Annotated in this window: 97 protein-coding genes, 1 tRNA gene and 1 pseudogene (2 of these 99 running past the window's edge); 44 read left to right on the top strand and 55 right to left on the bottom strand. The window is 70.3% G+C overall.

The features are described from left to right. Together JIX56_RS37660 and JIX56_RS37655 are read right to left on the bottom strand one after the other, a co-directional pair. Positions 1 to 1,776 carry the 5' portion of an ABC transporter permease/substrate binding protein gene (locus JIX56_RS37660; protein ID WP_257547364.1) on the bottom strand. It extends 837 nt beyond the left edge of the window, so the window shows 1,776 of its 2,613 coding nt (coding positions 1–1,776); its start codon is at positions 1,774 to 1,776; its stop codon lies beyond the left edge, outside the window. Then, on the bottom strand, positions 1,769 to 2,869 hold the full coding sequence (locus JIX56_RS37655; protein WP_257547362.1) for a quaternary amine ABC transporter ATP-binding protein: 1,101 nt from the start codon (positions 2,867 to 2,869) through the stop codon (positions 1,769 to 1,771). Before JIX56_RS37655 ends, JIX56_RS37660 begins: the two co-directional genes overlap by 8 nt. 292 nt (positions 2,870 to 3,161) lie before the next feature. Here JIX56_RS37655 and JIX56_RS37650 point away from each other — a divergent pair, with 292 nt between their 5' ends. The 3 genes from JIX56_RS37650 to JIX56_RS37640 all read left to right on the top strand — a co-directional run bounded on the left by JIX56_RS37650 (position 3,162) and on the right by JIX56_RS37640 (position 7,170). Then, on the top strand, positions 3,162 to 4,091 hold the full coding sequence (locus JIX56_RS37650; RefSeq protein WP_257551334.1) for a 5'-3' exonuclease: 930 nt from the start codon (positions 3,162 to 3,164) through the stop codon (positions 4,089 to 4,091). Positions 4,092 to 4,265: 174 nt separating this feature from the next. Beyond that, on the top strand, positions 4,266 to 5,111 hold the full coding sequence (locus tag JIX56_RS37645) for a siderophore-interacting protein (protein ID WP_257547360.1): 846 nt from the start codon (positions 4,266 to 4,268) through the stop codon (positions 5,109 to 5,111). 424 nt (positions 5,112 to 5,535) lie between these two features. Further along, positions 5,536 to 7,170, top strand: coding sequence for a serine hydrolase (locus tag JIX56_RS37640; protein WP_257547358.1), 1,635 nt, complete (start codon positions 5,536 to 5,538; stop codon positions 7,168 to 7,170). Here the strand turns inward: JIX56_RS37640 and JIX56_RS37635 are convergent. Then, positions 7,157 to 7,972: an N-formylglutamate amidohydrolase gene (locus JIX56_RS37635; protein WP_257547356.1), complete on the bottom strand. Its 816-nt coding sequence runs from the start codon at positions 7,970 to 7,972 to the stop codon at positions 7,157 to 7,159. The two genes, JIX56_RS37640 and JIX56_RS37635, sit on opposite strands and share 14 nt — an antisense overlap. A 260-nt stretch (positions 7,973 to 8,232) precedes the next feature. Here JIX56_RS37635 and JIX56_RS37630 point away from each other — a divergent pair, with 260 nt between their 5' ends. The 3 genes from JIX56_RS37630 (at position 8,233) to JIX56_RS37620 (ending at position 12,365) form a co-directional block, all read left to right on the top strand. Then, positions 8,233 to 9,798, top strand: coding sequence for an amino acid permease (locus JIX56_RS37630; protein WP_257547354.1), 1,566 nt, complete (start codon positions 8,233 to 8,235; stop codon positions 9,796 to 9,798). Between the two features lie 569 nt (positions 9,799 to 10,367). Continuing rightward, positions 10,368 to 11,351, top strand: coding sequence for a terpene synthase family protein (locus JIX56_RS37625; RefSeq protein WP_257547352.1), 984 nt, complete (start codon positions 10,368 to 10,370; stop codon positions 11,349 to 11,351). A 72-nt stretch (positions 11,352 to 11,423) separates the two neighbouring features. Beyond that, complete coding sequence (locus tag JIX56_RS37620) at positions 11,424 to 12,365, top strand: RluA family pseudouridine synthase (RefSeq protein WP_257547351.1); 942 nt, start codon at positions 11,424 to 11,426, stop codon at positions 12,363 to 12,365. An 18-nt stretch (positions 12,366 to 12,383) separates the two neighbouring features. On the opposite strand, the gene JIX56_RS37615 is transcribed toward JIX56_RS37620, so the two are convergent. From JIX56_RS37615 to JIX56_RS37590, 6 genes are all read right to left on the bottom strand, one after another. Further along, positions 12,384 to 13,862: a cytochrome P450 gene (locus JIX56_RS37615; protein WP_257547349.1), complete on the bottom strand. Its 1,479-nt coding sequence runs from the start codon at positions 13,860 to 13,862 to the stop codon at positions 12,384 to 12,386. Between the two features lie 132 nt (positions 13,863 to 13,994). Continuing rightward, on the bottom strand, positions 13,995 to 14,618 hold the full coding sequence (locus JIX56_RS37610) for a GTP-binding protein (protein ID WP_257547347.1): 624 nt from the start codon (positions 14,616 to 14,618) through the stop codon (positions 13,995 to 13,997). After that, positions 14,599 to 15,012 (bottom strand): DUF742 domain-containing protein, encoded by a 414-nt coding sequence (locus JIX56_RS37605; RefSeq protein ID WP_257547345.1) that lies wholly within the window; start codon positions 15,010 to 15,012, stop codon positions 14,599 to 14,601. Before JIX56_RS37605 ends, JIX56_RS37610 begins: the two co-directional genes overlap by 20 nt. Then, positions 15,009 to 15,416 (bottom strand): roadblock/LC7 domain-containing protein, encoded by a 408-nt coding sequence (locus tag JIX56_RS37600; protein WP_257547343.1) that lies wholly within the window; start codon positions 15,414 to 15,416, stop codon positions 15,009 to 15,011. Before JIX56_RS37600 ends, JIX56_RS37605 begins: the two co-directional genes overlap by 4 nt. Then, positions 15,413 to 17,062, bottom strand: coding sequence for a sensor histidine kinase (locus tag JIX56_RS37595; protein WP_257547341.1), 1,650 nt, complete (start codon positions 17,060 to 17,062; stop codon positions 15,413 to 15,415). Before JIX56_RS37595 ends, JIX56_RS37600 begins: the two co-directional genes overlap by 4 nt. Positions 17,063 to 17,417: 355 nt before the next feature. After that, positions 17,418 to 18,053: a TetR/AcrR family transcriptional regulator gene (locus JIX56_RS37590; RefSeq protein WP_257547339.1), complete on the bottom strand. Its 636-nt coding sequence runs from the start codon at positions 18,051 to 18,053 to the stop codon at positions 17,418 to 17,420. Positions 18,054 to 18,245: 192 nt separating this feature from the next. Between JIX56_RS37590 and JIX56_RS37585 the strand changes: the two genes are divergently transcribed. The 4 genes from JIX56_RS37585 (at position 18,246) to atzF (ending at position 25,232) form a co-directional block, all read left to right on the top strand. After that, complete coding sequence (locus tag JIX56_RS37585) at positions 18,246 to 19,070, top strand: urea amidolyase associated protein UAAP1 (protein WP_257547337.1); 825 nt, start codon at positions 18,246 to 18,248, stop codon at positions 19,068 to 19,070. Positions 19,071 to 19,102: 32 nt separating this feature from the next. After that, the gene (locus JIX56_RS37580) at positions 19,103 to 19,720 is read left to right on the top strand and encodes an urea amidolyase associated protein UAAP2 (protein WP_257551333.1); all 618 of its coding nucleotides are present in this window, start codon (positions 19,103 to 19,105) and stop codon (positions 19,718 to 19,720) included. Further along, positions 19,717 to 23,247 carry a 5-oxoprolinase/urea amidolyase family protein gene (locus JIX56_RS37575; protein WP_257547335.1) on the top strand — a complete coding sequence of 1,177 codons (3,531 nt, stop codon included), beginning with the start codon at positions 19,717 to 19,719 and terminating at the stop codon, positions 23,245 to 23,247. The genes JIX56_RS37580 and JIX56_RS37575 overlap by 4 nt, the downstream gene beginning before the upstream one ends. 326 nt (positions 23,248 to 23,573) lie before the next feature. Further along, positions 23,574 to 25,232, top strand: a complete 1,659-nt coding sequence (atzF, locus tag JIX56_RS37570; RefSeq protein WP_257547333.1) for an allophanate hydrolase — start codon at positions 23,574 to 23,576, stop codon at positions 25,230 to 25,232. A 33-nt stretch (positions 25,233 to 25,265) separates the two neighbouring features. Here atzF and JIX56_RS37565 read toward each other — a convergent pair whose 3' ends face one another. The 11 genes from JIX56_RS37565 to JIX56_RS37515 form a co-directional block, all read right to left on the bottom strand. Beyond that, on the bottom strand, positions 25,266 to 28,115 hold the full coding sequence (locus JIX56_RS37565; protein ID WP_257547331.1) for a DEAD/DEAH box helicase: 2,850 nt from the start codon (positions 28,113 to 28,115) through the stop codon (positions 25,266 to 25,268). A 191-nt stretch (positions 28,116 to 28,306) separates the two neighbouring features. Continuing rightward, positions 28,307 to 29,275 carry a twin-arginine translocase subunit TatC gene (gene tatC, locus JIX56_RS37560; RefSeq protein WP_257547329.1) on the bottom strand — a complete coding sequence of 323 codons (969 nt, stop codon included), beginning with the start codon at positions 29,273 to 29,275 and terminating at the stop codon, positions 28,307 to 28,309. A gap of 50 nt (positions 29,276 to 29,325) precedes the next feature. Next, complete coding sequence (tatA, locus tag JIX56_RS37555; RefSeq protein ID WP_257547327.1) at positions 29,326 to 29,613, bottom strand: Sec-independent protein translocase subunit TatA; 288 nt, start codon at positions 29,611 to 29,613, stop codon at positions 29,326 to 29,328. 258 nt (positions 29,614 to 29,871) lie between these two features. Then, positions 29,872 to 30,066, bottom strand: a complete 195-nt coding sequence (locus tag JIX56_RS37550) for a hypothetical protein (protein ID WP_257547326.1) — start codon at positions 30,064 to 30,066, stop codon at positions 29,872 to 29,874. A gap of 10 nt (positions 30,067 to 30,076) precedes the next feature. After that, a complete protein-coding gene (locus tag JIX56_RS37545) occupies positions 30,077 to 30,337 on the bottom strand; it encodes a hypothetical protein (protein WP_257551332.1) in 261 nt (86 codons plus the stop codon). Between the two features lie 106 nt (positions 30,338 to 30,443). Further along, positions 30,444 to 31,442: a helix-turn-helix transcriptional regulator gene (locus JIX56_RS37540; RefSeq protein WP_257547325.1), complete on the bottom strand. Its 999-nt coding sequence runs from the start codon at positions 31,440 to 31,442 to the stop codon at positions 30,444 to 30,446. 15 nt (positions 31,443 to 31,457) lie between these two features. After that, positions 31,458 to 32,435, bottom strand: a complete 978-nt coding sequence (locus JIX56_RS37535; RefSeq protein WP_257547324.1) for a helix-turn-helix transcriptional regulator — start codon at positions 32,433 to 32,435, stop codon at positions 31,458 to 31,460. 246 nt (positions 32,436 to 32,681) lie between these two features. Next, positions 32,682 to 33,053: an FKBP-type peptidyl-prolyl cis-trans isomerase gene (locus tag JIX56_RS37530; RefSeq protein ID WP_257547322.1), complete on the bottom strand. Its 372-nt coding sequence runs from the start codon at positions 33,051 to 33,053 to the stop codon at positions 32,682 to 32,684. 62 nt (positions 33,054 to 33,115) lie between these two features. Further along, positions 33,116 to 34,060 (bottom strand): FKBP-type peptidyl-prolyl cis-trans isomerase, encoded by a 945-nt coding sequence (locus tag JIX56_RS37525; RefSeq protein ID WP_257547321.1) that lies wholly within the window; start codon positions 34,058 to 34,060, stop codon positions 33,116 to 33,118. Between the two features lie 108 nt (positions 34,061 to 34,168). After that, entirely contained in the window at positions 34,169 to 35,530 is a 1,362-nt protein-coding gene (gene pafA, locus JIX56_RS37520; RefSeq protein ID WP_033531667.1) for a Pup--protein ligase, read from the bottom strand. Positions 35,531 to 35,539: 9 nt separating this feature from the next. Then, entirely contained in the window at positions 35,540 to 36,799 is a 1,260-nt protein-coding gene (locus JIX56_RS37515) for an MFS transporter (RefSeq protein WP_257547320.1), read from the bottom strand. Between the two features lie 108 nt (positions 36,800 to 36,907). Between JIX56_RS37515 and JIX56_RS37510 the strand changes: the two genes are divergently transcribed. Then, a complete protein-coding gene (locus JIX56_RS37510; protein WP_257547319.1) occupies positions 36,908 to 37,936 on the top strand; it encodes a LacI family DNA-binding transcriptional regulator in 1,029 nt (342 codons plus the stop codon). Positions 37,937 to 38,180: 244 nt separating this feature from the next. On the opposite strand, the gene prcA is transcribed toward JIX56_RS37510, so the two are convergent. The 6 genes from prcA to arc form a co-directional block, all read right to left on the bottom strand. Further along, entirely contained in the window at positions 38,181 to 38,918 is a 738-nt protein-coding gene (gene prcA / locus JIX56_RS37505) for a proteasome subunit alpha (RefSeq protein WP_257547318.1), read from the bottom strand. Positions 38,919 to 38,985: 67 nt separating this feature from the next. Continuing rightward, the gene (prcB, locus tag JIX56_RS37500; protein ID WP_257547317.1) at positions 38,986 to 39,831 is read right to left on the bottom strand and encodes a proteasome subunit beta; all 846 of its coding nucleotides are present in this window, start codon (positions 39,829 to 39,831) and stop codon (positions 38,986 to 38,988) included. Then, positions 39,783 to 40,127 (bottom strand): endonuclease VII domain-containing protein, encoded by a 345-nt coding sequence (locus JIX56_RS37495; protein WP_306819903.1) that lies wholly within the window; start codon positions 40,125 to 40,127, stop codon positions 39,783 to 39,785. Before JIX56_RS37495 ends, prcB begins: the two co-directional genes overlap by 49 nt. A gap of 72 nt (positions 40,128 to 40,199) precedes the next feature. Further along, on the bottom strand, positions 40,200 to 40,415 hold the full coding sequence (locus tag JIX56_RS37490; protein WP_123544333.1) for a ubiquitin-like protein Pup: 216 nt from the start codon (positions 40,413 to 40,415) through the stop codon (positions 40,200 to 40,202). 181 nt (positions 40,416 to 40,596) lie between these two features. Then, positions 40,597 to 42,108: a depupylase/deamidase Dop gene (dop, locus tag JIX56_RS37485; protein ID WP_443031935.1), complete on the bottom strand. Its 1,512-nt coding sequence runs from the start codon at positions 42,106 to 42,108 to the stop codon at positions 40,597 to 40,599. 233 nt (positions 42,109 to 42,341) lie between these two features. Continuing rightward, positions 42,342 to 44,108 carry a proteasome ATPase gene (gene arc, locus JIX56_RS37480; protein ID WP_257547315.1) on the bottom strand — a complete coding sequence of 589 codons (1,767 nt, stop codon included), beginning with the start codon at positions 44,106 to 44,108 and terminating at the stop codon, positions 42,342 to 42,344. Positions 44,109 to 44,353: 245 nt separating this feature from the next. Between arc and JIX56_RS37475 the strand changes: the two genes are divergently transcribed. Further along, on the top strand, positions 44,354 to 44,659 hold the full coding sequence (locus JIX56_RS37475) for a ferredoxin (protein WP_257547313.1): 306 nt from the start codon (positions 44,354 to 44,356) through the stop codon (positions 44,657 to 44,659). Between the two features lie 90 nt (positions 44,660 to 44,749). Here the strand turns inward: JIX56_RS37475 and JIX56_RS37470 are convergent, their stop codons facing one another. From JIX56_RS37470 to JIX56_RS37460, 3 genes are all read right to left on the bottom strand, one after another. Next, positions 44,750 to 45,325, bottom strand: a complete 576-nt coding sequence (locus JIX56_RS37470; protein ID WP_257547311.1) for a hypothetical protein — start codon at positions 45,323 to 45,325, stop codon at positions 44,750 to 44,752. 250 nt (positions 45,326 to 45,575) lie between these two features. Then, complete coding sequence (locus tag JIX56_RS37465; RefSeq protein ID WP_257547309.1) at positions 45,576 to 46,478, bottom strand: tRNA (adenine-N1)-methyltransferase; 903 nt, start codon at positions 46,476 to 46,478, stop codon at positions 45,576 to 45,578. Between the two features lie 113 nt (positions 46,479 to 46,591). After that, on the bottom strand, positions 46,592 to 48,421 hold the full coding sequence (locus JIX56_RS37460; RefSeq protein ID WP_257547307.1) for a site-2 protease family protein: 1,830 nt from the start codon (positions 48,419 to 48,421) through the stop codon (positions 46,592 to 46,594). Between the two features lie 218 nt (positions 48,422 to 48,639). On the opposite strand from JIX56_RS37460, the gene JIX56_RS37455 reads away from it, so the two are divergent. Further along, the gene (locus JIX56_RS37455) at positions 48,640 to 49,563 is read left to right on the top strand and encodes a RecB family exonuclease (protein ID WP_257547305.1); all 924 of its coding nucleotides are present in this window, start codon (positions 48,640 to 48,642) and stop codon (positions 49,561 to 49,563) included. Positions 49,564 to 49,578: 15 nt separating this feature from the next. After that, complete coding sequence (locus tag JIX56_RS37450; protein ID WP_257547304.1) at positions 49,579 to 50,250, top strand: response regulator; 672 nt, start codon at positions 49,579 to 49,581, stop codon at positions 50,248 to 50,250. Between the two features lie 114 nt (positions 50,251 to 50,364). Here JIX56_RS37450 and JIX56_RS37445 read toward each other — a convergent pair whose 3' ends face one another. The 4 genes from JIX56_RS37445 to metH all read right to left on the bottom strand — a co-directional run bounded on the left by JIX56_RS37445 (position 50,365) and on the right by metH (position 58,517). After that, the gene (locus JIX56_RS37445) at positions 50,365 to 51,948 is read right to left on the bottom strand and encodes an ABC transporter substrate-binding protein (protein ID WP_257547302.1); all 1,584 of its coding nucleotides are present in this window, start codon (positions 51,946 to 51,948) and stop codon (positions 50,365 to 50,367) included. Positions 51,949 to 52,042: 94 nt separating this feature from the next. Continuing rightward, the gene (locus tag JIX56_RS37440; RefSeq protein ID WP_257547300.1) at positions 52,043 to 53,647 is read right to left on the bottom strand and encodes an ABC transporter substrate-binding protein; all 1,605 of its coding nucleotides are present in this window, start codon (positions 53,645 to 53,647) and stop codon (positions 52,043 to 52,045) included. Positions 53,648 to 54,053: 406 nt separating this feature from the next. Continuing rightward, entirely contained in the window at positions 54,054 to 54,758 is a 705-nt protein-coding gene (locus tag JIX56_RS37435; protein WP_257547298.1) for an HAD family hydrolase, read from the bottom strand. A 231-nt stretch (positions 54,759 to 54,989) separates the two neighbouring features. Further along, complete coding sequence (gene metH, locus JIX56_RS37430) at positions 54,990 to 58,517, bottom strand: methionine synthase (protein WP_257547296.1); 3,528 nt, start codon at positions 58,515 to 58,517, stop codon at positions 54,990 to 54,992. A 429-nt stretch (positions 58,518 to 58,946) separates the two neighbouring features. Here metH and JIX56_RS37425 point away from each other — a divergent pair, with 429 nt between their 5' ends. The 7 genes and pseudogenes from JIX56_RS37425 to JIX56_RS37395 all read left to right on the top strand — a co-directional run bounded on the left by JIX56_RS37425 (position 58,947) and on the right by JIX56_RS37395 (position 66,905). Beyond that, a complete protein-coding gene (locus tag JIX56_RS37425; RefSeq protein ID WP_257547294.1) occupies positions 58,947 to 59,711 on the top strand; it encodes an IclR family transcriptional regulator in 765 nt (254 codons plus the stop codon). Between the two features lie 345 nt (positions 59,712 to 60,056). After that, positions 60,057 to 60,857: an MIP/aquaporin family protein gene (locus tag JIX56_RS37420; protein WP_257547292.1), complete on the top strand. Its 801-nt coding sequence runs from the start codon at positions 60,057 to 60,059 to the stop codon at positions 60,855 to 60,857. 86 nt (positions 60,858 to 60,943) lie between these two features. Next, on the top strand, positions 60,944 to 62,482 hold the full coding sequence (gene glpK / locus JIX56_RS37415) for a glycerol kinase GlpK (RefSeq protein WP_257547290.1): 1,539 nt from the start codon (positions 60,944 to 60,946) through the stop codon (positions 62,480 to 62,482). A 64-nt stretch (positions 62,483 to 62,546) separates the two neighbouring features. Continuing rightward, complete coding sequence (locus tag JIX56_RS37410) at positions 62,547 to 64,163, top strand: glycerol-3-phosphate dehydrogenase/oxidase (protein WP_257547288.1); 1,617 nt, start codon at positions 62,547 to 62,549, stop codon at positions 64,161 to 64,163. 700 nt (positions 64,164 to 64,863) lie between these two features. Continuing rightward, positions 64,864 to 65,001: pseudogene (locus tag JIX56_RS37405) on the top strand (amidohydrolase); the annotation flags it as partial. Positions 65,002 to 65,058: 57 nt separating this feature from the next. Continuing rightward, complete coding sequence (locus tag JIX56_RS37400; protein ID WP_257547286.1) at positions 65,059 to 65,730, top strand: FadR/GntR family transcriptional regulator; 672 nt, start codon at positions 65,059 to 65,061, stop codon at positions 65,728 to 65,730. A gap of 158 nt (positions 65,731 to 65,888) precedes the next feature. Further along, positions 65,889 to 66,905: a PAC2 family protein gene (locus tag JIX56_RS37395; RefSeq protein ID WP_257547284.1), complete on the top strand. Its 1,017-nt coding sequence runs from the start codon at positions 65,889 to 65,891 to the stop codon at positions 66,903 to 66,905. A gap of 130 nt (positions 66,906 to 67,035) precedes the next feature. Here the strand turns inward: JIX56_RS37395 and JIX56_RS37390 are convergent, their stop codons facing one another. From JIX56_RS37390 to JIX56_RS37370, 5 genes are all read right to left on the bottom strand, one after another. Next, positions 67,036 to 68,019 (bottom strand): superoxide dismutase, encoded by a 984-nt coding sequence (locus JIX56_RS37390; protein ID WP_257547282.1) that lies wholly within the window; start codon positions 68,017 to 68,019, stop codon positions 67,036 to 67,038. A 347-nt stretch (positions 68,020 to 68,366) separates the two neighbouring features. Then, on the bottom strand, positions 68,367 to 69,596 hold the full coding sequence (gene mshC, locus JIX56_RS37385; RefSeq protein WP_257547280.1) for a cysteine--1-D-myo-inosityl 2-amino-2-deoxy-alpha-D-glucopyranoside ligase: 1,230 nt from the start codon (positions 69,594 to 69,596) through the stop codon (positions 68,367 to 68,369). Positions 69,597 to 69,830: 234 nt separating this feature from the next. Beyond that, complete coding sequence (locus JIX56_RS37380) at positions 69,831 to 70,694, bottom strand: SCO1664 family protein (protein ID WP_257547278.1); 864 nt, start codon at positions 70,692 to 70,694, stop codon at positions 69,831 to 69,833. Further along, entirely contained in the window at positions 70,658 to 71,248 is a 591-nt protein-coding gene (locus JIX56_RS37375) for a DUF3090 domain-containing protein (RefSeq protein WP_257547277.1), read from the bottom strand. The genes JIX56_RS37380 and JIX56_RS37375 overlap by 37 nt, the downstream gene beginning before the upstream one ends. A gap of 95 nt (positions 71,249 to 71,343) precedes the next feature. Then, positions 71,344 to 72,030 carry a histidine phosphatase family protein gene (locus JIX56_RS37370; protein WP_257547275.1) on the bottom strand — a complete coding sequence of 229 codons (687 nt, stop codon included), beginning with the start codon at positions 72,028 to 72,030 and terminating at the stop codon, positions 71,344 to 71,346. Between the two features lie 175 nt (positions 72,031 to 72,205). Between JIX56_RS37370 and corA the strand changes: the two genes are divergently transcribed. Further along, positions 72,206 to 73,198: a magnesium/cobalt transporter CorA gene (corA, locus tag JIX56_RS37365; protein WP_257547273.1), complete on the top strand. Its 993-nt coding sequence runs from the start codon at positions 72,206 to 72,208 to the stop codon at positions 73,196 to 73,198. A gap of 88 nt (positions 73,199 to 73,286) precedes the next feature. On the opposite strand, the gene JIX56_RS37360 is transcribed toward corA, so the two are convergent. Both JIX56_RS37360 and JIX56_RS37355 read right to left on the bottom strand, forming a co-directional pair. Beyond that, positions 73,287 to 74,075: a ferritin-like domain-containing protein gene (locus JIX56_RS37360; RefSeq protein WP_257547271.1), complete on the bottom strand. Its 789-nt coding sequence runs from the start codon at positions 74,073 to 74,075 to the stop codon at positions 73,287 to 73,289. 223 nt (positions 74,076 to 74,298) lie between these two features. Further along, positions 74,299 to 75,354, bottom strand: coding sequence for an LLM class F420-dependent oxidoreductase (locus JIX56_RS37355; RefSeq protein ID WP_257547269.1), 1,056 nt, complete (start codon positions 75,352 to 75,354; stop codon positions 74,299 to 74,301). Between the two features lie 302 nt (positions 75,355 to 75,656). Here JIX56_RS37355 and JIX56_RS37350 point away from each other — a divergent pair, with 302 nt between their 5' ends. Both JIX56_RS37350 and JIX56_RS37345 read left to right on the top strand, forming a co-directional pair. Next, positions 75,657 to 76,640, top strand: coding sequence for an aldo/keto reductase (locus JIX56_RS37350; protein ID WP_257547268.1), 984 nt, complete (start codon positions 75,657 to 75,659; stop codon positions 76,638 to 76,640). Next, positions 76,637 to 79,030: a helix-hairpin-helix domain-containing protein gene (locus tag JIX56_RS37345; protein WP_257547266.1), complete on the top strand. Its 2,394-nt coding sequence runs from the start codon at positions 76,637 to 76,639 to the stop codon at positions 79,028 to 79,030. Before JIX56_RS37350 ends, JIX56_RS37345 begins: the two co-directional genes overlap by 4 nt. A 332-nt stretch (positions 79,031 to 79,362) precedes the next feature. Here the strand turns inward: JIX56_RS37345 and JIX56_RS37340 are convergent, their stop codons facing one another. After that, entirely contained in the window at positions 79,363 to 80,052 is a 690-nt protein-coding gene (locus JIX56_RS37340) for a hypothetical protein (RefSeq protein WP_257547264.1), read from the bottom strand. 48 nt (positions 80,053 to 80,100) lie between these two features. Here JIX56_RS37340 and JIX56_RS37335 point away from each other — a divergent pair, with 48 nt between their 5' ends. Further along, a complete protein-coding gene (locus JIX56_RS37335; protein ID WP_005485166.1) occupies positions 80,101 to 80,289 on the top strand; it encodes a DUF5703 family protein in 189 nt (62 codons plus the stop codon). A 69-nt stretch (positions 80,290 to 80,358) separates the two neighbouring features. Here the strand turns inward: JIX56_RS37335 and JIX56_RS47745 are convergent, their stop codons facing one another. From JIX56_RS47745 to JIX56_RS37310, 3 genes are all read right to left on the bottom strand, one after another. Then, positions 80,359 to 81,315 (bottom strand): chaplin, encoded by a 957-nt coding sequence (locus JIX56_RS47745; RefSeq protein WP_306819902.1) that lies wholly within the window; start codon positions 81,313 to 81,315, stop codon positions 80,359 to 80,361. A gap of 132 nt (positions 81,316 to 81,447) precedes the next feature. Then, a complete protein-coding gene (gene chpH, locus JIX56_RS37315) occupies positions 81,448 to 81,681 on the bottom strand; it encodes a chaplin ChpH (RefSeq protein ID WP_257547262.1) in 234 nt (77 codons plus the stop codon). A 170-nt stretch (positions 81,682 to 81,851) separates the two neighbouring features. After that, the gene (locus JIX56_RS37310) at positions 81,852 to 83,177 is read right to left on the bottom strand and encodes a M20/M25/M40 family metallo-hydrolase (RefSeq protein ID WP_257547260.1); all 1,326 of its coding nucleotides are present in this window, start codon (positions 83,175 to 83,177) and stop codon (positions 81,852 to 81,854) included. A 198-nt stretch (positions 83,178 to 83,375) separates the two neighbouring features. Here JIX56_RS37310 and JIX56_RS37305 point away from each other — a divergent pair. The 4 genes from JIX56_RS37305 to JIX56_RS37290 all read left to right on the top strand — a co-directional run bounded on the left by JIX56_RS37305 (position 83,376) and on the right by JIX56_RS37290 (position 89,571). After that, a tRNA-Leu gene (locus tag JIX56_RS37305) sits at positions 83,376 to 83,460 on the top strand. Between the two features lie 281 nt (positions 83,461 to 83,741). Further along, complete coding sequence (locus JIX56_RS37300) at positions 83,742 to 87,608, top strand: Pls/PosA family non-ribosomal peptide synthetase (protein WP_257547258.1); 3,867 nt, start codon at positions 83,742 to 83,744, stop codon at positions 87,606 to 87,608. 68 nt (positions 87,609 to 87,676) lie between these two features. Beyond that, complete coding sequence (locus JIX56_RS37295) at positions 87,677 to 89,068, top strand: M1 family metallopeptidase (protein ID WP_257547256.1); 1,392 nt, start codon at positions 87,677 to 87,679, stop codon at positions 89,066 to 89,068. A gap of 68 nt (positions 89,069 to 89,136) precedes the next feature. Further along, a complete protein-coding gene (locus tag JIX56_RS37290; protein ID WP_257547254.1) occupies positions 89,137 to 89,571 on the top strand; it encodes a YchJ family protein in 435 nt (144 codons plus the stop codon). A gap of 1 nt (position 89,572) precedes the next feature. Here the strand turns inward: JIX56_RS37290 and JIX56_RS37285 are convergent, their stop codons facing one another. Further along, positions 89,573 to 90,298: a FadR/GntR family transcriptional regulator gene (locus JIX56_RS37285; protein ID WP_257547252.1), complete on the bottom strand. Its 726-nt coding sequence runs from the start codon at positions 90,296 to 90,298 to the stop codon at positions 89,573 to 89,575. Positions 90,299 to 90,441: 143 nt separating this feature from the next. Between JIX56_RS37285 and JIX56_RS37280 the strand changes: the two genes are divergently transcribed. Further along, positions 90,442 to 90,963 carry a gluconokinase gene (locus JIX56_RS37280; RefSeq protein WP_257547250.1) on the top strand — a complete coding sequence of 174 codons (522 nt, stop codon included), beginning with the start codon at positions 90,442 to 90,444 and terminating at the stop codon, positions 90,961 to 90,963. A 137-nt stretch (positions 90,964 to 91,100) separates the two neighbouring features. Next, positions 91,101 to 92,498: a GntP family permease gene (locus JIX56_RS37275; RefSeq protein WP_257547248.1), complete on the top strand. Its 1,398-nt coding sequence runs from the start codon at positions 91,101 to 91,103 to the stop codon at positions 92,496 to 92,498. Positions 92,499 to 92,609: 111 nt separating this feature from the next. On the opposite strand, the gene JIX56_RS37270 is transcribed toward JIX56_RS37275, so the two are convergent. The 3 genes from JIX56_RS37270 to JIX56_RS37260 form a co-directional block, all read right to left on the bottom strand. Continuing rightward, on the bottom strand, positions 92,610 to 93,233 hold the full coding sequence (locus JIX56_RS37270; protein WP_257547246.1) for a cytochrome b/b6 domain-containing protein: 624 nt from the start codon (positions 93,231 to 93,233) through the stop codon (positions 92,610 to 92,612). Further along, on the bottom strand, positions 93,217 to 94,008 hold the full coding sequence (locus JIX56_RS37265) for a molybdopterin-dependent oxidoreductase (RefSeq protein ID WP_257547244.1): 792 nt from the start codon (positions 94,006 to 94,008) through the stop codon (positions 93,217 to 93,219). The genes JIX56_RS37270 and JIX56_RS37265 overlap by 17 nt, the downstream gene beginning before the upstream one ends. Before the next feature lie 156 nt (positions 94,009 to 94,164). Beyond that, positions 94,165 to 95,820: an FAD-binding dehydrogenase gene (locus JIX56_RS37260; protein ID WP_257547242.1), complete on the bottom strand. Its 1,656-nt coding sequence runs from the start codon at positions 95,818 to 95,820 to the stop codon at positions 94,165 to 94,167. A 305-nt stretch (positions 95,821 to 96,125) separates the two neighbouring features. On the opposite strand from JIX56_RS37260, the gene JIX56_RS37255 reads away from it, so the two are divergent. The 8 genes from JIX56_RS37255 (at position 96,126) to JIX56_RS37220 (ending at position 102,377) form a co-directional block, all read left to right on the top strand. Then, positions 96,126 to 97,022, top strand: coding sequence for a DMT family transporter (locus JIX56_RS37255; protein WP_257547240.1), 897 nt, complete (start codon positions 96,126 to 96,128; stop codon positions 97,020 to 97,022). A gap of 142 nt (positions 97,023 to 97,164) precedes the next feature. Further along, the gene (locus JIX56_RS37250) at positions 97,165 to 97,683 is read left to right on the top strand and encodes an NUDIX hydrolase (RefSeq protein WP_257547238.1); all 519 of its coding nucleotides are present in this window, start codon (positions 97,165 to 97,167) and stop codon (positions 97,681 to 97,683) included. A 46-nt stretch (positions 97,684 to 97,729) separates the two neighbouring features. Then, positions 97,730 to 98,122, top strand: coding sequence for a YidH family protein (locus tag JIX56_RS37245; RefSeq protein WP_257547236.1), 393 nt, complete (start codon positions 97,730 to 97,732; stop codon positions 98,120 to 98,122). 5 nt (positions 98,123 to 98,127) lie between these two features. Beyond that, positions 98,128 to 98,499, top strand: a complete 372-nt coding sequence (locus JIX56_RS37240; RefSeq protein WP_257547234.1) for a DUF202 domain-containing protein — start codon at positions 98,128 to 98,130, stop codon at positions 98,497 to 98,499. A gap of 128 nt (positions 98,500 to 98,627) precedes the next feature. Next, on the top strand, positions 98,628 to 98,924 hold the full coding sequence (locus JIX56_RS37235) for a hypothetical protein (protein ID WP_257547232.1): 297 nt from the start codon (positions 98,628 to 98,630) through the stop codon (positions 98,922 to 98,924). 137 nt (positions 98,925 to 99,061) lie between these two features. After that, on the top strand, positions 99,062 to 99,973 hold the full coding sequence (locus JIX56_RS37230; protein ID WP_257547230.1) for an MBL fold metallo-hydrolase: 912 nt from the start codon (positions 99,062 to 99,064) through the stop codon (positions 99,971 to 99,973). Between the two features lie 148 nt (positions 99,974 to 100,121). Then, a complete protein-coding gene (locus tag JIX56_RS37225) occupies positions 100,122 to 101,156 on the top strand; it encodes a phosphotransferase family protein (RefSeq protein ID WP_257551328.1) in 1,035 nt (344 codons plus the stop codon). A gap of 6 nt (positions 101,157 to 101,162) precedes the next feature. After that, on the top strand, positions 101,163 to 102,377 hold the full coding sequence (locus JIX56_RS37220; protein ID WP_257547228.1) for an acyl-CoA dehydrogenase family protein: 1,215 nt from the start codon (positions 101,163 to 101,165) through the stop codon (positions 102,375 to 102,377). Positions 102,378 to 102,606: 229 nt separating this feature from the next. On the opposite strand, the gene JIX56_RS37215 is transcribed toward JIX56_RS37220, so the two are convergent. Next, complete coding sequence (locus JIX56_RS37215) at positions 102,607 to 103,200, bottom strand: TetR/AcrR family transcriptional regulator (RefSeq protein WP_257547227.1); 594 nt, start codon at positions 103,198 to 103,200, stop codon at positions 102,607 to 102,609. Positions 103,201 to 103,341: 141 nt separating this feature from the next. After that, a complete protein-coding gene (locus tag JIX56_RS37210; RefSeq protein ID WP_443031934.1) occupies positions 103,342 to 104,103 on the bottom strand; it encodes an SDR family oxidoreductase in 762 nt (253 codons plus the stop codon). Between the two features lie 214 nt (positions 104,104 to 104,317). On the opposite strand from JIX56_RS37210, the gene JIX56_RS37205 reads away from it, so the two are divergent. Both JIX56_RS37205 and JIX56_RS37200 read left to right on the top strand, forming a co-directional pair. After that, positions 104,318 to 105,571 carry an exo-beta-N-acetylmuramidase NamZ family protein gene (locus tag JIX56_RS37205; RefSeq protein WP_257547226.1) on the top strand — a complete coding sequence of 418 codons (1,254 nt, stop codon included), beginning with the start codon at positions 104,318 to 104,320 and terminating at the stop codon, positions 105,569 to 105,571. Positions 105,572 to 105,665: 94 nt separating this feature from the next. After that, on the top strand, positions 105,666 to 106,985 hold the full coding sequence (locus tag JIX56_RS37200) for a serine-threonine protein kinase (RefSeq protein ID WP_257547225.1): 1,320 nt from the start codon (positions 105,666 to 105,668) through the stop codon (positions 106,983 to 106,985). A 34-nt stretch (positions 106,986 to 107,019) separates the two neighbouring features. On the opposite strand, the gene JIX56_RS37195 is transcribed toward JIX56_RS37200, so the two are convergent. Then, positions 107,020 to 109,833 carry a penicillin acylase family protein gene (locus JIX56_RS37195; protein ID WP_257547223.1) on the bottom strand — a complete coding sequence of 938 codons (2,814 nt, stop codon included), beginning with the start codon at positions 109,831 to 109,833 and terminating at the stop codon, positions 107,020 to 107,022. A gap of 376 nt (positions 109,834 to 110,209) precedes the next feature. On the opposite strand from JIX56_RS37195, the gene JIX56_RS37190 reads away from it, so the two are divergent. Beyond that, positions 110,210 to 110,812 carry a hypothetical protein gene (locus tag JIX56_RS37190; protein ID WP_257547222.1) on the top strand — a complete coding sequence of 201 codons (603 nt, stop codon included), beginning with the start codon at positions 110,210 to 110,212 and terminating at the stop codon, positions 110,810 to 110,812. Positions 110,813 to 111,212: 400 nt separating this feature from the next. Continuing rightward, the gene (locus JIX56_RS37185; RefSeq protein WP_257547221.1) at positions 111,213 to 112,289 is read left to right on the top strand and encodes an RNA ligase (ATP); all 1,077 of its coding nucleotides are present in this window, start codon (positions 111,213 to 111,215) and stop codon (positions 112,287 to 112,289) included. Between the two features lie 112 nt (positions 112,290 to 112,401). Here the strand turns inward: JIX56_RS37185 and soxR are convergent, their stop codons facing one another. Then, positions 112,402 to 112,881 carry a redox-sensitive transcriptional activator SoxR gene (soxR, locus tag JIX56_RS37180; RefSeq protein WP_257547220.1) on the bottom strand — a complete coding sequence of 160 codons (480 nt, stop codon included), beginning with the start codon at positions 112,879 to 112,881 and terminating at the stop codon, positions 112,402 to 112,404. A gap of 141 nt (positions 112,882 to 113,022) precedes the next feature. Between soxR and JIX56_RS37175 the strand changes: the two genes are divergently transcribed. Further along, a complete protein-coding gene (locus tag JIX56_RS37175) occupies positions 113,023 to 113,484 on the top strand; it encodes a MaoC family dehydratase (RefSeq protein ID WP_257547219.1) in 462 nt (153 codons plus the stop codon). An 81-nt stretch (positions 113,485 to 113,565) separates the two neighbouring features. On the opposite strand, the gene JIX56_RS37170 is transcribed toward JIX56_RS37175, so the two are convergent. From JIX56_RS37170 to JIX56_RS37160, 3 genes are all read right to left on the bottom strand, one after another. Then, positions 113,566 to 114,270 (bottom strand): polysaccharide deacetylase family protein, encoded by a 705-nt coding sequence (locus JIX56_RS37170; protein ID WP_257547217.1) that lies wholly within the window; start codon positions 114,268 to 114,270, stop codon positions 113,566 to 113,568. After that, entirely contained in the window at positions 114,267 to 114,977 is a 711-nt protein-coding gene (locus tag JIX56_RS37165; protein ID WP_257547215.1) for a glycoside hydrolase family 11 protein, read from the bottom strand. Before JIX56_RS37165 ends, JIX56_RS37170 begins: the two co-directional genes overlap by 4 nt. Positions 114,978 to 115,246: 269 nt before the next feature. Then, positions 115,247 to 115,343, bottom strand: the 3' end of a protein-coding gene (locus tag JIX56_RS37160) for a TetR/AcrR family transcriptional regulator (protein ID WP_257547213.1). Its footprint extends 530 nt past the window's final position; the window shows 97 of its 627 coding nt (coding positions 531–627); the start codon falls outside the window, past its right edge; it ends in the stop codon at positions 115,247 to 115,249.

Raw genomic sequence — 115,343 nt, 5'->3', positions numbered from 1 at the left:
GTCGACGAGGCCCGGGTTCTTCTTCAGCCAGGCCTTGACGCCCTCTTCCTGGTGCCCCTTGCCGGCGTCCTGGATGGCGCCTTCGAGGGAGGTGAGCTGCGTGTCGGTGAGCTTGAAGTCCTTGAGCCACTGGGCGACCTGGGGCTCCTTCTCGGCGAAGCCCTTCCGCCCGATCGTGTGAATCCCGTCGCCCGCGCCGAAGGCGCCCTCGGGGTCCTTCAGCTTGGTCAGCTCGTACTTGTCGTACGCCCAGTGCGGCGACCAGAGCGTGACCGCTATCGGCTCCTTCTTCTGGTACGCACGGTCCAACTGGGCCAGCATCGCCGAGGTGTTGGACTTGACCAGCTGGTACTCGCCCTTGAGGCCATAGGCGTGTCGGACCTTGTCCTCGTAGAGCTTGGTCTCGCCCGCGCCCGGCTCGATGCCGTAGATCTTCCCCTTGAACAGATCGCCCTTGCCCTTGAGGTCGTCGAGCGAGTCCACGCCCTTGACGTAGGACGGGACGGCGATCTCCAGCGAGGTCTTGTCGTACCAGCTGCCGTAGTCCTCCAGCCGGTCCTTGTACTTCGCCCAGTACGAGGCGTGCGTGGCCGGGAGCCAGGAGTTGGTCTGGATGTCGACGCTGCCCTGCGCCTGACCGTTGTAGAGGGCGCCGACCTCCAGCGACTTCACCTCGGGGGTGAAGCCGCGCTGGTGGAGGATCTCCTTCCAGAGGTACGTGGAGGCCACGCCCTCGGGCCAGTCGATGTAGCCCATGCTGACCGGGCGGCCCTGGCCGACGTTCGCGCCGACCTCGGTGCCGTCGTCCGTCCTGCCGAAGACGTTCAGGCCGCCGGCGACCAGTGCGAGGACGAGCACACCGACCATCGCGACCGGCGTGGCCGGCTTCCAGCGGAGGAACCTCAGGCCGCCGAGTGCCGTGTTCGCCTTGGCGAGGGCGCGGCGGCCGAGCGGGGACACGCGCTGGTTGAGGGCGCTGGTCATACGGTCGAGGTAGATCGCGAGGATGACCACCGCGACACCGCCCTCGAAGCCGAGGCCGACGTCGACGGAGCTGATGCCGTCGTACACGGTGGAGCCGAGGCCGCCACCGCCGACCATGCCCGCGATGACGACCATCGAGAGGGCCAGCATGATCACCTGGTTGACGCCCGCCATGATCGTGGGCAGCGCCAGCGGCAGCTGCACCCGCCACAGCGTGCGGCGCGGGTGGGTGCCGAACGCCTCGGCGGCCTCGACCAGTTCGGCGTCGACCTGCCGGATGCCGAGCTCGGTGAGGCGTACGGCGGGCGGCATCGCGAAGACGATGGTGGCGACCATGCCGGGCACCGGGCCTACGCCGAAGAAGAAGATGCCCGGGATCAGATAGACCATCGCCGGCATGGTCTGCATGAGGTCGAGCACCGGCCGCACCGCTCCGCTGACCGCGCGACTGCGGGCCGCCCAGATGCCGATCGGCACCGCGAAGGCGAAGATGATCACGCAGGAGACGAGCACCAGCGAGAGCGAGTTCATCGCCGGTTCCCACTGCTCGATCGAGTCGATCAGCGCCAGGCCGGCGAAGGCCAGGACACCGGGCAGCAGGCCGCGCAGCCAGAAGGCGAGCAGGGCGAGGATGCCGGCGAGGAGCAGCGGGTCGGGCGCGGTGAGCACCGCGTTCGCCCCGTCGTACAGGGACTCGACGACGATCTTGATGAGGTCGAAGAGCCAGCCGAGGTTGTCGCGCAGCCAGTCGACGCCGTGGGAGACCCAGTCGCCGATGTGGATCCTAGGCACTGGCCTTCACCGCCCGTACGGCCTTGTCGCGCGGGGCGTCGCACGGCGTGGGCTCGACCTGCTGGTCGCCGAGGAAGCCGATCAGGCGGTGGCGCGGTACGACGCCGACGAGGGCGCCCTGCTTGTCGAGCACCGCGACCGGATGGGACAGGCGGGCGCTGATCGCGCAGAGTTCCGTGAACGGCGTGCCCGGCGTCGCGGTCTCACAGCCGCAGTCCGCCTCGTCGCCGCGTACGGCCGTGTCCATGACGGCACCGGCGGTGAGCACCCGGGAGCGGTCGACGTCCTGGGTGAAGGAGGCCACGTAGTCGTCGGCGGGGCGGATCAGGATGTCCTCGGCGGTGCCGGTCTGGACGATGCGGCCGTCGCGCATGACGGCGATGCGGTCGCCCAGGCGCATGGCCTCGTTGAGGTCGTGCGTGATGAAGACGATGGTCTTCTTCAGGGTCTGCTGCAGCTCCAGCAGCTGGTCCTGCATGTCACGGCGGATCAGCGGGTCGAGCGCGCTGAACGACTCGTCCATCAGCAGCAGATCGGCGTCGGTGGCGAGGGCGCGGGCCAGGCCCACACGCTGCTGCATACCGCCGGACAGTTCGTCGGGCCAGGACGTCTCCCAGCCGGCCAGACCGCACAGGCCCAGCGCCTCGGTGGCACGCCTCACGCGTTCGGCACGCGGCACGCCCTGGACCTCCAGGCCGTACGCGGCGTTCTCCAGGACGCTGCGGTGCGGGAACAGCGCGAAGTGCTGGAAGACCATGCTGATGCTCCCGGCACGGACCGCGCGCAGCTCGCGGTCGCTCAGCGCGGTCAGGTCCCGGCCGTCGAAGCGGACGTGCCCGGCGGTGGGCTCCAGGAGCCCGTTGAGCATGCGCAGCAGCGTGGACTTGCCGGACCCGGACAGGCCCATGACGACGAAGATCTGGCCCGGCTCCACCGTGAAGGAGGCGTCGATCACGGCGGCGGTGGTGCCCTCGGCGCGCAGTTCCTCGCGGTCGGCGCCGGCCCGGAGCCGGTCCACCGCGTCGTCGGGTCGTCTGCCGAAGACCTTGTACAGGCCTTCGGCTTCGAGTCTGGATGACTCCCTGGCTGACACATGCACCTCTTGGATAGCGACAGGAACGGCCCGCCTCCCCCGCCCGCAGGCCGGCCGTGGAGCGCGGCGGGATCGGCCCGCCCGGTCGGTGGTCTCAGCACACGACCGGCGCTGCTCCGGGGCCGCGCCTGCCCTGCCCCCACCACGGCAAACGCGACAGTGGCCCGCTTCACAGTGCATTCACCGCAGGCCAGAGGTATTCACGGAACACGGGACGGGGTCTTCACGGAACGCGTGCACGCATGCCACGCGCGGTTGGGTCGGGAGCCGCGTGTCGGTGCCGTGCGGCATGATGCGGGGCGTGACCCGACGCCTGATGCTCCTCGACACCGCCTCCCTGTACTTCCGCGCCTACTTCGGGGTACCGGACTCCGTGAAGGCCCCGGACGGCACCCCGGTGAACGCCGTGCGCGGGCTGCTCGAATTCATCGACCGCCTGGTCCGGGACCACCGGCCGACGGACCTGGTGGCATGCATGGACGCGGACTGGCGCCCGCAGTGGCGGGTCGACCTGATCCCCTCCTACAAGGCGCACCGCGTCGCCGAGGAGCACGAGGTCGGCCCGGACGAGGAGGAGGTGCCGGACACGCTGTCGCCGCAGGTGCCGGTCATCGAGGAGGTGCTGGACGCGCTCGGCATCGCGCGCGTGGGCGTCGCCGGGTACGAGGCGGACGATGTGATCGGCACCTTCACGGCCCGAGCGAAGGACCCGGTCGACATCGTCACCGGCGACCGCGACCTGTACCAGCTGGTCGACGACGGGCGCGGCGTGCGTGTGCTGTACCCGCTGAAGGGCGTGGGCTCGCTGCAGCTGACCGACGAGGCATGGCTGCGCGAGAAGTATGGCGTGGACGGCCGCGGGTACGCGGATCTGGCCCTGCTGCGCGGCGACCCGAGCGACGGTCTGCCGGGTGTGCCCGGCATCGGCGAGAAGACGGCCGCGAAACTCCTCGACCAGTTCGGCGACCTGGCCGGGATCATGGCCGCGGTCGACGACCCGGCGGCCAAGCTGACGCCGTCACAGCGCAAGAGACTCGACGAGGCGCGACCTTATGTCGCGGTCGCACCCACGGTCGTCCAGGTGGCGGCCGACGTACCGTTGCCGGAGGTCGACACGGCGCTGCCGCGCGCGCCGCGAGATCCGGCGGCGCTGGAGGAGCTCGCGGCGCGCTGGGGCCTCGGGGGATCGCTGCAGCGGTTGCTCACGACGCTGCAGGCGTGAGGTGGACGCCCCCCCGGGCGGGGCGCACGCCGGAGGGTGGGGAGACACTTCGGTGGTGAGGGCTTTGAGGCGCGATTCACACCATGAAGTCCGCGTACACCTCTCAAGCATGAGGTGTACAACAGGGGGAGATGCTAACTTAGGTAAGCCTTAGTAGGTACTTGGGAGGCCGTCATGGCAGAGCGTCCGGTACGCAGGACCCCGAAGCCCCACTCCGGGCGAGTCGTCCGCACAGAGCGGCTCACCCCGCACATGCAGCGCGTCGTGCTGGGGGGCGACGGCCTCGCGGAGTTCTCCCCGCGCGGCAGCACCGACCATTATGTGAAGCTCCTGTTCGGCCCCGAGGGCATGACGTATCCGGAGCCCTTCGACCTGGAGCGGATCCGTGCGGAGTTCCCCCGGGACCAGTGGCCGGTGACCCGGACGTACACCGTGCGGGCCTGGGATCCCGGACTGCGCGAGCTGACCATCGACTTCGTGCTCCACGGCGACGAGGGTCTCGCCGGTCCCTGGGCGACCCGCGTCCAGCCGGGCGAGCTGGTCCGTTTCCTGGGCCCGGGCGGTGCCTACGCGCCCAACCCGGAGGCCGACTGGCATCTGCTCGTCGGCGACGAGAGCGCCCTGCCCGCGATCGGCGCCTCCCTGGAGGCCCTTCCCGACGGCGCCCGGGTCCACGCGCTCGTCGAGGTCGCCGGTCCCGAGGAGGAGCAGAAGATCAACTCCGATGTGGACGTCGTCTGGCTGCACCGCGGCGACCGTCCCATCGGCGCCGCCCTCGTCGAGGCCGTACGCGCGCTGGAGTTCCCCGAGGGCCGGCTGCACGCCTTCGTCCACGGCGAGGCGGGCTTCGTGAAGGAGCTGCGCCGACTGCTGCGCGTCGAACTCTCCGTCCCGCGCGAGGACTTGTCCGTCTCCGGCTACTGGCGCCTCGGCCACGACGAGGACGGCTGGCAGGCCGCGAAGAAGGAGTGGAACGCGCGCGTCGAGGCGGAACAGGATGGCGTGTCCGCGACGGCGTGACGTCGGACGACCGGGGTGATCGGGGCGATCGGGGAAGCGCCGCCTCGCACGACTGCGGCGGCTGACCCTCACAGCTTTGCGCGGCTGTGGCGGCTGAACCACACAGCCTTGCGCGGCCGTGGCGGCTGCCCCACGCAGCCTCGGCGGCCGGGCGGCGATCCGACCGCCGAGGCATCGGACGACTCCGACATCCGAGCCTGAGGCCTCGGGCGACCCCCACCTCCCACCCCGTGACCTCGGACGACTCCCACCTCCCACCCCGTGACCTCCGGAGACTCCCACCTCCCACTCGCGTGACCTCCGGAGACTCCCACCTCCCACCCGCGTGACCTCGGACGACTCCCACCTCCCACCCGCGTGCCCCCCGGCGGCCGGGCCCCGTCCTCCACAGGACAAAGCCCGGCTCACCCGTTTGAATGAACACATGGGTGTTCGGCACGCGAGGACACACCACCGAAGCAGGACCCGGGGCGCGACGGCCCTCGCCTCGCTCCTCGTCCTCGGCTGTGTCCCGTACGGCATCGGCACCGTCTCGGCGGCTCCCCCGCCGCAGCCGCCGCCCCAGCTGACCCAGGAGGACGTCGACCGGGCGGTCGACGCCCTGGACGGCATCGTCGAGCGCGGCATGGACCGGACCGGGGTGCCGGGCGTCGCGGTGGCCGTCGTGTACCAGGACCGGGTCGTCCACCTGGACGGCTACGGCAAGCGGCATGTCGGCCAGGACGCCGAGGTCGGCCCCGACACGGTGTTCCAGCTGGCCTCCCTGTCGAAGCCACTGGCCTCGACCGTCGTCGCCGGGGCCGTCGGCGACAAGACCGTCGACTGGGACGACCCGGTGTCCGAGCACCTCCCGTCCTTCGCCCTGAAGGACCCCTGGGTGACCGACCACGTCACCATCGCGGACCTCTTCTCCCACCGCAGCGGCCTCCCCGACCACGCCGGGGATCTCCTGGAGGACCTCGGCTACGACCGCGACTACGTCCTCGAACACCTCCGCCTGGAGCCCCTGACGCCGTTCCGCGCGAGCTACGCCTACACCAACTTCGGCGTCACGGCGGCGGGCGAGGCCGTCGCCGACGCCGCCGGGACGAGCTGGGAGAAGCTCGCCGAGGACACGCTCTACAAGCCGGCCGGCATGGACGCCACCAGCTCCCGCTTCAACGACTACGAGGCCGCGACCGACAAGGCCTTCGCGCACGTCCGCGACGGCGACACCGGCGACGATGACACCGGCACCGGCACCGGCACCGGCACCTGGGAGGCGAGGCACGTCCGGGACGCCGACGCCCAGTCCCCGGCCGGCGGTGCGAGCTCCACGGTCCGCGACCTCTCCCTCTGGCTGCGGCTCCAGCTCGCGAACGGCGAGCTGGACGGCGACCGTGTCATCGCCGCCGACCCCCTCGAACGCACCCACGTCCCCGAGATCGTCTCCCAGCCGCCGCCCGCCCCGGCGGGCCGCGCCGGCTTCTACGGCCTCGGCTGGAACGTCTCCTACGACGACCTGGGCCGCCTCCGCCTCAGCCACTCCGGGGCCTTCGCCCTCGGCGCCAACACCAACGTCATGATGCTGCCCGGCGAACAGCTCGGCATCGCCGTCCTCACCAACGGCGAACCCGTCGGCCTCGCCGACGCCGTCTCCCTGGACTTCCTCGACACGGCCCAGCACGGCAAGCCGACCGAGGACTGGCTGGACCTGGCCGGCCGGCTCTATGAGCAGGAGGCCCAGAAGTCCCGCTCCCCCACCGACTACGGCAAGCCCCCGGAGGACGCCTCCGACGCCCGCGCCGACGCCACCTACACGGGCACCTACACCAACGCGTACTACGGCCCCCTCACCGTCACGAAAACCGGCGGCGACCTGACCATGCGCCTCGGCCCCAAACCCATGACCTTCCGCCTGACCCACTACGCCGGCGACACGTACTTCTTCGAAACGGTGGGCGAGAACGCGAGCGGCCCCTCCGGCGTCACCTTCAAGGGCGACGCGAACGGCAAGGCCACCGAGGTGACGATCGAGGCGTTCGACGAGACCGGGTTGGGGACGTTCAGGCGCTCGTGAGTACGTCCACCAACCGGGCCAGCGCGTCCGCGAGTCGGCCCAGCCCCGGCCCCGCAGCCCCGCCCGGCTCCGCCATGTAGACATCCCGGCGGATCTCGATCATCAGGGCGGTCACCCGGCGGTCGTGCCCGTAGTACGTCAGCGGGACGTACGCGCCCCCGAACGGGCTGTTGACGCCGGTGCCGCCGAAACCGGCGAACGCGTCCTCGGCGGCGCCCAGCAGGCCGGGCGGGGTGTGGAAGGCGTCGCTGCCCAGGCAGACGGGCGGGCGAGGGCCGTCGCCGTGGAGCTCGTAGGGCAGGGGCCCGGTCGGGTAGGAGTGGACGTCGATGACCACGGCCCGGCCGACGGCATCGAGGCGATCCGTCACGGCGTCGGTCATGGCGTCGGCGTACGGGTGGAAGTAACCGTCGATGAGCGGCTGTCCGCCGAGTGGCAGGCCGTCCGGGCCGGCCGCGCGGAGCACCTCCCCGTGCGTGGTCCTCGTATAGACGGCACCCATCCCCACGGCCAGCATCTCCTCCCGCTCGTCCGGGAACCGCTCCGGATCGATCACGAGACGGGACAGCTGGTTGACGAACCGCCAGGGGCGCACGGCCGACCGGTCGGCGGCCTGCTCGGCGATCCGGTCCGTGTGCCCGTCGGTGATGTGGTCCAACTCCCGTTCCAGCGCGGCGTCGTCGAGGACGATCCCGTCCCGTACGGCCGCCGGGATCACCCGTGAGCTGTGCGGCACGTGCAGGAGCACGGGGGACTCCGGCGCGCCCGGAAGGAACCGGTAGGAGGGCGACGCGTCGTTCATCCGGGGATCCTCGCTGTGGGGGTCTGCGGTGTGGGGCGTGCCGCTCGACGACACCTCCTCGCTCCCCTCCCTTGCCCCCAACTGCCCACCCTGAAAAAGTCGTGAGGATTTGGGCCCGCCCCGGACACGGTCGCGTGACACACGCGACACAGGACTCCCCTAATTTCTGTCGCCACTCCCCAATTTCTGTCGCCCGACAGGAATTCGCGCCGCTCTCGCGCGAAAGCTCGCGCCGCTTGTTGCGAAAGCAGGTTGCCGCCATGACGAGCACCGCCCCCGATGTCCGACCGGAACCACCCCACTCCCCCGACGACCGTTCCCTGACCGAGTTCGGCTACCGCCAGGAGCTGCACCGCAGCCTGAACAGATACGCCTCGTTCGCCGCCGGTTTCTCCTTCATCTCGGTCCTCACGACCGTCTTCCAGTTCTTCGCCTTCGGGTACGCGTTCGGCGGCCCGGTCTTCTTCTGGACCTGGCCGGCGGTGCTGATCGGCCAGCTGCTGGTGGCCGCGTGCTTCGCGGAGCTGGCGGCGCGCTATCCGATATCGGGCGCGATCTACCAGTGGTCCTCGCGGCTGTCCACCCAGACGTTCGGCTGGTTCGCCGGCTGGATCATGGTGATCGGACAGATCGTGGTGGTCGCGGCGGCCGCGCTCGCGCTGCAGATGGTGATGCCCGCGATCTGGTCGGGCTTCCAGCTCGTCGGCGGCGACCCGACACCCACCTCGGCCACGGGTGCGGCGAACGCGGCCGTCCTGGGCGTGATCCTGCTGGTCCTCACCACGGTCGTGAACCTCCTCGACAACCGGGTGCTGTCCGTGGTCAACCGGGTCGGCGTCACCGCCGAGATCATCGGCGCGATCCTGATCGTCGTCCTGCTCCTCACCCACTCCGAGCGTTCCCCCGGCATCACCTTCCACACCGCCGAGGGCAGCACCGACCTCCTCGGCGCCCTCCTCGTGGGCTCGTTCATGGCGGCGTACGTGATGATCGGCTTCGACAGCGCGGGCGAGATGAGCGAGGAGACCCACCACCCCCGCCGCACCGCGCCCCGTACGATCCTCACGGCACTCGGCGCGGCCGGTCTGCTCGGCGGCCTCCTCGTCCTCGCCGGCCTGCTCGCCGCGCCCAGCCTCACCGACGGCAGGCTGGGTGTGGAGGGCCTGAGCTACGTCCTGACCAGCAGCCTCGGCGACGGACTGGGCCGCTTCCTGCTCGCGGACGTGGTGGTGGCGATCACCGTGGCCACGCTCGCGATCCAGACGTCGGCCTGCCGCATGCTCTTCTCGATGGCCCGCGACGGCCAGCTCCCCTTCGCCGGGCGGCTCGCCAAGGTCAACGCGCGCACCGGCATGCCCACCGCCCCCGCCGTGGTCGTCGGCCTCCTCGCCGCCGCCCTCCTGCTCCTCAACTTCGCCTCACCCGAGGCGTTCCTGGCCATCGGCACCACCTGCATCGTGATGCTCTACCTCGCCTACGCGATGGTCACCGGCCCGCTCCTCGTACGGCGCCTGAAGGGCACTTTCGCCTCGGACGGCACCGACGAGACCGGCAAGCCCCTCTTCTCCCTCGGCCGCTGGGGCGTCCCCGTCAACGCCCTCGCCCTCCTCTACGGCCTGTTCATGACCGTCAACCTGGCCTGGCCGCGTGCGGCGGTTTATGACCCGGCGGGTGGACATTGGTACTTCCAGTGGTTCACCGTGCTGTTCTTGCTGGTCACGGTAGTGCTCGGAGTTCTGTACCGGCTGATGCGCTCGCGACGCGTGCGCTCTGCCGCGGAACCTGCTCGGGCTCTCGCGGATCCGGCCCAATTGCCGCCACAATAAGCCTTGTTGTCCCAGATCGGACAGCGCACGGACGGCACACTGGACGGCGTGTGAAGCCGCGCATCCGGCGAGTGCAGGGCCGCTGCATGCGCCGGGGTAGCTCCATGCGCCGGGGCCGGGCGCCCTTTCCAAGCGCCGAATACCATTGCATGGTCCAAAGCAAGGGTCTTTCAGGGTGAATTGACGGCATGAAAGGGTGTCGTGCCCGGGCCCGTGGAGGTGGTGTCCGGATGCACACACCGTCGGCCGGGCCATCCAGTGGATCACCCAGAACACGGGACCGGGTGCCGCCCGAGGCACTCTTCGCGCTGCTGCGCGACGGCGCCTTCCACAAGCTCCAGTTTGCCTCGAACAGTTGACTAAAGCCGCAGGCGCACCGGAATGTGTGGTCGACGGTGCCACCCCGGCGCACCGGTCGCCGAGGCCCCGCTCGACCGGTTCAGCCGGCGAGCCCCCTTCATGCACGAGTCAGCCACGCCGCGGTCGCAGCGTACGGAACAGCGCGTAGTCCATGGACTGAGAGTTACCGCTCATGCCAGCTCTTGAATACCCGACAGGAGATCAGCACGATGAGCACACCCTCGCTCCGAGCGCTTTACACATGGCAGGGGAACCCGAGCGTTGACCTGCTGAATCGCGACGGCGACGTGTGGACGTACAACATGGGGCTCCTGCCCCTCGCGGCCGACCCGGACGAGTGGGAGGCCATCGGACTCGCCGATATCACTGCGTGGTGCTATCCCTTCGCGGAAGAGGATGAGCTGTTCCTGGCATACCACTTGTACGCGTGGATGTTCGCCCTCGACCTGCTGTTTGTACGGACGTTCAAAGCTGAGCGCGACCTCACAGGGGCGCGGGCCATGGTCGACCGGCTCTCTGCGTTCATGCCGCTCGACGGCACCTCCCGCGCGATACCGGACCACCCCATTGAGAGGTCCCTCGCTGACATATGGCTACGGATGACGCCAACCCGGTCGGCGGCTTGGAAACGCAACATGCTGAACGCCGTGATGGAATATGCCGACGGGCAGTGCTGGGAGCTGGAATGCATGTGCACTGGGCGAATCCCTGATCCTGCCGAGTACCTTGTCCGCCGCCGCGGCTCCTTCGGCGGCCACGTCGGGATCTGCCTTGCCGAGCACGTAGCAGCCGCGGAAGTGCCGGCGCGCGTGCGCCAGTCCCGTCCGTTCCGTGCGCTGATGGACGCCTGGACAGACCTTCAAACTCTGTACAACGACGTCCGCTCCTACCGCCGAGAGGTCGAGAAGGAGGACGAGACGTGTAACTTCGTCCTCGTATTCGCGAGGTTCTTGGACATCTCCGTCGACGAGGCCGCGGCCTTGGTCACCCGACTGCGTGCGGCCAGGCAGTCGGAATACGAGTATCTCGAGAGCACTCGACTCCCGGCACTCTGCGAACAGCTGCAGCTGAACGGCAACGATCGTGAGCAACTGTCGGCCGTCCTCGAAGCGATGCGTTACCACCTCGCCGCCGTGGACGTGTGGACGACGATTGCCCCGCGGTATCAGGCACCTGCCCCAGGAGATGCGTAGACATCATCTCGTCCAACAAGATCCAGGGCGTGATCGGCATCCTGTCGGTACCGCCACGTACGCTTGATCGTGATGAGACGCCGTACTCCACCCCCGCCCTCTCCCCTGCCGCAGCGCGACGGGGTGGATCCGGTGCGGGTGCGGTTGCCGACCGGGGACACGTGGGCGACCGTGCGGGATTATCTCGTAGCGCGGCTCCCGGCCAGGGCCGGGTTGATCGACAACATGCTCGACGAGGGACACATCGTGGACGCCACCGGGCGCCCGGTGCCGTGGGACATGGCGTACGTGCCGGGGATGTTCGTGTGGTTCCACCGGGACCTGCCGGACGAGGAGCGCGTACCGTTCACGGTCGACGTCGCGTATCGGGACGAACACGTGGTGGTGGCCGACAAGCCGCACTTCCTGGCCACGACCCCGCGCGGCAGCCATGTCGCCGAGACGGCCCTGGCGCGGCTGCGTCGACAGCTGGGAATCCCGACACTGAGCGCGGCTCACCGCCTGGACCGGCTGACGGCCGGCCTGGTGCTGTTCACCGTGAGGCCGAAGGAGCGCGGCGCGTACCAGACGCTGTTCCGCGACAGGCGGGTGGCGAAGGAGTACGAGGCGGTGGCCCCGTACGATCCCGCACTGGTCCTGCCCCGTACCGTGCGCAGCCGGATCGTCAAGGAGCGCGGGGTGCCGGCGGCCTACGAGGTCGAGGGCGAGCCCAACGCCGAGAGCCGGGTCGAGTTGCTCGAGCACCGAAACGGGCGGGCCCGGTACCGGTTGACACCGAGTACCGGGCAGACACACCAACTGCGGGTGCACATGAGCGCGTTGGGGGTGCCGATCCTCGGCGACCCCCTCTATCCGGTGGTGACCGGCCCCGTGGCGGCCGGTGACTTCCGGCGCCCGCTCCAACTGCTCGCGCGGGTCCTGGAGTTCACCGATCCGGTCACGGGGCGCGAGCACCGGTTCGTCAGCCCGCGGGTGCTGCGGGCCTGGCCCTCGTACGAGGAGTGGGCAGGGTAGCCCCAGTGCCCGGTCGGCTCAGTTGCCGCGCCACCAGCGCAGGAGACGCCGGAACACGCCCGGCCGTCCGGCCGGTTCGGGCGCCGACGCCGGTGTGGGCTCGTCGGCCGGGACCGCGGGTTCCGGAGCCGTGGGCTGGGGCTGCTCCCTGCCGACCTGCCAGTTGTTCGCGCGCTGCGACGGCACCGGCTTGACGGTGGGCCGCTCCATGATCTCCTGCGGTGACTTCGGCTCGAACTTCACCGGCAGTTCCACCAGGTGCCGGGTGGAGACGGACGACCGCCAGCGCAGCTCGTGCTCCGCACAGGCCAGTTGGATGTCCGGAACGCGGGCCAGCAGTGCGTCGACGCCGACGTCGGCGATGGCGCGGCCGATGTCCTGGCCCGGGCACTCATGAGGGCCGCCGCTGAAGGCGAGGTGCGAGCGGTTGCCCTGCATGTTCGCCTTGAGGTCGGGGCGGACGCGCGGATCGACGTTGCCCGGTGCCATGCCGAGGAGGAGTCCGTCGCCCTTGCGGATGCGCTGGCCACCCAGCTCCGTCTCCTGTTTGGCGAAGTAGGCGAAGACGGTGCTGAACGGCGGCTCGTCCCACAGGGACTGCTCGACCGCCTCGGGCACGGTCATCTGGCCGCCGTTCAGCTGGGCCCGGAAGCCCGGTTCGGTGAGCACCATGCGCAGCACGTTGGCGAGGAGGTTGGCCGTGGCCTCGTAGGAGGCGAGGAGCACCACGCGCAGGTGTTCCCTGAGCTCCTCGTCGGTGAGCCCGGCCGGGTGCGTGACGAGGTGGCTGGTGAAGTCCTCCTGAGGCTGGGCCCGGCGACGGACGGCGAGCCGGCTGAGGACTTCCATGAGGTAGGCGTGGCTGGCGAGCGCGGTCTCGCTACCCTTGAGACAGTCGCGGGCGGCCTGCACCAGCCGGTCGCCGTACTCCTCGGGCATGCCGAGGATCTCGCACATGACCGCCATCGGCAGATGCTCGGCGAACTGGCCGACCAGGTCGGCCCTGCCGTCCTCGCAGAACTGGTTGACGAGGTGCTGGGTCGCACGGTTGATGTGGCGGCGGATGCCCCGGTGGTCAATGGTCGACATGGCGCCGGTGACCGCACCGCGCAGCCGCAGATGCTCATCGCCTTCGGCGTGCGCGCAGATGGGCTGCCAGGCGAAGTGCGGCATCAGCGGGTGGTCGGGCTTGACCGTGCCATCCAGCATGGGAGTCCACGACCGGCTGTCCTTGCAGTACTGCGAGGGAGTGCTCACCATGTGCAGGTTCTCGGCGTGGCCGAGCACCACCCAGATCGGCACGTCCTCGTGGAGCAGCGCGGGGGCCACCGGCCCGTGCTCCGCGCGCAGTTTCTCGTACACGGCTCCCAGGTCCTCCGCCTCGGGGCCGTACAGGCGGCGCAGCCCGCCGGGACCCATGCCATGGGCGGGGCAACCGGGGGGCGGCCCGGGCGTGGGGTCGGCCGTGCCGGTCAGGGAGTGGGATTCAGGCGTCACGGTGATCGCTCCGAACTGAGGTGGATCCGGTGTCTGGGGAGTTGCTGGGGAGGCCGGGAGAGGGACACCGTGCGGGACGACACGGCTCCCGGCCTGAGGATGTTCACGGGACTCGTACAGGGCTCACAGGGTTCACGCGGACGCCGATCCCGACATGGTCAGGGAGTGCAGGAAGCGCATGAGGGTCATCAGGACATCCCGGCTGGAGGCCCGGCGCCGCGCGTCGCAGCGGAGGATCGGGAGCTCCTCGGGCAGGTCGAGTGCCTGACGCAGTTCCTCGATCGCGTAGCGAGGAGCGTCCGGGAAGTCGTTGATCGCGACGACGAACGGCACACCCCGCTCCTCCAGGCGGCCCATGACGTCGAAGCTGACCTCCAGCCTGCGGGTGTCGACCAGGACGACCGCGCCGAGGGCGCCTTCGAACAGGCCGTTCCACAGGAACCAGAAGCGCTCCTGTCCGGGGGTGCCGAACAGATAGAGCACCAGCTCGTCCGTGATGCTGATGCGGCCGAAGTCCATGGCCACGGTGGTGGCCGTCTTGGTCTTGGAGCCGAAGTTGTCGTCGACTCCGATGCCGGCCTGCGTCATGGTCTCCTCGGTCGTCAGCGGCCTGATCTCGCTGACGGACCCCACCATGGTCGTCTTGCCGACCCCGAAACCGCCCACGATCACGATCTTCGCCGCGGCCTGCGCAGTGTGCGGCAGGTGGTCCTCGGTCCGTGGACCCGTGATGGTGTCAGAGCTTTTGAAGTCCATGCATCACCGCTTCGAGGAGGGAACGGTCTGCCCGCGCCTGCCGGACGACCGGTGCGCGTGCCTGTACCAGTTCGGCCGTCAGCAGCTCGGTGAGCAGGACGGTCACCACGCTGATCGGCAGGTTGAGATAGGCCGAGATCTCGGCCACGGACAGGGGTGCCTGACAGATCCGGAGCAGCGCCGACTGCTCCGGCGCGGCGGACGGCGGCGCGTCGGCACACGCCACGATTAACGTGACGAGGTCGATCGGGGCTCGCTCGCCGTCCTCGCCGGTGAGGATGTAGAGCCGCTCCGGGGGGCGCTCCCCCGTTCCGCTCGTGGGGGCGTCCAGGGGCGGCGGCGGTGCGGGCGGCTCGTGTTTGGGCTGGCGCCGCTGGCGCCGCGGAGGCGTCATACGGTCTGCCCGTTCCGCCGCGGCGGACTGGTGAGGTGGGAGCCGATCCGGTCGACGAGATCGCGCATGCGGTTGCTCATCAGCCCGGGCTCGGCGATCTCGTTGGCGAGCACCGCGAGATAGGCGTTGGAGCCGGCGGCCATCAGATAGAAGTAGCCGCCGTTGATCTGGATGATGACCATCCGCATGTGGCCGTCGCTCTGCGGGATCTCACTGGCCACGGCGCCGGCCAGGCTCTGCAGTCCCGCGCAGGCCGCGGCGACCCGGTCGGCGGCATCGGCGTCACCGCCGTAGCGGGCGATCCGCAGACCGTCGGCGGAGAGCACCACGATCTGCTGGATGCCGGGTACGCCGTCGGCCAGATCCTTCAGCAGCCAGTCGAAATTGGCTCGTTGCTGGATCACTTGAGGTCCCCCTCGTCGTCGGTGTCCGTGCGGGCCGACTCGTTGTTCGTGGTGAGAGCGGTGATGCCGGTGGACTCGTCCGGGTCGTCCGGGTTCTGGGTGAGTGCGGCCGGGTCCGGGTCGCCCTTCAGTCCGGCCATGAACGCCTCGACCCACATGCCGGGCGGCGGCAGCTCCTTCTCCGGCTCGGGCTCGGGCTGCCACACGGGTGAGGCGGCGATCGCGGCCTCGGCGGCGGCCTCCGCCGCGGCGGCCTCGGCGTAGCGCTGGCTGAGCGGGATCGTCATCCGGCTGCGACGCTGCGGCAGGCCGTTGGCCGTCCACTCGGTGACGACGGGAACGTCGTCCTCCAGGTCCCGTCCCATCTCCTCCGCGGAGCTCGGGATCCGCGGTCCTGTGGTCGGGCGGCGACGCTTGGCCTTGCGGTTGGGGCCTTCGACACCGCCGGTGTCCATGGTCGGTACGGCGGCGGCGCCGATGCCGTGGGCGAGGCCGGGGGCGGGCTCGTCGGTGAGCATGTCGCGGGGGACGACGACGACGGCGCGGACGCCTCCGTAGGCGGACGGCCGCAGGGAGATCTGCATGTTGTACATCGTCGACAGCCGGCCCACGACGGCGAGGCCGAGGCGCGGACTGCCGCTCATGTCCTGGATGTCCAGACCCTGCTGGGCCTTGGCCAGCATGTCCTCGATCTTGGCGCGGTTCTCCTCGCCGAGGCTGATGCCACCGTCCTCGATCTCGATGGCGATGCCGGTCTGCACCTCCACGGCGGTGACGTGCACCTTGGTGTGGGGCGGCGAGTAGCGGGTGGCGTTGTCCAGGAGTTCGGCGCAGGCGTGGATGACCGGTTCGACGGAGACGCCGTTGACGTTGACCTTGGCGATCGAGTCGAGCTCGATGCGGCGGTACTCCAGGATGCGGGACATGGCGCCGCGCAGCACGCTGTACAGGGGGACGGGCCGGGGCCAGACACGGCCGGGGCGGCTGCCGCCGAGGACGGCGATGGAGTCGGCCAGGCGGCCGATCAGCGCAGTGCCGTGGTCGATGCGCAGGAGGTCGTCGAAGACCTCGGGGTTGCGCCCGTGGTCCTCCTCCATCTCCCGGAGTTCCTTGTTCTGCTGGTGGACGATCGCCTGGACGCGACGGGCGATGTTGACGAAGGACCGCTGCGAGGAGTCGCGCAGCGCTTCCTCGCGGTCGACGATGGTGAGCACCGTCTGCAGCAAGTCTCGCTGGGACTCGGGCAGTTCGCGCCACTCCGCGTCACCGTCGACGACGTGACGAATCACCTCTGGGGGGGATTCTCCACCGCGCAGCCGGTACAGCGCGGCGGGCAGGATCTCCTTGCCCAGCCGGGTGAATTCCTGGTCGTGGGCGGCGATCCGCTGTTCGAGGAAGGCGGTCTGCCGCTCCTGTTCGCCACGTAGTCCGCGGACCGTACGACGGCCGCCGCGCACCGCGACGACGGCGACCACGATCAGCAGGAGCGTCGCGACGGCTCCGCACAAGCCGACGGCGAGCCGGGCCGGCCCCGTCACCAGGGAGACGGTGATCCCGGTCGCCGCGGCCATCAGTATCGCCGGTAGCGGCAGCACGCGCGCGTAGGGAAGTTCACGGCCACCGGGAGGCTTTTGAACACTCACCATGTATGCCCTCTAAAGACAGTTCGGCTGAAGGTCGGGGGACTTGCGGGGAGATGCTGTGGGTTGTTGGGGTTCATCACCGATTCAAACTGGATCTTCGGTATTTTCTGGAACAAGCGCACGAATACACCTCAACTCGGTGCGCTGCGGGCGAGCTTAGTCCGACCGGATCATCGCTGCGTCATATTCAGCAACCGTCTGAAATCACTCTCAGGACAGGAGTACGCTCTGGTGATTTACACGCTGGGAGGTCATTCGCACACAATGCGTGACGATGCACGGGTGTACGAAAAGAACCTCTTGCCGGGGTGAACCGGCGCCGGAGGCGGGGCGCCGAAGGACGCCGGGGGCGTTTTCCTCAGACGCCGGCGATGCGCAGCGCGGCGTCCGCCGTCGCCTCGGCGAAGGCGGACACGGAGCGGTCGGGGTCGGAGCGATGGACGAGGATGACGCCCTCGATCAGCCCGAAGACCAGGTCGGTACGCAGATCCAGCTCACTCTTGGCGAGTGCCCCGCCCGCAGCCGTCGACGCGATCAACTGCCGGTAGGCGTCCTTGAGTTCGGCCCGTACGGCGTGGAAGCCGGCGAAGCGTTCGGCGCGGACCTCCGGGAGGAGGTAGAGGCCGCCGAGGTTGTGCGGGCCGCCGCACAGGAGGGCGACGTCGGCGCGGCACAACTCCCACAGTCGTCGCTCGGCAGGGACGGCGTCCCGGGCGAGGAGTTCCCGGGCGCAGGTGAGCGACGGTGTGACCGTGGACTCCAGGAGCTCGGCGAGCAGCTCCTCCTTGCCGGAGACGTGGTGGTACATGGAGGCCTGCCGCAGGCCGGCGCGCTCGGCGACGGCCCGGGTGGTGGTGGCCGCGTAGCCCCGTGTCGTGAACAACTCCGCGGCGGCGGCCAACAGTTCGTCGCGGGGTGACAGGCCGCTCTCCGGCCGCCGCTCGGCCCGGGGCCTGCCGACGCGCCGCCCACCCGTGCCCTCCACGCTGCCCATGCGTTCGATCCTCGCACACGGCGCCCGCGAGCCCGTGTGACCGATCGCGCGGTTCACCGGAGCCCTGACGAGGCACGACCATTCGTGAGAGCTCGGTAACCGCCGCGCAACGCACGGGACATGGCGGCGACCCGCCCCCGACCTAATTTCTGTCGGACGACAGAAATACGCACCGCACTCGGAGGTCCGACGATGGCGACATCGACGACGTACGGAGCACGTGATCACGCCCGCGCTCAGGAGGGCGTCCGGACCGAGGCGATGCCCGTGGTCCCGGCGAGCAGCTGGCCGACACCACCCCGCGAGGCGGATCGGCTGGTGTGGGCGGAGACCGTGGCGGGCGGGAACTACACCCACCGGGTGCTGGCCCGGGGCACGGAGTTCCGGCTGACCGACCTGCGCGGCGACGCGTGCGCGCATCTGCTGCTGCACCACGCCGACCGCCCCTGGGAGCGGCTGAACGTCGCGGACACGGTCAAGGTCCAGTGGAACGCCTACCTCGGCGAGGGCGTGCTGCTCCTGTCCGACCAGGGCCGCGTCCTCGCCTCGGTCGTCGCGGACACCTCCGGCCGGCACGACGCGCTGTGCGGCACCTCCACGCTCGTCCGCAACACCGAGCGGTACGGGGACGGCACCCCGCAGTCGCCCTCCCCCGCCGGCCGTGAGCTGTTCAAGCTGGCCGCCGCCAAGAACGGCCTCGAACCCCGGGACCTGCCGCCCTCGCTGTCCTTCTTCCAGGGGGTGCGGGTACGCGAGGACGGCACCCTCGACTTCACCGGCTCCGCCGGCCCCGGCGCCCGTGTGACCCTGCGCGCCGAGCAGGACGTGACCGTCCTGATCGCCAACGTGCCGCACCCGGCCGACCCGCGCCCCGAGTACGTCAGCACCCCGCTGGAGGTGCTCGCCTGGCGCGCCGAGCCGACCCGACCGGGTGACCCGCTGTGGGACGCCACCCCCGAGGGCCGCCGCGCCTTCCTGAACACCGCCGAGTTCCTCGCCGCGAGGGGGATCGCATGAAGACCGGGAATCGTACGGAGACCGGGGACCGCATGAAGACCGTCGTTCCGGCCCGGGCGGCCTGGTCGTCCGTGCTCCGCACCGGCGAGACCCTCACCCTCACCGATCTGCACGGCAACCAGGCCGTCGACTTCCTCGTCTACGACGCCCACGACACATCCGTCCGCTACAGCGCGCCCGACACGATCCACGCCCAGGGCGGCATCTTCCTCACCACCGGCAGCGTGCTGATGTCCAACGAGCACACCCCGCTGATGACCGTGGTCGCCGACGACGTGGGCCGGCACGACACGGTCGGCGGCGCCTGCTCCAAGGAGTCGAACACGCTGCGGTACGGGCACCACACCTGGTCGCAGCACGCCTGCGTGGACAACTTCCTCGCGGAGGGCGCCAAGCACGGCCTCGGCAAACGCGACCTCGTGTCGAACATCAACTGGTACATGAACGTGCCGGTCGAGAAGGACGGCACCCTCGGCATCGTCGACGGCATCTCCGCCCCCGGCCTCGCCCTGACCCTGCGCGCCGAGTGCGATGTGCTCGTGCTGGTCTCCAACTGCCCCCAGATCAACAACCCCTGCAACGGCTTCGACCCGACGGCCGTGGAGATGACCGTCGACGCGCCCGCCGACAGCCGAGGAGACCGGGAATGACCTTCGACACGCTGCTGGTGGCGAACCGGGGCGAGATCGCCGTCCGGATCATCCGCACCGCCCGCGCACTGGGCCTGCGTACGGTCGCCGTGTACTCCGACGCCGACCGCGCCGCCGCCCATGTCCGGCTCGCCGACGAGGCGGTGCGGCTCGGCCCGGCACCCGCGAAGGAGTCGTACCTCGACACGGACCTGGTCCTGAAGGCCGCCAAGGACACGGGCGCGGGCGCCATCCACCCCGGCTACGGCTTCCTCTCCGAGGACGCGGCCTTCGCCCGCCGCTGCGCGGACGCGGACATCGTGTTCGTCGGCCCGACCCCCGACCAGTTGGAGCTGTTCGGCGCCAAGCACACCGCACGCGCGGCCGCCGAGGCCGCGGGCGTTCCGCTCCTTCCCGGCACCGACCTGCTGCCTTCCCTCGCCGAAGCCCTCGACCAGGCCTCGGCCATCGGCTATCCGGTGATGCTCAAGGCCACCGGCGGTGGCGGTGGTATCGGTATGTCGGCATGTCGTTCCGCCGATGAACTGACCGAGGCCTGGGACCGGGTGCGGCGCATCGCCGCCGCCTCCTTCTCCGCGGCCTCGTCAGGTGTCTATCTCGAACGCCTCGTCGAGCGGGCCCGCCATGTCGAGGTGCAGGTCTTCGGCGACGGCGACGGCCTCGTCGTCACCTTCGGCGACCGCGACTGCACCCTCCAGCGCCGCAACCAGAAGGTCGTCGAGGAGGCCCCGGCCCCCGGCCTCCCCGACCACGTCCGCGCGCGACTGACCGCCTCTGCCCGCGACCTGTGCGCGAGCGTCGAGTACCGCTCCGCCGGCACCGTCGAGTTCGTCTACGACGCCGCGCGCGAGGAGGCGTACTTCCTGGAGGTCAACACCCGCCTCCAGGTGGAGCATCCGGTCACCGAGGAGATCTACGGCGTCGACCTCGTCGCCTGGATGCTGCGCCTGGCGCGCGGCGACTCCGCCGTCGTACAGGCCCCGGCCCAACCCCTCGGGCACGCCGTCGAGGCCCGCGTCTACGCCGAGGACCCCTCGCGTGCACACCGGCCGAGCGCGGGCCTGTTGACCCGGGTCGAGTTCCCCCAGGACGTCCGCGTGGACGGCTGGGTGGAGACGGGCACCGAGGTCACCACGGCGTACGACCCGCTGCTCGCCAAGGTCGTCGCCCACGGCTCCGACCGCGCCCACGCCCTGCGCCGGCTCGACGAGGCGCTGGCCCGGACCCGCGTCGACGGCATCGAGACCAACCTGGGCCAGCTCCGGGCGGCCCTCGACGACCGGGACTTCCGGCAGGCCACCCACACCACGGCCACCCTCGCGTCCGTGACCGACCCGACCCCCCGGATCGAGGTCGTCTCGGGCGGCACCCTCACCACCGTCCAGGACTGGCCCGGCCGTACCGGCTACTGGCAGGTCGGCGTCCCGCCCTGCGGCCCCATGGACGACCTCTCCTTCCGCCTCGGCAACCGGGCGCTCGGCAACCCCGAGGGCGCCCCCGGCCTCGAATGCACCCTCCAGGGGCCGTCCCTCCGCTTCACCCACGCCACCACGGTCTGTGTGACGGGCGCCCCCGCCCCGGTGACCGTGGACGGCTCACCGGTCGCGCGGTGGGAGCCGGTGACGGTGCCCGCCGGAGCGGTACTGGCCGTCGGGGCGCCCACGGACCACGGGCTCCGCACGTACGTCCTCTTCGCGGGCGGCGGCCTGGACGTCCCCCCGTTCCTGGGCAGCGCGGCCACCTTCACCCTGGGCCGCTTCGGCGGCCACGGCGGACGGGCGCTGCGCACGGGCGACGTCCTGCACGGCGGCACAGTCACGGAAGGCCGCCCCGTCCCGCCCGAAGCACGACCTCCCTTCACCTCCTCCTGGCAGGTGGCCGCCCTCGAAGGCCCGCACGCGGCACCGGAGTTCTTCACCGAGGAGGACATCCACGAGTTCTACGCGGCCGACTGGAAGGTCCACTTCAACTCGGCCCGCACCGGTGTACGGCTGGTCGGGCCGAAGCCCCGCTGGGCCCGCACCGACGGCGGCGAGGCGGGCCTGCACCCCTCCAACATCCACGACACCCCGTACTCGGTCGGCGCCGTCGACTACACCGGCGACATGCCGGTCCTCCTCGGCCCCGACGGCCCCTCCCTCGGCGGCTTCGTCTGCCCGGCCACGGTCGTCTCCACCGAGCGCTGGAAGCTCGGCCAGCTGCGCCCGGGAGACACGGTCCGCTTCCTCCCGGTGGCGGACGACACCTCGCCCCGCCCCGCGATCGTCGACGGCGGCGTCCTGGCCCGCGACGGCGATGTGACCTACCGCCGCAGCGGCGACGACAACCTCCTGATCGAGTTCGGCCCCATGCAGCTCGATCTGGCGCTGCGCATGCGGGTGCACGCCCTGATGGAAGCGGTCGCGGAGGCCGCCCTCGACGGCGTCACCGACCTCACCCCCGGCATCCGCTCCCTCCAGATCCAGACGGACCCGACGCTGCTCCCGCAACCCGAACTCCTCGCTGCGGTAAGGGAGATCGTCGCGACCATCCCCCCGGCGGACGAACTGGTCGTCCCCTCCCGCACCATCCACCTCCCGCTCTCCTGGGACGACCCCGCGACCCGCGAGGCCATCGCCCGCTACATGGCGGGCGTCCGCGACGACGCGCCCTGGTGCCCCTGGAACATCGAGTTCATCCGCCGCGTCAACGGCCTGGACTCGCCGGCCGACGTCTACGACACGGTCTTCGCCGCGGAGTACCTGGTCCTGGGCCTCGGCGACGTCTACCTGGGCGCCCCGGTCGCGACCCCGCTGGACCCCCGCCACCGCCTGGTCACGACGAAGTACAACCCGGCCCGCACCTGGACCGCCGAGAACTCGGTCGGCATCGGCGGCGCGTACCTCTGCGTCTACGGCATGGAGGGCCCCGGCGGCTACCAGTTCGTCGGCCGCACCACCCAGGTCTGGTCCCCCTGGCAACAACGCGGCGCCTTCGAGTCCGGCTCCCCCTGGCTCCTCCGCTTCTTCGACCGCGTCAAGTGGTACCCGGTCGACGCCGACGAACTCCTGTCCCTCCGGTCGGACATCATCTCGGGCCGGTTCGTGCCGCGCGTGGAGCAGGGCACCTTCTCCCTCGCCGAGTACCAGACGTTCCTGACCGAACACGCCGACTCCATAGCCGAGTTCAGGTCCGGGCAACAGACCGCCTTCGCGGCGGAGAGGGCGGCCTGGGAGGCCGCCGGCGAGTTCACGAGAGCGGAGACGACGACCGCCGCGCCGGGTCCCCCGGCGGAGATTCACGTCCCCGAGGGCGGCCACCTGATCGAAGCCGAGTTCGCCGCCTCGGTCTGGCAACTGCACATACAACCGGGAGACCGGGTGACCACCGACCAGCCCTTGCTGACCCTGGAGGCGATGAAGATGGAGTCCCGCGTCCACGCGCCGATGGACGGCACGGTCGAACAGATCCTGACCAGGCCGGGCGCTCAGGTGGAAGCGGGCACAGCGCTCGTCATTCTGACGCCGACAGCCACCGGGGAGGAGTGACACCCTCGCCGGATGGTCGGCGACCGCCCACTCCACCAGGCACCTCACAACCGGGCCGGTGGTGTACAGCCGGCCGCCCCGCCAGGCACCCACAACCCGGCCGGTGGTGCGCAGGCTGCTGCCCCACCTCACCCCAGCGGTGGTGTACGGCCAGCCGCCCTACCAGGTACCTCACACCCCAGCCGTGGTGCACCGCCGGCCGCCCCGCCGGGTGCCTTACAGCCCCGCTGGTGGTGTGTGGGCAGTCGTTCCGCAGGGCGGAACGGGTGGGCACACACCACCCACCGGCCCGCAGCCGACGGAACCACCCCAGCCCAGGAGCACAGATGTCGCAGTCCCGCACCCTCACCAGAGTCCGCATGGCCTACGCCCGCATCGACGCCGTGGACCGCCCCGAGATCTGGATCGACCTACGCCCCCAGCCCGAGGTGGAGGCCGAAGCCCGAGCCCTCGACGCCCGCCTGGCCGCAGGTGACCGCCTCCCCTTGGCCGGCCGCCTCTTCGCCGTCAAGGGCAACATCGACGTCCACGGCCTCCCCACCACCGCAGGCTGCCCGGCCTACGCCTACACCCCCGACGCCGACGCCCCGGTCGTCGCCCGCCTCCGCGAGGCCGGCGCCCTCGTTCTCGGCACCACCAACCTGGACCAGTTCGCCACAGGCCTGGTCGGCACCCGCTCCCCCCACGGCGCCGTCCGGGGCGCCCACGACCCGTCCAGGATCAGCGGCGGCTCCAGCTCCGGCTCGGCCGTAGCGGTGGCGCTGGGCATCGTCGACTTCGCCCTCGGCACCGACACGGCCGGCTCCGGCAGGGTCCCCGCCGCCTTCAACGGCATCGTCGGCCTGAAGCCCACCCGAGGCCTGGTCCCCACCACCGGCGTGGTCCCGGCCTGCGCCTCGATCGACTGTGTGACGGTGTTCGCCCGCACCCTCCCGGAGGCCGAACAGGCCCTCGCCCACATGACCTCTCCACCCGGCCGTCCCCTCCCACCGCTCCCCCAGCGCACCCCGGGCCCGTGGCGCATCGCGGTCCCCCCGCGCGAGCAGCTGGGCGAGCTGGACAAGGGCTGGACGGAGGCATACGAGGCGACCGTGGCCCGTATGACCGCCGCGGGCGCGGACGTACGCGCACTGGACCTCACCCCCTTCACCGAGGCCGCGGCGATGCTCTACCAGGGCGCGTTCGTAGCCGAGCGCTACACCGCAGTGGGAAGCTTTATCGACAAAGCAATTGCGGACGGCGTCGACTCCCTCGACCCCACCGTCGCCGGCATCATCACCCGCGCCCGCGACATCCCGGCCCACCAGCTCTTCGCCGACCAGGACCGCCTGACGGCCCTGCGCGCCCGCGCACTCGCCGAACTGGCCGACGTGGACGCCCTGTTGCTGCCGACCGCACCGGGCCACCCCACGCTGGCCGAGGTCGCCGCCGACCCGCTGGGCGCGAACGCCCGCCTGGGCCGTTTCACCAACTCCACGAACCTCTTCGACCTGGCGGCGGTCGCCGTCCCTTCAGGCGAGGTGAACGGCCTCCCCTTCGGCGTCATGCTGATCGGCCCGGCCTTCACGGACGATCGACTGGCCCGCATCGCCACGCTCCTCCAGCCGGAAGCCCGTCTGGCGGTCGTCGGCGCCCACCTCTCGGGCCAGCCCCTGAACCCCCAACTCCTGTCCCTGGGCGCCCAGCTGGAGCAAACCACCACCACGGCCCCCGTCTACCGCCTCCACGCCCTCCGCACGACCCCACCCAAGCCGGGCCTGGTCCACGTAGGAGAAGGCGGCGCCCCGATCGAGACAGAGATCTGGCGCCTCCCCGCGGAGGGCCTGGGCCGCCTCCTCACCACCCTCCCCCGCCCCATGACCCTGGGCACCATCGAACTCTCCGACGGCACCCAGGCCCCGGGTTTCCTCTGCGAGCCGACAGCCCTGCAGGACGCCCCGGACATCACCGCCCACGGCAGCTGGAGACACTATCTGACCAGCTGATCCCCACCCCTACACACACCGGGCGGCAGACACTCACCCCACCGAGGAGTAAGCCACAACCCCCCTCAACAGCCCATCAACAGCCTTACGCGCACTCTTCCCCACGGTCGACCCGGAGGGCGCCGCCGCCGAGATCTGCCCCAGCACGTCAATCACCTGCTTGCACCACCGCACAAAGTCCCCGGCCGGCATCTCCACCTCCCGCAGCACCTCGTCCAGCCCCTTCCCCGAGGCCCACATATACGCGGCCCAGGCGAACCCAAGGTCCGGCTCCCGCTGCCCAACCCCTTCGCTCTGCGTGATCCGGAACTCCTCCTCCAGCGCATCCAGCCGCCCCCAGATCCGCACCATCTCCCCCAGCGCGGCCTTGGCGTTCCCGGACGGCAGCTTCGGCGCCATCGCGTCATCGCTGACGCGCGCCTCGTAGACCAGCGCCGAAACACACGCGGCCAGCTCCGCAGGCCCGAGCCCCTCCCACACGCCCGCCCGCAGACACTCACTCGCCAGCAGATCCAGCTCGCCGTACAGCCGCGCCAGCCGCTTCCCGTGCTCGGTGACGTCGTCGCCCCGCAGGTAGTCCAGCTCGGTCAGCAGGGCGACGATGCGGTCGAAGGTCCGCGCGATCGTGTTCGTCCGCCCCTCGATACGCCGCTCCAACTGCGCGGTGTCCCGCTTGAGACGGTAGTACCGCTCGGCCCAACGCGCGTGATCCTCACGGTCGGTGCACCCATGGCACGGATGCGCCCGCAACTCGGCACGCAGCCGGGCGATCTCGCGGTCGTCCGCGGCCGCGGCCCGCCGCTTGCGGTGCCGGTCGGGCACGAGATGCCCGGCCTTGGTGCGGAGCGCGGACGCCAGATCCCGCCGCGACTGCGGCGAACGCGGATTGAAGGACTTCGGAATCCGCATCCGCTCCAGCGCTTCGACAGGCACCGGGAAGTCCATCGACGCCAGCCGCTTGACCTGCCGCTCGGCGGTCAGCACCAGCGGCCGCGGCCCGTCGTGCTGCTCGAACCCGCGGTGGCCGTTGGACCGCCCGGCGGGCAGCCCGGGGTCCAACACCAGCGCCAGCCCCGCGTACTTGCCCGTGGGGACATGGATGACATCGCCCGGCTTCAGCTTCTCCAGGGCGACGGCCGCCTCGGCCCGCCGCTGGGCCGCGCCCTGCTTCGCCAGCTCGGTCTCGCGGTCCTTCAGCTCCCGCCTGAGGCGCGCGTACTCCTCGAAGTCCCCGAGGTGGCAGGTCATGGACTCCTGGTAGCCCTCCAGACCCTCCTCGTTGCGCTGCACCTGCCGGGAGATCCCGACGACCGACTTGTCGGCCTGGAACTGCGCGAAGGACGTCTCCAGCAGCTCGCGCGAGCGGTGCCTGCCGAACTGCTCGACCAGGTTGACCGCCATGTTGTACGACGGCTTGAAGCTGGAGCGCAGCGGATACGTACGGGTGCCCGCGAGCCCGGCCAGGTGGTCGGGGTTCAGGCCGCGCTGCCAGAGCACGACCGCGTGGCCCTCGACGTCGATGCCGCGCCGCCCGGCACGGCCGGTCAGCTGCGTGTACTCACCCGGTGTGATGTCGGCGTGCTGCTCGCCGTTCCACTTGACGAGCTTCTCCAACACGACCGAGCGGGCGGGCATGTTGATGCCGAGGGCGAGGGTCTCGGTGGCGAACACGGCCTTGACCAGGCCGCGTACGAAGAGTTCCTCGACGACTTCCTTGAAGGTCGGCAGCATGCCCGCGTGGTGGGCCGCGATACCGCGCTCCAGGCCTTCCAGCCACTCGTAGTAGCCGAGGACATGGAGGTCCTCGTGCGGGATCGACGCCGTGCGCTCCTCGACCAGGGCGCGCACTCTGAGCCGGGCGTCGTCGTCGTTCAGCCGGAGCCCCGCGTACAGGCACTGCTGGACGGCGGCCTCGCAGGCGGCGCGGCTGAAGATGAAGGTGATGGCGGGCAGCAGGCCTTCGGAGTCGAGCCGTTCGATGACTTCGGGGCGGCTCGGGATCCAGATCCTCGAGCGCTGTCTGCGCTCGCGCTCACGGTCGGCCTCGCGCATGGCCCGGCCACGTCTGCGGTCCTGGAACGAGGGGCGGCTGGCCTCCATGCGCGCCATGCGCGTGAGGTCGGGGTTGACGGCCTTCTTGCTGCCCTCGCCCTCCTCGAAGAGGTCGTACATCCGCCGTCCGGCGAGCACATGCTGGAACAGCGGCACGGGCCGGTGCTCCGAGACGATCACCTGGGTGTCGCCGCGCACGGTGTCCAGCCAGTCGCCGAACTCCTCCGCGTTCGACACGGTGGCCGACAGCGAGACGAGGGTGACCGACTCGGGGAGGTGGATGATCACCTCTTCCCAGACGGCGCCGCGGAAGCGGTCGGAGAGGTAGTGCACCTCGTCCATGACCACGTGGCCGAGGCCCAGGAGCGTCTGGGAGCCCGCGTACAGCATGTTCCGCAGCACCTCGGTGGTCATCACGACCACGGGGGCGTCGGAGTTGACGCTGTTGTCGCCGGTGAGCAGGCCGACCTTGTCGGCGCCGTAGCGGCGGCACAGGTCGGCGTACTTCTGGTTGGACAGCGCCTTGATGGGTGTCGTGTAGAAGCACTTCTTGCCCTGTTGGAGGGCGAGGTGGACGGCGAACTCGCCGACGATCGTCTTGCCCGAGCCGGTGGGGGCGGCCACCAGGACGCCCTTGCCCGCCTCCAGCGCCTGGCAGGCCTCGATCTGGAAGGGGTCGAGACCGAAGTCGTACATCTCGCGGAAGGAGGCGAGTGCGGTGGCCTGCTCGGCAGCGCGCTTGCGGGCTGCCGCGTACCGCTCGGCCGGTGAGAGGTCCTCTGTCATCGTGCTTTCGAGACTACCGGCCCCCACTGACAACAGGACGATCATTATCCGGATCGGTGCCTGGGCGGCACAGGATCACCGCAGTTCAGGGCCTCGGGCCTGGATACGGTCGTGGTCCGGCGCCCACGGCGGCGCACGAGGCACGGGGCGTGATGTCGCGCCAGGACGCGCGAACGGCCGGGTGCGCCGTGTGGGCGCCCCGGCCGTGTGGCGGCCTGCGAGGTGTCTTCCTCGGGTCAGGTGACGTCGTCGTAGCCGTTGACCCGGTCGCGTTCGATCTCCGGCGCCGGCGACGGCGCGGGCAGTGCCCGGCTCGCCGAGACGGCCTCGACCTCCTCGACCTCGTCGGGGGTGAGGTCCAGCTCGGACGCCTCGTCGTCGCTCGGCTTCATGGCCTCGACGCGGGCCCGGCGCCTGTCGTTGATCAGCGCGACGGCACACGCGCAGAAGTACAGGACCCAGATCGGGCCCGCCAGCGCCATCATGGAGATGGGGTCGGTACTGGGGGTGGCGATCGCCGCGAACAGCGTGATGCCCAGGATCATCGCCCGCCACCAGCCGGCCATCTTCTTGCCGGAGAGGACGCCTCCGAAGTTCAGCATCACGAGCAACAGGGGCAGCTCGAAGGAGAGGCCGAAGACGACGATCATCCGCATGATCAGGTTCAGCAGATCATCGAGGGGAAGCTGGTTGTCGCTTCCGATGATCGAGAACTGCAGCATGACCGACGCCATCTTGGGCAACGACCAGTAGGCGAAGTACGAGCCCATGAGGAACAGAGGGAAGCCCGCCGCCACGAAGCCGAGGCTGTACTTCTTCTCGTTCCGGTGCAGACCGGGCGCGACGAACGCCCAGAGCTGGTACAGCCAGACCGGGGCGGCGAGCACCACGCCCGATGACAGCGCAACCGTGAGGGCCAGTGTGAACGGGCTCAGCAGGCCGTTCTGCACGATGCGCGCGCAACTGGTCTGACTACTGTCCTTCGCCAGTTCGGCGAAGCTGTATTGGCATCCCACCGCTTCGAGAATGGGATCCGTGAAGAACTGGATGATGTCCTTGTAGAACATGATCGCGATGACCGTCGTGACGACGATCGCCAGCAGGCTCTTGACAAGGCGGTTTCGCAGCTCGCGCAGGTGCTCCGCGAGGGGCATCCGCCCCTCCGGATCCTTGTCCTTCTCCGTTTTGCGGGCAGACTTGAGCAACCCACGTCCTCATCTCGTGCGGCAGGCCGGAAGTCTTGTCCGGCCTTGCGTCAGCGCTTGGTCGTGTCCGTCGGCTCGGCGACCGGGCGGGAGCTGGTCACATCGCCGGGAGCGGCCTGGATGGTGCGCTGCGCCGCGGCCTCGCTGTTCTGGTGCGGAGGCGCGGCCGCCGCGGTGGTGTCGTCCTGACCGTCGGACTTCATGGCCTTGGCCTCGCTCTTGAGGATGCGGGCGGACTTGCCCAGCGAGCGCGCCATGTCCGGAAGCTTCTTCGCACCGAACAGCAGGATGATGACGACGAGGATCAGAATGATCTCGGTGGGGCCGAGGTTACCCATAGCTGTCTTCCTTCTTCACCGAGGCGGCGGGTGGGGGCCGTCCGACCGGTCGGACAAGTGTCCGAACGATCGTGTTGGCAGCGATCGTAACGCTCAGGGGTGAATGTCAGGCAATCCCTGTGCGTACTCCCGATTCGCGACCCGGGCCTCGTTCTCCGCGCCGCGACAGGCAGCGTACCTGCCGAAGGTGAGAAGGTGACAGGGCGAAGTGGCGCAAAACGCACCCGGCTGCCAACTCACAGGGGCCTCGGTCGCAACTCACAGAGTGTCCACAGAGCGGGCCGCGCTCGCCGTCGCCCGCTCCAGGTCCTCCGCCGCCCGGTTGATCCGCCGCGCCGACTCCGTGACCTGCGCGCCCAGCCGCTGAGCCTCCAGAAAGACCCGCACGGCGAGCACGCCGAGCACGACGAGCCCCATGAAACCCATGGCTACCGCGAACATCGCCCAGAACATGGCGCCGACCCTAGCCCGCCGAATGCAGCCGCAGGGTCCGCACCCCGCCCCCGGTCAGCAGCTCGATGATCCGTTCGCCGGCCGGCTTGCGGACGGCGATGCCGCACTCGGGGCAGGTGAAGGAGTAGAAGGTGGTCTTGCTGGTGGCGCCGATGGCCAGGCGCAGCGCGCTCGCGCCCAGCTCGACGTTGGCCCGGCAGTCGGGGCAGCCGGCTCTGAACACCACGTCGACGGCCCTCTTCATGCCCGCGAAGGCGACCGCCACGGTCATCTCCTGGATCTCCTGCACACCGGACTTCACGCCGGCCTTCACACCCGACACAACCGACCCGCCGCTCACAGCCCTCGCATCTCCCTTTTCCGGTCGTACGCCGTCGTCACGGTCTCGTCGTCACGGTCTCGTCGTAGGCCGCCAGTGCCTCGCGGGCCGCCCGGCGGGCGCTGTCGGCGAGGTCCTGCGGGGAGACGATCCGTCCGTCGCGCCCGAGCCGCAGCGCCAGGCGCCGCAGCGAGGCGGGCTCGGGGGTGCGCAGACTGATGCGCAGCCCGCCGTCCGGCAGCTCCTCGGCGCTGTCGTGCGGGTAGTACTCGGCGACCCAGCGCCCGCCGGGGCCGACCTCGACGACGACCTCGGGGTCCTCGGCGGCGGGCTGCACCAGCGCCTCCGACAGGTCCCGCAGCTCGATCTCGGGCGGCGCGGACGGCTCGTCGAGGATCTTGATCTCGGCGACCCGGTCCAGCCGGAAGGTACGGCGGGCCTCGGAGCGGCGGCACCAGGCCTCGACATAGGTGTGGCCGACGCTGACCAGACGGATCGGGTCGATCTCGCGTTCGGTGACCTCGTCGCGGGCGGGCGAGTAGTAGCGGATCCACAGCCGCCGCCGCTCCGAGATGGCCCGGTCGACGTCGGCGAAGACCCCGCCCTCGGCCTCGAAGGTGACCGACAGGCGGGAGCTGGCGCCCGCCGCCTCCCCGGCCGCGGTCTCGACCTTGGCGGTGGCCCGCAGCAGGGCCTGCCGGTCGCTCTCCCGCAGCCCGGGCAGCGTGGCGACCGCGCGGGCGGCCACCAGCAGGGCGGTGGCCTCGTCGGCGGCCAGCCGCAGCGGCTCTGCGGCCTCCGCGCCGAGGGCGGCCGGGTTGTGCCACCAGATGCGCTCACCGTCGGTGTCGATGTCGAGCAGATCACCGCCGCGGAAGCTGGTCCCGCACATGGGCAGCACATCGAGGTCCGAGACCAGTTCGTCCTCGGTGATCCCGAAGGCGCGGGCGACGTCCTCGATCCGGGCGCCGGGCCGCTCCCGCAGATACGTCACCAGGGAGAGCATCCGCCGGGTCTGGTCGATGGCGTTCCCCGGCCGCGCCGGTTTTCCCACCACGTTCTTACGTCCCCCTCAACCCTTGGCCACGGCACGCAGCCGGTCCACCACGTCGGCCCGCAGCTCGGCGGGCTCCAGGACCACCACGTCGGGCCCGAACTCGACCAGCCAGGCGTCCAGACCGTGCCCGTACGGAATCTCCAACTCGTCCCAGCCGTCGCCGAGTTCCCGTGCGGCGGAGGCCTTCGCGCGCAGCGGGTAGCCGGCGCCCGTACGCAGCCGGATCAGCGCGGAGCGGTCGGCGGTCTCCCCCGCCCAGCTCGCGACCGTCTCCCGGACGGTGACGACGTCCGGCACCTCGACGGTGAAGGCGCCGCCCCGGCTGCGGACCTTGCCGGTGATCCGCGAGAGCCGGAAGACGCGCTCGGCGCCCCGGTCGCGGTCCCAGCCGGCGAGGTACCAGTGGCCGCGCCAGCACTCCAGCGCCCACGGCTCCACATGCCGGGGCTCGGGGCGGGCGGCGGTGGCCTTGCGATACTCGAACACGACCGGGCGGCGGTCGCGGCAGGCCAGCATCAGCGGCTCGAAGGCGGCCTCGTGCACCGGGATACGCGGCTCCAGGGCCCCATGGGGCTCGTACGGGTCGACGTCCTCGGGCAGCCCGGCCGCGCGCAGCTTCTGCAGGGCGCCGCTCGCGGCACCGGCGAGGCGGGCCTGCTGCCAGACCTTCGCGGCGAGTCCGAGGGCTGCGGCCTCCTCGGCGTCGAGGGTGATGGGCGGGAGGCTGTTGCTGTCGCGGCGGGCCAGATAGCCGACCTCGCCGTCGAGGTTCTCCACCGTCTCGATGACCAGGCCGAGTTCGCGCAGATCGTCCTTGTCGCGCTCGAACATGCGGTTGAAGGAGTCGTCGGAGCCGGCCGCACCGTTTTCCGGCCTGACGGCCTCGACGTACGCCTCGATGGAATCCCGCAGCTCGCGCTTGCTGAGCGGCCGGCGCGTCCCCAGCAGACACAGCGCCAGGTTCATCAGCCGCTCGGCCTTGGCAATGGCCATCGACGCCCTTCCTATGGGTGCTTCTGCGGCACGACCGTACCGCTACGAAGCGTCGCGGCAAAAGCCGAGGGCCCATGCCCGGACAGGCATGGACCCCAGGTGATCGAGTCCGGTCGGATCCCAGACCCACATGGACCGACGATCAAGCGGATCGGTCGACCGGACAACCATCCGGTACGACGACCAGACAGTCGACCGGTACGACGATCAGACCCCACTCCGGTCGATCAGACCTTGACCAGTCGATCAGACCTTGACCAGGTCGCAGACGAAGATCAGCGTCTCGCCGGGGCCGATACGGCCGCCGGCACCGCGGTCGCCGTACGCGAGGTGCGCCGGGATGATCAGCTGACGACGGCCGCCGACCTTCATGCCCTGCACGCCCTGGTCCCAGCCGGCGATGACCTGGCCGACGCCGAGCCGGAACTCCAGCGGCGTGCCGCGGTTCCAGGACGCGTCGAACTCCTCACCGGTGGAGAAGGCCACGCCCACGTAGTGCACCAGGACGGTGTCGCCCGCCTTGGCCTCCGCGCCGTCGCCCACCCAGATGTCCTTGATCTCAAGGTCCTTCGGGGGCTCGCCACCGGGGAAGTCGATCTCGGGCTTTTCGATACTCACTGCACTGGCTCCTATGTCGTACGAACGTCATGCGCGATGACTGATGGGCAACCTGCCCAGTCTTACACCACGGCCAGAATGTCGACAGCGAAGACCAACGTGGAGTTCTTCGGGATGCCCTGCTGCTCCTTGTCGCCGAAGGCCTGGTCGGGCGGCACGACGAGAAGCACCCGGCTACCGGCCTTCTTCCCCACCAGACCGTCCTTCAGGCCCTTCAGCGTCAGCTGGTCCAGCGGGAACGTCACCGTCTTACCCGTGTCGTACGTACTGTCGAACTTCTTGCCGCCCTCCCAGAGCAGGGCGACATAGTTCACGACCACACTGTCCGTGTCCTTCACGACGGCGCCGTCGCTCTCCAGGACGTAGTTCGAGACGAGCTTCGTCGGTGGGTCACTGTCCTTCGGCATCGTCACCGTGGGCGCCTTGCCGTCGGCGTTCGTGCCGACCTTCGGCAGGTCGATGTTGTCCTGCGCGACCTCCGTACCCTTCGCCGAGGCGGGGATCGACGTGCCCTTCACGATGTCCACGACGAAGACCAGCGTGGCGTTCGCCTTGATGTCGCCCTGGCCCTGCGCCCCGTACCCCAGCTCCGGGGGGATCACCAGCTCCACCCGGCTGCCGATCTTCTGGCCCTCCAGGCCCTGCTCCCAGCCCTGGATGACACCACCCGCCCCCAGAGTGACCGGGAACGTCTGCTTCTTGTCGAAGCTGTTGTCGAAGGGCTCCGACTCGTCGTACTCCTGGCCGAGGTAGTTCACCTCGGCGACGTCACCCTTCTTCAGCTTCGCGCCGTCGCCCTCGCTGATGACCTCGGCCTTCAACTCTTTCGGCGGGTCACCCTCCCCCTTCGCGAGGGTCGGCTTCTTCCCGAACTCGGCGCCCTCGGTGATCGCGGGCACTCCGTTCTTCGTGGAGGTGGAGTCGGAGCCCTTGTCGTCGTCGCTGCCGCAGGCCGCTGCGGAGAGCAGCAGCAGCGGCACGACGAGAAGGCCGGCAATTCGGCGCACGTGTTCCTCAGATCTCAGACGGCACTCTGGTCGCCCGCCACTCTAGGGCGTGCGACGGGCCCCGTACGAGAACGTACGGGGCCCACGGCCGGTTTCCTCAACCGGAGGTCACATTCCCGCGATCAGCTTCTCCACCCGGTCGTCGACGGAACGGAACGGGTCCTTGCACAACACGGTGCGTTGCGCCTGGTCGTTGAGCTTGAGATGCACCCAGTCGACCGTGAAATCACGACGCTGTTCCTGGGCGCGCCGGATGAAGTCCCCGCGCAGCCGGGCCCGAGTGGTCTGGGGCGGAACCGACTTGCCCTCGAAGATCTTCAAGTCATTGCAGATACGGGCGGCTTGCCCTTTCCTCTCCAGGAGGTAGTACAGACCACGACGGCGGTGGATGTCGTGATACGCGAGGTCTATCTGCGCGACCCGCGGATGCGACATGGTCATGTTGTGCTTGGCGCGGTACCGCTCGATGAGCTTGTACTTCATCACCCAGTCGATTTCGGTGCCGATCCGGTCGAGGTCCTCGGCCTCGATCGCGTCCAGCGTGCGGCCCCACAGCTCCAGGACCTGCTCGACGGTGCCCGTACGGATGCCGCGGCGCTCGACGAAGTCCACGGCCTTCTCGTAGTACTCGCGCTGCACCTCCAGCGCGGAGGCCTCACGGCCGCTGGCCAGCCGCACCTTGCGGCGGCCGGTGATGTCATGGCTGACCTCGCGGATCGCCCGGATCGGGTTCTCCAGGGTGAGGTCGCGCATGACCGTGCCCGCCTCGATCATGCGCAGCACCAGGTCGGTGGCACCGACCTTGAGCAGCATGGTCGTCTCGGACATGTTCGAGTCGCCCACGATGACGTGGAGACGGCGGTACCGCTCGGCGTCCGCGTGCGGCTCGTCGCGGGTGTTGATGATCGGCCGGGAGCGGGTGGTCGCCGAGCTGACGCCCTCCCAGATGTGCTCCGCGCGCTGGCTCACGCAGTACACCGCACCACGCGGGGTCTGCAGCACCTTGCCCGCGCCGCACAGCAGCTGCCGGGTGACGAGGAACGGAATCAGGATGTCCGCGAGCCGGGAGAACTCCCCGTGCCGGGCCACCAGATAGTTCTCATGGCAACCGTATGAGTTGCCCGCCGAGTCCGTGTTGTTCTTGAAGAGGTAGACGTCGCCCGCGATTCCCTCCTCGTGCAGGCGGCGTTCGGCGTCGACCAGCAGTCCTTCGAGAATGCGCTCGCCGGCCTTGTCGTGAGTGACCAGTTCGGTCACGTTGTCACATTCGGGTGTCGCGTATTCCGGATGTGAGCCCACGTCGAGATAGAGGCGGGCCCCGTTCCGCAGAAACACATTGCTGCTGCGGCCCCATGACACGACACGGCGGAAGAGGTACCGAGCCACCTCGTCAGGAGACAGACGGCGCTGTCCCCTGAACGTGCACGTGACGCCGTACTCGTTCTCCAGCCCGAAAATGCGGCGGTCCATGACTGAACATTACGCCCGATCCACCGAGCTGAAACGGGGTTCGACAGCACGGTTTGGATCATTTTCCGATGAGACCGCAACCACCGCACCCTCGGAAGGAACAGCGAGAACCCGCCCGGTGGCCAGCAGAACCAGCAACGACACGGCCCCCGCGGCCCCCGGAACGACGAAGCCCCACAGCGTTCCACCCCACTCCACGACAGGACCCGCGACACCCGTTCCGACCGACGCGCCCACCGTGAACGTCGTCACGATCCACGAGAACGCCTCGGTCACCGTGCCACGCGGCGCATGCCTGTCGACCAGCACGAACGCACATGCGAGAGCGGGCGCCAGGAACACACCGGCGAGCGCCGTGAGCGCCGTCATCGCCACCGGACCCGGCATCAGCGTCAACGGCACGTAACACACCGCCAGCAACGCCACCAGCACCTGAAGCCGCCGCTCCGGCGCACCACCCCACCGCCGCGCCCCGTACGCCGTCCCACCGACCAGCGCCCCGAAACCGACACCCGCCATCAGCCATCCGTACACGGCGTCCCCACCGTGCCCGTCCGCGTACGACACGGAGGCCACCGTGATCGAGCCCAGCGCGATCCCGACGAACAGGAACGCGCCCAGCAGCGCCAGGAGCCCGGGCGAGCGCAACGCGCCGAGCCAGTGCGCCTCGCGCGGCGCGGAGCGCCAGGCGCGCGAGGGCGGCGACACCACCACCCAGAGCGCGCCGAGCACCCCGATGACGTTCAGCACGATCAGCGCCGCCTGCGCCGACCACAGCGACACACACAGCGTCACCAGCAGCGGCCCGACCGTGAACATGACCTCCTGCGCCACCGCGTCCATCGCGTACGCCGTGTGCACCTGCTCCTCCTTGCGGAGGACGTTCGACCACAGCGCCCGCAGACCGCCCTCCAGCGGCGGCGTGAAGAACCCGGCGACCACCATCGAGACATACGCCACCGGCAGCGGATCGAGGCCCACGAACGCGAACGCGGTCATCCCGAGAGCCGAGACGAGCGCCGCCGGCAACTGCACCCGCGGCTGCCCGTACAGATCCACCAGCCGCCCCAGCAGCGGCTGCCCCACCGCGTTCGCGACCCCGTACACGGCGGCCAGCGCCCCCGCGAGGCTGTACGTGCCGCCCTCCGCACGCACGAAGAGCACGACGGCGATCGCGGCAGTGGCGTTCGGCAGCCGGCCCACCAGCGTTCCGGCGAGCAGGCGCGCGGCGTACCGCGCCCTGAGGATCTCGAGATATCCGGCGGCCATGTCCTGCCTCTCGATGGGCTCTCGACGAGCGAAGTGTTACGTATAACGTGCCCCGTCATACGTACCATGTGCCCTGTCCGCGAGTCCAGACGAAAGAGCAGGCCGACGGTGGCACCAGGTAGGACGCGACCCACGAGCCGCGACGTCGCCCGGGCCGCCGGGGTCTCCCAGGCCGCGGTCTCCCTGGTCCTCGGCGACAAATGGCGCGGCCGCGTCTCGGAGACCACGGCCGAACGCGTACGGGAAGCCGCACGAGAACTCGGCTACCGACCCAATCTCGCCGCCCGCAACCTCCGCCTCGGCCGCACCCGGACCGTCCTGCTCGTGGTCCCTGCCCTCACGACCGAGTTCTTCGCGGGCGTGTACACGGGCGCGGCCCGCGTCGCCGCCGAGCACGGTTTCGGCGTGGTCCTCTATCCCTCCCCGGAGGGCATCGGCCCCGCCCGCGACCCCTTCGCCTCCGCCCAGGCCGCCCTGGACGGCGTGATCGCCTCGTCGATGGCCGCGGACGCGCTCACCGCGATCCGGGGCGACCAGCTACCGCTGGTGATGCTGGACAGCGACCCGGACGGCAGCCTGGGGGCCGCCACCGTCAACCTCGACATCCAGGACGGGGTACGCCAGGTCGCCGACCATCTGCTCGGACTGGGACACCGCCACTTTCTGCATCTGGCCGCGGACGTGCCCTCCTGGACCTTCGACGTGCGCGCGCGGGAGCTGGCCGCGCGGGTGGGTTCGATGCCGGGCACATCCCTGCGGACAGCCGCCGCGCCCATCTCCATCGACGGGGCGCTGGCCGCGGCGGAGGCAGCGCTGACCGAAGCCGGCGCCCGGCCGACCGCGCTGGTCTGCGACGACGACAAACTGGCGGCCGGGGCGTACAAGGCCCTACGGCGGCTGGGGCTGCGCGTGCCGGAGGACGTCTCGGTGACCGGGCTGGACGATCTCGCGCTGGCCACGGCACTCGATCCCGAGCTGACGACCGTGCGGCTGGACGCGGAGCTGTTCGGGGAACGGGGCATGGAGGCCCTGCTGGCGGTTCTGGAGGGACGTACGCCGGCGGAGGGGGACATTCCCGTGGAGCTGGTGGTTCGGGGGTCTACGGCATCGCCAGGGGCTCCGCCGGGGCACCGTTGAGCGCCACCGGGGATGGCCGGTCGTGTGTCTGCGGGTCGTCGCCGGCCGGTCGCGCGGTTCCCCGCGCCCCTTGGGGGTGGCTGAGGCCGTCGTGAGTCCGCGCGTGGTCCGTGGTTGATCGCGCGGTTCCCCGCGCCTCTTCAGGGCGCGTTGTTGTCGAGCCCCTCCACCGATGCCGTTCTATGCCGCGCGCCCCGGCCTCAGTCGGCCGGGGCGCACTACGGGCTGGGGGCGAGGCGGGGGTCTACTCCTCCTCGGCGCTTTCGGCTTCCGTGCTGGCGCCGTCCGTCTCCAGGAGACGGGCGAGCTGGCGGCCGACGATGCGCTTGAACTTGCGCTGCTGCGGGCGGGTGCGATCGAGGACGGCGACCTCCAGGCGCTCGGCGGGAATCTCCCGCTGAGTGCCGTTGGTGTCGCGGGACAGGGCCTGAACGGCGAGCTTCAGGGCATCTGCCAGGGACATCCCGTCCTGGTGACGCTGGTCCAGGTAGCTGCTGATCTGCTCGGCGTTGCCACCGACCGCGACCGAGCCGTGCTCGTCGACGATCGAACCGTCATGCGGCAGCCGATAGATCTGATCGCCCTCGGGAGCCTCCCCCACCTCGGCCACGACCAGCTCCACCTCGTACGGCTTCTCGGCCGACGAGGAGAAGATCGTGCCCAGGGTCTGGGCGTAGACATTGGCGAGACCGCGGGCGGTCACATCGTCACGGTCGTAGGTGTAACCGCGGAGATCGGCGTACCGCACACCGCCGATCCGCAGGTTCTCGTACTCGTTGTACTTGCCGGCGGCCGCGAAGCCGATCCGGTCGTAGATCTCGCTGAACTTGTGCAGCGCACGGGACGGGTTCTCGCCGACGAACACGATGCCGTCGGCATACTGCAGCACGACCAGGCTGCGGCCACGGGCGATGCCCTTGCGGGCGTACTCCGCCCGGTCGGCCATGGCCTGCTGGGGTGAGACATAGAACGGCGTCGACACCGGCTATCCGTCCCTTTCTGTCGAAGTCACTGGATCACCTTGATAAGAGGGCCGTCGACCGGACCGGCTAGAGCAGCGCGGCGCGCGGGCCGTCGGGCTGCTCCAGGCGCCGCTCCAGGATCGAGCGGGCGATCTCGGAGGACTCCTCGTCGGTGAGCCGACGGAAGCCGTCCTCGGTGATCACGGTGACGATGGGGTAGATCCGGCGGGCGACATCGGGACCACCGGTCGCCGAGTCGTCGTCTGCCGCGTCGTAGAGGGCCTGGATCACCAGGGTCGTGGCGTCGTCCTCGGAGAGGTCGGCACGGAAGAGCTTCTTCATGGCGCCGCGCGCGAAGATCGAGCCGGAGCCGGTGGCAGCGAAGCCGCTCTCCTCGGAACGGCCGCCCGTCACGTCGTAGGAGAAGATGCGGCCCTTCCCACGGTCGACGTCGAACCCGGCGAAGAGCGGGACCACGGCCAGACCCTGCATGGCCATGCCCAGGTTGGAACGGATCATGGTCGACAGACGGTTGGCCTTGCCCTCCAGGGAGAGCTGGGCGCCTTCCACCTTCTCGAAGTGCTCCAGCTCCAACTGGAACAGCTTCACCATCTCCACGGCCAGACCGGCCGTGCCGGCGATACCCACCGCGGAGTACTCGTCCGCCGGGAACACCTTCTCGATGTCCCGCTGCGCGATCATGTTCCCCATCGTGGCCCGGCGGTCACCGGCGAGCACCACACCACCGGGAAACGTGGCAGCGACAATGGTCGTGCCGTGCGGGGCCTCGATCACGCCCTGGGTCGGCGGCAGCTGCCGCTTGCCGGGGAGCAGCTCCGGCTGGTGCTCCGACAGAAAGTCCATGAAGGACGACGACCCAGGCGTCAGGAAGGCAGCTGGTAGACGCCCGGTGCTACGAGTGTTGGCTTCCACGCGTTTCCTTCCAGGTAGTCGGCAGCTCGGTTCATCGCATCGGGGTCGTCCCTCAACAGACCGAGGCCAGAATTGCAGTTGAAGCACAGTACGCCTCGGACCCTACCCGTCTTAAGGCAGTGATCCACATGCGTCACAGGAGCGGATAGGCATATACGACAGACCCCGCCCTGGGAGGCGATCAGTTCGTCTCGTTCACCTTCGGTGAGGCCGTACTCGCGCCACAGGCGCTTGCTGTTGCAAGCCGTCAAGGTTTGACCGCTTGCGGGCGAACGCTGCGCGCGGTTTGCACTCACCGCACCGCACGCAGCGTTTCACGCCGCCTCCGTTTGACGACCCGAGAACCCTCGCACCCTTCGATTCGAAGGCTACTCGCCGCCCTTCTGAACGAATGACCGAACGAAATCCTCGGCGTTCTCTTCGAGCACATCATCGATTTCGTCGAGAACCGAGTCCACGTCGTCGCTCAGCTTCTCCTGCCGCTCCTTGAGGTCCTCCGAAGCCTGCGCCTCGGGTGCCTCCTCGACCTCTTCGGTGGAACGCGTGGCCTTCTGCTGGCCGCCGCCGGTGTCCTTGGTCGCCATAACCCTCACCCCGCTCAGTTCGCCCGACATGGTCGGCATTGCTGCCGATCGGTCATGATCAGACCCTACAAGCCGGGTCTGACATTGGCCCCGTTGTTTCCACAACGTCCGGGGACCACCTCGATGATTCCCGGACGCCGCTGTTTCCACCCTGCCCAGCTGATCGGGGGCGAACCCCGGTTCAGTTGCCGGACAGGACCCTGACCAGGTCTTCTGCCGTGCGGCAGCGGTCCAGGAGCTCCTTGACGTGATTTCGCGTTCCGCGAAGCGGTTCGAGGGTTGGGACGCGCTGCAGCGAATCCCGGCCCGGGAGATCGAAGATCACCGAGTCCCAGGAGGCGGCCGCGACGTCGTCGGCGTACTGCTCCAGGCAGCGGCCGCGGAAGTACGCCCGGGTGTCCTCCGGTGGCTTCGTACGGGCCCTGTCGACGTCCGTCTCGGTCAGGAGCCGCTTCATCTTGCCGCGGGTCGCGAGGCGGTTGTAGAGGCCCTTCTCGGCGCGTACGTCGGCGTACTGGAGGTCGACGAGGTGGAGCCGGGCTGCGTCCCAGTCGAGGTCGTCGCGGCGGCGGTAGCCCTCCATGAGTTCCCGCTTGGCGACCCAGTCGAGTTCCCCGGAAAGGCTCATCGGGTCGTGCTCGAGCCGGTTGAGCGTGTCCTCCCACCTGCTCAGGACATCCTTGGTCTGGTCGTCGGCATCCGCCCCGAACCGCTCCTCCACGTACTTGCGCGACAGCTCGTAGTACTCCATCTGGAGTTGTACGGCGGTCAGCGTGCGGCCGCTGCGGAGGGTGACGAGGCGTTGCAGGGACGGGTCGTGCGAGACCTGGTGGAGGGTGCGGACCGGTTGGTCGACCGCGAGGTCCACCGCGATGAAGCCGTCCTCGATCATGGACAGGACCAGGGCGGTCGTGCCCAGCTTCAGGTAGGTGGAGATCTCCGAGAGGTTGGCGTCGCCGATGATCACGTGGAGGCGGCGGTATTTCTCCGCGTCCGCGTGCGGTTCGTCCCGTGTGTTGATGATGGGGCGCTTCAGCGTCGTCTCCAGGCCGACCTCGACCTCGAAGTAGTCGGCGCGCTGGCTGAGCTGGAAGCCGTGTTCGTGGCCGTCCTGGCCGATGCCGACGCGGCCGGCGCCGGCGAAGACCTGGCGGGAGACGAAGAACGGCGTGAGGTGGCGCACGATGTCCGAGAAGGGGGTCTCCCGCTTCATCAGGTAGTTCTCGTGCGTGCCGTAGGAGGCGCCCTTGTTGTCGGTGTTGTTCTTGTAGAGGTGGATCGGCTGGGCGCCGGGGAGCTGGGCGGCGCGTTCGGCGGCTTCGGCCATGATGCGTTCGCCGGCCTTGTCCCAGAGGACGGCGTCCATGGGGTTGGTGACCTCGGGGGCGCTGTATTCGGGGTGTGCGTGGTCGACGTAGAGCCGCGCGCCGTTGGTGAGGATGACATTGGCGAGGCCGATGTCCTCGTCGGTGAGCTGGCTGGAGTCGGCGGCCTCGCGGGCGAGGTCGAAGCCTCGCGCGTCGCGCAGCGGGTTCTCCTCCTCGAAGTCCCAGCGGGCCCGGCGGGCCCGGTGCATCGCCGCGGCGTAGGCGTTGACGATCTGGGACGAGGTGAGCATGGCATTGGCATTGGGGTGGCCGGGGACGGAGATCCCGTACTCCGTCTCGATGCCCATTACTCGCCGTACGGTCATGCGGCCCTCCTTGCCCGGCGGCGTCCTCGGTCGGGGACGCTGCTCAAGTACCGCTGGCGCTCCGGTGCGTGTGCGGTGCCCGTCCCCGCACTGCGCGACTCGGCGGTACGAAAGAGCCTAGAACGGCTCTGCGCTGGTGGGGAGATCATTTGCGTCATTGCCTTGCTCCGGCTTTACCTGGAAAACAGTCGGCTGCGGGTACCCACTGAGGGCACCCGCAGCCGCCCTGTCTTTTACAGGTACTGTCCGGTGTTCGCCACCGTGTCGATGGAGCGTCCGGTGTCGGCACCCTGCTTTCCGGTGATCAGCGTACGGATGTAGACGATCCGTTCGCCCTTCTTTCCGGAGATTCGGGCCCAGTCGTCCGGGTTGGTGGTGTTGGGCAGGTCCTCGTTCTCCTTGAACTCGTCCACGCAGGCCTGGAGGAGGTGGGAGACGCGGAGGCCCTTCTGGTTCTTGTCGAGGAAGTCCTTGATCGCCATTTTCTTGGCGCGGCCGACGATGTTCTCGATCATGGCGCCGGAGTTGAAGTCCTTGAAGTAGAGGACTTCCTTGTCTCCGTTGGCGTAGGTGACTTCCAGGAAGCGGTTCTCCTCGGATTCGGCGTACATGTGTTCCACTGCCGTCTGGATCATGCTCTGGACGGTGGTGGCCCTGGACCCGCCGTGTTCGCCGAGGTCGTCCGCGTGCAGCGGGAGGCGCTCGGTGAGGTACTTCTGGAAGATGTCCTTGGCCGCTTCGGCGTCCGGACGCTCGATCTTGATCTTCACGTCGAGGCGGCCGGGGCGCAGGATCGCGGGGTCGATCATGTCCTCGCGGTTGGAGGCGCCGATGACCACGACGTTCTGCAGGCCTTCCACGCCGTCGATCTCGGCGAGCAGCTGCGGGACGATGGTGTTCTCCACGTCCGAGCTGACGCCGGAGCCGCGGGTGCGGAAGAGGGATTCCATCTCGTCGAAGAAGACGATGACGGGGGTGCCCTCGCTGGCCTTCTCCCTGGCGCGCTGGAAGACGAGCCGGATCTGCCGCTCGGTCTCACCGACGTACTTGTTGAGGAGCTCGGGGCCCTTGATGTTGAGGAAGAAGCTCTTGCCTGTGGCCTGGCCGGTCACTTCGGCGACCTTTTTGGCGAGTGAGTTCGCGACGGCCTTGGCGATGAGCGTCTTGCCACATCCGGGGGGTCCGTAGAGGAGGACGCCCTTGGGCGGGCGCAGTTCGTGCTCCTTGAACAGGTCCGGGTAGAGGTAGGGGAGCTCGACCGCGTCGCGGATCATCTCGATCTGGTTGCCGAGGCCACCGATCTGCTCGTAGCCGATGTCCGGGACCTCTTCGAGGACGAGTTCCTCGACCTCGCTCTTGGGCACGACCTCGTAGACGTAGCCGGAGCGGGGTTCGAGCAGGAGGGCGTCGCCGGCGCGGATGGTGACGTCCAGCAGCGGCTCGGCGAGCCGTACCACCCGTTCCTCGTCGGTGTGCCCGAGCACCAGGGCGCGCTCGCCGTCCTCGAGGATCTCCTTGAGGGTGACGATGTCCCCGACGCGCTCGTACTCCATGGCCTCGACCACGTTGAGCGCTTCGTTGAGCATCACTTCCTGGCCGCGCCGGAGCTCTTCCAGGTCGACGCTCGGGCTGACGTTCACCCGGAGCTTTCGGCCTCCGGTGAAGATGTCGGCCGTGCCGTCCTCGTTCGCCGTGAGGAAGACACCGAAGCCGGCCGGCGGCTGTGCGAGCCGGTCGACTTCTTCCTTGAGGGCCACGATCTGGTCGCGGGCCTCACGGAGCGTGTTGGCGAGCCGCTCGTTCTGTGCGGACACGCCGGCCAGATTGGTCTGCAACTCGACGATCCGCTCTTCGAGAATCCTCGTGTGTCGCGGAGAGTCGGCGAGCTTGCGTCGCAGGACGGCGATCTCCTGCTCAAGGTAGGCAATCTGCCCGGCCGGGTCGTCGGACCCTCGTCCCGGGCGGATGCCGCGGTTCATGTCGTCGTCGTGGGCTGCCACGGTCCTCACCTCCTCCAAGGGGAGCTGGACGCTTCCAGACCCTACCTGGGTGGGTGTCGATTGAAACCCCTAGATCACAAAGACGGTCGGGGTGTGTCCGATCTTCACCCTTGCGCTCTCCCTCACGCCAGGGGAATACCCACTGAACATGATTGGGAAGCCGCCCCAGGTAGGGTCGAAGTGTTCAACACCCGTCAGAGCCTGCATCGTTCCCGACCGGCTCGACGAATGAAACGGCAGGAGAGATGACCGTGCAGCAGGAGGCCGGAGCCGAGGGTGAGGCGCTCGAGGTCTGGATCGACCAGGACCTGTGCACGGGCGACGGCATCTGTGCCCAGTACGCGCCCGAGGTGTTCGAGCTGGACATCGACGGACTGGCCTATGTGAAGAGTCCGGGCGAGGAGTTGTTGCAGGCCCCGGGGGCCACAACGCCCGTTCCGCTGCCGCTTCTCACGGATGTGGTGGACTCCGCGAAGGAATGCCCGGGTGAGTGCATTCACGTACGTCGGGTTTCGGACAGGGTCGAGGTCTTCGGCCCTGACGCGGAGTGATCCGGCGGACACTCCGCGTCGTTCCGTGTCTGTTTTCTCACACCGGGTTTGCCGGGTGATCATTTCCCGTTCGTCTTCCGGCGGGCGGTGTCAGACGCTTTGTGCTCCGGCGGGCGTCGAGCGCGTGAACGCCCCGTTCTTCCATTGCCACTTGACGGGGTCCGTCACGTCCGGGCAGCAGTTGGGTACGTCGGCCGACGAGTAGCCGTGCAGGGTCGCGGTGACGACGGCGTCACGGACGGCGAAGTCCGTGACGGTCTTGCGGTCCTTGGGGTTCACGAGGGTGGCGACCACGCGGGGGTCCGCCGCGTCCGTGGAGCGGGTGAGGACGTACACGCCGTCGGGTGGGGTGCCCATGCTGGCGTCGCAGTGCACGACGGCCACGGTCTCCGGACGGCCGTCTCCGTCGAGGTCCCCGGAGCGCTTCTGCTTCACGACGATCCCGACGGGTCCGCAGTCGAGCGGGAGGTCCACTTCGGTGGGGTCGGGGGCCGTCACGACGGCCGGGGCAGGCTGGGCCTTCGGGCCGGGCTGGGCCGCTCTGGCCGCGTCGGGTTGGAGGGCGGACGACAGGGCCATGACTCCGGCGAGGGCGGTGGCCGTGGCGAGCCAGTGGATGGGGCGGGCGTGCGCGTGTGCCAGTTCCGGGACGGCGGATTGCTGCACTAGGAGCGTCTCCTGAGGGTGCTGTGCCGGTTGGGATGACCCGCATGGTGCCATACGTCACAGGGGGCGTGGAACGGCGGGGTACGTGGTTCGCGCAGCTTTCTGGTGGCGCGTCAACGGGAATGCGCCGTGGCCGAGTTCCCGGGCGCTGCTGGGAACTCGGCCACGTCAATGGCGCGTTGTACGCGGCGGGCTGCCGCCTACGGTGGCGGGTGGGCGGCGCGGGGCCGCTCACCGGGTGGGTCGGGGCTCAGCGGCCGTTGCCGCCGTCGGCGTTGGGGCCGGCGTAGTCCTCGCCGTACGCGCCCTTGGCGGGGCGGCGGCGGCGCATGGGCGGCTCGACGCCGTCGGCGAGGCGGCGGGCGGTGAGCAGGAAGCCGGTGTGGCCGATCATCCGGTGGTCGGGGCGGACGGCCAGGCCCTCGATGTGCCAGTTGCGGATCATCGACTCCCAGGCGCTCGGCTCGTTGAAGCAGCCGATCTCGCGGAGGGACTCGACGGTCCGGGCGAGCTGGGTGGTGGTCGCCACGTAGCAGCAGACGATGCCGCCGGGGACGAGGGCCTTGGAGACGGCCTCCAGGCACTCCCAGGGGGCGAGCATGTCGAGGATGACGCGGTCGACGTCGGTGTCCGAAAGGTTGTCCTGGAGGTCGCCGACGGTGAGCTGCCAGGCGGGGTGGGGCCCGCCGAAGTAGCGCTCCACGTTCGCTTGCGCGATCTCGGCGAAGTCCGCGCGGCGCTCGTAGCTGTGCAGCATGCCCTGGTCGCCGATGGCGCGCAGCAGGAAGCTGCTGAGCGAGCCGGAGCCGACGCCGGCCTCGACGACGCGGGCGCCGGGGAAGATGTCGGCGAAGGCCAGGATCTGCCCCGCGTCCTTGGGGTAGACCACGGCGGCGCCGCGGGGCATGGACAGGACGTAGTCGGGGAGCAGGGGGCGCAGTGCCAGATAGGCGACGTTCCCCGTGGTGCGGACAACGCTGCCCTCGGGTGCGCCGATCAGCTCGTCGTGCGGGAAGGAACCCTTGTGGGTGTGGAAGTTCTTCCCCGCTTCGAGCGTGAACGTGTAGTGGCGGCCCTTGGGGTCGGTCAGCTGTACCTGGTCCCCGACCTTGAAGGGCCCGCGTCGGCGGGCGGCACCGGTCGGTTCGGACATGTGACCAGCCTACCGGTCCCCGGGAAGGGCGCCGACCACTGCCGGTGAGTGCGGAGGGTGCGGGTGGTTCGTGGCTGGTCGCGCGGTTCCCCGCGCCCCTTTCGGGGCGCGTTTCAGCTGGGCCGTGCCATCGCCTTCACGAAGGCGCGCTCCACGTCGGCCGCCGAGAGGACGCCGTAGATCTCGCCCGATTCCTCCACCACCAGGTACTCGGTGGCGGGGGCGGCGCGGAGGGCCTCCAGGAGGGCTTCGCCCGCCAGTTCCGCGGAGACTCGCATGCCGTCGGTGAGGTCCTGGGCGAGGCCGCTGACGGCGACCCAGGGGCGGCGGTGTTCGGGGACGCCGACGATGGCGGCCTCGCGGACGAGGGAGAGGGGTTCGCCGTCGGGGTCGACGACGACGAGGGCGCGGGCGCCGGCTTCGTTGGCGCGGCGCAGGGCCTCGGAGAGGGGGGTGTCGGTCTCGACGGGGACGGCGCGGCGGGTGAGGGCGCGGGCCTGGAGTTCGGGGAGGTGTTCGCGCAGGCGGGCCATGCGGAGGCTGTTGCCGGCGCCGGTCCAGATGATCGCGGCGAGGATCGCGGCCAGCAGGGCGTCCAGGACGGTGTCCATGCCGACGCTGTCCTCGGCAGCGGAGCCGAGCAGTCCTGACTGGGTGAGCAGCGGGAGTCCGATGAGGACGGAGACGGCGAGGGCGCGGCCGACCCAGGCGGCGGCGATGGTGCCGGTCATCGGTTTGCCGGTGAGCTTCCAGACGACGGCGCGGAGCATGCGGCCGCCGTCGAGGGGGAGGCCGGGCAGCAGGTTGAACGCGGCGACGATCAGGTTGGAGATCATCAGGCCGGCGAGCAGTACGCCGGGGACGGTGCCCGGCTCGACGGCGAGCAGGGCGACGTAGAAGACGCCCGCGAGGACCAGGGAGAGCAGAGGGCCGACGAAGGCCAGGACGAACTCGCGGCCGGGGGTCTCGGACTCCTTCTCGATCTCCGAGACGCCGCCGAAGAACTGGAGCTGGATGCGGCGCACCGGCAGTTTGAAGCGCAGGGCGGCGATGGTGTGCGCGAGTTCGTGGACGAGCACGGAGGCGTAGAAGGCGACCGCGAAGAAGAGGGAGACCAGGTAGCGGGCGGCGCCGAGTTCGGGCAGGACGCGGTCGAGTTGGCCGCCGAAGACCCAGGTGATCAGTGCGGCGACGAGGAACCAGCTGGGCGCGACGTACACGGGTACGCCGAAGGGGCGGCCCATGAGGATGCCGCCGCCGGGATCCTTCGGGCGCTCGGGGGGCTTGGGGGTGGCGTCCGAGTGGACGTGGGGGCGTGGGGAGGTGGCCGTGCGCTCCGATTCGTCCGCCGGCGCCTTGTTCAGGTCGGCCGATGTCGCCGATGTCGCCGGGGTCGCTGGGGTCGCTGGGGTTGTCGAGGGCTTGTTCACCGGGTCCGACGGCGGTTCGCTCACCGCGTCTGTCGACGGTTGGTCCGCGGAGTCCGTCGGCGGTTGGTCCGCGGGGCCCGAGGACGGCTCGTGCACGGGGGTTCCCGAGGGCTTCGCGGCCTCGGAGTCGCCGGGGGACTTGGCAGCGGCGGATTCCTCGGCGGAGCCGTGCTGCTCGGCGACTCCCTGTCCTTCGGCGGCGCCCGGCGTCTCGGCGGCGCTCTGTCCCTCGGCGGCACCCTGCCTCTCTGCGGCGCCATGCCCCTCCGAGTCGCCGGAGCGCTTGGTTGCGGTCGGCGCTTCGGAGTCACGGGGCTCTTCCGGAGCGTCAGCCGCTCGGGGGGCCTCGGGGGCCGGCACGGAGGCGCTGTCGGACTCGCCGGCGTGGCGGCGGGACCCGGCCGGGGTGGGGGCGCCACTCTCCGGCGGTGTCCCGTTCGCGTCGCGGTGCGCGCGCTCGGGCGCCTCGTCGCTGCCGGACCGCGGCTGCCCGCTCCCGCCGCTCGTCTCCACGATGTCCCCTCGTTCGAAGCGTCTTCCGCGCCCGGTCACCGGGCGGAAGGGTCTGCGGTCGATGCTATGTCGTCGCCGGGGCACGTTCCGCCCCGGCACCCCCTCTGTTTTCCCCCGCGTCGCATGCGGCACACGAGTGTTGACGTGTGCCGTGTCACCGGGCGGTGGTACGGGCCCGTGGCTGTCACTGTCAGTGGTGGGTCGTATGGTCTGTGGTCATGGAAACCAGCACCGACGGCACCGGTACCGTCCCCGTGGGCGGCGAGGATGATCGTCCTGCCGTGCGGGCCGCCGCGCCGCCTGCCTCGCTGTCGCCCTCGCGTGCCAGTGACTTCATGCAGTGTCCGCTGCTGTATCGGTTCCGGGTGATCGACCGGCTGCCGGAGAAGCCGAGCGAGGCGGCGACGCGCGGGACGCTGGTGCACGCGGTGCTGGAGAGACTCTTCGACGCCCCGGCGGCCGAGCGGACGGCGCCGCGGGCGAGGTCGTTGGTGCCCGGGCAGTGGGACCGGCTGCGGGAGAGCCGGCCGGAGGTCGTGGAGCTGTTCGCGGACGACCCGGAGGGTGAGCGGCTGGCGCGCTGGCTGGCCGAGGCCGAGCGGCTGGTGGAGCGCTGGTTCACGCTGGAGGACCCGACGCGTCTGGAGCCCGCCGAGCGGGAGTTGTTCGTGGAGGCGGAGCTGGACTCGGGGCTCAGGCTGCGCGGGATCATCGACCGGGTGGACGTGGCGCCCACGGGTGAGGTGCGGATCGTCGACTACAAGACGGGCAAGGCGCCGAGACCCGAGTACGCCGAGGGCGCGCTGTTCCAGATGAAGTTCTACGCCCTGGTGGTGTGGCGGCTGAAGCAGGTGGTGCCGCGCCGGCTCCAGCTCGTCTATCTCGGCAGCGGTGATGTGCTGACGTACGACCCGGTGGTGGCGGATCTGGAGCGGGTGGAGCGGAAGCTGCTCGCGCTGTGGGAGGCGATCCGGCTGGCCACGGAGAGCGGTGACTGGCGGCCGCGGCCGACGAAGCTGTGCGGCTGGTGCGACCACCAGTCGGTGTGTCCGGAGTTCGGCGGTACTCCCCCGCCCTACCCCCTCCAGGTGAGGTCACCCGAGGCCGCCGACGAGGGGCAGGGCAGAATGGGCCCGGACTAGCCGAAGGAGACTTTCGTGGCCATCCGCGTCCTACTGGTCGACGACCAGCCGCTGCTGCGTACCGGGTTCCGGATGATTCTGGAGGCGGAGCAGGACCTCGCGGTCGTCGGGGAGGCCGGGGACGGCCTTCAGGCGCTCGACCAGGTGCGGGCGTTGCAGCCCGATGTGGTTCTGATGGACATCCGTATGCCCCGGATGGACGGGGTGGAGGCGACCCGGCAGATCACCGGGCCCGGGCGGGACGGTCCGGCGAAGGTGCTGGTGCTGACCACGTTCGATCTGGACGAGTACGTGGTGGAGGCGCTGCGGGCGGGTGCCAGCGGGTTCCTGCTGAAGGACGCGCCGGCCAATGAGCTGGTGCAGGCGATCCGGGTGGTGGCGGGCGGGGAGGCGATGCTCGCGCCGAGCATCACGCGGCGGCTCCTCGACAAGTACGCGGAGCATCTGCCGTCGGGCGACGAGCCGGTGCCGGACACGCTGCACACGCTGACCGACCGTGAGGTCGAGGTGCTGAAGCTGGTGGCCCGGGGTCTGTCGAACGCGGAGATCGCCGCCGATCTGTTCGTCAGCGAGACCACCGTCAAGACGCATGTGGGGCATGTGCTGACCAAACTGGGGCTGCGCGACCGGGTGCAGGCGGCGGTGTACGCGTACGAGAGCGGGTTGGTGCGCCCCGGCGCGCAGTAGGCGAGCCGGCGGCCGCGCCACAACAGCCGCCGCTACAACGCGCCGAGGGCGCCCCCTTCCGGTGAAGGGGGCGCCCTCCGTCTGCGGGGCTGTCGGCGTCGGCGGGTGTTCGCGTCAGCCCTTGCTGATCTCCCAGAAGCGGAAGACGGTCGACGCGTCGAGGCAGTACTCCAGGCCGTAGACGTTGTCGCGGACCACGGCGTACTGCTTGGCCTGCCAGATGGGGATGAGGGGGACGTCGGTGGCGACGATGTTCTGCAGTTCGGCGTACTCCTTCTCCGTGGAGGAGCGCTCGCTCTGGGCGGCGGTCTTCGTGAGGAGTTCACCGGTGATGGTGTCGTTGGTGTAGTTGTTGCCCAGCACGTTGTCCTTGCCGAAGAAGGGGCTGGTGAAGTTGTCGGGGTCCGGGTAGTCCGGGATCCAGCCCTTCACGTAGACGCCGTACTTGCCGGCGGCGATGTCCTTCTCGTACTGGTCGAAGGCGACGGACTTCACCTTCGCGTCGAACAGCCCGCTGTCGTTGAGCTGCTTGGCGATGGCCTCCAACTCCTGGTCGGTGGAGGGGCCGTAGCGCGTCGGCGTGGACCAGAGGGTCAGTTCGACCTTGCCGGTGATGTTGTCGGCGCGCAGCGCGGCCTCGGCCTTGTCATGGGAGGGGCGGGCGCCGTAGGTGTCGAAGAAGGCCGTGTTGTGGCCGGTGATGCCGGCCGGGATGATCGAGTACAGCGGTGTGGCGGTGCCCTGGTAGACCTCGTTGACGAGGGCGTCGCGGTCGAGGAGATGGGCGATGGCCTGGCGGACGCCGAGCTTGCCGGTGACCGGGTCGTCCATGTTGAAGACGAGGTGCTGGACCTCGGCGCCGGTGCCGTCGACGATGTCGATGCCGTCGGCGGTGGAGGTGTCGGTCTCGATGTCGGAGATGTCGCCCGCGCTGAGGCCGCGGTAGGTGATGTCGAGGTCGCCCTCCAGCAGGGCCTTCTTCAGGGCTTTCTGGTCGCCGTGGAAGAACTTGAGGGTGACGCCCTCGTTCTCGACGTCGGCGGTGCCCGTGTAGTTCTCGTTGACGGAGAAGACGGCCTCGTCCTCGCCGAAGGACTCCAGCTTGTAGGGGCCGGAGCCGACCGCCTCGCCGTCCTTGCGGAGGCCGTCGGCGTCGTAGGAACTCTCGTCGACGATCGAGCCGGCGCCGGAGGCTATCTTGCTGGGGAAGGTGGCGTCGGCGTACTTGAGGACGAAGCGGACGGTCTTGTCGTCCGGCGTCTCGACCTTGTCGAGCATCGGGAACATGATCGCGGGGCCGGCGTCGTCGTTGATCTTCAGCATGCGGTCGAAGGAGAACTTGACGTCCTTCGCGGTGAGCGCCTCACCGTTGCTGAACTTCAGGCCGTCCTTGAGGGTGCACTCGTAGACCGTGGTGCCGCTGTCGGCGAAGGAGCACTCCTCGGCGAGGTCCGGTTCGGGCTCGGTGGCGCCGTTGGGGAAGCTCAGCAGGGACTGGAAGACGTTGTTGAAGAGAAGCCAGGACCCGGGGTCGTAGCCGGAGGCGGGGTCGGTGGCCAGGACGTCTTCGGACATCCCCATCACCACGTTGGAGCCGGAGTCCCCGGATCCCCCCGATTCGGAGCCGCAACCGGTCAGCAGGCCGGCGGCAAGCCCTGTCGCGATGGTCAGGACGGGCCACTGGGTGCGCATGTTCACGTATGAGTGCCTTGTGTCGTCGGGTGCATTGCGGGCACGCTCCGGAGGTCCCCCGAGGCCACTCGGCCTCGCCCGGAGCGGGGATGAGGTGGGGTCAGTCGGCTCGGCCGCGGCCGAGCTCCCAGAGCTGGAGCGTCGAGGCGGCGTTGAGGGCGTACTCGGCGCCGGTGATGTCGTCGCGGGCGGCGACGAACTGCTTGCCCTGCCACAGCGGCAGGATCGGCACGTCGTCGGCGACGATGTCCTGGATGCCGGTGAGGCTCTCCGAGGCGCTGAGACGGTCGGCCTCGCGGCGGGACTCCGGAAGCAGCTTGCTCCGGATCTCGCTGTTCGCGTACGGCGAGCCGAGGAAGTTGTCCTTGTCGAGGAAGGGCGCGAGGTAGTTGTCGGCGTCGGGGAAGTCCGGGAACCAGCCCATGCCGTAGACCGCGTACTCGCCTTCCTGCTCGGCGGGGCGGAACGTCGACCAGGGTGCGCCCTTGATGGTCACGTCGAACAGGCCGCTGTCGTCGAGTTGCTTCTTCAGCAGCTCGAACTCCTTCTTCGTGGCCGTGCCGTAGTGGTCGGTCGTGTAATGGAGGGTCAGCTTCACCGGGGTGGTGACGCCGGCCTTCTCCAGGGTCGACCTGGCCTCGGTGACGTCCGGGTCGCCGTACTTGTTGAAGAACGAGTTGGAGTGGCCGGTGATGCCGGCCGGGACCAGTGAGAAGAGGGGTTCGGCCTGGGAGCCGTACACCTGGGAGACGAGTTCGCCGCGGTCGACGACCTCGGCCATGGCCCGGCGGACGGCCGTGCTCTTCACCGGGGAGGCCTCGGTGTTGAAGGCGAGGTAGCGGATCTCCAGGCCGGCGGACTCGATCACGTCGATGTCGCTGTCGTCGGCCTCGGAGAGCTTGGTGATCTGCTCCGGCGTCATCGTGCGGGTCATCAGGTCGATGTCGCCGTCCTGGAGCGCGGTGCCCATGGCGTCGGCGCTCGCGAAGGAGCGCAGCTCGACCTTGTCGTTCTTCGGGTCCAACTGCCCCTTGTAGTGGGGGTTCTTGGTGAAGACGGCCTTGACCAGCTCGTCGTTCTCGACCTCGGCGTCCAGGGTGTAGGGGCCGGAGCCGTCGACCTCGAAGCCGTCGCGCAGTGTGCCCTTGTCGTAGTCGGCCGGGTTGACGATGCCGGCGACCGGGGTGGACAGCTTGTACGGGAGGGTCGCGTCGGGGGTGTTGAGGTGGAAGATCACCTCGTTGTCGCCCTTGGTCTCGACGAGGTCGATGGTGGACAGCAGGGCAAAGACACCGCTGTCGGCCTTGAGGGAGCGGGCGCGGTCGATGGAGAACTTCACGTCCGCGGCGGTGATCGGGTCGCCGTCGGCGAACTTCAGGCCGTCGCGCAGCGTGCAGGCGTAGCGCTCGTTGCCGCTGTCGGTGAAGGCGCAGCTGGAGGCGGCCTCGGGTTCCGGCTCGCCGTCGCCGCGGGGCTGGACCAGCAGGGTCTGGACGGTCTGGCGGAGGATGTTCCAGGTGCCGACGTCGTAGGCGTAGGCCGGGTCGATCGGGGCCGGGGCCTCCTTCGAGGCGGTGAACCGGTCGGTGGTGCCGACGACGATCGCGTCACCGCTGCCGCCCGCGCTGTCGGTGGCACCGCAGGCGGCGAGTACCGGGGTGAGCAGACCGATCACGGCCGGCAGCACCAAGGTCTTGCGGTTCATGCTCGAGTTTCTCCAGAGCTGTGGTCCGAGACGGGTGCTGGCGGGGTGGTGCGAGCGCGTCACGGGCTGTACGGCGATGTTGTCGCGTCGAGATTAGCCCGCACCGCCAGAGGGGCTCGTACACACCGGAGTTGAGTTCCCCTCACGCTGCGGAACCGGGCGCGGACGCAAACGGTGTAGTACGCACGGAATGTTTGGGTGCACCCTTCGCCAATGGGGACACAAAGGCGCGTCGGGCACCCCTGAATGCGGGGATCGAACGGGGCTGGAGACCACCCCGGGCCCCTTTTCGAGTGTCAAACGTCACAGCCCGAAAGGGGTTCCCGGGCGCGGGAATTCCCTCATTGCGATCCGGCTGAATTTCCCGGACCGCACCCTGTGGGTGATCTTGGAATTCCTTGCGCTTTCAATTGATCGTGGTCGCCATCAAGCCGCGCAGAAATGGCAGGTCGACCTCTTCCAGCGAGGTCACGACGGTGCGCCGGGCGGCGGGGGCGATGGGGGCCACGGACGGGACGGCGACCACGTGGCAGCCGGCGGCCTCGGCGGCGGCCACGCCGGTCGCGGTGTCCTCGATGACCGCGCACCTGGCCGGATCCGCGCCGAGACCGGAGGCCGCCAGGAGGTAGGGGTCGGGGAACGGCTTGGTCCGCTCCACCTCGTCGCCCGCGATGGTCAGCGCGAAGTGCTGGGGGCCGAGGGAGGTCAGGACGCGGTCGATGATGCGCCGGTGCGAGGCGGAGACCAGGGCCGTGGGGACACCGTGGGCGGCGAGCTCGGCGAGGAGTCTGGAGGCGCCGGGCATCAACGGCAGGGCGTGGCCGATGCGGGCCTCGAAGCCGTCGTTGAGCAGCACGGACAGTTCGGCGAGGGTGATGTCGGCGCCGGTGGCCTCGATCAGGAAGCCCGCGCTGCGGCTCATCGGGCCGCCGACCACGACATGGCGCCAGGTGTCGTCGAGGGTGTGCCCGAGGCCCGCGAAGACCTCGACCTCCACGTCCCACCAGAAGCCCTCGGTGTCCACCAGAGTGCCGTCCATGTCGAGGAGCACGGCCTGCAGGGCGGAGCCTTCGGCCGTACGGGTTCCTAGCGCGGGGATCGTCGTGGTCATCCGGCGCACCTCCTTGTGGGACGAGCAGGCCGGTTCCCTGATGGGGAACCGGCCTGCGGTGGACCGACCAGTGTACGACGCCGCGCGAGGAAGCGCCTTTCGCCGGAGTGGTGCCGCGCCCCGTGAGGGGCGCGGGGCTGCGCTCGATATGCGGCTCCGCCGCGTGGGCGCGCCCAGCCGCCCACGTACCCGCAGACGGACACGGCCCTCCCAGCGAGCGCCGCCGTGGAGCTACCTCGCGTTGAAGTACTTCGCCTCGGGGTGGTGGATCACGATGGCGTCCGTGGACTGCTCGGGGTGGAGCTGGAATTCCTCGGAGAGCTGGACGCCGATCCGCTCGGGCTCCAGCAGTTCCGCGATCTTGGCGCGGTCCTCCAGGTTGGGGCAGGCGCCGTAGCCGAGGGAGAAGCGGGCGCCCCGGTACTTCAGGTCGAACATCTCCTCGATCGCGGCCGGGTCCTCTCCGGCGAAGCCCAGCTCGGAACGGACGCGGGCGTGCCAGTACTCGGCGAGCGCCTCGGCCAGCTGCACGGACAGGCCGTGGAGTTCGAGGTAGTCGCGGTAGGAGTTGGACTCGAAGAGCTTGGCGGTCTCCTCGCCGATGCGGGAGCCGACGGTGACAACCTGGAGGCCGACGACGTCGGTCTCACCGGACTCCTCCGGGCGGAAGAAGTCGGCCAGGCACAGGCGGCGGCCGCGGCGCTGGCGCGGGAAGGAGAACCGGGTCCGCTCGTTGCCGTCGTCGTCCAGGATGATCAGGTCGTCGTCCTTGGAGACACACGGGAAGTAGCCGTAGACGACGGCCGCTTCGAGCAGGTTCTCGGTCTGCAGCTTGTCCAGCAGCCCGCGCAGCCGGGGCCGGCCCTCGGTCTCCACGAGCTCCTCGTACGTCGGCCCGTCGCCGGTGCGGGCCTGCTTGAGCCCCCACTGGCCCTTGAAGAGGGCGCCCTCGTCCAGCCAGGTCGCGTACTCCTTGAGCTGGATGCCCTTGATGACGCGCGTGCCCCGGAACGGGGGCGTGGGGACGGGGTTGTCGGTGGCCACGTCGGAGCGGACGTGGCCCTCCTCCGGGCGCTCCTCGACCTCGGTGGTCGCGGCCGTCGCCCGTACCCGGCGCTGCTTCAGCTCGGGCAGCTTCGCGCCGGGCACGCCGCGCTTGACGCCGATGAGGGCGTCCATGAGGCGCAGGCCCTCGAAGGCGTCGCGGGCGTAGCGGACCTCGCCCTCGTAGATCTCGTGCAGGTCCTGCTCGACGTAGGCCCTGGTGAGGGCGGCGCCGCCGAGGATGACGGGGTAGTCGGCGGCCAGTTTGCGCTGGTTGAGCTCCTCCAGGTTCTCCTTCATGATCACCGTGGACTTGACCAGCAGGCCCGACATGCCGATGACGTCGGCGCGGTGCTCCTCGGCGGCCTCCAGGATCGCGGAGACGGGCTGCTTGATGCCGAGGTTGACCACGGTGTAGCCGTTGTTGGACAGGATGATGTCCACGAGGTTCTTGCCGATGTCGTGCACGTCGCCACGGACGGTGGCCAGCACGATGGTGCCCTTGCCCTCGTCGTCGGTCTTCTCCATGTGCGGTTCCAGATAGGCCACCGCGGTCTTCATGACCTCGGCGGACTGGAGCACGAACGGCAACTGCATCTGGCCGGAGCCGAACAGCTCGCCGACGACCTTCATGCCGTCCAGGAGCGTCTCGTTGACGATGTCGAGGGCGGGGCGGTCCTCGAGGGCGGCGTCCAGGTCGGCTTCGAGGCCGTTCTTCTCGCCGTCGATGATGCGGCGCTTGAGGCGCTCCTCCAGCGGGAGGGCGGCCAGTTCCTCGGCCCGACCGGCCTTCAGTGACTTGGTGGTGGCGCCCTCGAACAGCTCCATGAGCTTCTGGAGCGGGTCGTAGCCCTCGGCGCGGCGGTCGTGGATGAGGTCGAGGGCGGTCTGGACCTCCTCCTCGCTGAAGCGGGCGATCGGCAGGATCTTCGACGCGTGCACGATCGCCGAGTCCAGGCCCGCCTTCACGCACTCGTCCAGGAAGACGGAGTTGAGGAGGATGCGGGCGGCCGGGTTGAGGCCGAAGGAGATGTTCGACAGACCCAGGGTGGTCTGGACGTCCGGGTGACGGCGCTTCAGCTCACGGATCGCCTCGATCGTGGCGATGCCGTCCTTGCGGGACTCCTCCTGACCGGTACAGATGGTGAAGGTCAGCGTGTCGATGAGGATGTCCGACTCGTGGATGCCCCAGTTGCCGGTCAGGTCGTCGATGAGCCGTTCGGCGATCTCGACCTTCTTCTCAGGGGTGCGGGCCTGGCCCTCCTCGTCGATGGTCAGCGCGATCAGCGCGGCGCCGTGCTCCTGCGCCAGCCTGGTGACCTTGGCGAAGCGGGACTCGGGGCCGTCGCCGTCCTCGTAGTTGACGGAGTTGATGACCGCGCGGCCGCCGAGCTTCTCCAACCCGGCCTGGATGACGGGCACTTCGGTGGAGTCGAGGACGATCGGGAGCGTGGAGGCGGTGGCGAAGCGGCCCGCGAGTTCGGCCATGTCGGCGACGCCGTCGCGGCCCACGTAGTCGACACAGAGGTCGAGCATGTGGGCGCCCTCGCGGATCTGGTCGCGGGCCATCTCCACACAGTCGTCCCAGCGGCCCTCCAGCATGGCATCGCGGAACTTCTTCGAGCCGTTGGCGTTCGTCCGCTCGCCGATGGCCATGTACGAGGTGTCCTGGCGGAACGGGACCGTCTGGTAGAGGGAGGCGGCGCCGGGCTCCGGGCGCGGGTCGCGCTCGGTCGGGGTGAGGTCCCGGACGCGCTCGACGACCTGACGCAGATGCTCGGGGGTGGTGCCGCAGCAGCCGCCGATGAGGGAGAGGCCGTACTCGCGGACGAAGTTCTCCTGGGCGTCGGCGAGTTCCGGCGCGGTGAGCGGGTAGTGGGCGCCGTCCTTGGTGAGGACCGGCAGGCCCGCGTTGGGCATGCAGGACAGCTGGACGCGGGAGTGCCGGGCCAGATAGCGCAGGTGCTCGCTCATCTCGGCGGGGCCGGTCGCGCAGTTCAGGCCGATCATGTCGATGCCGAGGGGCTCCAGCGCGGTCAGCGCGGCGCCGATCTCGGAGCCGAGCAGCATGGTGCCGGTCGTCTCCACGGTCACCGACACGATGAGCGGGACGTCGTATCCGGCCGTCCGCATGGCCCGGCGGGCGGCGAGGACGGAGGCCTTGGTCTGCAGCAGGTCCTGGGTGGTCTCCACCAGCAGCGCGTCGGCGCCGCCCGCGAGGAGGCCCTCGGCGTTCTGCTGGTACGCGTCACGGATGGCGGTGAACGTGGTGTGGCCGAGGGTGGGGAGTTTGGTGCCGGGGCCGATCGAGCCGAGCACCCAGCGCCGGCGTCCGTCGCGGGCGGCGTACTCGTCGGCCGTCTCGCGGGCGATGCGGGCGCCGGCCTCGGACAGCTCGGCGGTGCGCTCGGGGATGTCGTACTCGCCGAGGGCGGTGAGGTTCGCACCGAAGGTGTTGGTCTCGACGCAGTCGACACCCGCGTCGAAATACGCGGAGTGCACCGAGCGGACGATGTCCGGGCGGGTCACGTTCAGGACCTCGTTGCAGCCCTCCAGCTGCAGGAAGTCCTCCAGAGTCGGGTCCTGGGCCTGAAGCATCGTGCCCATCGCGCCGTCGGCCACCACCACCCGGGTGGTGAGGGCCTCGCGCAGTGCGTCGGCTCGGGCCCGGCCTGCGGCGGCGGACGTAGGGGACGGGTTCGGCAACGAGGCCATGGAGCTGCTCCCTGGAGTGCGACGGCTGTCGGCTTTGCGGCTTCTCGTGGAAGACGCACCCGGCAAGGGTAGCCCGGAGCGCCGCTGATGGTCAGGGGCGTCCACGGGACGGACGGACGTGGCGTGCGCGGCAAGGTGCGGTTTACTCCGACGACGGATCAACGACGGAACAGCGGACCCGCACGGTATGTACACCCCACGATGTACGCCCCACGATCACACGATCGCCCGATGGAGTCCTGATGGAGTCCTGATGGACACGGGGCGGGCACCGGACAGGCACGAGAAGTTCACCGCGCGGTGATTGTGGCCCAAAAGCTGTTGACGGCCATTGGCGAGAGGTCGGCAACGACCGGTAGTGTTCGACATTGCCGAACGTTGGTAGCTCATCGGCGTACGGCGGTCGAAGGGGACGGAGGCAGGACGGCGATGGCACGGAACATCCAGTCGCTCGAACGGGCGGCCGCGATGCTGCGGCTCCTCGCGGGCGGCGAGCGACGGCTCGGCCTGTCCGACATCGCCTCGTCGCTGGGCCTCGCCAAGGGCACGGCCCACGGCATACTGCGCACGCTCCAGCAGGAGGGCTTCGTCGAGCAGGACGACGCATCCGGGCGCTACCAGCTGGGGGCCGAGCTGCTGCGGCTCGGGACCACGTATCTCGATGTCCACGAACTGCGGGCCCGCGCCCTGGTGTGGACGGACGACCTGGCCCGCTCCAGCGGCGAGAGCGTCCATCTGGGGGTGCTGCACCAGCAGGGCGTGCTGATCGTGCACCACGTGTTCCGGCCCGACGACAGCCGGCAGGTCCTGGAGATCGGGGCCATGCAGCCTCTGCACTCCACGGCCCTGGGCAAGGTCCTCGCGGCATACGACCCCGTGGCGCACAGCGAGGTCCTGGAGGGCGAGCGCAAGGCGTTCACCGACCGGACCGTCTGCACGCCGGACGAGTTCGAAGGCGTCCTGGACATCACCCGCGCGCGCGGGTACGCGGCCGACGTCGAGGAGACCTGGGAGGGCGTCGCGTCCATCGCCGCCCCCATCCACGACCGGCGGCGCATGCCCGTCGGCGCGGTCGGCATCACCGGCGCCGTGGAGCGCCTGTGCCGCGAGGGCGAGCTGCGCCCCGAGCTGATCGCGGCCGTACGGGACTGCGCCCGCGCGGTGTCCCGGGACCTGGGCGCCGGGCGGTTCTGACCGCCGTACGAGCTGGACGTACGAGCCAGACGTACGAGAGGTACGAGTCAGAGGTACGACCTCGACGATCGACCCGAGAGGGCCGGGACACCACGGTGTCCCGGCCCTCTCCGCATCTCATGCCCACAGGGGCACACATGCCGCACCCGCCCCGGGATCAATAACCAACAACAACCAACAACGGTGGTGTTTTCAACAACCGGGCCCTTGACGACCCACTGACCCCCCGGTGAGACTCCCGTCCATCGGTCGGCATTGTCGAACACCTACCGGCAATACGCGCTAGAGTGTGACAACGCCAAGGGCCGAACTCTTTCCCCTGGACGAAGGACAAAGGAGTCGCGGGTGTCCAGCTCCGACATCTTCATCGGCGAGACCATCGGTACCGCCATACTCATCCTGCTGGGCGGTGGCGTGTGCGCCGCCGTCACGCTGAAGGCCTCCAAGGCCCGTAACGCCGGTTGGCTCGCCATCACCTTCGGGTGGGGTTTCGCCGTTCTGACGGCCGTCTACACCTCCGCGCCGCTCTCCGGCGCCCACCTGAACCCGGCCGTGACCCTCGCGCTCGCGCTGAAGGACAACGGCATCGAGTGGAGCCAGGTCCCCACCTACTGGGCCGGCCAGGTGCTCGGCGCGATGATCGGTGCCGCTCTGGTCTGGGTCGCCTACTACGGCCAGTTCCACGCCCACCTCACCGACCGGGAGATCGTCGGCGGTCCGGGCGCGGAGACCACCAAGGCCAAGGCCGTCGAGGCCCGCGAGGCCGGCGCCGGCCCCGTGCTCGGTATCTTCTCCACCGGCCCCGAGATCCGGAACGTGGCGCAGAACATCGCCACGGAGGTCATCGGCACCGTGGTCCTGGTCCTGGCGATCCTCACCCAGGGCCTGAACGGCGAGGGCAAGGGTCTCGGCACTCTCGGCGCCCTGATCACCGCGCTCGTCGTGGTCTCCATCGGTCTGTCCCTCGGCGGCCCGACCGGTTACGCGATCAACCCGGCCCGTGACCTCGGTCCGCGTATCGTCCACGCCCTTCTGCCCCTGCCCAACAAGGGCGGCTCCGACTGGGGCTATGCCTGGATCCCGGTGGTGGGTCCCCTGATCGGCGCCGCCATCGCTGCAGGTATCTACAACGTCGCATTTGCTTAAGAGCACACCCGAGCCGCAGTTCCACGAAACGCTCAGCACGCGCCGTACGTACAGCCCTTTGACCAGTGAACTTTCAGGAGCACACCGTGACCGACGCCCACACCGCCGGCCCATTCATCGCCGCCATCGACCAGGGCACCACCTCCAGCCGCTGCATCGTCTTCGACCGCGACGGGCGCATCGTCTCCGTCGACCAGAAGGAGCACGAGCAGATCTTCCCGAAGCCGGGCTGGGTCGAGCACAACGCCACCGAGATCTGGACGAACGTCGAGGAGGTCGTCGCCGGGGCCATCGAGAAGGCCGGCATCACGCGCGACGACATCAAGGCCATCGGCATCACCAACCAGCGCGAGACCACGCTGCTCTGGGACAAGAACACCGGTGAGCCCGTCCACAACGCCATCGTCTGGCAGGACACCCGCACCGACGCGCTCTGCAAGGAGCTCGGCCGCAACGTCGGCCAGGACCGCTTCCGCCGCGAGACCGGCCTGCCGCTGGCCTCGTACTTCGCCGGTCCGAAGGCCCGCTGGCTGCTGGACAACGTCGAGGGCCTGCGCGAGCGCGCCGAGGCCGGCGACATCCTCTTCGGCACCATGGACAGCTGGGTCATCTGGAACCTGACCGGTGGTGTCAACGGCGGCCACCACGTCACCGACGTCACCAACGCCTCCCGCACCCTCCTGATGAACCTGCACACCCTGGAGTGGGACGAGAAGATCGCCGAGTCCATCGGCGTCCCGCTGTCGATGCTCCCGGAGATCCGCTCCTCCGCCGAGGTCTACGGCGAGATCACCGGCGGCAAGCTCGGTGACCTGCTCGGCGGCATCCCGGTCGCGTCCGCGCTCGGCGACCAGCAGGCGGCCCTGTTCGGCCAGACCTGTTTCGCCGAGGGCGAGGCCAAGTCCACGTACGGCACCGGCACGTTCATGCTGATGAACACCGGCGAGAAGATCATCAACTCCTACAGCGGCCTGCTGACCACGGTCGGCTACCGGATCGGCGACCAGAAGCCGGTCTACGCGCTGGAGGGCTCGATCGCCGTCACCGGTTCGCTGGTGCAGTGGATGCGCGACCAGATGGGTCTCATCTCCACCGCCGCCGAGATCGAGACGCTCGCGCTCTCGGTCGAGGACAACGGCGGCGCGTACTTCGTGCCCGCCTTCTCCGGTCTGTTCGCCCCGTACTGGCGCTCCGACGCCCGCGGTGTGATCGCCGGTCTCACCCGCTACGTCACCAAGGCGCACCTCGCGCGCGCCGTCCTGGAGGCCACCGCCTGGCAGACCCGTGAGATCACGGACGCCATGACCAAGGACTCGGGCGTCGAGCTCGCGGCTCTCAAGGTCGACGGCGGCATGACCTCCAACAACCTGCTGATGCAGACGCTCTCGGACTTCCTGGACGCCCCCGTGGTGCGCCCGATGGTCGCCGAGACGACCTGCCTCGGTGCCGCCTACGCCGCCGGTCTCGCCGTCGGCTTCTGGACCAACACCGACGACCTGCGCGCCAACTGGCGGCGGGCCGCCGAGTGGACCCCCCGCATGGACGCGGACGCCCGCGACCGTGAGTACAAGAGCTGGCTCAAGGCCGTCGAGCGGACCATGGGCTGGCTCGAAGACGAGCACTGACGAGAGCTGAGAAAAGTTCGGACGCCCGCTCCGAACCGGCTCTGATGAGGAGTAAGAACCCGACATGACCAGTCAGTCCACCCTGCTGACCCTGCCTGCCCTGGGGACGCGCCCGGCGTCCGGCTCGAACCCGAGCCGTGCCGAGACCCGGGAGCAGCTCTCCAAGGCGTCGTACGACCTTCTCGTGATCGGCGGCGGCATCCTGGGCATCTCCACCGCCTGGCACGCCGCGCAGTCCGGGCTCAGGGTGGCGCTGGTCGACGCCGGTGACTTCGCCGGCGCCACCTCCTCCGCCTCCTCCAAGCTGCTCCACGGCGGTCTGCGCTACCTGCAGACCGGCGCGGTGAAGCTGGTGGCGGAGAACCACTTCGAGCGCCGTGCGGTCTCCCGCCAGGTGGCCCCCCACCTGGCGAACCCGCTCACGTTCTACCTCCCCGTGTACAAGGGCGGGCCGCACGGCGCGGCGAAGCTCGGGGCGGGCGTCTTCGCCTACTCCGCGCTCTCGGCTTTCGGTGACGGCGTCGGCCACCTGCTCTCCCCCGCCAAGGCGGCGCAGGACGTGCCCGAGCTGCGCACCGACAACCTCAAGGCCGTGGCCGTCTACGGCGACGACCAGATGAACGACTCCCGGATGGCGCTGATGACGGTCCGCGCGGCCGTCGAGTCCGGTGCCGTCGTCCTCAACCACGCCGAGGTCACCGGGCTGCGCTTCACCAAGGGCCGGGTCACCGGTGCCGAGCTGCGCGACCGGCTCTCCGGCGACGAGTTCGGCGTCAGCGCCCGGCTGGTGCTCAACGCGACCGGCCCGTGGGTCGACCACCTGCGCAGGATGGAGAACCCGAACGCGGCCCCCTCCATCCGGCTGTCCAAGGGCGCGCACCTGGTGCTGAAGCGGACGTCTCCGTGGAAGGCCGCGCTCGCCACCCCGATCGACAAGTACCGCATCACCTTCGCCCTTCCCTGGGAGGACATGCTGCTCCTCGGCACGACCGACGAGATGTATGAGGGTGACCCGGCGGACGTCGCGGTCAACGACAAGGACATAGCCCAGATCCTGGACGAGGCCGCGTTCTCGATCCGGGACCAGCAGCTCGACCGTGACCTGATCACCTACGCCTTCGCCGGTCTGCGGGTGCTGCCGGGCGGCCCCGGCGACACCGCCAAGGCCAAGCGCGAGACGGTCGTCACCGAGGGCCGGAGCGGCATGCTGTCCGTCGCGGGCGGCAAGTGGACGACCTTCCGGCACATCGGCCGCACGATCATGAAGAAGCTTCAGACGCTGCCGGGGCAGCCGCTGGGTGAGGACTTCGAGCCGGTCTCCACGCTGCCGAAGAGGCTGCCGCTGCCGGGTGTCGCCAACCCTCGTGCGGTCGCCCACCGGCTCCTCGTCGACCGTCCGGCTCCCGGTCCCCGCATGGGTGCCGACACCGCGCGGCACCTGGCCACGCACTACGGTTCGCTGGCCTTCGACATCGCCCGCCTCGCCAACGAGAACCCCGAGCTGGGCGAGCGCGTGCACCCCGACGCCCCCGAGATCTGGGCGCAGGTCGTCTACGCCCGCGACACCGAGTGGGCCGAGACGGCCGACGACGTGCTGCGCCGCCGGACGACACTGACGATACGAGGGCTCGCGACGGACGACATCCGTGCGAAGACCCAGGACCTGCTCGACAAGAAGTAACCGGGTCTCGGTGCCGGCCCCTCCCCCTGACCGGAACCGGCACCGCACAGCAGGGGCGGCTCCGCACCGAATTCGGTGGTGGAGCCGCCCCTTCTGCATACCCGAGGGCAGCAGGACGGCGTCGATCCCGCCGCACCGCCTCGTCGTCTCCCGTAGGAAGACGGACAGTTCGGGGCCGGGCAGCCGGGCGCCGAGCGGGACGTGGTCGACGGTGCGGACGAGGTGGTCGCCCCCTCGGATCTCGTCGAGCCGCGCCTTGACCATGAAGGCGACGGAAGGTCCCGTCATCCGGAGGTTGATCTCGGTGGGTGCCGGGCGGCCGTCGGAGCCGGTCACGAAGTCGACGTCGAACCATCCCCGGTACCCGCTCGCGGCGATCCGCTCCCCCACGGCCCTGCCGAAGCGCGCCACGGTCTCGCTGAGCGGTTCCGGCACGACACCGGGGCCGACGGTGGCGCCCTGGTAGACGGTGCCCTCGACGTCCATGACGGCGACACCCACCTCGTGCACCCGTCCTGCCGCGTCCACCAGTCCGTCGAAGGTCAGGTCTCCGGGCTCGGTCTCCCCGGAGACGAACTCCTCCAGGAGCAGGGGCCCGTGAGGCAACGAGGTGGGCGCACCGCACCATCGGGGCACCGTATGGACATGATCCTTCTGCGGGGCCGCGCTGACGACGTCACCCTCCAGGAGCTGGTGCACGTGGTCCACCGTCGCCTACGCGGCCCACTCGGCGGACGTACGTGACACGGTCGGCGAGGGGAGGGTGCTGATGCGCGATCGCGTCCTCACTACGCTCGACGAGGCCGCGGCCTCGGCCGACCTGGAGGCTTTGGCCTGATGGAGCCGCCATAATGGCCAGAGACATCGGATGTCTGAACGACAGGGAGGGCCCCGCATGGCAGTCACCGACGAGGCGATCGAGAAGATCAAGGACATGATCGTCTCGGGCGCGCTGCGCCCCGGCGACCGGCTCCCCAAAGAGAGTGAGCTGGCCGCCGATCTCGGGCTGTCCCGCAACTCCCTGCGCGAGGCGGTACGCGCCCTGTCGCTGATCCGCATCCTGGACGTGCGGCAGGGCGACGGCACCTATGTCACCAGCCTGGACCCCCAACTCCTCCTTGAGGCGATGAGTTTCGTCGTCGACTTCCACCGCGACGACACGGTCCTGGAGTTCCTGGCCGTACGCCGCATACTCGAACCGGCGGCGACGGCGATGGCCGCCCTGCGCATCAGCGAGCAGCAACTGGACGCGCTGGGCGCACAGTTGGACAAGCTGGGCACCGAGCCGTCGGTGGAGGAGCTGGTCGCCTGCGACCTGGAGTTCCACAAGGGCATCGTGCAGAGCTCCGGAAACTCCGTGCTCTGCTCGCTTCTTGACGGTCTGTCGGGCCCGACCACCCGGGCCCGTATCTGGCGCGGCCTGACCCAGGAGGACGCCGTCAGCCGCACCCTGCACGAACACCGCGCCATCCTCGCCGCCCTGCGCGACCGCGACGCGGACGCCGCGCGCTCGTGGGCCACGGTGCACATCGCGAGCGTGGAGCAGTGGCTGCGGTCGACGTTGTGAGAAGTTGATCACTTGCGGCCTCGGGCGCCCACGAGTGTTTCGTCCGTGCGATCGGGGCATTGATCCGTTCACTCCCCCGTGCGAGGGGGCTGCGGAGGCCCCCTCGGCACGCCGTAAGGTTGGGGCGTACGCGAGGGCACATCGGAAGGAGGCGCTGGGTGATCGAGCTGGAGGGGGTTCCCGAGCTGATCGACCCAGTGATGGTGGCCGCGTTCGAAGGCTGGAACGACGCCGGCGACGCCGCCTCCACCGCGGTCGCGCACCTGGACAAGGAATGGAAGGGCGAGGTGTTCGCGGCGCTGGACGCCGAGGACTACTACGACTTCCAGGTGAACCGTCCCACGGTGTGGCTGGACGGCGGCGTACGGAAGATCACCTGGCCGACGACAAGGTTGTCGGTGGTCAGGGTCGGCGGCGACAAGCCCCGTGATCTCGTACTCGTCCGAGGCATCGAACCGTCGATGCGCTGGCGCTCGTTCTGCAACGAGCTGCTGGGCTTCGCCCACGAGCTGGGTGTGGAGCTGGTGGTCATCATGGGCGCGCTGCTCGGTGACACCCCGCACACGCGTCCGGTGCCGGTCAGCGGTGTCACGTCCGACCCGGACCTGGCGCAGCGGATGGATCTGGAGGAGACCAAGTACGAGGGCCCCACGGGCATCGTCGGCATCCTCCAGGAGGCGTGCACACACGCGGGCGTCCCGGCGGTCTCGCTCTGGGCCGCGGTGCCGCACTACGTGTCGCAGCCGCCGAACCCGAAGGCGACCCTGGCCCTCCTGAACCGGCTGGAGGACCTGATCGACGTGCGCATCCCGCTGGGCGAGCTGCCCGAGGACGCGCGCGCCTGGCAGGTGGGCGTGGACCAGCTGGCCGCGGAGGACAGCGAGGTCGCCGAGTACGTCCAGACGCTGGAGGAGGCGCGGGACACCGCGGAGCTGCCCGAGGCGTCGGGTGAGGCGATCGCTCGTGAGTTCGAGCGGTATCTCAGGCGGCGCGACGGTGGGCCTGGCTCCGCCGGTTCAGCCGGGGGGCATGCCACGGCTGACGGGGGTGACACGGGGACCGGTGCGTGGAATCCGAAGGACAACCCCAGCGGGCGGTCCCGGCCGCCCAAGCCGCCGCGGCCCGAGGCTGAGGCTGAGGCTGAGGCTGAGGACGAGGATTCGTCGGACGACTGAGACCGGCGGTTGCGCGCGAGACGCTGCGCGGACACCGCGGACACATCGTGGCTGGTCGCGCCCACGCGGCGGAGCCGCACATCGACACAGCCCCGCGCCCCTGAATGGAGCGCGGGGACGGCACAGGCGTCTACCCGAACACTGAGCGTTTCACCGACACGACCGCGTACGGCGTGTCCGGGGTCGGGGTCGTCGTGAAGCGGGCGTTGGGCAGGTAGAGGCGGTTCTTGTGGGCCGCGACCGTCGTCGGGACGTCGAAGTCGGCGTCCGTGAGGCGGCCCTCGAAGATGCCGCTGCGGCCGTCGTCGGCGAGCTGGAACACGTCGATCGCGTTCTGGCGGTTCTGGACGACGTAGAGGCGCCGGCCGAGGAGCAGCAGGCCGTCGCCGTTGGTGAGGGGCGCCGCGTCGCCGAGGTCGACGAGCTTGGTGAATCCGGTCCTTACGTCGACCCGGTGGAGGCCGCCGGCACCGGACTGGACGACCAGGAGGGCCTTGCCGTCGGGGGTGCTGGTGATGCCGTTGCCGTTGACGACCTCGCCGGGGGTCTGGATCCAGTCGCCGCGCAGATTGACCGTGACGATCTCGTCCGGGCCCGGCAGCCGGCCGTCGTGGCCGAGCGGCAGGGCGTACAGGGCGGGCTGGAACGAGTCGGTGAACCAGGCGGCGCGCGGGGTGAGGAAGACGTCGTTGGCGAAGGTCGGCGCCTTCATGGTGAGCGTGTACGACGCGAGGATCTCGCCGGTGCGCACGTCCACCACGCGGGCACCCTGACCGCGTCCGGCGACGAACAGCCGCCCCCGGTCGTCGAGTTTGAGCCCGACGGAGGGCGTGCCGGGGCCCGCGGAGATGATGCCGCCCTTTCCTGTGCGCAGGTCGGCACGGTAGATCGAGCCGTCGCCGAGGGAGCCCAGGTAGGCGTACGGGCCGCCGATGGTGATGCCCTCGGGGCGGAAACCGTTGGGCAGCGGGATGACGTCGGGCCAGGTGTCCCCGGTCGCCGAGGCGGTCGCGGCCGAGGACCCGACGAGCAGCGCGCCCGCGGTGGCGGCCGAGGTCGTGAGCAGTCTTCGCCGACTGATGTGACGAACGGGGGATGATTGCGGGGGTGCCACTGTTCGTCCCTTCCACGAAGGGACCGGCAGCTGGCCGGTCCGGCTTTCAACTGACGTCTGTCACCTCATCACATGCCGCCCGGCCCCGCAGCCCTCGACAAGCGACCGACAGCGCCTTGACAGCCCCGGAACACCTTCCGGCCGGATACAGCCGGCCGATGACCCCGGGCCGAGGAAACGCCAAGTCGCGGTCACAAGGCGAAGGGGCGCTTTCTCCGGCCGGAGAAAGCGCCCCTCTGCAGTCTTGCCGTCTGACACGTGTGACGCCGGCGACGCCTGTGCAGAGTCGTTACTTCAGTTGGCTAGTTCAGTTGGTTACTTCAGTTGGTTCCGTTACTTCAGTTGATTCACAGGGCCACGCCGAGCAGGGCGTCCACGGAACGCGTGACGACGCCGGGTGCGCCCTCGTCCGTACCGCCCTGCTCCTGCTGGAGCACGGCCCAGCGGTCGACCGCGGCGAGCGCGGTCGGCGCGTCCAGGTCGTTCGTGAGAGCCTCGCGGATCTCCTCGACGAGCGCCTCGGCGGACGGTCCGTCGGGCCGGGAGACGGCGGCGCGCCACCGGTCGAGCCGTGCGACGGCGTCCTCCAGCACCTGGTCGGTCCACTCCCAGTCCGCCCGGTAGTGGTGCGCGAGGAGCGCGAGACGTATCGCGGCCGGGTCGACCCCGTCGCGGCGCAGCTTGGAGACGAAGACCAGGTTGCCCTTGGACTTCGACATCTTCTCGCCGTGCAGCGCCACCATGCCGGCGTGGACGTACGCCTTGGCCATGGGGAACTCGCCGGTCAGCGCCTGCGCGTGCGAGGCGCCCATCTCGTGGTGCGGGAAGGCGAGGTCGGAGCCGCCGCCCTGCACGTCGAAGCCCATGCCCAGGTGGTCGAGGGCGATGGCGACGCACTCGATGTGCCACCCGGGCCGGCCGCGCCCGAGGGAGCCGCCGTCCCAGCTGGGCTCGCCCTCCCGGGCGGCCATCCAGAGCATCGGGTCGAGCGGGTTCTTCTTCCCCGCCCGGTCCGGGTCCCCGCCGCGTTCGGCGGACAGCACTCGCATCGCGGCGGCGTCGAGACGTGACACCTTGCCGAAGTCGGGGTCGGACTCGACGGAGAAGTAGATGTCCCCTTCGAGCTCGTACGCGGCACCGGAGTCCCTGAGCCGCTCGACGAGCGGGACGATCCCGGGGATGGCCTCGACCGCGCCGATGTAATGGCGCGGCGGCAGCATCCGCAGGGCGGTCATGTCCTCACGGAAGAGGGCGGTCTCCTTCTCGGCGAGGGCCACCCAGTCGATGCCGTCGCGCTGCGCTCGCTCCAGCAGTGGGTCGTCGACGTCCGTCACGTTCTGGACGTAGTGAACCTGCCGCTTGGTGTCGAGCCACACGCGCTGTACGAGGTCGAACGCGTTGTAGGTCGCCGCGTGACCGATGTGGGTCGCGTCGTACGGGGTGATACCGCAGACGTAGATACGGGCGACGGGACCGGGGTCGAGTGTGACGAGCCCATCGGTCGCGGTGTCGTGGATCCGAAGGTCGCGGCCCTTGCCAGGCAGGGCGGGGACCTCAGAAGCGGGCCAGGCATGCATGTCATGAGCCTAACCCGATCGCCACGGCGCTAAGCCGGGCGCCTGTCCACACGGGGGTACGTCCTGTTTTGCGGCGCGCAGTTCCCCGCGCCCTGACGGGGCGCGCCCCCAGCCGTCCTGGCCGCCCCGACTGCGGGCAATCGTGCCGCTGGGGCGGCACGGGTGGGCGCAGCGGCGCCTCGTCACCGCCGAGCAGCGGAACCCGCCCCCGGTCGGCCCCGGCAAGGGGTGCCCTCAGACCGGCGGCCACGGGATCGCCGGCCAGTCGCCGCTCGGCTCCGGGTGCCGGCCGGTCTTCAGCAGCTCGGCAACCCGCTCTCTCGTGGCGTCCAGCTCGGCCGAAGTGATCAAGGCCGACAGCTTCGCCGCCAGCGCCCCGCCCTCACCGAGCGCATCCCTGAGCCGTCCCAGCACCTCGACGGCCTCATCCGTGAGCGGCTCCCCGGCCCACCCCCACAACAACGTCCGCAGCTTGTTCTCGACGTTGAAGGTCACCCCGTGGTCGATGCCGTACAACCGCCCCTCGGCGGCCGGCAGCAGATGCCCGCCCTTGCGGTCGGCGTTGTTGACGACCGCGTCGAGCACGGCGAGCCGCCGCAGCCGCTGATCGTCGGCGTGGACGAGGAGCGCGGTCTTCCCGTCCCCGACCTCCGCGAACCCGACCGCCTTCCAGCCCTCCCCGGCCTCCTCGCCGTCCACGAGGGCCAGCAGCTCGGACCCGGGCACGCCCTCGATCCACAGCTGGCACATGCCCTCCCCGTACGGCCCGTCCCGCAGCACGGTGGGCGGCACGAGCCCCCACCCGGTCGCCTCGGACACCTCGTACGTGGCGACCTCCCGTTGTGCGAGCGTCCCGTCGGGGAAGTCCCACAGGGGCCGCTCCCCGGCGACGGGCTTGTAGACGCAGGCGGCCTCCCGTCCCTCGTACGAGACCGTGCAGTACAGCACCGCGTTGGACGCCTCCCGCACCCGCCCGCGCACGGTCAGCTCACCCTCGGCCAGCAGTTCGGCCAACGGCTCGATCGACGGCTGGGCGGGCGACGACGACTCGGCGGAGGAGGTCACGCCCCGCGCCGGTATCCGTTCTGGCGCGGGCATACATGTCCCTCCGGATCGAGCGGCAGGCTGCACAGCGGGCACGGCGGCCGCCCCGCGTTGACGACGTCGAGGGCGCGCTTGGCGAAGGCCCGGGCCTGCGCGCCGGTGAGGCGGACGCGGAGCATCGGCGGGCCGTTCTCCTCGTCCTGGAGCATCCGCTCCTCCGCCTCGGCCAGGTCCTCCTCGGTGTCGGCGTCCAGCTCGACCAGGGCCTGGGCCTCGACGATCATGCGCTCTTCGTCACCGTCCCAGGCCAGCGCCATGGTGCCGACCCGGAACTCCTCCTCGACGGGGGTTTCGAGCGGCGCCGTGTCCGACACCTCGGTGGGCGCGACGGCCGGCACCGCGGCGCTGCCGCCACTGCGCCGCACGACCTCGTCGAGCAGCTCGTCCATGCGCTCGGCGAGCGCGGCGACCTGGGTCTTCTCCAGGGCCACGCTGGTGACACGCTGCCCTGAGGAGGCCTGCAGGAAGAAGGTCCGGCGCCCGGGCAGCCCGACCGTACCGGCCACGAAGCGGTCCGGGGGGTCGTAGAGGAACACCTGACGGGACACGTCCTGTCTCCATTGGAATCGACGTCGGGGCCGGCCGCGTCGGCTGCTGACTGTTCAGTGCCGCCGCGACCGCTTCACCCTACTGCGGTTGACGATCACGGTGCCCCCGCACCACCCCCGATGGTCGCGTCACCGCTCGGGGGCTCCTCGCGCGGCGCCAGGGACGAGAAATCCCCGGTGTCGCCCAGGCGAACGAGAAACGGCCTGAGTCGTGTGTAACGGATCGCGGTGATGGAACACGGTTCGACAGAGATCCGCTGGAAGAGGTCCAGATGAAGTCCGAGTGCGTCCGCGACGAGCGACTTGATGACGTCGCCGTGCGAGCACATCAGATACACGGCGTCGGCCCCGTGCTCGCGCTCCACGCGCGCGTTCCACTCCCGTACCGCCTCGGCGGCCCGGTGCTGCATGGCCCGCATCGACTCCCCGCCGGGGAACTCGACCGCCGTCGGATATGTCTGTACGACCTCCATCAGCGGTTCGTCCTTCAGCTCGGCGAGCTTGCGGCCGGACCAGTCGCCGTAGTGGCACTCGCCGATGCGTTCGTCGGTGTGCGGACTGAGTTCGGGCCGGGTGTCCAGGAGCGGGCGAATCGTTTCCTGGCAGCGCTGGAGCGGGCTGGTCACGACCTCGGCGATCGGCAGACCGGCGAGGCGGCCGGGCAGCGCCGCGGCCTGCGCGGCGCCCCGCTCGTCGAGTGCGACGCCGGGCGTCCACCCGGCGAGCACTCCATCGGTGTTGGCGGTGGAACGTCCGTGCCGGACAAGGATCAACGTGGGCATGCGGCCCAGCGTAGGCGCTCCGCCGGAGGCACAGTGATGAACCTGCGGGCCGGTGGGGGCCGGTCGCGCCCACGCGGCCAAGCCGCATATCGGCAGAGCCCCGCGCCCCTTTGGGGCGCGGTACCGCGCCGGGCGGCGGAAGGACGCTCCCGGAGACCGGAGAAAGGAACCTCCCTTGATCGTCGACTGTGCCGTCTACCACGACGGCCACCGCACCGAGGGCCCCGACGACCTCTCGGACGCCCTGGCCGCCGCCCGTGCCTCGGGCGGCTTCGTGTGGATCGGCCTGCATGAGCCGACGGAGAAGGAGTTCGCCCTGGTCACCCAGGAGTTCGCGCTGCATCCGCTGGCCGTCGAGGACGCCCTGAAGGCCCATCAGCGGCCCAAGCTGGAGGTGTACGACGACTCGCTGTTCATGGTCACCAAGCCGGTCGTGTACGAGCCGGCCGGCGACACGGTGACCACGGGCGAGGTGATGGTCTTCCTCGGCCACGCCTTCGTCGTGACCGTCCGCCACGGCGAGGGCTCACCCCTGAGCGTCGTACGCCGCCGTCTGGAGCGGGAGCCCGAACTGCTCGGCAAGGGGCCCACGTCCGTGTTGTACGCGATCGCCGACGCCGCCGTCGACCACTACCTGGACGTGGCGACCGAGCTCCAGACCGACCTGGAGGAGCTGGAGGCGGAGGTCTTCTCCCCCGACGTCGGCGGCTCACGGAACACGGCGTCCCGGATCTACACCTTCAAGCGCCAGGTCCTGGAGTTCCGCCGGGCCACCGGCCCCCTCACCGCTCCGCTCGTCCGGCTCTCGGGCGCGGGCGACACCGCCGCGGTGCCCTTCGTGGACGAGAAGGCCCAGCCCTTCTTCCGTGACGTCAACGACCACCTCACCCGCGTCAACGAGTCCGTCGAGGGCCTGGACCGGCTGGTCTCCGACATTCTCTCCGCGCACCTGGCCCAGATGAGCGTCCGCCAGAACGACGACATGCGGAAGATCTCCGCCTGGGCCGCCATGGCCGCGATCCCCACCATGGCCGCAGGCGTCTACGGCATGAACTTCGAGCACATGCCCGAACTCCGCTGGGTGTGGTCGTACCCGGCGCTGATGGCGCTGATGGCCGTGACGGAGATCCTGGTGTACCGGCTCTTCAAGCGCCGGGGCTGGCTGTAGCCCTCTTCCGTACCGCCTCATGTGATGCCGCACGCGCGCGTGGACGCGTACGGGTTCTCCGCGCGCGCGTGCGGATGCGTCAGGTGCCTCAGGCGACCTCGGGGGCCGCCGTCGCCGGTCCGCCCAGTGCGTCGCGGCGTTCCGGCATCTCCAGCGTGACCATGCGGCGCCAGCCGAGGGCACGCTCGTAGACGTACATGGCGCGGATGCCCGCGGCGAGGACGGCCGCCTTGGCCTTCGGCCAGCCCAGGATGCGCCCCATGTGGTCCATCACGGCGAGGCTGACGTCCCGGTAGATGCCGATCTCCGCGAGGGCGCACTCCCGCAGTGTCCGCTGGATGAGGCGGCCGTGTCCGGCGGCCGCATAGCGCAGCAGTTCCTCGTGGGTGTAGGCGAGGTGGTTGTCCTCGTCGTCGGAGATCATCCGGACGGCCTTGCCGATCTCGGGATGGTTCGCGAAGTGCTTGCGGAGCATCACCATCTGGTCGGCGGCACGCTGTTCGGTGACCCGGCTGTGGGACAGGTAGACGATGATGTCCCGCACCGTGAGGGGCTGGTCGGCCTTCAGCTTCTCGTGCGCGAGGCCGATGCCGTGGCGCTCCAGGAGCAGGGTGTAGTCGGTCTCGGGCGGAACCTCCACGGGCTGGAGTCCGCGCTTCTTCATGAGGGCGTTGAAGATCCGCCCGTGCTTGTCCTCGTCGGCGCCATGGCGGGTGATCTTGGGTGCGAGTGCGCGCTCGCTCCGCGGGACGAGCGCGGCGATGCGCGCGTTCTCCCAGCCGCCTTGCGTCTCCCCGCTGGCGGCGATGGAGCAGAACAGTCGGAACGACTCGTCGCTGTCGACGATTTCCTGGAACAGACTCTTGGCCGAAAGCATCTGAGGCACCTCTCTGCAGGGTTCCCGCAGAAAACGAGTCAAATGGGGTACCAGGAGCCAGGCAACAGCTGTGTCGGACAAATCCGCCGAACGAAGGACACCGGAGTGGCGAAGTCGCGTAACCGAGCGGGCCCCTGCCGCGTTGTCCCCGGTGACGGCCGTGGCGGGGAAGACCCCCGAGCCCCCACCACGGCCGTAGTACTTGTCCGTTCCGCCGTTCGGGTTACGCGAGCCCGGCGTGCTCCATGGCCTCCGAGCCGGCCCGGAGCGAGGCGATCCGCTCGTCCAGGGTGAAGCCCGCCGGGGCGAGGGTGAGAGTGGTGACCCCGGCCTCGGCGTAGGCCTTCATCCGGTCGGCGATGCGCTCCACGGAACCGAGCAGCGTCGTCTGGTCGATCAGCTCGTGCGGGATGGCGGCCGCGGCACCGGCCTTGTCACCGGCCAGGTACTTGTCCTGGATCTCGGCGGCCTCCTTCTCGTACCCCATGCGCCGGGCGAGCTGGTTGTAGAAGTTCTGCTTGCGGCTGCCCATGCCGCCCACGTACAGCGCGGTGTACGGACGGAAGGTGTCGGCGAGCGTCGCCACGTCCTTGTCGCCGCCGACGGCGATGGGCAGCGTCGGGCAGACGTCGAACCCGTCGAGGGTCTTGCCCGCCTTCTCCCGGCCCGCCCGCAGGTACGTGACGGCCGTGTCCTCCAGGTGCGCGGCCGACGGGAAGATCAGCAGCGCGCCGTCGGCGATCTCGCCGGTCTGCTCCAGGTTCTTCGGGCCGATCGCGGCGATGTACAGCGGGATGTGCTCGCGGGTCGGGTGCACGGTCAGCTTCAGCGGCTTGCCGGGGCCGCCGGGGAGCGGCAGCGTCCAGTGCTCGCCGTCGTGCGACAGACGCTCGCGGGTCATCGCCTTGCGGACGATCTCCACGTACTCGCGGGTGCGGGCCAGCGGCTTGTCGAACTTGACCCCGTACCAGCCCTCGGAGACCTGCGGCCCGGAGACACCGAGACCCAGCCGGAAGCGGCCGCCGGAGAGCGAGTCCAGCGTCGCGGCGGTCATCGCGGTCATCGCGGGCTGGCGGGCCGGAATCTGGAAGATGGCCGAGCCCACGTCGATACGGTCGGTCTTGGCTGCGACCCAGCTGAGCACCGTCGCCGCGTCCGAGCCGTAGGCCTCGGCGGCCCAGCACACGGCGTATCCCAGCCGGTCGGCCTCCTGGGCGACGGCCAGATTGTCCGCGTCCATTCCGGCGCCCCAGTAGCCGAGGTTGATCCCGAGCTTCATATAGACCAGCCTTCCCCTTACCGATCAGTAACGTCCTTGTCGCGCAGACCCTACCCCTACGCTCCGCTGGGGGAGGTGGGGAGCTCGGGAGGCTGAGGTTGTTGGACGGGTGCGGCTGAGTAGGGGCTGGTCGCGCAGTTCCCCGCGCCCCTGAAAGACTCCGGGCTCGCCCCATGCTTTTAAGGGGCGCGGGGAACTGCGCGATCAACCCCCACTCAGCCGCGGACAACGAACGCGCCCCGGGGAAATCGGTTGTCCACAGGGCCCCACGTGGCGAACTCCGGCCAGTAATGTCGGCGTCCATGGAGCAGAGGCATCTCGGCCGTACCGGCCTGCGTGTGTCCCGGATCGGGCTCGGCACCCTGACGTGGGGGCGCGACACGGACGAGCATGACGCCGCGGACATGTTGAAGGTGTTCTGGGAGGCGGGCGGCACCCTCGTCGACACGGCGGACGTGTACGGGGACGGCGAGGCCGAATACCTGCTCGGACAGCTGATGGACGGGCTCGTGCCCCGCCGCGATCTGATCATCTCCACGAAGGCCGGCAGCGTCCCGGACCCGGACCGCCGTTTCGACGGCTCCCGGGGCCATCTGCTCACCGCCCTGGACGCCTCCCTCGCCCGCCTCGGCACGGACTACGTCGACCTCTGGCACATCCACGCCTTCGACCCCGAGACCCCGCTGGACGAAACGCTCCAGGCCCTCGACCTGGCCGTGAGCAGCGGCCGGGCCCGTTACGCCGGGGTGTCCAACTTCTGCGGCTGGCAGCTCGCGAAGGCGGCCACCTGGCAGCTCGCGGCCCCCGGAATACGCACCCGCCTGGCCAGTACGCAGATGGAGTACTCCCTGTTGCAACGTGGCGTCGAGCGCGAGGTGCTGCCCGCCGCACTGGACCTGGGCGTCGGTCTGCTCCCGTCCTCGCCGCTGGGCCGCGGGGTGCTGACCGCCAAGTACCGCCACATCACACCCCCGGACTCGCGGGGCGGCTCGGAGCACATGGCCCCGTTCGTCGCGCCGTACCTCGACGAGACGGCGACCGGCATCGTGGACGCCGTGCAGACCGCGGCGGACGGCCTCGCCGTGACCCCGCTCCAGGTGGCCCTCGCCTGGGTGCGCGACCGGCCCGGCGTGGCGGCGCCCATCATCGGGGCGCGCAACGCGCTGCAGCTCACGGGGGCATTGTCAGTGGAGACCCTTAGTCTTCCTGACGAGATCTGCCGGGCCCTCGACGACGTGTCGGCGCCCGTGCACCGCTATCCCGATCACGACTGGAGCACGCTGTGAGCACGGAGCCCGCGACCACGGGGACGGACGAGCCGGGGGGACGGGGCGACGGGGCCCCCACCGACGGGACTCCCGCGGCCGAGGGCACACCCGACGACCGGGAGGCCGCTTCCACGACGGCGTCCGAGGACGCGGAGGAGAGCGCCGAGGAGAGCGCCGTCGACACGGCTGGAAGCGAGTCCGCCGCGGGGAACGAGGACGGCGAGGACGAGCCGGGAGACACGTCCGATCGCGCCGGTGGCGAACGCGAGGCGAGCGGAGACAACCCGGCGGCGGACGGTGACTCGACGGCAGGCAACAGCGACTCGACAGCGGACGGCGACTCGACGGCGAGCACTGACACCGGCGGCGCCGAAGTCGCGGCCGATGTGTCCGAGGCGCAGGCCGAGTTGGCGGCTCAGCGGTTGGAGCGGGAGCGGATCGAGCGGCGCAAGGCGGAGAAGGGGGCGCCGATCGCGAGCGGGACCAAGCTCAGCGGGACGGCCGCCGATCTGCTGGCCGCCGTGCGGGCCGTGGAGGGCGGACAGAAGCCCCCGGCGGCCGTTTTCAGCGAGGCGGAGCCCGCGCCGCGCCGACCCGCGCCGGAGCCGGTGCGGCGACCGCAGCCCGTGGCGCCCGGAGCAGGTGCGGTGGCTCCCTCGGGCGAGACCGTCGAGGCGGTGCGCGCGATGCTGACCGAGGGCGGCGCTCCGGAGGCGCTGGTGGCGCAGGTCGCCGAGGCGCTCGGCGAGGGTGCGGGCACTCGACTGCGCGAGGATCCCTGGCAGTTGCTGCGGGTTCCCGGGGTGTGGCCGGAGCAGGCCGACGGGTTCGCGCGGGCGCTGCTCGGTGCGGAGTGCGGCCCGGACGACGAGCGGCGGGGCCGGGCCGTCACGGTGTGGCTGCTGGAGCAGGCGGCCGTCGCCGGGCACACCGCGCTGGAGGCCCCGGCGCTGGCCGCCGCACTCGCCCAGCGGTCCGTGCCCGACCCCGACGAGGCCGTCCAGAGCACGGTCGCCGAGGGCGAAGCCCTGGTCTTCCAGGACGCGCTCGACAACGCCCCGCCCGCCGCCGCGGCCACCAGCACGGACACCGAGGCGGGTGAGGCGGAGGAGGAGCGTCCGGTACGCGTCCTCATCGGCCTGGAGCGTTACGCCCTCGCCGAGGAGAGCCTCGCCGACGGACTCGCCCGCGTCGTGAACTCCCTGCCCAAGGAGGACCCGACGGACTGGTCCTCGGCGGCCGCATCGGCACCGCGCTCCGCAGCGGAGCTGATCCGCACCGTCGCCGGGCACGGGCTCGTGCTGCACACCGGCGGCGAGGCGGCCCTCGCCGAACCGGCGGCGCTGGTCGCTGCCGCGCGGGCGCTCGGCTTGCGGGCGTACGCGGCGGCGCACAGCGCGGACGGGAGGCGACGGTTCGCGTCCCAGCTGGGCACCGCCGAGGAAGGCGACGCCGCCGTGACGACCCTCGCCGGGCTGCTGTCCGGCGCCGAGGGGCCCGGCCGGGATGCGGACGGTGCGCTCGACCTCGACCTCCTCGTGGTCCTGGACGCGCCCCAGTTGGACGTCGAGACCGCCGCCCTGGTCGCCGAGTCGCTGCCCGACGGAGCCCGGTTGGTGCTCAGCGGCGATCCGGGGGTGCTGTGGTCCGCCGGGCCGGGGCGGGTCTTCGCGGATCTGCTCGCCGCCCGCGCCTGCCCCCAGGTCGCCTCGCGCACGCCCGACCCGGGGCCCATCGGCGAACTGGTCTCCGGGATCGGGATCGGTGAGCTCAACCAGATCGACGCGCCCGGCAAGGAGGTCGTGATCGTGCCGGTGCGGGACGCCGGTGAGGCGGTGCACCGCACCGCGCAGCTGGTCGTGGACTCGGTGCCGAGGGCGTTCGGGATCCCCGCCGAGCAGGTGCAGGTGATCACCCCCGGGCATGGTGGCGCGGCCGGGACGCGCGCGCTCAACACGGCGCTCAAGGAGCGACTGAACCCCGGGCCGGGCCGCTTCGGCGGGTTCGACCCCGGCGACCGCGTGGCCTACTCCCCCGCGCCGGGCCGTACGACTCCCGGGCGTGTGGTGAAGGCCGATGCCGAGGGCTTGCACCTGGAGTGTGCGGGCGCGGCCGTGGTCGTACCGAAGGAGCGGGTCGAGCAGACCGTGCGGCACGGGTGGGCCCTGACCGCGCACCAGGCCGTGGGACACCGGTGGCCGGCCGCGGTCGTGGTGCTGCCGGGCGACGCGGCACAGGCGCTGACCCGGCCCTGGGTCTACACGGCCTTCGGTCGTGCCGAGCGGCACCTGTCCGTCGTCCATGGCGTGGAGCAGGCCTTGCCCCGCGCGGTCGCCGAGGTCCCCGCCAAGCCCCGCACGACACGTCTGCCGGCGCTTCTGAGGGCGCAGATGCCGTCAGCCGATTGACAGTGCCGCCGAGGCGGGGGCTGGGCGGGGGCGGGTTTCGCTCACCGGCCACCGGCGCTCACCGGCCACCGGCGCTCACCGGCCACCGGCGCTCGCCGGGTGCCGCTGCGCCCACCCGTGCCGCCCCAGCGGCACGACTGCCCGCAGCTGAGTACGGCGGGCGGACGCGGCTGGGGCACCTGGGCCACGCCCGCGGATCGGCCCGCAGGGCCGTCTCAGGGGCGCGGGGGAACCGCGCGAGCAACCAAGAAGCACCTGCGGCCGCCGAACCACCTGCTGCCGCCGAACAGCAGACGCCCCCGAGCTATGAGGCGCCCGGCCCAAGCCCCGCGCTAGCGGTCCGCGTCCAGCGGTTCCAAGTCCTCGTCCTCATCGAGTTCCGGTTCGAGCGGGAGCTCGTCGTCGAGGTCGTCGTCCTCCACGTCGTCGTCGAAGACCGCGCTGACGTCGAAACGGCAGACGACCCGCTGCGGATCGACCTGCTCGAAGGGCGCCTCCAGCCACTCGCCGGGCTCGGCGGTGTCGTCCGCGGCCGTGACCCAGAGCGTGGAGTCGCCCTCTTCGAGACCGAACTCCTTGTGCCGGGAGGCGATCTCGTCCGGCTCGAACTCCCCGAACAGTAGACCCAGCGCCCCATGCACCGTCTCGGCCGCCCCGCCGGAGGCGGCCGGCTCCTCCGCGGACTCCACCCGCTGGGCCTGCGCCAGCAGCCGCTGTGGCTCGGCCACCGTGTAGTCCCGGCGGATCAGCACACTGAGCGCGCTGGGTTCCTCGGGGCCCGTGTACGGCGGCATGTCCTCGGTGCCGGGGATCTCGAAGGGAGTGACCTCGTCGTAACGGTCGTATAGCAGTTCGTCGTACTCCTCGGCGGCAGCGGCCAGCTCGTTGAACGCCTCGTAGACAGCCGGGTCGTCCTCACCCGACCGGCGTTCGACCGCGGCCAGGTGGCGGTCGAGCGCGGTCTTGACCGCCTCGGCGGCGGCGCGTACCTCGGCAGCGGTGGGCTGCGCAGCATCAGACATAGTGCAGACGCTATCCGTACCGGGCCCCAGCCCGCACAATAGATACCGATGCCGGAATACGAATTTGTCGACGTGTACGTACCGCGCGGGGTCTCTCGCAAGGACGCCACACGCCTGCTGACGGACCATGCCGAGTACGGACACTGGGAGTTGGACCGACTGAGCCTGCTGCGTGATGGCAGCCGCAGGGTGCGGTTGCGCCGACGGATCATCCGCCAGGTGCGAGCCACGTGGTGAGTGGGCAGATCGAAACGGAGCGGGCCCCGCTGGTGCGGGGCCCGCTCCGTTTGTGTGCGCCGGGCCCGGTTACAGAGCGGCGGCCCGTGCCTTGCGGTAGATCAGGGCGCCCCCGAGGAGCGTCCCCGCGCCCACCGACAGTGCCAGGCCGAGGGGCACCTCGGCACCGGTCTGGGCGAGCTGCGCGACACCGTCGGGCTGGGTGACGGTCTGCGTACCCGGGGTGTTGGTGTCACCACCGGGGACCTCACCGCCGGGGTTGCCCGGCTGCCCGGGCCCACCCGGCTGTCCCGGCTTCCCGGGCTGCTGCGGGGACGCCTCCTCGGAGTCGCCCGGCGGGTTCTGGTGGCCGCCACCCGGGTTCTCGTGCGCCCCTCCGCCGCCCGAGTTCCCGCAGTCGTTGCCCGTGACCCCGTTGCCGATCCCGACCACACTGATGGTGTTGCCGCACACGTTGACCGGCACATCGACCGGAGCCTGCACGTGGTTGCCGGACGCCACACCCGGCGAGTTGCTCGCGTGACCGTCGGCGTGGGAGCCGCCGTACGACGAACCGGAACCACCACCGTGGTGGCCGCCGCCTCCGCCGTTGGAGCAGTCGTTGCCCATGGCCGTGTTGCCGACGCCGATCACGTTGACGCTGTTGCCGCACGCGTTGACCGGCACGTTCACCGGAGCCTGCACGGTGTTCCCGGAAGCCACGCCCGGTGAATCGCCGGTGTGACCGTGGGCCTGGGAGCCGCCGTGCGACGAACCGGAACCGCCGCCGTGCTTGCCGCCCCCACCGCCGTTGGAACACTTGTTGCCCGCCGCCGGGTTGAGCAGCCCGACCACGTTGACCGTGTTGCCGCAGACGTTGACCTCGGCCTCCACCGGCGCCTGCACGGTGTTGCCGGACAGTACGCCGGGCGAGTTGGTGGCGGATCCCTGCGCGCCGGAGTCGGCGTGCGCGTAACCGCCCGCTGCGGCGAGAACGCCGGAAGCGGCCGCCACCGTCATGAGGCCTTTGCGGGTGACCTGTCGCATTACTGAATTACCTGCCTTAGCCCTATGTTCTGATCTTCTGCACCTTGTCGGGAGACCGAGCGGCCCCGGAGTGCATGGCGCGCGCTCCGGGACCGACGGTTATTTCAGACCCTCACCGGGTGAGGCACAACGTCACTTGTTGATGCAGGTGTTGCCGAAGGCAGGGTTCAGCAGCCCGATCACCGAGATCGTGTTGCCGCACACGTTCACGGGGACATGAACCGGCACCTGGACGACGTTGCCGGACACGACACCCGGGGAGTGGACGGCGGCACCCTGGGCGCCGGCGTCGGCGACGGCCAGACCCGCACCAGCGAGAACCAGGCCACCGGTGGCAGCCGCAGCGGCGACGACCTTCTTGATCATTATTCCTCCTTGTTGGCAAAGCGACCCCAAGTAGCGAGTCGCATCACCTGTAACGAGGAGGGAGTAATCGAGCTACGAGCTTATGGTCCGATTCACCCGGGACGGTCGATCTTCGTACGCGCTGCCGAATAGTGGAGTCTCGTTTCAGCACACATTTCCGGACGCAACGTTCAGGACGCGTCGATGAAACGGTCGAGCACGCGCACACCGAACTTCAGACCCTCCACCGGCACCCTTTCGTCGACGCCGTGGAACATGCCCGCGAAGTCCAGCTCCGGCGGCAGCTTGAGCGGCGCGAAGCCGAAGCCGCGGATACCGAGGTCGTCGAAGGACTTGGCGTCCGTACCGCCGGAGAGCATGTACGGGACCGCCTTCGCGGCCGGGTCCTCGGCGAGCAGCGCGGACTGCATGGCGTCGACGATCGCCCCGTCGAAGGAGGTCTCCAGCGCCTTGTCGGAGTGCACGTCCTCGCGCCGCACGTTCGGGCCGAGGATCGTGTCGAGGTCGGCGAGGAACTCCTCCTCGAACCCGGGCAGGAACCGCCCGTCGACATGCGCGGTGGCCTCGCCCGGGATGACGTTGACCTTGTAGCCGGCGCCGAGCTGCGTGGGGTTGGCGGTGTTCCGCAGGGTCGCGCCGATGAGCTTGGCGATGCCGCCGAGCCTGGCGAGGGTGCCCTCCATGTCCTCCGGGTCGAGCTCGGTGCCGAGCGCGTCGCCGAGCTCGTCGAGGAAGGCCCGGGTGGTCTTGGTGACCCGCACCGGGAACTGGTGGCGGCCGAGGCGCGCGACGGCCTCCGACAGCTCGGTGATGGCGTTGTCCCGGTGGATCATCGACCCGTGCCCGGCCGTGCCTGCCACGGTGAGCTTCATCCAGTGCATGCCCTTCTCGGCCGTCTGGATCAGATAGAGCCGCCGCTGCTCGCTCACGGTGAACGAGAAGCCGCCGACCTCGCTGATCGCCTCGGTGACGCCCTCGAAGAGATCCGCGTGGTTCTTGACGAGGTGCTTCGCGCCGTACGTGCCGCCGGCCTCCTCGTCCGCGAGGAAGGCCAGCACGATGTCGCGCGGGGGCTTGCGGCCGCTGCGCAGCCGGTCGCGTACGACCGCCAGCGTCATCGCGTCCATGTCCTTCATGTCGACCGCGCCCCGGCCCCACACACAGCCGTCCGCGACCTCGCCGGAGAACGGATGGTGGGTCCAGTCCGCCGCGTTGGCCGGGACGACGTCGGTGTGACCGTGGATGAGCAGCGCGGGCCGGGACCGGTCCTCGCCCTCGATACGGGCCACCGTGGAGGCGCGACCCGGGTGCGACTCGAAGATCTTCGGTTCGAGCCCCACCTCGGCGAGCTTCTCGGCGACGTACTCGGCGGCCTTGCGCTCGCCCGGGCCCGAGTGGTCGCCGAAGTTGCTGGTGTCGATCTGGATCAGCTCGCGGCAGAGGTCGACGACCTCGTCCTCGCCGGTCACGCGCCTGCCCGTGTCCGTCTCGCTCACGCTGGTTCCTCCCGCTGTCGCTGCTGGTGGTTCCCCCTCATACTCCTCCTGCCCACCCCTCGCCCCAAGACCGGGACCGGCCCGTCACACGCCGTTCACGCCCTGCCGCCCACGGGCCGGGGGGTGATCGGGGCCCCCCGAAAGCCTGGTAATGTTTTCTCCGTCGCCGCGAGGGAAACCCCGCACGACAGACACCTTGTCCGGGTGGCGGAATGGCAGACGCGCTAGCTTGAGGTGCTAGTGCCCTTTATCGGGCGTGGGGGTTCAAGTCCCCCCTCGGACACACAGTGGCGAAGGCCGCGACCATCAGGTCGCGGCCTTTCTGCGTTAACACCGACGAAATGTGGGGGACGTCTCTACCGGCGGGGAAAACCACAGGTCAGGGCCGTCGCGCCTACCTCTCCGGGCCCCCGGCGGATACCTCCCCGTGGCCGACACGACAGGCCGTAGTCACCCGAGCACTAGAGTATGGGGCTTGTTCATGCCGGAACGGAAACATCCCCAGGCAGACCTGTGGGCCCACCGGCGCCCCCGGACGGACCGGGTACAAGAGGCGAGGATCCGATGGCCGCCGTATACGAAAGTCCCGACCTCACGCTGCTCGACGGAGAGCTGACGGAGGGATTCGACGGGTCGGCGCGTTTCACCGCCGGTCCGGCGGCGCCGCCCCGCACGCTCGTCGACATCTTCGAGGCGTCCGTGCGGTCGTATCCGGACGAGCCCGCGCTGGACGACGGGACCCGCCGGCTGACCTATCGCGCGCTGGCCGTCGAGGTGGAGAACCTGCGACGAGGGCTGGGGGCGGCGGGGGTCGGCCTCGGGGACCGGGTCGGGGTGCGGGTGCCGTCGGGCACCAATGAGCTGTATGTCGCCATCCTGGCGGTGCTGGCCGCGGGGGCCGCCTATGTGCCCGTCGACGCCGAGGACCCCGATGAGCGGGCCGAGCTGGTGTTCGGCGAGGCGGAGGTGCGGGCGGTCATCGGGGCCGGGCACCGGCTGACCGTCAACGGCGCGTCCGACTCCCCCGCCGCGCGGCCCGGGGTCGAGCACGACGCGTGGATCATCTTCACCTCCGGTTCGACCGGGAAGCCCAAGGGTGTGGCCGTGAGCCACCGCAGCGCGGCCGCGTTCGTGGACGCCGAGGCCGAGTTGTTCCTCGCCGAGGAGCCGATCGGGCCCGGGGACCGCGTGATGGCCGGCCTTTCGGTGGCCTTCGACGCGTCCTGCGAGGAGATGTGGCTGGCCTGGCGGTACGGGGCCTGTCTGGTGCCGGTGCCGCGTGCGCAGGTCCGCAGCGGTGCCGATCTGGGGCCCTGGCTGGTCGAGCAGGACATCACGGTCGTGTCGACCGTGCCGACGCTGGCCGCGCTGTGGGAGCCCGAGACGCTCAACGACGTACGGCTGCTGATCTTCGGCGGTGAGGCCTGCCCGCCGGAGCTGGCGCAGCGGCTGGTGACGGAGGGGCGCGAGGTCTGGAACACCTACGGGCCGACCGAGGCCACCGTCGTCGCCTGCGCCTCGCTGATGTCCGGCGAGGAGCCGATCCGGATCGGACTGCCGCTGAACGGCTGGGAGCTGGCCGTCGTCGACGAGGCCGGGGAGCCCGTGCCGATGGGTGCCAGCGGGCAGCTCGTGATCGGTGGCGTGGGGCTCGCACGGTATCTCGACGCCGAGAAGGACGCGGAGAAGTACGCGCCGCTGGAGTCGCTGGGCTGGGAGCGGGCCTATCGCAGTGGTGACCTGGTCAAGGCCGAGCCCGAGGGGCTGGTCTTCCTCGGGCGGGCCGATGAGCAGATCAAGCTCGGTGGGCGGCGGATCGAGCTGGGCGAGGTCGACGCCGCGTTGCAGGCGCTGCCCGGTGTCGCGGGCGCCGCGGCCGCCGTACGGACCGCGCGGAGCGGGAATCAGCTGCTCGTCGGGTATGTGGTCACCCAGGACGGGTGGGACCGGGCGGCGGCCGTGGAGAAGTTGCGGGCCGAGCTGCCGGCCGCGTTGGTGCCGCTGCTGGCGCCGGTGGCGGAGCTGCCCACCCGGACGTCCGGGAAGGTCGACCGGAACGCGCTGCCGTGGCCGCTGGCCGACGTGGAGAGCGCCGGGCCGGCCGAGGACCTGTACGGGACCGAGGCGTGGCTCGCCGAGCAGTGGACCGAAGTGCTGGGCATCCCGGTCGGTGGCGCCCAGGACGACTTCTTCGCGATCGGCGGCGGCAGCCTGGCCGCCGCCCAGCTGACGACCAGGCTGCGGAGCCGGTATCCGAGCGTCGCCGTGGTGGACATCTACCAGCGGCCGACCTTGCGGAAGCTGGCCCGGTATCTGGAGGAGTCCGGCGAGGCGGACGGTCCCAGGCAGGCCGTGGCGCCCGTGCCGGTGCGCGCGAGAGTCGTCCAGCTCCTGCTGCTCGTCCCGCTGTTCACGCTGCTCGGGCTGCGCTGGATCGTTCCGCTGGCCGCGCTCGGGAATCTGCTCGGGCCGTACGCCTGGCTGCCGACCGCGCCCTGGTGGGCCGTGGCGGCCGGGGCGGTGCTGATCTTCACCCCGCCGGGGCGGCTCGCGATCGCGGCGGGCGGGGCGCGGCTGCTGCTGCGCGGCGTCGAGCCGGGGCGGTACGCGCGGGGCGGGAGCGTGCATCTGCGGCTGTGGGCGGCCGAGCGGCTGGCCGAGTTCAGCGGGGCGACCTCGCTGACCGGGGTCTGGCTGGAGCGGTACGCGCGGGCGCTGGGTGCCAAGGTCGGGGCCGATGTCGATCTGCACGCGCTGCCGCCGGTGACCGGGATGCTCAAACTCGGCCGGGGTGCCGCCGTGGAGTCCGAGGTGGACCTCTCCGGCTACTGGCTGGACGGGGACCGGCTGGAGATCGGGCCCGTCAAGGTGGGCGCCGGTGCGGTCGTCGGGACGCGGAGCATGCTGCTGCCGGGGGCCAGGGTCGGCAAGCGGGCCGAGGTGGCGCCGGGGTCGGCGGTCGCCGGGCAGATCCCCACCGGGCAGCGCTGGGCCGGGGCGCCGGCGGTCAAGCTGGGCAAGGCGAAGCGGAACTGGCCCAAGGAGCGGCCGCGGCGGGGCCTGTTCTGGCGGGTGTCGTACGGCGTCACCGGAGTCGGGCTGACCGCGCTGCCGCTGGTCTGCGGGGTCGCCGCGCTGGCCGTGCTGAGCCTGTTCGTGGATCCGGACGCCGGGCTCGGCGCCGCGTCGCGGGGTGCGGCGCTCGGGCTGGTGCCCGCCACGCTGGCGTTCGGGGCGGCGTACGCGCTGCTGCTGCTCGTCGCCGTACGGCTGCTGAGCCTGGGGCTGCGGGAGGGTACGCATCCCACGCACAGCCGGATCGGGTGGCAGGCCTGGACGGTCACCCAGCTGATGGACCGTTCGCGGCAGACGCTGTTCCCGCTGTACGCCGGGCTGGTCACGCCGGTGTGGCTGCGGCTGCTCGGGATGCGGATCGGGCGGGGCGCGGAGGTGTCCACCGTGCTCGCGCTGCCGAGTCTGACGACGGTCGGCGACGGGGCGTTCCTCGCCGACGACACGTTGACCGCGCCGTACGAGCTGGGCGGTGGCTGGCTGCGGATCGGGCGGGCGGAGATCGGGCGGCGGGCGTTCCTCGGGAACTCCGGGATGACCGCGCCGGGGCGTTCCGTGCCGGACGGCGGCCTGGTGGGGGTGCTGTCGGCGACGCCGAAGAAGGCCAAGAAGGGCAGCTCGTATCTGGGGCTGCCGCCGGTGAAGCTGCCCAGGTCGGCGGCGAGTGGCGACCAGAGTCTGACGTACGAGCCGCCCGCGCGGCTGCTGTGGGCGCGTGCTCTGGTGGAGCTGTGCCGGATCGTGCCGGTGTTCTGCTCGGCGGGCCTCGCGCTGCTGACGGTGGCGGTGCTGAGCGTGCTGGACGGCTGGGCGTGGCTGCTGGGCGGGGTCGTGCTGCTCGGGGTGGGCCTGCTGGCCTGTCTGGCGTCCGTCGTCGCGAAGTGGCTGCTCGTGGGGCGTCACCGGAGCGGTGAGCATCCGCTGTGGAGCGGTTTCGTGTGGCGCAACGAGCTGGCGGACACCTTCGTGGAGGTGCTGGCCGTGCCGTGGCTGGCCGGTTCGGTGCCCGGTACGCCGGTGCTGAACGTGTGGCTGCGCGGGCTCGGTGCGACAATCGGCAAGGGCGTGTGGGTGGAGAGCTACTGGCTGCCGGAGACCGATCTCGTCACGCTCGGCGACGGGGCGACGGTGAACCGGGGCTGTGTGCTCCAGACCCACCTCTTCCACGACCGGATCTTGCGTACGGATACTGTGGAACTCCGTGAGGGCGCAACCCTGGGCCCGGGCGGAATCGTCCTGCCCGGCAGTGTGGTCGGGGCCCGCACCACGCTGGGTCCGGCGTCGCTGGTCATGGCCGCGGAGTCCGTTCCCGACGACACGCGGTGGCTGGGCAACCCGATCGAAGCATGGCGCCGCTGAGTGCGGCTCGTGCGGCGTCGGGGGACGATGGACGTCGTACGAGACCGGAGCGGGGAGCAGAAGCGGCAGTGGCGGTTCAGCAGTCAGTGGGTCCGGACCCGTACTTCCCGGCGAACGGTGATTCCCGTTACCGGGTGCATCGGTACGAGCTGGCTGTGGACTACCGGCCGGGGCCCAACCGGTTGTCGGGCACCGCGCGGCTGAACGCCATCGCGGGCCGGGCGGCGCTGTCCGAATTCCACCTGAACCTGGCCGACTTCAAGATCGGGCGGATCCGGGTCGACGGCCGGGCGCCGCACTACACGCACCGGGGCGGCAGGCTGCGGGTCCGGCCCGCCAAGCCGATCCGGCCCGGGGCCGCGTTCACGGTCGAGATCCACTGGTCGGGCAACCCCAAGCCGGTGAACAGCCCCTGGGGCGGCCTCGGTTGGGAGGAGCTGACCGACGGGGCGCTGGTGGCGAGCCAGCCGATCGGGGCGCCGTCCTGGTATCCGTGCAACGACCGGCCCGCCGACAAGGCCTCGTACCAGATCTCGATCACGACGCCGTCCGCGTACCAGGTCGTGGCGGGCGGGCGCCTGCTCACCCGTACGGCGAAGGCGTCCACGACGACGTGGGTGTTCGAGCAGTCGGCGCCGACGTCGAGCTATCTGGTCGGTCTGTCGATCGGCAAGTACCAGACGGTGCTGCTGGGCGACCCGCGTCCCGGAGGGATACCGCAGCACGGGCACATCCCGGCGCATCTGCTGACCGAGTTCTCGCGGGACTTCGCGCGGCAGCCGGCCATGATGGAGCTGTTCGAGGAGCTCTTCGGGCCGTACCCGTTCGGGGAGTACGCGGTGGTGGTGACCGAGGAGGAGCTCGATGTCCCGGTCGAGGCACAGGGGCTGTCGCTGTTCGGCGCCAACCATGTGGACGGGGCGCGGGGTTCGGAGCGGCTGGTCGCGCACGAGCTGGCCCACCAGTGGTTCGGCAACAGTGTGTCCATCGCCGACTGGCGGCACATCTGGCTGAACGAGGGGTTCGCCAAGTACGCCGAGTGGCTGTGGTCGGAGCGCTCCGGCGGCCGTACGGCGCATCAACTGGCCGCCGCCGCGCACCAGAAGCTCGCCGCGCTCCCCCAGGATCTGCGGCTGGCCGACCCGGGCCGCAAGCTGATGTTCGACGACCGCCTCTACGAGCGCGGTGGCCTCACCGTCCACGCCGTCCGCTGTGCCCTCGGTGACGACGCCTTCTTCCGTATGCTGCGCGGCTGGGTCTCGGTCCACCGCGGTGGCGCCGTCACGACGGCGGCGTTCACCGCGCACGCCGCGCGGTACGCGGACGGCCCGCTGGACACCCTGTTCAAGGCGTGGTTGCGGGAGCCCGCGCTGCCGCCGCTGCCCTCGCTGCCTGTGCCGAAGGGGCCCGTGGTCCCGGCCCGGCCACCGTATCCGCCCACGAACGCGGGTTCCGCGTAGGCCGCGGAACGGGAGGCCGACGCGGGCTCGTGTGGGCCTCGGTTCGCGGGGCGGGCAGAATGGCGGGCATGTCGTCGCGCCGCAGTGGTTCCAGGGCCAGGTCGAAGAGCCCCGCGAAAGCCTCTTCTCAGACGCCTCGTACCTGCCCGTGCGGGCTGCGCGAGGCGTACGAGTCCTGCTGCGGCCGCTACCACACCGGTGCGGCCTCCGCTCCGACCGCCGAGGCCCTGATGCGGTCGCGCTACAGCGCCTTCGTGGTACGCGACGAGGCGTACCTCCTGCGCACCTGGCATCCCCGGACGCGCCCCGCCTCCGTCGACTTCGACACGACCATGCGCTGGACCGGCCTGGAGATCCTGGACACCCACGACGGCTCGCCCTTCCACACCACCGGCACCGTCACCTTCCGCGCCTCGTTCCGGGGCGGCTCGATGCATGAGCGCAGCCGGTTCGAGCGGGTGGACGGGGCCTGGGTCTATCGGGACGGGGAGTTCCCGACCTAGGTCAACCGGAGGCTGTGGAGTGGGCGTTGGGGGCCAGGATGTCGAGTTCCTGGAGGGCGCCCACGGTGATTTCTCTGGTGAGTTCTTCGGCTCGGAGGGCGTCGTGTTCGCGGATGGCTTCGGCCACCTGGACGTGGAGGGTCACGGCGGCGGGGTCGGGGTCGTCGAACATGACGGCGTGGTGGGTGCGGCCGGCCAGGACCTCCTCGACGACGTCGCCGAGGCGGGCGAACATCTCGTTGCCGGAGGCGTTGAGGATCAGGCGGTGGAAGGCGACGTCGTGGCGGAGGTAGCCCTCCAGCTTGTGGCCGCGTGAATGGGCGACCATGCCGATCGCGCACTCGGTGAGCTCGGCGCACTGCTCGGCGGTGGCGTGGCGGGCGGCGAGGCCCGCCGCGATCGGTTCGACGGCCGAGCGCAGGACCGTGAGCGAGCGCAGCTGGCGGGGGCGGTCCGCGCCGGCCAGGCGCCAGCGGATCACCTGGGGGTCGTAGACGTTCCACTCGACGGACGGGCGGACGATCACCCCGACCCGGCGGCGGGACTCGACCAGGTGCATGGACTCCAGCACACGCACCGCCTCGCGCATCACCGAGCGGGACACGTCGAAGGTGTGGGCGAGCTCGTCCGTGCGCAGCACACTCCCCGGCGGGTACTCGCCCGCCGTGATCGCCGGACCGAGGGTTTCCAGTACTCGGCCGTGCAGCCCCCGGCCCGGTGTGCTCATGGGGATCAGGGTACGAGGCGGAGAGAGTGAAGAAAAAGTCAGACTTATTTGGGTCAGGGGCTTGAATTCGTCGTATCTAATGGGTTTCAGTGTCGTCGACGTCGGGTGACGTCTCAGATGTCGATGAAGACGGTGAGGTAGCAATGCGTACCCCTCATGTCGTCGTGGTGATGGGCGTGGCAGGCACCGGGAAGACCACGATCGGTCCCCTGCTCGCGGCCCGGCTCGGCGTTCCGTACGCCGAGGGCGACGACTTCCACCCCGAGGCCAACATCGCCAAGATGTCGGCCGGGACACCGCTGGACGACGCGGACCGGTGGCCGTGGCTGGACGCCATCGGCGCGTGGGCCGACGGCCGGGCCGGGCTCGGCGGGGTGGTGAGCTGTTCCGCGTTGAAGCGTGCCTACCGTGACCGGTTGCGGGCCGCCGCGCCGGGGCTGGTCTTCCTGCACCTCGCCGGTGACCGCGCCCTCGTCGAGGAGCGGATGTCCCATCGGCAGGGGCACTTCATGCCCACCGCGCTGCTCGACTCGCAGTTCGCCACGCTGCAGCCGCTGGAGGCGGACGAGGCGGGTGTCACGGTCGATGTCTCGGGCGAGCCCGAGGAGATCGCCGAGCGGGCGGCCGCCGCGCTGCGGGAGCTCGATCCCGCGTCGTCGTCGTAGTCGTCGTAGTCGTCGTCGTAAGAGTCCGGCCGGGCGTCGTCCACCGGGGCTCGGCCGGGTGTGCCGTCGTGAGCGTCCGTCTCCGTCGGCGTCCTTCTCCACTCTCCCCCTCAACTTCCCCCATACAAGGATGAACCGTGACCAGACTCAACGTCGAGCTGCTGGCAGCGGACCCCGTCGAGCCGATCACCTCGGCGGGACACGCTCAGCTGGGCATCGCCGTACTGGCGGGCATCGCCGTCATCGTCGTGCTCATCACCAGGTTCAAGGTGCACGCCTTCCTGGCGCTGACCATCGGCTCGCTCGCGCTCGGCGCGTTCGCCGGGGCGCCGCTGGACAAGGCGATCGCGAGCTTCACCACCGGGCTCGGGTCGACCGTGGCCGGGGTCGGCGTGCTCATCGCGCTGGGCGCGATCCTCGGCAAGCTGCTGGCGGACTCCGGCGGCGCCGACCAGATCGTCGACACGATCCTCGCCAGGGCCGGCGGGCGGGCGATGCCGTGGGCGATGGTGCTGATCGCCTCCGTGATCGGGCTGCCGCTGTTCTTCGAGGTCGGGATCGTGCTGCTCATCCCGGTGGTGCTGATGGTCGCCAAGCGCGGGAACTACTCGCTGATGCGCATCGGCATACCGGCCCTCGCCGGTCTGTCCGTCATGCACGGGCTGATCCCGCCGCACCCCGGGCCGCTCGTCGCGATCGACGCGGTGCAGGCCAACCTGGGGGTCACGCTGGCGCTGGGGCTGGTCGTCGCGATACCGACCGTGGTCATCGCCGGACCGCTGTTCTCGAGGTACGCGGCCCGCTGGGTGGATGTGCCCGTCCCGGAGCGCATGATTCCCGTACGCGCCTCGGAGGAGTTGGAGAAGCGGCCCGGGTTCGGCGCGACCATCGCGACCGTGCTGCTGCCGGTGGTGCTGATGCTGGCCAAGGCGCTGGTGGACATCGTCGTGGACGATCCCGAGAACATGGTCCAGCGGGTCTTCGACGTGGCCGGCTCGCCGCTGATCGCGCTGCTCGCGGCCGTGATCGTGGGCATGTTCACGCTGGGGCGGGCGGCCGGGTTCGCCAAGGGGCGGCTGTCCTCGACGGTGGAGACGTCCCTCGCGCCGATCGCGGGCATCCTGCTGATCGTCGGTGCCGGTGGCGGGTTCAAGCAGACGCTCATCGACTCCGGGGTCGGGCAGATGATCCTGGACATCTCCGAGGACTGGTCGATCCCCGCGCTCGTCCTGGCCTGGCTGATCGCGGTGGCGATCCGGCTGGCGACGGGCTCGGCCACGGTCGCCACGATCTCGGCGGCCGGGCTGGTGGCGCCCCTCGCGGCGGACATGTCGACGACCCACGCGGCCCTGCTGGTGCTGGCCATCGGCGCGGGCTCGCTCTTCTTCAGCCACGTCAACGACGCCGGGTTCTGGATGGTGAAGGAGTACTTCGGGATGAGCGTCGGCCAGACCATCAAGACGTGGTCGGTGATGGAGACGATCATTTCGGTGGTGGCGGGGGCGATCGTGCTGCTGTTGTCGCTGGTGATCTAGCGCTCGGGCCCGGCGGGTGTCGGCGGGCGGGCAGGGTCTCGGGCCGTATCGCCGAGGGCTCGGTGATACCGCCGCCCGCGCTGCCACGGACCGCCGTATCCACTCGGGGTGCTACGGGCGCCAAAGGGAATGCTCCCGGTCCGCCCACTCCCGGCTCACCGACCCCGTCCGCAGCCCCCGCCGGGCCTCCGGATCGCCCAGGGCCATGCCGATGTGGCCGGCCAGGACGATGCCGATCGTCAGCGCCAGCCAGTCGTGGACGAAGGTCGCGCTGGTGCGCCACATCAGCGGGGTGAGGTGGGTGAACCACATCATCAGGCCCGTGGCGAGCATGACGAGGGTGGCGCCGGCGATCCACGCGGCGTAGAGCTTCTGGCCGGCGTTGAACTTGGCGGCGGGGCGCGGCCCGGGAGCGCGGCGGCGGGCGGCGCGGAGCCAGAGGCGGTCGTGCGGGCCCCAGCGGTTCAGGCGGCCGACATCCGCGCGGAACGCGCGGGAGGCCAGGCCCGCGAGGACCGGGAGGGGCAGCAGCAGGCCCGTCCACTTGTGGACCGCCACCACCAGGGCCCGACGGCCGACCAGTTCGGCGAGGGCGGGGACGTAGAGACAGGCCGCCGTCGCCACGCAGATGCCCATCAGGGCGGCCGTCGTGCGGTGGATCCAGCGTTCGGCGGCGGTGAAGCGCCGGACGCGGGACTCCGCCCGAACAGGTGGCGCCTCAAGTCGTTGGTTCATCGTCCCGCCCGTTCGATCGGCCCACCCACGCGTCGATGTCATAGCCCCGCTCCTCCCAGTAGCCGGGCTCGACCTCCTCCGTGACCTCGATGCCGGAGAGCCACTTGGCCGATTTGTAGAAGTACATGGGGGCGACGTACAGGCGTACCGGGCCGCCGTGGTTGTGGCTGAGGTCCTTGTCCTGCATACGGAGGGCCACCAGGACGTCCGCGCGGCGGGCCTGCTCCAGGGTGAGGCTCTCGCTGTACGCCCCGTCGAAGCAGGTGAAGCGGACCGCGCCCGCCGAAGAGCGCACACCGGCCGCGTCCAGCAGCTCGGACAGTCGTACGCCCTCGAAGGGGGTGTCCGGGACGCGCCAGCCCGTGACGCACTGGACGTCCTTGACCATCCGGGTCTGCGGGAGAGCCCGCAGGTCGGCGAGGGTGTAGGAGGCGGGCTTGTCGACCAGGCCGTCGACGGTGAGGCGGTAGTTCTTCGCGGTCTTGCGGGGGACGGACGACGTCACCGAGTAGTAGCGGAAGCCTCCGCCGTTGGGGAGCAGGCCGGTCAGGCCGGTGGGGTCCTTCTGGGCCGCCTCGCCGAGGAACGCCTCCATGCCGCGCTGGAGGACGGGCGCGGAGACCACGCCGAGGGCGCCGAGTCCGAGGGTGCCGAGGAGGACACGGCGGCCGATGGGTGCGCCGCGCTCTTCGGAGGTCTCCGCTCGGCCGGCGGACGCCGCCGGGTCCGGGGGCTCCGGCGGCGCTTCCCGTGCTTGGGGGTGTTCAGGGTTCACGTACTGATTCGAACACCCGCCGCCCCGGCTGGGCCAGCGACGGCGGATATTCGTCAGAATTCCGTCATGAGTGCGGGAGGTTCCGTCATGGGTGCGGGAGGTTCCGTCATGAGTGCGGGAGCCGCGCTCGGGCCGTCCTGAGTGCGGCAGCCGCGCTCAGGCCGTCGCCTTCGCCGCCGCCCGGCCCGCCGTGCGGCCGGAGAACAGGCAGCCGCCGAGGAAGGTGCCCTCCAGGGAGCGGTAGCCGTGGACGCCGCCGCCGCCGAAGCCGGCGGCCTCGCCCGCCGCGTACACGCCCTCCAGCGGGTCGCCGCCCTCGGTGAGGACGCGGGAGGAGAGGTCGGTCTCCAGGCCGCCGAGGGTCTTGCGGGTCAGGATGTTCAGACGGACGGCGATCAGCGGACCCGCCTTGGGGTCGAGGATGCGGTGCGGGGCGGCGGTGCGGATGAGCTTGTCGCCGAGGTAGTTGCGGGCACCCCGGATCGCCATGATCTGGAGGTCCTTGGTGAAGGGGTTGGCGACCTCGCGGTCCCGGGAGACGATCTCGCGGCGCAGCTCGGCCTCGTCGATCAGCGGTTCCTTGGTGAGCGCGTTCATGCCGCGGACCAGGGAGCCGAGGTCCTTCTCCACGACGAAGTCGACACCCTGGTCCATGAAGGCCTTCACCGGGCCGGGGACGTCCGCGCGGGCCCGGATGAAGACGTCCTTGATGGACTTGCCGGTCAGGTCGGGGTTCTGCTCGGAGCCGGAGAGGGCGAACTCCTTGCCGATGATCTTCTGGTCGAGGACGAACCACGTGTAGTCGTAGCCGGTCTTCATGATGTGCTCAAGGGTGCCGAGGGTGTCGAAGCCGGGGAACAGCGGCACCGGCAGTCGCTTGCCGCGCGCGTCCAGCCAGAGCGAGGACGGGCCGGGCAGGACACGGATGCCGTGGTTCTCCCAGATGGGGTTCCAGTTCTGGATGCCCTCGGTGTAGTGCCACATCCGGTCGCGGTTGATCAGGTGCGCGCCCGTCTCCTCGGCGATGGCGAGCATCTTGCCGTCGACATGCGCGGGGACACCGGAGATCATCTTCTCCGGGGGGTTGCCGAGGCGCTCGGGCCAGTTGGCGCGGACCAGGTCGTGGTTGCCGCCGATGCCGCCGGAGGTGACGATCACGGCCTGGGCCTTCAGTTCGAAGGCACCGGTGACACTGCGGCTGCTGGCCTGGCCGCGCTCGATGGCCGACGCCTCCAGGATCTCGCCGGTGACGGTGTCGACGGCGCCCGCGCTGCGCGAGAGGCCGGTCACGCGGTGGCGGAACCTCAGCTGGACCAGCCCCCGGGCCACACCCTCCCGTACCCGCCGCTCGAAGGGCGCGACGAGGCCCGGGCCGGTGCCCCAGGTGATGTGGAAGCGGGGGACGGAGTTGCCGTGGCCGTTGGCGTCGTAGCCGCCGCGCTCGGCCCAGCCGACCACCGGGAAGAACCGGACGCCCTGCCGGTACAGCCAGGACCGCTTCTCACCGGCCGCGAAGTCGACGTACGCCTCGGCCCACTTGCGCGGCCAGTGGTCCTCCTCACGGTCGAAGGCGGCCGTGCCCATCCAGTCCTGGAGGGCGAGGGCATGACTGTCCTTGATGCGCAGGCGGCGCTGTTCGGGCGAGTCGACGAAGAAGAGCCCGCCGAAGGACCAGTGCGCCTGGCCGCCGATCGACTGCTCCGGCTCCTGGTCGAGGAGGATCACCTTGCGGCCCGCGTCGACGAGCTCCGCGGTCGCCGCGAGCCCGGCGAGGCCCGCCCCGATCACGATCACATCTGCGTCGTACGACATGGAGGACGTCCTCTCGGGAACGGGTCAGGCAAGCGGGGGCAGGCCGAAGCAGGCCAGGCACGGCCCCCGCTTTGTTACTGGCCGGTCAGCGACTTTGGCCCCTGATCCTTCGGCAGAAGGAGTGACCTAGTCAACTGCCCGGATGTGTCTCCTCTTACGGACAGCTCACCGATGGCGCGGCTAAGGTCGTCCGAATACGTATCGGGCCACCCGTCGGGGCACAAATCACCCTCCGGCCGGGATGCCGAGCGGGATGTCCGGTGGGACGGTCGCCGCGGCCCGCCCCACGACCCGAGGTATTCCGCGTGTCGGTTCTCGTTCTCCTTCTCTCCGTAGGCGCCGCCTGCTGTCTGGGTTTCGGTTTCGTGCTCCAGCAGCAGGCCGCTTCGCATGCCCCGCTGGGCGACTTCCTGTCGCCCCGGCTGCTCCTCGACCTGATCCGCGTGCCGCGCTGGCTCGGCGGGATCGGGCTGATGGTGTGCGGCATGGCTCTGGGCGCGATCGCGCTCGGCCACGGCCAGGTCTCTCTCGTGGAGCCCCTGCTCGCCACCAACCTGCTCTTCGCGCTCGCCCTCTCCCGCCGGCGGACCCGGCAGCCGCTGGGCCGCCAGGGCTGGGCGGGGCTGGTGCTGCTCGCGGGCGGTGTCACCGCGTTCATCGTCGCCGGGCGGCCGGAGGGCGGTGCGGCGGTCGGCGGCCCCTTCCGGCAGTGGCTGATCATCGGCGTCATGGTGGGGCTCGCACTCCTGCTCACGGCGTACGCGAAGCGGTCCCGGCTCAGCGCCGCGCCGGTGCTCCTGGCGGTCGCGGCCGGGCTCCTCTACGGCGTCCAGGACGCGCTCACCCGGATCAGCGGGCAGTTGTTCGCCGAGGTCGGCTGGGGCGGGCTGTTCACCTCGTGGCAGCCGTACGGGGTCGTGCTCCTCGGTGTGACCGGCCTCCTGCTCGTGCAGAGCGCCTTCGAGACGGCCCCGCTGCGGATGTCCCTGCCCGCGCTGACGGCGGCGCAGCCGCTGGCGGGGATCGCGTGCGGGGTGGGTTTTTTGGGGGACCGGCTGCGGATGGACGCGGGGGCGGTGGCGTGGGAGGTCACGGGGCTTGCGGGGATCGTCGTCGGGGTGGTGCTGCTCGGGATGCATCCGGCGATGCCGTGCGGCTCCGCCGGGGGGACGCGGGAGAGCTCGGGGGTGCGGGTTGCGTAGCGGGTGCGGGTGAGTGGGGGCTGGTCGCGCAGTTCCCCGCGCCCCTGAAAGCGGGGGCTGCGCCCCGGCTTTTCATCGGCCCCCAGGGCCGGGTCCGCAGCCGAACACACACGCTCCACCCACTCCCTGCTTGGATGGGGGCATGAGTACCGCCGCCGACGAGATCCTCGACATCGTGGATGAGAACGACCAGGTCATCGGGCAGGCACCGCGGGGGGAGGTGTACGCGCGTGGGATGCGTCATCGGGCCGTGTTCGTGCTGGTCCGGGACGTCGAGGGGCGGGTCTTCGTGCATCGGCGTACGGCCACGAAGCTGATCTTCCCGTCGCTGTACGACATGTTCGTGGGCGGGGTCGTCGGGGCGGGCGAGTCCTACGACCACGCGGCGCTCCGCGAAGCCGAGGAGGAGCTGGGCGTCTCGGGGCTGCCGCGGCCCGTCCCGCTCTTCACGTTCCTGTACGACGACGGGGCCGGCCGGACCTGGTGGTCGGCGGTGTACGAGGTCCGCTGCGAGCTTCCGGTGAACCCGCAGGTGGAGGAGGTCGCCTGGCACGGCTTCCTGGCGGAGGCCGAGGTGGAACGGCGGCTGGGCGAGTGGGAGTGGGTGCCGGACGGGATGGCGGCGTACGAACGGCTGCGGGCCCGTCGCGGGGTGGGCTGACGGACGGGGCCCCTGACTTCCGAAGCCGACCGGTAGTGTCCTACACGTGATCGAATTTGTACGGAACGTCCGGCTCTGGTTCGCCCCCGAGCGGATCCGGGAGGAAGGCCGGACCCCGGACTACCGGTTCTCCCTGGCCAATGAGCGGACGTTCCTGGCCTGGCTGCGCACCTCGCTCGCGCTCGTCGGCGGCGGTTTCGCGGTGGACCAGTTCCTGCCGGACCTGCGGTGGGGCTGGCGCGTCGGGCTCGCCCTCTCCCTGCTGGCCGCCGGGGTGCTGTGCGCGTTGCGGGCCGTCAACCACTGGGTGCGCTGCGAGCGGGCGATGCGGCGCGGCGAGGACCTGCCGGTGTCCCGCTTCCCGGCGCTGCTCGGCTTGGTGGTCGCCGTGGTCGCCGTCGCCATGGTCGCCGTAGTGCTGCTGGGGTGGGAGGGATGAGAGGGATGAGCCCCGCGCCTCCGTCACCTCCCGCTCCCCCCGGGCCCGACGGCCCTCCCGGCCCTCCCGGCCCTCCCGACCGTGACCCCGGCCTCCAGCCCGAGCGCACCCGGCTCGCCTGGCGGCGTACGACCCTCACGGGTGCCGTGATCGCCGTGCTCGCCGCGAAGTCGGCGCTGCACGGCGGGCCGTCGACGGCCGGCCTGGTCGCCGCCGCCCTGTGCGCGGTGCTGTGGCTCGGTTTTCTAGGGCTCGCCCACCGCCGTATCCACGCCCTGTCGGCCTCCCGCCCGCCGGTCCTCGCACCCGGGGTCGCCGCGACGGCCGTCCTGTGCACGGTCGCCCTCGCGGTGTGCGGGGCGGCGCTGGTGTTCTGACCGCCGACGAGCGAGCAGACCGAAGCAGGGGCAAGCCTTGGTACACGCATGGAGTTTCGAAAAGGATCAAGTGGGGCTTCTGTGACTAGCCTGGATAAGTCACCCCCGCACCACCGAAGGTGAGCACGATGACCACTCTGCACCAGGAACACCCCGTCCACGACCACGCCCACGGCCCGACCTGCGGACACGCCGCCGTGCCGCACGGTGACCACACCGACTACGCGCACGACGGGCATCTGCACCGCGAGCACTCCGGCCACTGGGACGAGTGCGAGCCGAGCGGGCACACCGCGCACGACGGGCACGCCCACGAGCACGGCGAGGACTGCGGGCATCAGGCCGTCACGCACGGGGACCACGTGGACTTCGTGCACGACGGCCACCGGCACGCCGCCCACGAGGGGCACTGGGACGACCACTGACGATCACTGACGGCCGACGGCGGCGTCAGCACGACGCCCGCGCCGTTTCCGTCCACCCCGGATTCCACCGGATCGTCGCCGACTGGCAGGCTCTGACCACCAGTTGGCGACGATTCGGGGGGATGAAGGGGGTCACTGTGACCGCAGGAGAGCCGTACACCGTCGAGCTCGCGAGCGACGTGTACGCGTATGTGCAGCCGGACGGCGGATGGTGTCTGAACAACTCCGGCTTCGTGAGTGACGGAACCACCACTCTGCTCGTGGACACGGCGGCGACGGAGCGCCGGACCCGCGCCCTGGGCGCCGCGCTCGACGCCACCGGCGTCCCGAAGCCCCGCTTCCTGGTCAACACCCACCACCACGGGGACCACACCTACGGCAACGGCTTCTTCACGTCGGCCGCCACCCTCGTCTCGCACTCGGCCTGCCGCCGCGAGGCACTCGCCAGCGGGCAGCACCTCCATCTGCTGTGGCCGAAGACCGACTTCGGGGACGTCGACATCAAGGGCGCGGACCTGACGTACGACGACCGTATGACGGTCCACGTCGGTGACATCGAGGCCCAGGTCATCCACCCCGGCATCTCGCACACGGTCGGCGACTCGGTGGTCTGGCTGCCGCACCGGCGGGTGCTGTTCGCGGGGGACCTCGTCTTCGAGGGCGGGACACCGTTCTTCCTGATGGGCTCGCTGAGCGGTTCGCTGCGGGCGCTGGCGCTGCTGCGCGAACTGGGCGCCGAGACCGTCGTACCGGGACACGGGCCGGTGACCGACCCGTCGGCGTTCGACAAGGCCGAGCGGTACATGCGGTTCGTGGGCGAGGTCGCCGAGAAGTCGCACGCGGCGGGCCTCACGCCGCTGGAGGCCGCGCGGAGCACGGATCTCGGGGAGTACGCCGCACTGCCGGAGAGCGAGCGGCTGGTGGCGAACCTGCGCCGGGCGTACGCCGAGCTGGACGGGGCACCGGAGGGTGAGGGCGTGGACCCGTTCGCCGGGTTCACGGACATGGCGACCATCAACGGCGGGGAGATGATGACCTGCCACGCGTGACAGCACGCCTGGCAGTCCGTTTCCGGGATCCGGCCGGGCGCGGCCGGATCCCGTCGAGACTCCGATCACTTTCGTGTCGCCCACTGGACGACATACCGACCGGTCGGCATCATAGTCGGGTCCGGTTCACCCGCGCGTAGGAGCGATGATGCACCCAGACCACCCGCCAGGTCTCGATCCCGACCGGCTCCGCGCCCTGCTCGACGCCGAGCGGCCCGGACTCGTGGGTGGTCCGCTCACCGGCCGGCTGATCGAGGGCGGACGGTCGAACCTGACGTACGAGGTCACGGACGGCACCGCGAAGTGGGTCGTACGGCGGCCGCCGCTGGGCCATGTGCTGGCGACCGCGCACGACATGAAGCGCGAGCACCGGGTGATCAGCGCGCTGCACCCGACGAACGTACCGGTCCCGCGCCCCGTCCTGCTGTGCGAGGACGAGGACGTACTCGGCGCGCCCTTCTACGTCATGGACTTCGTCGAGGGCACCCCGTACCGCACCGCCGAGCAGCTGGCCCCGCTCGGCCCCGAGCGCACCCGGGCCGCCGTGCTGGGCCTGGTCGACACCCTCGTCGAGCTGCACGCGGTGGACCCGGCCGAGGTGGGCCTCGCCGACTTCGGGCGCCCGGAGGGCTTCCTGGACCGCCAACTGCGGCGCTGGGGCAAGCAGTTGGACGCGTCCCGCAACCGTGAGCTGGCCGGCGTCGACGAGCTGCACGCGGCCCTCGGACGCCGACTGCCGCACTCCCCCGCGTCGGCCGTCGTGCACGGCGACTACCGGCTGGACAACGTGCTGCTGGGCGACGACGACCGGATCAAGGCCATCCTGGACTGGGAGATGTCCACGCTCGGCGATCCGCTCACCGACCTGGGTCTGCTGGTGATGTACAGCGTGCCGCTCGCCATGCCCGACTCGCCCGTCTCCACGACCGCGGCGGCGGCAGGGCATCCGGATCCGGCCGAGATCATCGAGCGGTACGCGGCCCGCTCGGGCCGCGATGTCTCCTCGGTGTCCTGGTACACGGCGTTCGCGTGGTTCAAGCTCGCCGTGATCCTGGAGGGCATCCACTACCGGTACACCCTCGGCCAGACGGTCGGCCGCGGCTTCGACCGCATCGGCGACCTGGTCCCCGTCTTCATCGAACACGGCCTGACGACTCTTCGCGCCGGCTCCCAGGAAGGCTGACCCAGCATGGACTTCGCATTCGACGCCCGTACGGAGGAACTGCGCGCCAAGCTCCTCGCCTTCATGGACGAGTACGTCTACCCGGCCGAGGCCGTCGCCGAGGAACAGCGGGCGGAGCTGGCCTCGCCGTGGGACACGCCGGCCGTGGTGGAGGAGCTGAAGGCGGAGGCCCGCAGGCAGGGCCTGTGGAACCTCTTCCTCCCCGACTCCGAGTACGGGGCCGGGCTCACCAACCTCCAGTACGCGCCGCTCGCCGAGATCACCGGGCGTTCCCCGCAGCTGGCGCCGACCGCGCTGAACTGCGCGGCGCCGGACACGGGCAACATGGAGGTGCTGACCCAGTTCGGCGACGAGGCGCAGAAGAAGCAGTGGCTTCAGCCGCTGCTCGCCGGTGAGATCCGGTCGGCCTTCGCGATGACGGAGCCGGAGGTGGCCTCCTCGGACGCCACCAACATCACCACGCTGATCGAGCGAGAGGGTGACGACTACGTCATCACCGGGCGGAAGTGGTACATCTCCGGGGCCATGAACCCCGACTGCCAGATCTTCATCGTGATGGGCAAGACGGATCCCGGTGGGGCCGACGTCCGCCGCCAGCAGTCGATGGTCCTGGTCCCGCGGGACACTCCGGGTGTCACGGTGAAGCGGGCGATGCGGGTCTTCGGGTACGAGGACCACTCCCACGGCGGCCACGCCGAGGTGATCTTCGAAAATGCGCGCGTGCCTGCTGCCAACCTGATCGGTGAGGAGGGCGGCGGGTTCGCGATCGCGCAGGCGCGGCTCGGTCCCGGCCGTATCCATCACTGCATGCGGCTCATCGGGATGGCCGAGCGGGCGATCGAGCTGATGTGCCGGCGGGCGGTGGCCCGGGAGGCCTTCGGCAAGGCACTGGCCCAGCAGGGGGTCGTCCACAACTGGATCGCCGACGCGCGGGTCGCGGTGGAGCAGTTGCGGCTGCTGGTCCTGAAGACCGCGTGGATGATGGACACCGTCGGCAACAAGGGCGCCCACACCGAGATCCAGGCGATCAAGATCGCGACGCCTCGTACGGTCGTGGACATCATCGACCGGGCGATCCAGCTGCACGGCGCGGGCGGTGTCAGCCAGGACTTCCCGCTGGCCGAGCTGTACGCGGGGGCGCGGACGCTGATGATCGCGGACGGGCCGGACGAGGTGCATCAGCGGTCGTTGGCTCGGCGGGAGCTGAAGCGGTACGTGTGACCGCCGGTGAGGGGGGCGAGGGGGCGTTGTCGGGTGCGGGTGCGTGGGGGCTGGTCGCGCAGTTCCCCGCGCCCCTCAAAAAGCAGGGGCTGCGCCCGTGCTTCTTGCCCTGAGGGCCGTAGGCCCGAAAGGGGCGTAGGCCCGAAAGGGGCGCGGGGAACTGCGCGAGCAACCACACACCACCCGCACCCGCCCACCCACACGCACCCCCGAGCTCCCCCGCGCGCCCCTACGGCCGCAGCGCCCGCAGCAGCAGGTCCGCCAAGTGGTCCGCGACCTCCTGGGGGGTCATCGGGCCGCCCGGGCGGTACCACGTCGACAGGTGGTGGACCGAGCCGAAGTGGTAGTCGACGACCAGGTCCGCCGGGGTCGCCTTGGAGAAGACGCCGGAGGTCTGGCCCTCTTCGATGAGTGCCCGGAAGCGTTCGTGGTAGCGGCGCCGCTCCGCGCGGACCTGCTTGTTCTTCTCGGGGCTCAGATGGTGCATGGAGCGGAAGAAGATCATCGCGTCGTCGAGGTTGTCGATGGTGGTGACGACGACATCGGCGGCGGCACCCCGCAGCCGCTCCTCGACCGGCGCGTCGGCCCCCGCGAACGCGTCCAGCCGCTCCTGCTGGATACGCAGCACGCGCGCGTACACCTCGTGCAGCAGGTCGTCCTTGGAGCCGAAGTAGTGGTACAGCGCGCCCTTGGTGACGCCGGCCGCCTCGACGATCTCCTGCACGGAGGTGCGGTCGTAGCCCTGCTCGGCGAAGAGCCGGGTGGCGGCGGCCAGCAGCCGCTGCGGGACAGGAGTACCGTCCCCGTCCGTCGTCCTGGGCACTGCCGCCACCTGCCTTCCGAGGTTCTGTTGTCGCCTACTGGTCGTCCGCCGGCCCCCGATCGGTTCCCGACCTGCCGGAACCGCCAGGCTCCCGTCGGAGGATCATCCCACCCTCGGAGCCCCGTCCGCCGGGCAGGGCGGTCAGCCGGTCGTCTCCCACTTCTGCTGGATGTGGTTCATGTTCGTCAGCCAGCGGTCCGGATCGGCCGCCCGCGCCTGGTAGAAACCGCCCACCTCGGGGTGCGGCAGGATCAGGAAACGGTCCTTCTCAATGCCCTCGAAGAGCGCGTCGGCCACGTCCTCCGGCTCGATCGCGGTGGGCGCCAGTACCAGGTCGCCCGCGCTGCCGGAGGCCGTCAGCATGTCGGTGCGCACGCCCTGCGGGCAGATCGCGTGGACCTTGATCCCCCGGTGCCGATAGGTCAGGGACAGCCATTCGGCGAAGGCGTACGCCCCGTGCTTGGTGACGCTGTAGGGCGCCGCGCCGATCATCGTGAGCAGCCCCGCCGCCGAGACCGTGGACACGAAACGCCCACTGCCCCGCTCCAGCCAGTCCGGCAGCAGCTCCTGGGCCGCCCGCACATGTGCCATCACGTTCACGTCCCAGGCGAGCGCCCAGACCTTCTCGTCGGCCGCCTCCGTACCGCCCGAGGCGAGCCCCGCGTTCGCGCAGTACACGTCCACGGTGCCGCCGAGCGCGTCACGCGCCGCCGAGACGATCGACGAGGCGTCCCCGGGCACCGCGATCCCGCCGATCTCGTCGGCCACGGCCCCGGCCCGGTCGCCGTCCAGGTCGTTCACCACGACCCGGGCACCCTCCGCCGCGAACCGCCGCGCCAACGCGGCCCCGATCCCGCCCCCGGCTCCTGTGACCACCACACCCGCACCCTGCACGGCTCCCACGCTGGTTCTCCTTCGACGCGACGAACACGAACGGCTCCACTCGGACGACCAGACTAACCGGTCGGTATGTCACTGAAAAGGGTGCCAGGCTGCTTTCAGGGACGCGGGAACTGCGCGACCAGCCACAACGGCCCCGCAGGTTACAAACCACCCGCGGAAGCGCTTAGCTTGCGTATACGCCGCTCCTCGCGCCCGCGACCCGGAGGTCACCCCCATGCACCTCTCCCGCCGCACTTTCCTCGCCGCCTCAACGGCAGCCGCCGCTTCCACAGCCGCCACGGCCGACGTCACCACCGCTCCCCCTGCCAAGGCGGCCGGCCCACGGCTTCGCACCGGCTTCGAGCGACTGGCCGCCACCGGTTACCAACCCCTCCGCGGCCAAAAGGCCGGCATCGTCACCAACCCCACCGGCATCACCCGAGACGCCCGCCACATCGTCGACGTGATGCACGCCGACGACCGCGTGGACCTCAGGGCCGTCTTCGGCCCTGAGCACGGCTTTCGGGGCACCGCCCAGGCCGGCGGCTCCGAGGGCCGCTACGACGACCCGGCGACCGGACTGCCGGTCTACGACACCTACCTGAAGAGCGGCCGGCCCCTCGCGGACATCTTCACCGCCTCCGGCGTGGACACGGTCGTCTTCGACATCCAGGACGTCGGCGCCCGCTTCTACACGTACATCTGGACGCTGTACGACTGCATGGAGGCGGCCCAGCTCGCGGGGAAGCGTTTCGTGGTGCTTGACCGGCCGAACCCGGTGACCGGGCGGAGCGCCCGAGGGCCCGTGCTGCACAAGGAGTTCGCGACGTTCGTCGGGCGGCAGCCGATCTCGCAGGCGCACGGGATGACGGTGGCGGAGCTGGCGCGGCTGTTCAACGAGGAGTTCCTCACCACGCCCGTACGGCTGGAGACCGTGCTGATGTCGGGGTGGAAGCGGTCGCGGTTCTTCGGCGACTCCGGGCTGCCCTGGGTGCCGCCCAGCCCGAACATGCCGACGCCGGACACGGCGCTCGTGTACTCCGGGACCTGCCTCTTCGAGGGGACGAACCTGTCGGAGGGGCGCGGCACGACCCGGCCGTTCGAACTGCTCGGCGCGGAGGGCGTCGACGGTCGGTGGGCGGCCGCCGCGAACGAACTCGGGCTGCCCGGCGCGCACTTCAGGGAGGCGTACTTCGCTCCGACGTTCTCCAAGTTCCAGGGGAAGACCATCGGAGGCGTACAGATCCATGTCCACGACCGGGCCGCGTACGACCCCGTGCGCACCGGGATCGGCCTCCTCGTGACCGCCAGGAAGGTGTGGAGCGGCTTCGCCTGGCGCCCGGACCACTGGATCGACAAGCTGACCGGTTCGGCGCGGGTGCGGACGATGATCGACGCGGGGGCGGACACGGACGAGGTCGTGGCGGGCTGGCAGGAGGAGCTGGCGGCGTTCCGCGAGGTGCGCGAGGAGTATCTGCTCTACCGCTGAGCGACGAACGCCGTACGTGACGTATGGCCATCTTTCTCCGTTGGCAGGACCATGCGCCTGAGCGCATCACCACCGGGGCCGAAGGGGGCTCGTCATGGCGGATCCGGATATGAGCGTGACTCCCTACTGGGAACTGACCTTCGACGCGGACGGGGACGTGGACGCCGGTCAGCGGGACCGGCTGCTCGACGGGGTCGGGAAGCGCGGGGTCGCGGATCTGGTCGTCTTCGCGCACGGCTGGAACAACGACCGGTCCGGCGCGACCGGGCTCTACAGCCGCTTCCTCGCCCCGTTCCCGCCCCTCGCACCGCACGCCGAGCTGGGGTACGTCGGTGTGCTGTGGCCGTCGATGCGGTTCTCGGACGAGCCGATCCCGGATTTCAAGCCGGTCCCGGCCGTGGCGCCCAGCCGGCCCGCGCTCGACAAGAACACCCGGCACGCGCTGCTGGAGGTGTTCCCGGGGCGGGCCACGATCGTCGAACAGCTCGCGCGGCTGCTGGACCAACGGCCGGACGAGAGCGCCTCGTTGGAGGAGTTCGGGCGGCTCGTACGACTGCTGGTGGAGGTGCCGCCGCAGGGGCCGCAGGGCGCGTTCACGGCGGACACGATTGCGGAGGGGGTGCCGGAGGGCACCCCGGGGATGCTGCGCGGGGACGCGGTCACGGTGTGCGCGGACTTCGCGGCGGCGCTGGCGGAGGTCGAGACCACGGGGGAGATGACAGGGGCCGCCGTCACCCCGCCCCAGGTCTGGGACGGCGCCCATGAACTCCTGCGCCAGGCCACGTACTTCGCGATGAAGCGCCGAGCGGGGACGGTCGGCGAGCGGGGCCTCGGGCGGCTCCTTGGGCAGCTCGCGCGAACGGCGCCGGACGTGCGGGTGCACCTGGTCGGACACAGCTTCGGCGCACGTCTGGTGTCGTTCGCGCTGCGCGGCCTTCCCGAGGGCGTGCGCACGGTGAAGTCGGTGACGCTGCTTCAGGCGGCCTTCTCGCACTACGCGTTCGCGGCGCGACTGCCCCACGACACACGCGCGAGCGGAGTACTGAACGGCCAGCAGAAGCGGATCGACGGCCCGTTGGTGTGCTGCCACTCCAAGCACGACTCGGCGCTCGGCACGATCTACCCGCTGGCGTCCCGGATGGCGGGCGATGCGCGGACGGTGCTCGGCCTGAGCGTGAACAGCCTGCTCGGCGCCAAGTGGGGCGCCCTCGGCTACGGCGGGATCCAGGCGGTGCGGGGCACCCGTTCGTTCAGGCTCGCCGACGCCCTCAAGGCCCAACTGCCCACGTCCGGCTGTGTGAACATCGACGCGGCGGCGGTGGTGAGACGCGGTGGCGCGCCGTCCGGTGCCCACAGCGACATCTGCCACAGGGAACTGGCCGGGGTGGTGCTGGCGGCGGGCCGCATCGTCTGATGCCTGCCCGCCGCCGTCCCTCACCGACCGGCGCTCACCTGTGGGACGTGAACTCCACGACCTGCTGGTAGGTCGGCCGGTTCTGCCAGCTGATCTTGTTGTGCTTGATGCCTCCCAGGGGCTGCTGGATGATCGAGTCGGCGCACCACTGGTCGCCGGCCGAGCAGTGTTCGTCGCCGGGGTAGACCTGGGCGGCGGTCTTGCCGGCCGCCTCCTTGAGGGTGTTGATCAGGAGGGTGCGGCAGGCGCCGAGGCTGCCGCCGCCGCAGTACTGGTTGGCCAGCGGGCCACGCACCGACTCACCCAGCACCGAGCGGATGTCCTTGTCGACATAGCTCCACCAGCCGTACTGGAAGGAGCTTCCGGCGTGGGAGCCGGTCGGGCCGTGCGCGGCCGACGGGGACTCGTCGACGGGCAGGTTGGCGGTGATGGCGGTGTACAGGTCGGTGCCGAGGCCGGGTTCGAACTGGGCCTTCACGAGCAGCGGCCACCAGGCGTCCAGGATGCGGATCGCCTCGGCGTTGGCGTAGGTCTTGGAGCCGGCGGAGGTCTCCGTGCGTTTCGAGCCGGATGTGACCCAGGTCTGGAGCCTGCTGACCGCCGCGGCGGCCGTGGAGTCGGTGACCGTGCTGCTGTTGATGACCTTCAGCAGGTCCGGGACGACGTCCTCGGCCCGCAGGTCGGCGAGGCCCGCCTCCGCCATGGCCTTCGTGAGCGAGGCCCTGGTGACCCCGCCCGCGGCGACCAGCCGCTTCACCCGGTCGTCCAGCAGGTTGCCGCGGTGGACGGAGCCGTTGCCCCAGGGGGCGGTGGTGTAGTCCTTGGCCTGTTTGTTGTTCCAGGAGATGTAATAGTCCTGGTCCATGGAGTTGGGGTGGGCCGACGGGGCGGTGTAGTCGGCGGTGTTGGTGGCCGGGTTCCAGCCGCGCCACTCGTACGCCGCCCGGGCCCAGGCCGGGAACTCGGGGTCGACGCCGGTGGCGCGCACCGGGTTGTCGCCGCTGTTGTAGTACGCGGTGTGGCTGGAGTCGGCGTAGAACCAGTTGAAGGTGTAGTTGATGTGCTGGACGGCCTTCTGGAAGGTCTCCGGGCCCTTGACGTAGTCCGGGTCGTTCAGCATCTGGAAGCCGATGATCGACTCGGCCTCGTTCAGGTACGAGGAGCGCAGGGTGGTGTAGGCGACCTTCTTGCCGTCGACCGTCGCGCGATGCGTGACGGGGCCGTACTTGGTGCGCCAGACCTGCATGCGGTACGAGCCGGCGGGGGTGTCGTCGGCGGTGGTGGGCTTCCAGGCGTTGGTCTGCTCGACCTTCTCCATGGGCGTGCAGGTGCCGCGGTACAGGTAGTGGACGTCGTCCTGGCACAGTTCGACGGCGTACGCGTCGATGATGTCCTGGCCGGAGGTGGTGGCGCTCCAGGCGTAGTCCGGGCCGCGGCCGAGTTCGACGTACATGCTCAGGCCGGCGAAGGAGGCGCCGCGGGCGCTGATGCCCGGGCCCTGGATCTCCTGGAGCATGAGGAGTTGGGGCGCGAAGTAGCCGGTCTGGGGGCCGAAGACGGCGATGGGACGGCCGCTCGCGGTGTGCTCGCCGCTGACGACGAGGGCGTTGGACATACCGCGCCGGGCGGAGCTGAGGGCGCTCTCGGTGGCCTCGGAGGAGACGCTCGTCGCGGCCGCGGTGGCCGCGCTGCCGGTGCGGTCGTGGACCAGCGGCTCCTCGGCGACGGAACCGTCGTCGGGCAGGGCCATGCCCTGCGGGTCGGCGGGCTTGGTGGCGTAGGGGAAGCTGCCGTCGTGGACGCTGAGGGCGGCCTCGGGGTCGTTGCGCTCGCGGAAGGACTCCCAGACCTCGGTGCCCTCGGTGACGCCGTACTTCTCCTGGGCGGCCAGCAGGGACAGGGCGTTGTTGACCTCGCCGCCGCCTCCGGAGCCGAAGAGGGCGCCGATGACGGAGGCCAGCGCGACCAGGTCGGTGGGCTTGAAGCGCTCGATCGTGCCGGCGTTGGTGACGGAGTCCTTGTGGCCGGTCAGGACGTACTCGCCGGGGAAGTAACGGCCGCTGTCGGAGGCGTCGATGTAGGCGTTGATGCCGGCGACGTAGGCGTTGACGTCGGCGAGGGCCAGCTGACCGCGCTCGCCGTTGGACGCCACGGCCTTGTCGATCTGGGCCTGGAGGTCGGCCTCGGTGTACGGGGCGTGGCGCCAGAACTCCTGTTCAAGGCCCTGGTTGGACTCGGCGCCGCCCGCGAACGGGGTGAGCTTGCCGCGGCCGACGTGCCGGAAGACGTCCATCAGCCACAGCCGGTCCTGGGCGGCCGCGTAGCCCGCGCCGAACTCGGTGCCGTAGCGGGTGGTGCCCGTGATGTGCGGCACACCGGTCTTCTTGTCGCGGACGATCGTGACGTCGGTGCGGCCGGCCGGGTTCAGGGTGGAGGCGACCTGGTCGGAGGCGACGCCGAAGGAGGCGTCGTTGAAGAAGGTGTTGATCGTGGCGTTGGTGAGCCCCGAGTAGCCGGTGGCCAGGTTGTTGTAGGGCCCGAGCTGGTTGCTCGCGTTCTCCGGCATCGTGCCGAAGCCCTGGTTGAGGATGATCTGGGCGAGGGTGGCGTTGCCGTTCTGGCCGGGCGGCAGGATGTCGGAGCACTGCCCGCCGCAGTAGTCGGTCACGGCCGCGGTCTCGACTGACTCGGTGTCAGCCGCCGCTGCCGGGGAAGCCGGGGAAAGAGGCGACAAAAGACCGGCAACGAGTGCGCATATCGAGGCGGCCTTGAGGAACTCCGGGAATCCACGGGGAGTTCTCAGTCTGTCCAGTGTGTTGCGTGAGGTGCGTGGGGTGCGCCATGACATGGCAGCTCCTCCCGACGGGGTGGGCCGGACGTTACCGCCGGTATCCCCGGGTTTGAAGATGAACATGCGTCACGTTTTTGGGATCACCGCGCCGCTCCCCGGGCGGCGCCGGACCGAAGACGGGGACCACCGCCACCGGACAGGTGACTCACAGCATGAACAGGTACGCAGAAGTAGTCGTAACCACACAAGAAGAAGCCAAGAACAGTCAGACGTAGGCAGGAATGGTCCGTGAACGGCTCAGTAGACGACTTATGGAGGTCATCGGAAATCGGATGGAGCCGAATCGCGTGTCGATACGTCTATTCGGCGACGTCCCGACGACGACGCCGAAGTGACCGAAGTACAGGTGCAGGTGTGACGGAGGTGCAGGGCGATGGCGGGTTTCCGGAGTCTGGCAAGACAGGTGCGAGATCCACGGTGCGACCTGGCACTGCGGCGTTATTCGCTGCGCAAGTGCCTTGAGAGGTTCGCCCCCTACGGGCATCGGGCGACCTGGGACCACTTGTGCTCCCGGGCCGGGTTCGGCCCCGAGGACCGCAACCCCGATCCAGCGCGGCTCGTGGCCGCACTGGACGAGTTGGAGGAGGCCCGCTCCGTCTGGCTCGACTACGAGGTGCAGTTCGCGCAGCGCCGCAAGAAGGAGAAGCACGACGGGCTGCGCAGGCCGGGCAGTGTCGACGACTGGCACCGGCTGACCTGGGGCGGGTTCGGAGTCGCCTGGTGCGACGATCCGAAGGTCCATCCCCAGGAACCGATGGCGGAGGTGCTGCGCCGGCTCATCGCCGCGCTGGAGCGCGAACCGGGCTCGACCTGCCCGGTGTGCGAGGGCGAGCGCCTCGTCTGGATGTACGACCTGGCCCATGAACCGTCCTCGGGCCCGGTCTGCACGGAGTGCGGAATCGTGGTGCCACGACCGGTGCTCACACCCGAGGCCCTGGCGGAGTCCAGGCGCGGACGGTTGCTGGTCTCGGCGTAGCGCGGCGGGGGTGCGCCGGGGATGCCGCACCCCCGTGTATGAGCGGCGCGCACGACCTTCAGTGACGGGTACGACCCCGCTGTCCGCGTGGACGACCACGGCCTGGTGTCCCCCAGCCCACGCGCGGATACCTTCAGGCCGAGAGCCGTACTTCTTCTTCGTCCCGCTCATCGACGTCCTGCCCCTCTTGCCGGAGGGCGCGCCGGGGCGGCGATTCACGGACTCCGTACCGGGCGGTGTTCCGGGCGGTGTTCCGGGCGGTGTTCCGGGCGGTGTTGCGTCTGTCCGTCCGCCGGCCGAAGCTCGCGACCCTAGCAGCCGCAAATATGTTCGCTCCACCCCATTCCCGTACGGACAGTGGAGGGCGATGAAACCGAGCTGAGCACGCGAGGAGTGCCCGATGTCGACGCTGCGCGTCACCGCCGAAGTGCTGACGATCCACGAACACCCGAACGCCGACGCGCTCGAACTGGCCCAGGTGGGCCTGTACCGAGCCGTCGTCGCCAAGGGCGCGTACCGCACCGGTGACACCGCCGTCTACATCCCCGAGCAGTCCGTGCTCCCGGCCGGACTGATCGAGGAGCTGGGGCTGACCGGACGTCTCGCCGGCGGCAAGTCGGACCGGGTGAAGGCCGTACGGCTGCGGGGCGAACTGTCCCAGGGCATCGTCTGCCGTCCGCGGGCGCTCGCGGACGTGGACCTGTCGGCCGCCGTCGCCGACGGCACGGACTTCGCGGAGCGGCTCGGCATCGTCAAATGGGTGCCGCCGATCCCTCCGACGATGAGCGGCGAGGTGGAGTCGGCGCCGGGTCTGCTGCCCTGGGTCGACATCGAGAACATCCAGCGCTATCCGGACATCTTCACGCCCGGCGAGCAGGTCGTCCTGACGGAGAAGCTGCACGGCACGGCCTGCCTGCTGACGTACTTCGCCGAGGACGGCCGCGTCCAGGTGTCCTCGAAGGGCTTCGGCTCGAAGTCCCTCGCGTTGAAGGAGGACCCACGCAACCTGTACTGGCGTGCCGTCCACGGCCACAAGGTCGCCGAGGCCGCGTCCCGGCTCGCCGAGCGGCTCGGGGCGCGCCGGGTGGGGATCTTCGGTGAGGTGTACGGCGCCGGGGTGCAGGACCTGGCGTACGGCGCCGACGGGCGCCGCGACACGCTCGGGTACGCCGTGTTCGACGTCTCCGCGGAGATCGACGGCCAGGTCCGCTGGCTGGACACGGCGGAGCTGTCCGACCTGCTCGACGGCGAACTGCCGCTGGTGCCGCGGCTGTACGAGGGCCCGTACGCCATCGACCGGGTCCTGGAGGTGGCGACCGGCCGGGAGACGGTCTCCGGGCGGGATCTGCATCTGCGCGAGGGTGTCGTGATCCGGCCGGCCGCCGAGAGGTACAGCCCGGTGACCGGCGGGCGCGCCGTCGCGAAGGCGGTCAGCCCGGCGTATCTGACCCGCAAGGGCGGCACCGAGTACGAGTGAGACCGGACTCCCCACGGGATCTTCGGGGGACTCGTGGGGCCCGGGGCCCGGGAACCGCTCAGCGGCAGTTCCCGGGCTCCTCCTGTTCCACCGTCCGCCACGACGACTCCCGTCACTCCCGCTGTGCGCCGGCGGTCCGGCGCTCGACCAAGAGGCGGGAGCCGCTCTGCCGTTCGCCGAAGACGTCGTCGGGGTTGGACAGCACACAGGTGGCCAGGGACAGACAGCCACAGCCGATGCAGTCGGCGAGGTGGTCGCGCAGCCGGTTGAGCTGCTTGATCCGCTCCTCCAGCTCGGCCCGCCAGGCCTCGGAGAGACGGGCCCAGTCCTCGCGGGTGGGCGTGCGCTCCTCGGGCAGTGCGGCGAGCGCGTCGCGGATCGTCGCGAGCGGGATGCCGACGCGCTGCGCGGCCCGGACGAAGGCGACGCGGCGCAGGGTGTCACGGCTGTAGCGGCGCTGGTTGCCAGTGGTGCGGCGGCTGCTGATCAGCCCCTTGGACTCGTAGAAGTGCAGGGCGGAGACGGCGGCACCACTACGGGCCGACAGCTGGCCGACGGTCAACTCGTGGATCTTCTCAGGGATCTGGGGCACCCCTCCGAGCCTACCCACACCCGGAAGGGTCACGGTCCGTTGACAGGGGCCGCGCAGCCGACCATGCTAAGCAGTTGCTTAGATATGCTGGACGGGGTTGACACGGATGCCGCGGGCATCCGGGATGCGGGAGGCCGGGACATGGCAGAGCCGAGGATCTTCACGTCCGCCGACGAGCTCAAGGCGGCGGTGGGCGAGCAACTGGGCCACAGCGACTGGGTGGAGGTCGACCAGAAGCGGATCGACCTGTTCGCCGAGGCGACCGGCGACCACCAGTGGATCCACGTCGACCCGGAGAAGGCCGCGGCCGGGCCCTTCGGTACGACCATCGCCCACGGCTATCTGACCCTGTCGCTGCTTCCCCTCCTGGTCCCCCAGGTGCTCAAGGTCGAGAACGTCAAGATGGGCGTCAACTACGGCACCAACAAGGTCCGCTTCCCCGCGCCGGTGCCGGTCGGTTCGCAGCTGCGCGCCACGGCGACCCTCCAGGACGTCACGGAGGCCGGCGGCGGCGTCCAGGTCACGGCCGCGGTCGTCGTGGAGCGCGAGGGCGGGGACAAGCCGGTGTGTGTGGCGGAGTCGGTGTCCCGGTACTACTTCTGAGACCCGGCGGGTCCTGGTGCCGAGTCCCGGCGGGGGGGACGGCGCGCGATATGGCCGTTGCCGCCCCCTCGCCGGGACCGCTCACGCGGGAGCCACGGCTCGGCCGGTCTGCGGTGAGATCATCCCGGAGCACAGTCCACGGGCGGCCAGCCCCTGGGCGATGCGCGGAATCGCGGCGAGCGTGTTGGCGGACCAGTCGTGCATGAGCATGATCTGGCCGTTGGTGAGCCGGGCGGCGGCCCGCACGATCGCGTCGCTGCCGGCGCCGTTCCAGTCCTGCGAGTCGACGTCCCAGATGATCTGGGTCAGTCCGTACCTGGCCGCGACTGCCCGCACCGTCGCGTTGGTCTCTCCGTACGGGGGCCGGAAGAGCCTCGGAGTGCCGCCGCCGGCGCCCGCTATGGCCTGCTGGGTCCGGGCGATCTCCGAGTCGATCTGCGCCTGGTTCAGCTGGGTCAGGTGCGGGTGGGTGTAGCTGTGGTTGCCGATCCACATCCCGGCGCCGACCTGGGCCCGGACCAGGGAGGGGTTGGCGGCGGCGTTCTGGCCCTGGTTGAACATGGTGGCCCGGAGCCCGTTCTGCCGGAGCGTGTTGAGCAGGGCCGACGTGTTGCCGGACGGTCCGTCGTCGAACGTGAGCCCGACATAGCCGGTGCAGGCGGCGGCCCGCGCCGGGGCGGCCGCGGCGGCGGTGAGCGTGAGGGGCACGGTGCTCGCCAGAGCCATCGCGACGACGGCCAGCCGCTTCCCCAGGACAGCGAACGAGCGGCGCGGTCCGGCACTCATGGGTTCACCGTGATGCTGGAGTTGCCGCTGCTCCGGAACCCCTCCGTGGCCATGATCATGTAGTACCTGAAGCTGCCGAGGGGCATGCCGGCGCGGGCCCAGGCGTCGAAGTGGTTGCCGGTGGTGATGCTGCCGCCCGTCCGCCTCGACTGACGGACGCTCCAGTACTGGTCGAAGGTACGGGTGCCCTCGACGGACGGGGCGTTGTACCGCGTCGTCTTGTAGATGTCGTACGTGCCGCCGTCGCTGGTGACCGTGCCCTTGTACGTTCCCGTGGGCCGGTAGGTGCCCCAGTTGTCGACGATGTAGTACTCGATGAGCGGACTGGCGGTCCAGCCGTAGAGGGTCAGGTAGGCGTTGCCGGACGGATTGAACGTGCCGGAGTAGGTCACGGTCCTGCGGGAGCCGTTGCTCCAGCCCTTGCCCGCGACGAAGTTCCCGGTGTTGCTCCACGACGTCCGGTAACTGCCGCCGGAGGCCAGGGTCATGGAGACCGTGCCGGGGGCGTCGGTCCAGAACGAGTAGTAGAAGCCGTTGTTCGTGCCGGTCTGGTTCGTGGTGACGACCGTGTCCGCGTGGGCGGTGCCGGGCAGGGCCACCGCGGTCGCGGCGGCCAGCGCGGTCGTACACAGTCCGGTCAGGAAGAGCCTGCGGCTCGGCGGTGGGGTGGGAGTGGGTACGGATGCGGGTGCGGGTGCGTCGTTCATGCGGCGCTTCCTCCTCGGGCTTGTGTGGGGTCGCCCTGTCACCCGGGAGTGTTGGCCTGCTCCTGTCAACTGTCAATGGTTTCGGCAATGATCCCGAAACATTCGCGCCCCTCAAGATTTACGGGAAGGCCAATTCACCAGTTCACAGGGCAGGTGAGCCGCCATAAAGGGCGATGACCCGTCGCCGACCTCAAAGAGAAGATCAAATCCATGACCAGATTCTTCGAATGTTTCGAACGACGCTCCGACCGAGGTCGACGTTCCCCCGGCTACTTCTTCGCGCTCACCATCCGCAGGACCAGGTCCGCGTACAGCGCGCCCACCTCGTCCGGCGTGCGGGGGCCGTTCGCGTTGAACCAGCGGGCG

This window comes from Streptomyces sp. CA-210063 (assembly GCF_024612015.1).
GTDB lineage: Bacteria > Actinomycetota > Actinomycetes > Streptomycetales > Streptomycetaceae > Streptomyces.
The sequence above is the reverse complement of the archived record's forward strand: the minus strand, read 5'-3'. Positions and strand labels throughout refer to the sequence as shown.

Excerpts from the sequence above, each read along its gene's own strand:
- JIX56_RS37650 (WP_257551334.1), top strand. The coding sequence starts at position 3,162 with ATGCGGGGCGTGACCCGACGCCTGATGCTCCTCGACACCGCCTCCCTG.
- JIX56_RS37645 (WP_257547360.1), top strand. The coding sequence starts at position 4,266 with ATGGCAGAGCGTCCGGTACGCAGGACCCCGAAGCCCCACTCCGGGCGA.
- JIX56_RS37640 (WP_257547358.1), top strand. The coding sequence starts at position 5,536 with ATGGGTGTTCGGCACGCGAGGACACACCACCGAAGCAGGACCCGGGGC.
- JIX56_RS37635 (WP_257547356.1), bottom strand. The coding sequence starts at position 7,972 with ATGAACGACGCGTCGCCCTCCTACCGGTTCCTTCCGGGCGCGCCGGAG.
- JIX56_RS37630 (WP_257547354.1), top strand. The coding sequence starts at position 8,233 with ATGACGAGCACCGCCCCCGATGTCCGACCGGAACCACCCCACTCCCCC.
- JIX56_RS37625 (WP_257547352.1), top strand. The coding sequence starts at position 10,368 with ATGAGCACACCCTCGCTCCGAGCGCTTTACACATGGCAGGGGAACCCG.
- JIX56_RS37620 (WP_257547351.1), top strand. The coding sequence starts at position 11,424 with ATGAGACGCCGTACTCCACCCCCGCCCTCTCCCCTGCCGCAGCGCGAC.
- JIX56_RS37610 (WP_257547347.1), bottom strand. The coding sequence starts at position 14,618 with ATGGACTTCAAAAGCTCTGACACCATCACGGGTCCACGGACCGAGGAC.
- JIX56_RS37605 (WP_257547345.1), bottom strand. The coding sequence starts at position 15,012 with ATGACGCCTCCGCGGCGCCAGCGGCGCCAGCCCAAACACGAGCCGCCC.
- JIX56_RS37595 (WP_257547341.1), bottom strand. The coding sequence starts at position 17,062 with ATGGTGAGTGTTCAAAAGCCTCCCGGTGGCCGTGAACTTCCCTACGCG.
- JIX56_RS37590 (WP_257547339.1), bottom strand. The coding sequence starts at position 18,053 with ATGGGCAGCGTGGAGGGCACGGGTGGGCGGCGCGTCGGCAGGCCCCGG.
- JIX56_RS37585 (WP_257547337.1), top strand. The coding sequence starts at position 18,246 with ATGGCGACATCGACGACGTACGGAGCACGTGATCACGCCCGCGCTCAG.
- JIX56_RS37580 (WP_257551333.1), top strand. The coding sequence starts at position 19,103 with ATGAAGACCGTCGTTCCGGCCCGGGCGGCCTGGTCGTCCGTGCTCCGC.
- JIX56_RS37575 (WP_257547335.1), top strand. The coding sequence starts at position 19,717 with ATGACCTTCGACACGCTGCTGGTGGCGAACCGGGGCGAGATCGCCGTC.
- atzF (WP_257547333.1), top strand. The coding sequence starts at position 23,574 with ATGTCGCAGTCCCGCACCCTCACCAGAGTCCGCATGGCCTACGCCCGC.
- JIX56_RS37565 (WP_257547331.1), bottom strand. The coding sequence starts at position 28,115 with ATGATCGTCCTGTTGTCAGTGGGGGCCGGTAGTCTCGAAAGCACGATG.
- tatA (WP_257547327.1), bottom strand. The coding sequence starts at position 29,613 with ATGGGTAACCTCGGCCCCACCGAGATCATTCTGATCCTCGTCGTCATC.
- JIX56_RS37550 (WP_257547326.1), bottom strand. The coding sequence starts at position 30,066 with ATGTTCTGGGCGATGTTCGCGGTAGCCATGGGTTTCATGGGGCTCGTC.
- JIX56_RS37545 (WP_257551332.1), bottom strand. The coding sequence starts at position 30,337 with ATGACCGTGGCGGTCGCCTTCGCGGGCATGAAGAGGGCCGTCGACGTG.
- JIX56_RS37535 (WP_257547324.1), bottom strand. The coding sequence starts at position 32,435 with ATGGCCATTGCCAAGGCCGAGCGGCTGATGAACCTGGCGCTGTGTCTG.
- pafA (WP_033531667.1), bottom strand. The coding sequence starts at position 35,530 with ATGGACCGCCGCATTTTCGGGCTGGAGAACGAGTACGGCGTCACGTGC.
- JIX56_RS37515 (WP_257547320.1), bottom strand. The coding sequence starts at position 36,799 with ATGGCCGCCGGATATCTCGAGATCCTCAGGGCGCGGTACGCCGCGCGC.
- JIX56_RS37490 (WP_123544333.1), bottom strand. The coding sequence starts at position 40,415 with ATGGCGACCAAGGACACCGGCGGCGGCCAGCAGAAGGCCACGCGTTCC.
- dop (WP_443031935.1), bottom strand. The coding sequence starts at position 42,108 with ATGACCGTACGGCGAGTAATGGGCATCGAGACGGAGTACGGGATCTCC.
- JIX56_RS37475 (WP_257547313.1), top strand. The coding sequence starts at position 44,354 with ATGACCGTGCAGCAGGAGGCCGGAGCCGAGGGTGAGGCGCTCGAGGTC.
- JIX56_RS37465 (WP_257547309.1), bottom strand. The coding sequence starts at position 46,478 with ATGTCCGAACCGACCGGTGCCGCCCGCCGACGCGGGCCCTTCAAGGTC.
- JIX56_RS37455 (WP_257547305.1), top strand. The coding sequence starts at position 48,640 with ATGGAAACCAGCACCGACGGCACCGGTACCGTCCCCGTGGGCGGCGAG.
- JIX56_RS37440 (WP_257547300.1), bottom strand. The coding sequence starts at position 53,647 with ATGAACCGCAAGACCTTGGTGCTGCCGGCCGTGATCGGTCTGCTCACC.
- JIX56_RS37435 (WP_257547298.1), bottom strand. The coding sequence starts at position 54,758 with ATGACCACGACGATCCCCGCGCTAGGAACCCGTACGGCCGAAGGCTCC.
- metH (WP_257547296.1), bottom strand. The coding sequence starts at position 58,517 with ATGGCCTCGTTGCCGAACCCGTCCCCTACGTCCGCCGCCGCAGGCCGG.
- JIX56_RS37425 (WP_257547294.1), top strand. The coding sequence starts at position 58,947 with ATGGCACGGAACATCCAGTCGCTCGAACGGGCGGCCGCGATGCTGCGG.
- JIX56_RS37410 (WP_257547288.1), top strand. The coding sequence starts at position 62,547 with ATGACCAGTCAGTCCACCCTGCTGACCCTGCCTGCCCTGGGGACGCGC.
- JIX56_RS37400 (WP_257547286.1), top strand. The coding sequence starts at position 65,059 with ATGGCAGTCACCGACGAGGCGATCGAGAAGATCAAGGACATGATCGTC.
- mshC (WP_257547280.1), bottom strand. The coding sequence starts at position 69,596 with ATGCATGCCTGGCCCGCTTCTGAGGTCCCCGCCCTGCCTGGCAAGGGC.
- JIX56_RS37380 (WP_257547278.1), bottom strand. The coding sequence starts at position 70,694 with ATGCCCGCGCCAGAACGGATACCGGCGCGGGGCGTGACCTCCTCCGCC.
- JIX56_RS37370 (WP_257547275.1), bottom strand. The coding sequence starts at position 72,030 with ATGCCCACGTTGATCCTTGTCCGGCACGGACGTTCCACCGCCAACACC.
- JIX56_RS37360 (WP_257547271.1), bottom strand. The coding sequence starts at position 74,075 with ATGCTTTCGGCCAAGAGTCTGTTCCAGGAAATCGTCGACAGCGACGAG.
- JIX56_RS37355 (WP_257547269.1), bottom strand. The coding sequence starts at position 75,354 with ATGAAGCTCGGGATCAACCTCGGCTACTGGGGCGCCGGAATGGACGCG.
- JIX56_RS37350 (WP_257547268.1), top strand. The coding sequence starts at position 75,657 with ATGGAGCAGAGGCATCTCGGCCGTACCGGCCTGCGTGTGTCCCGGATC.
- JIX56_RS37340 (WP_257547264.1), bottom strand. The coding sequence starts at position 80,052 with ATGTCTGATGCTGCGCAGCCCACCGCTGCCGAGGTACGCGCCGCCGCC.
- JIX56_RS37335 (WP_005485166.1), top strand. The coding sequence starts at position 80,101 with ATGCCGGAATACGAATTTGTCGACGTGTACGTACCGCGCGGGGTCTCT.
- JIX56_RS47745 (WP_306819902.1), bottom strand. The coding sequence starts at position 81,315 with ATGCGACAGGTCACCCGCAAAGGCCTCATGACGGTGGCGGCCGCTTCC.
- chpH (WP_257547262.1), bottom strand. The coding sequence starts at position 81,681 with ATGATCAAGAAGGTCGTCGCCGCTGCGGCTGCCACCGGTGGCCTGGTT.
- JIX56_RS37300 (WP_257547258.1), top strand. The coding sequence starts at position 83,742 with ATGGCCGCCGTATACGAAAGTCCCGACCTCACGCTGCTCGACGGAGAG.
- JIX56_RS37290 (WP_257547254.1), top strand. The coding sequence starts at position 89,137 with ATGTCGTCGCGCCGCAGTGGTTCCAGGGCCAGGTCGAAGAGCCCCGCG.
- JIX56_RS37285 (WP_257547252.1), bottom strand. The coding sequence starts at position 90,298 with ATGAGCACACCGGGCCGGGGGCTGCACGGCCGAGTACTGGAAACCCTC.
- JIX56_RS37280 (WP_257547250.1), top strand. The coding sequence starts at position 90,442 with ATGCGTACCCCTCATGTCGTCGTGGTGATGGGCGTGGCAGGCACCGGG.
- JIX56_RS37270 (WP_257547246.1), bottom strand. The coding sequence starts at position 93,233 with ATGAACCAACGACTTGAGGCGCCACCTGTTCGGGCGGAGTCCCGCGTC.
- JIX56_RS37260 (WP_257547242.1), bottom strand. The coding sequence starts at position 95,820 with ATGTCGTACGACGCAGATGTGATCGTGATCGGGGCGGGCCTCGCCGGG.
- JIX56_RS37250 (WP_257547238.1), top strand. The coding sequence starts at position 97,165 with ATGAGTACCGCCGCCGACGAGATCCTCGACATCGTGGATGAGAACGAC.
- JIX56_RS37240 (WP_257547234.1), top strand. The coding sequence starts at position 98,128 with ATGAGCCCCGCGCCTCCGTCACCTCCCGCTCCCCCCGGGCCCGACGGC.
- JIX56_RS37235 (WP_257547232.1), top strand. The coding sequence starts at position 98,628 with ATGACCACTCTGCACCAGGAACACCCCGTCCACGACCACGCCCACGGC.
- JIX56_RS37225 (WP_257551328.1), top strand. The coding sequence starts at position 100,122 with ATGCACCCAGACCACCCGCCAGGTCTCGATCCCGACCGGCTCCGCGCC.
- JIX56_RS37220 (WP_257547228.1), top strand. The coding sequence starts at position 101,163 with ATGGACTTCGCATTCGACGCCCGTACGGAGGAACTGCGCGCCAAGCTC.
- JIX56_RS37205 (WP_257547226.1), top strand. The coding sequence starts at position 104,318 with ATGCACCTCTCCCGCCGCACTTTCCTCGCCGCCTCAACGGCAGCCGCC.
- JIX56_RS37200 (WP_257547225.1), top strand. The coding sequence starts at position 105,666 with ATGGCGGATCCGGATATGAGCGTGACTCCCTACTGGGAACTGACCTTC.
- JIX56_RS37195 (WP_257547223.1), bottom strand. The coding sequence starts at position 109,833 with ATGTCATGGCGCACCCCACGCACCTCACGCAACACACTGGACAGACTG.
- JIX56_RS37190 (WP_257547222.1), top strand. The coding sequence starts at position 110,210 with ATGGCGGGTTTCCGGAGTCTGGCAAGACAGGTGCGAGATCCACGGTGC.
- JIX56_RS37185 (WP_257547221.1), top strand. The coding sequence starts at position 111,213 with ATGTCGACGCTGCGCGTCACCGCCGAAGTGCTGACGATCCACGAACAC.
- JIX56_RS37175 (WP_257547219.1), top strand. The coding sequence starts at position 113,023 with ATGGCAGAGCCGAGGATCTTCACGTCCGCCGACGAGCTCAAGGCGGCG.
- JIX56_RS37170 (WP_257547217.1), bottom strand. The coding sequence starts at position 114,270 with ATGAGTGCCGGACCGCGCCGCTCGTTCGCTGTCCTGGGGAAGCGGCTG.
- JIX56_RS37165 (WP_257547215.1), bottom strand. The coding sequence starts at position 114,977 with ATGAACGACGCACCCGCACCCGCATCCGTACCCACTCCCACCCCACCG.